Annotated in this window: 78 protein-coding genes, 3 tRNA genes and 2 riboswitches; of the genes, 24 read left to right on the top strand and 57 right to left on the bottom strand. The window is 42.8% G+C overall.

Translation table 11 applies throughout. From position 1 onward, the window contains the following. The coding region (locus AC3EBE_RS05705) for a hypothetical protein (protein ID WP_488594056.1) at nt 1–236 on the top strand (236 nt) is incomplete at its 5' end. A 40-nt stretch (nt 237–276) separates the two neighbouring features. On the opposite strand, the gene AC3EBE_RS05710 is transcribed toward AC3EBE_RS05705, so the two are convergent. The 4 genes from AC3EBE_RS05710 to AC3EBE_RS05725 all read right to left on the bottom strand — a co-directional run bounded on the left by AC3EBE_RS05710 (nt 277) and on the right by AC3EBE_RS05725 (nt 6943). Beyond that, entirely contained in the window at nt 277–3360 is a 3084-nt protein-coding gene (locus AC3EBE_RS05710) for an efflux RND transporter permease subunit (protein ID WP_488594057.1), read from the bottom strand. Nucleotides 3361–3562: 202 nt separating this feature from the next. Continuing rightward, on the bottom strand, nt 3563–4408 hold the full coding sequence (locus AC3EBE_RS05715; RefSeq protein WP_488594058.1) for a collagen-like protein: 846 nt from the start codon (nt 4406–4408) through the stop codon (nt 3563–3565). A 30-nt stretch (nt 4409–4438) separates the two neighbouring features. Further along, nucleotides 4439–6478 (bottom strand): PKD domain-containing protein, encoded by a 2040-nt coding sequence (locus AC3EBE_RS05720; RefSeq protein WP_488594059.1) that lies wholly within the window; start codon nt 6476–6478, stop codon nt 4439–4441. Nucleotides 6479–6793: 315 nt separating this feature from the next. After that, on the bottom strand, nt 6794–6943 hold the full coding sequence (locus AC3EBE_RS05725) for a hypothetical protein (RefSeq protein ID WP_488594060.1): 150 nt from the start codon (nt 6941–6943) through the stop codon (nt 6794–6796). 287 nt (nt 6944–7230) lie between these two features. Between AC3EBE_RS05725 and AC3EBE_RS05730 the strand changes: the two genes are divergently transcribed. Further along, nucleotides 7231–8235 (top strand): DUF3231 family protein, encoded by a 1005-nt coding sequence (locus AC3EBE_RS05730; protein WP_488594061.1) that lies wholly within the window; start codon nt 7231–7233, stop codon nt 8233–8235. A 935-nt stretch (nt 8236–9170) separates the two neighbouring features. On the opposite strand, the gene scpC is transcribed toward AC3EBE_RS05730, so the two are convergent. The 4 genes from scpC to AC3EBE_RS05750 form a co-directional block, all read right to left on the bottom strand. Beyond that, nucleotides 9171–10694, bottom strand: coding sequence for a succinyl-CoA:acetate CoA-transferase ScpC (scpC, locus tag AC3EBE_RS05735; RefSeq protein ID WP_488594062.1), 1524 nt, complete (start codon nt 10692–10694; stop codon nt 9171–9173). A gap of 134 nt (nt 10695–10828) precedes the next feature. After that, nucleotides 10829–11473, bottom strand: coding sequence for a LytTR family DNA-binding domain-containing protein (locus tag AC3EBE_RS05740; protein ID WP_488594063.1), 645 nt, complete (start codon nt 11471–11473; stop codon nt 10829–10831). A gap of 118 nt (nt 11474–11591) precedes the next feature. Further along, nucleotides 11592–12209 (bottom strand): DUF3298 and DUF4163 domain-containing protein, encoded by a 618-nt coding sequence (locus tag AC3EBE_RS05745; protein ID WP_488594064.1) that lies wholly within the window; start codon nt 12207–12209, stop codon nt 11592–11594. A gap of 142 nt (nt 12210–12351) precedes the next feature. Next, complete coding sequence (locus AC3EBE_RS05750) at nt 12352–13440, bottom strand: helix-turn-helix domain-containing protein (protein ID WP_488594065.1); 1089 nt, start codon at nt 13438–13440, stop codon at nt 12352–12354. Nucleotides 13441–13708: 268 nt separating this feature from the next. On the opposite strand from AC3EBE_RS05750, the gene AC3EBE_RS05755 reads away from it, so the two are divergent. Both AC3EBE_RS05755 and AC3EBE_RS05760 read left to right on the top strand, forming a co-directional pair. Then, nucleotides 13709–15046, top strand: coding sequence for a S8 family peptidase (locus tag AC3EBE_RS05755; protein ID WP_488594066.1), 1338 nt, complete (start codon nt 13709–13711; stop codon nt 15044–15046). 199 nt (nt 15047–15245) lie between these two features. Next, on the top strand, nt 15246–16490 hold the full coding sequence (locus AC3EBE_RS05760) for a dicarboxylate/amino acid:cation symporter (RefSeq protein WP_488594067.1): 1245 nt from the start codon (nt 15246–15248) through the stop codon (nt 16488–16490). A 115-nt stretch (nt 16491–16605) separates the two neighbouring features. Here the strand turns inward: AC3EBE_RS05760 and AC3EBE_RS05765 are convergent, their stop codons facing one another. From AC3EBE_RS05765 to AC3EBE_RS05775, 3 genes are all read right to left on the bottom strand, one after another. Next, nucleotides 16606–17349 carry an amino acid ABC transporter ATP-binding protein gene (locus AC3EBE_RS05765; RefSeq protein WP_488594068.1) on the bottom strand — a complete coding sequence of 248 codons (744 nt, stop codon included), beginning with the start codon at nt 17347–17349 and terminating at the stop codon, nt 16606–16608. A 24-nt stretch (nt 17350–17373) separates the two neighbouring features. Beyond that, the gene (locus AC3EBE_RS05770; protein ID WP_488594069.1) at nt 17374–18114 is read right to left on the bottom strand and encodes an amino acid ABC transporter permease; all 741 of its coding nucleotides are present in this window, start codon (nt 18112–18114) and stop codon (nt 17374–17376) included. A 63-nt stretch (nt 18115–18177) separates the two neighbouring features. Beyond that, nucleotides 18178–19014, bottom strand: a complete 837-nt coding sequence (locus AC3EBE_RS05775) for a transporter substrate-binding domain-containing protein (protein WP_488594070.1) — start codon at nt 19012–19014, stop codon at nt 18178–18180. A gap of 111 nt (nt 19015–19125) precedes the next feature. Further along, nucleotides 19126–19307: riboswitch (Lysine riboswitch) on the bottom strand. A 401-nt stretch (nt 19308–19708) separates the two neighbouring features. Between AC3EBE_RS05775 and ahpC the strand changes: the two genes are divergently transcribed. From ahpC to AC3EBE_RS05790, 3 genes are all read left to right on the top strand, one after another. Then, the gene (ahpC, locus tag AC3EBE_RS05780) at nt 19709–20272 is read left to right on the top strand and encodes an alkyl hydroperoxide reductase subunit C (protein WP_488594071.1); all 564 of its coding nucleotides are present in this window, start codon (nt 19709–19711) and stop codon (nt 20270–20272) included. 12 nt (nt 20273–20284) lie between these two features. Further along, nucleotides 20285–21814, top strand: coding sequence for an alkyl hydroperoxide reductase subunit F (gene ahpF, locus AC3EBE_RS05785; protein WP_488594072.1), 1530 nt, complete (start codon nt 20285–20287; stop codon nt 21812–21814). A 128-nt stretch (nt 21815–21942) separates the two neighbouring features. Continuing rightward, the gene (locus AC3EBE_RS05790; RefSeq protein WP_488594073.1) at nt 21943–22851 is read left to right on the top strand and encodes a nuclease-related domain-containing protein; all 909 of its coding nucleotides are present in this window, start codon (nt 21943–21945) and stop codon (nt 22849–22851) included. A gap of 681 nt (nt 22852–23532) precedes the next feature. Here the strand turns inward: AC3EBE_RS05790 and tenA are convergent. Together tenA and AC3EBE_RS05800 are read right to left on the bottom strand one after the other, a co-directional pair. Beyond that, the gene (tenA, locus tag AC3EBE_RS05795) at nt 23533–24219 is read right to left on the bottom strand and encodes a thiaminase II (RefSeq protein ID WP_488594074.1); all 687 of its coding nucleotides are present in this window, start codon (nt 24217–24219) and stop codon (nt 23533–23535) included. Nucleotides 24220–24320: 101 nt separating this feature from the next. Then, nucleotides 24321–24424, bottom strand: a riboswitch (TPP riboswitch). 103 nt (nt 24425–24527) lie between these two features. Further along, the gene (locus tag AC3EBE_RS05800; RefSeq protein WP_488594075.1) at nt 24528–26027 is read right to left on the bottom strand and encodes a malate:quinone oxidoreductase; all 1500 of its coding nucleotides are present in this window, start codon (nt 26025–26027) and stop codon (nt 24528–24530) included. 612 nt (nt 26028–26639) lie between these two features. On the opposite strand from AC3EBE_RS05800, the gene AC3EBE_RS05805 reads away from it, so the two are divergent. The 3 genes from AC3EBE_RS05805 (at nt 26640) to AC3EBE_RS05815 (ending at nt 29003) form a co-directional block, all read left to right on the top strand. Continuing rightward, nucleotides 26640–27077 (top strand): LytTR family DNA-binding domain-containing protein, encoded by a 438-nt coding sequence (locus AC3EBE_RS05805; RefSeq protein ID WP_488594076.1) that lies wholly within the window; start codon nt 26640–26642, stop codon nt 27075–27077. Nucleotides 27078–27091: 14 nt separating this feature from the next. Further along, nucleotides 27092–27535 (top strand): DUF3021 family protein, encoded by a 444-nt coding sequence (locus AC3EBE_RS05810; RefSeq protein WP_488594077.1) that lies wholly within the window; start codon nt 27092–27094, stop codon nt 27533–27535. A 169-nt stretch (nt 27536–27704) separates the two neighbouring features. Further along, nucleotides 27705–29003, top strand: a complete 1299-nt coding sequence (locus AC3EBE_RS05815; protein WP_488594078.1) for an alpha/beta hydrolase family protein — start codon at nt 27705–27707, stop codon at nt 29001–29003. Nucleotides 29004–29080: 77 nt separating this feature from the next. Here the strand turns inward: AC3EBE_RS05815 and AC3EBE_RS05820 are convergent, their stop codons facing one another. From AC3EBE_RS05820 to AC3EBE_RS05835, 4 genes are all read right to left on the bottom strand, one after another. Next, nucleotides 29081–30403, bottom strand: coding sequence for a serine hydrolase domain-containing protein (locus AC3EBE_RS05820; protein ID WP_488594079.1), 1323 nt, complete (start codon nt 30401–30403; stop codon nt 29081–29083). Nucleotides 30404–30504: 101 nt separating this feature from the next. After that, complete coding sequence (locus AC3EBE_RS05825; protein ID WP_488594080.1) at nt 30505–30768, bottom strand: GNAT family N-acetyltransferase; 264 nt, start codon at nt 30766–30768, stop codon at nt 30505–30507. Nucleotides 30769–30799: 31 nt separating this feature from the next. Next, complete coding sequence (locus AC3EBE_RS05830; RefSeq protein ID WP_488594081.1) at nt 30800–31573, bottom strand: DUF4253 domain-containing protein; 774 nt, start codon at nt 31571–31573, stop codon at nt 30800–30802. Between the two features lie 56 nt (nt 31574–31629). Then, the gene (locus AC3EBE_RS05835; protein ID WP_488594128.1) at nt 31630–32817 is read right to left on the bottom strand and encodes an amidohydrolase; all 1188 of its coding nucleotides are present in this window, start codon (nt 32815–32817) and stop codon (nt 31630–31632) included. Between the two features lie 204 nt (nt 32818–33021). Here AC3EBE_RS05835 and AC3EBE_RS05840 point away from each other — a divergent pair, with 204 nt between their 5' ends. Continuing rightward, nucleotides 33022–33486 carry a phage tail protein gene (locus AC3EBE_RS05840; RefSeq protein ID WP_488594082.1) on the top strand — a complete coding sequence of 155 codons (465 nt, stop codon included), beginning with the start codon at nt 33022–33024 and terminating at the stop codon, nt 33484–33486. A gap of 121 nt (nt 33487–33607) precedes the next feature. Here the strand turns inward: AC3EBE_RS05840 and AC3EBE_RS05845 are convergent, their stop codons facing one another. From AC3EBE_RS05845 to AC3EBE_RS05855, 3 genes are all read right to left on the bottom strand, one after another. Then, nucleotides 33608–34261 (bottom strand): FusB/FusC family EF-G-binding protein, encoded by a 654-nt coding sequence (locus AC3EBE_RS05845; RefSeq protein WP_488594083.1) that lies wholly within the window; start codon nt 34259–34261, stop codon nt 33608–33610. A 138-nt stretch (nt 34262–34399) separates the two neighbouring features. Continuing rightward, a complete protein-coding gene (locus AC3EBE_RS05850) occupies nt 34400–34669 on the bottom strand; it encodes a CD3324 family protein (protein WP_488594084.1) in 270 nt (89 codons plus the stop codon). A gap of 336 nt (nt 34670–35005) precedes the next feature. Then, nucleotides 35006–37159 (bottom strand): PQQ-dependent dehydrogenase, methanol/ethanol family, encoded by a 2154-nt coding sequence (locus tag AC3EBE_RS05855; protein WP_488594085.1) that lies wholly within the window; start codon nt 37157–37159, stop codon nt 35006–35008. Nucleotides 37160–37459: 300 nt separating this feature from the next. On the opposite strand from AC3EBE_RS05855, the gene AC3EBE_RS05860 reads away from it, so the two are divergent. Together AC3EBE_RS05860 and AC3EBE_RS05865 are read left to right on the top strand one after the other, a co-directional pair. Then, nucleotides 37460–37987: a response regulator transcription factor gene (locus AC3EBE_RS05860; RefSeq protein ID WP_488594086.1), complete on the top strand. Its 528-nt coding sequence runs from the start codon at nt 37460–37462 to the stop codon at nt 37985–37987. Nucleotides 37988–38182: 195 nt separating this feature from the next. Beyond that, nucleotides 38183–39775 carry a M2 family metallopeptidase gene (locus tag AC3EBE_RS05865; protein ID WP_488594087.1) on the top strand — a complete coding sequence of 531 codons (1593 nt, stop codon included), beginning with the start codon at nt 38183–38185 and terminating at the stop codon, nt 39773–39775. Between the two features lie 141 nt (nt 39776–39916). Here AC3EBE_RS05865 and AC3EBE_RS05870 read toward each other — a convergent pair whose 3' ends face one another. Then, nucleotides 39917–40483 carry a DJ-1/PfpI family protein gene (locus AC3EBE_RS05870; RefSeq protein WP_488594088.1) on the bottom strand — a complete coding sequence of 189 codons (567 nt, stop codon included), beginning with the start codon at nt 40481–40483 and terminating at the stop codon, nt 39917–39919. Nucleotides 40484–40921: 438 nt separating this feature from the next. On the opposite strand from AC3EBE_RS05870, the gene AC3EBE_RS05875 reads away from it, so the two are divergent. Together AC3EBE_RS05875 and AC3EBE_RS05880 are read left to right on the top strand one after the other, a co-directional pair. Next, the gene (locus AC3EBE_RS05875; RefSeq protein ID WP_488594089.1) at nt 40922–41785 is read left to right on the top strand and encodes a helix-turn-helix domain-containing protein; all 864 of its coding nucleotides are present in this window, start codon (nt 40922–40924) and stop codon (nt 41783–41785) included. A 52-nt stretch (nt 41786–41837) separates the two neighbouring features. Beyond that, nucleotides 41838–42215 carry a VOC family protein gene (locus AC3EBE_RS05880; protein WP_488594090.1) on the top strand — a complete coding sequence of 126 codons (378 nt, stop codon included), beginning with the start codon at nt 41838–41840 and terminating at the stop codon, nt 42213–42215. Between the two features lie 91 nt (nt 42216–42306). Here the strand turns inward: AC3EBE_RS05880 and rlmH are convergent, their stop codons facing one another. The 24 genes from rlmH to AC3EBE_RS06000 form a co-directional block, all read right to left on the bottom strand. Further along, nucleotides 42307–42786 carry a 23S rRNA (pseudouridine(1915)-N(3))-methyltransferase RlmH gene (gene rlmH, locus AC3EBE_RS05885; protein WP_488594091.1) on the bottom strand — a complete coding sequence of 160 codons (480 nt, stop codon included), beginning with the start codon at nt 42784–42786 and terminating at the stop codon, nt 42307–42309. Between the two features lie 100 nt (nt 42787–42886). Then, nucleotides 42887–43048, bottom strand: coding sequence for a CxxH/CxxC protein (locus AC3EBE_RS05890; protein WP_488594092.1), 162 nt, complete (start codon nt 43046–43048; stop codon nt 42887–42889). A 133-nt stretch (nt 43049–43181) separates the two neighbouring features. Then, nucleotides 43182–44417: a S1C family serine protease gene (locus tag AC3EBE_RS05895; protein ID WP_488594093.1), complete on the bottom strand. Its 1236-nt coding sequence runs from the start codon at nt 44415–44417 to the stop codon at nt 43182–43184. Nucleotides 44418–44578: 161 nt separating this feature from the next. Then, nucleotides 44579–45373, bottom strand: a complete 795-nt coding sequence (locus tag AC3EBE_RS05900) for an MBL fold metallo-hydrolase (protein ID WP_488594094.1) — start codon at nt 45371–45373, stop codon at nt 44579–44581. Nucleotides 45374–45378: 5 nt separating this feature from the next. After that, nucleotides 45379–46173: a two-component system regulatory protein YycI gene (locus AC3EBE_RS05905; protein WP_488594095.1), complete on the bottom strand. Its 795-nt coding sequence runs from the start codon at nt 46171–46173 to the stop codon at nt 45379–45381. Beyond that, nucleotides 46160–47473: a YycH family regulatory protein gene (locus AC3EBE_RS05910; protein WP_488594096.1), complete on the bottom strand. Its 1314-nt coding sequence runs from the start codon at nt 47471–47473 to the stop codon at nt 46160–46162. Before AC3EBE_RS05910 ends, AC3EBE_RS05905 begins: the two co-directional genes overlap by 14 nt. Then, on the bottom strand, nt 47470–49287 hold the full coding sequence (walK, locus tag AC3EBE_RS05915; protein WP_488594097.1) for a cell wall metabolism sensor histidine kinase WalK: 1818 nt from the start codon (nt 49285–49287) through the stop codon (nt 47470–47472). Before walK ends, AC3EBE_RS05910 begins: the two co-directional genes overlap by 4 nt. 9 nt (nt 49288–49296) lie before the next feature. Beyond that, nucleotides 49297–50007 carry a response regulator YycF gene (gene yycF / locus AC3EBE_RS05920; protein ID WP_488594098.1) on the bottom strand — a complete coding sequence of 237 codons (711 nt, stop codon included), beginning with the start codon at nt 50005–50007 and terminating at the stop codon, nt 49297–49299. A 677-nt stretch (nt 50008–50684) separates the two neighbouring features. After that, on the bottom strand, nt 50685–52157 hold the full coding sequence (locus tag AC3EBE_RS05925) for a peptidoglycan DD-metalloendopeptidase family protein (RefSeq protein ID WP_488594099.1): 1473 nt from the start codon (nt 52155–52157) through the stop codon (nt 50685–50687). Between the two features lie 393 nt (nt 52158–52550). Next, nucleotides 52551–52623: transfer RNA gene (locus tag AC3EBE_RS05930), tRNA-Phe, on the bottom strand. Nucleotides 52624–52794: 171 nt separating this feature from the next. After that, nucleotides 52795–52866 (bottom strand) — tRNA-Glu (locus AC3EBE_RS05935). 40 nt (nt 52867–52906) lie between these two features. Next, nucleotides 52907–52982, bottom strand: a tRNA-Lys gene (locus AC3EBE_RS05940). Nucleotides 52983–53604: 622 nt separating this feature from the next. Further along, nucleotides 53605–54894 carry an adenylosuccinate synthase gene (locus tag AC3EBE_RS05945; RefSeq protein ID WP_488594100.1) on the bottom strand — a complete coding sequence of 430 codons (1290 nt, stop codon included), beginning with the start codon at nt 54892–54894 and terminating at the stop codon, nt 53605–53607. A 195-nt stretch (nt 54895–55089) separates the two neighbouring features. Then, entirely contained in the window at nt 55090–56454 is a 1365-nt protein-coding gene (gene dnaB / locus AC3EBE_RS05950; protein ID WP_488594101.1) for a replicative DNA helicase, read from the bottom strand. A 159-nt stretch (nt 56455–56613) separates the two neighbouring features. Beyond that, nucleotides 56614–57060 (bottom strand): 50S ribosomal protein L9, encoded by a 447-nt coding sequence (gene rplI / locus AC3EBE_RS05955; protein WP_488594102.1) that lies wholly within the window; start codon nt 57058–57060, stop codon nt 56614–56616. Further along, complete coding sequence (locus AC3EBE_RS05960; protein ID WP_488594103.1) at nt 57057–59030, bottom strand: DHH family phosphoesterase; 1974 nt, start codon at nt 59028–59030, stop codon at nt 57057–57059. Before AC3EBE_RS05960 ends, rplI begins: the two co-directional genes overlap by 4 nt. A 30-nt stretch (nt 59031–59060) precedes the next feature. After that, nucleotides 59061–60002, bottom strand: coding sequence for a YybS family protein (locus tag AC3EBE_RS05965; RefSeq protein WP_488594104.1), 942 nt, complete (start codon nt 60000–60002; stop codon nt 59061–59063). Between the two features lie 234 nt (nt 60003–60236). Beyond that, nucleotides 60237–60473, bottom strand: coding sequence for a 30S ribosomal protein S18 (gene rpsR / locus AC3EBE_RS05970; RefSeq protein ID WP_031307629.1), 237 nt, complete (start codon nt 60471–60473; stop codon nt 60237–60239). A 50-nt stretch (nt 60474–60523) separates the two neighbouring features. Beyond that, a complete protein-coding gene (gene ssb, locus AC3EBE_RS05975) occupies nt 60524–61015 on the bottom strand; it encodes a single-stranded DNA-binding protein (RefSeq protein ID WP_488594105.1) in 492 nt (163 codons plus the stop codon). A 77-nt stretch (nt 61016–61092) separates the two neighbouring features. Then, nucleotides 61093–61380 (bottom strand): 30S ribosomal protein S6, encoded by a 288-nt coding sequence (rpsF, locus tag AC3EBE_RS05980; RefSeq protein ID WP_488594106.1) that lies wholly within the window; start codon nt 61378–61380, stop codon nt 61093–61095. A 779-nt stretch (nt 61381–62159) separates the two neighbouring features. Next, a complete protein-coding gene (gene ychF / locus AC3EBE_RS05985) occupies nt 62160–63260 on the bottom strand; it encodes a redox-regulated ATPase YchF (RefSeq protein ID WP_488594107.1) in 1101 nt (366 codons plus the stop codon). 317 nt (nt 63261–63577) lie between these two features. Beyond that, a complete protein-coding gene (locus AC3EBE_RS05990; protein ID WP_488594108.1) occupies nt 63578–65569 on the bottom strand; it encodes a molybdopterin-containing oxidoreductase family protein in 1992 nt (663 codons plus the stop codon). A 90-nt stretch (nt 65570–65659) separates the two neighbouring features. Next, nucleotides 65660–65854 (bottom strand): DUF951 domain-containing protein, encoded by a 195-nt coding sequence (locus AC3EBE_RS05995; protein WP_488594109.1) that lies wholly within the window; start codon nt 65852–65854, stop codon nt 65660–65662. 15 nt (nt 65855–65869) lie between these two features. After that, a complete protein-coding gene (locus tag AC3EBE_RS06000; protein ID WP_488594110.1) occupies nt 65870–66778 on the bottom strand; it encodes a mechanosensitive ion channel family protein in 909 nt (302 codons plus the stop codon). A 394-nt stretch (nt 66779–67172) separates the two neighbouring features. Between AC3EBE_RS06000 and yyaC the strand changes: the two genes are divergently transcribed. Beyond that, a complete protein-coding gene (gene yyaC / locus AC3EBE_RS06005; protein ID WP_488594111.1) occupies nt 67173–67805 on the top strand; it encodes a spore protease YyaC in 633 nt (210 codons plus the stop codon). A 335-nt stretch (nt 67806–68140) separates the two neighbouring features. On the opposite strand, the gene AC3EBE_RS06010 is transcribed toward yyaC, so the two are convergent. The 11 genes from AC3EBE_RS06010 to rpmH form a co-directional block, all read right to left on the bottom strand. Next, complete coding sequence (locus AC3EBE_RS06010) at nt 68141–68851, bottom strand: DUF554 domain-containing protein (RefSeq protein ID WP_488594112.1); 711 nt, start codon at nt 68849–68851, stop codon at nt 68141–68143. A gap of 324 nt (nt 68852–69175) precedes the next feature. Next, complete coding sequence (locus tag AC3EBE_RS06015) at nt 69176–70024, bottom strand: ParB/RepB/Spo0J family partition protein (RefSeq protein ID WP_488594113.1); 849 nt, start codon at nt 70022–70024, stop codon at nt 69176–69178. Next, entirely contained in the window at nt 70017–70778 is a 762-nt protein-coding gene (locus AC3EBE_RS06020) for a ParA family protein (RefSeq protein ID WP_488594114.1), read from the bottom strand. The genes AC3EBE_RS06015 and AC3EBE_RS06020 overlap by 8 nt, the downstream gene beginning before the upstream one ends. A 495-nt stretch (nt 70779–71273) precedes the next feature. Further along, complete coding sequence (gene noc, locus AC3EBE_RS06025) at nt 71274–72158, bottom strand: nucleoid occlusion protein (RefSeq protein WP_488594115.1); 885 nt, start codon at nt 72156–72158, stop codon at nt 71274–71276. Between the two features lie 212 nt (nt 72159–72370). Beyond that, on the bottom strand, nt 72371–73087 hold the full coding sequence (gene rsmG, locus AC3EBE_RS06030; RefSeq protein ID WP_488594116.1) for a 16S rRNA (guanine(527)-N(7))-methyltransferase RsmG: 717 nt from the start codon (nt 73085–73087) through the stop codon (nt 72371–72373). Nucleotides 73088–73117: 30 nt separating this feature from the next. Next, nucleotides 73118–75007 carry a tRNA uridine-5-carboxymethylaminomethyl(34) synthesis enzyme MnmG gene (gene mnmG / locus AC3EBE_RS06035; RefSeq protein WP_488594129.1) on the bottom strand — a complete coding sequence of 630 codons (1890 nt, stop codon included), beginning with the start codon at nt 75005–75007 and terminating at the stop codon, nt 73118–73120. Between the two features lie 124 nt (nt 75008–75131). Continuing rightward, on the bottom strand, nt 75132–76517 hold the full coding sequence (gene mnmE, locus AC3EBE_RS06040; RefSeq protein WP_488594117.1) for a tRNA uridine-5-carboxymethylaminomethyl(34) synthesis GTPase MnmE: 1386 nt from the start codon (nt 76515–76517) through the stop codon (nt 75132–75134). Between the two features lie 860 nt (nt 76518–77377). Then, nucleotides 77378–77998: an RNA-binding cell elongation regulator Jag/EloR gene (gene jag, locus AC3EBE_RS06045; RefSeq protein ID WP_488594118.1), complete on the bottom strand. Its 621-nt coding sequence runs from the start codon at nt 77996–77998 to the stop codon at nt 77378–77380. Further along, nucleotides 77995–78774: a YidC family membrane integrase SpoIIIJ gene (spoIIIJ, locus tag AC3EBE_RS06050; protein WP_488594119.1), complete on the bottom strand. Its 780-nt coding sequence runs from the start codon at nt 78772–78774 to the stop codon at nt 77995–77997. Before spoIIIJ ends, jag begins: the two co-directional genes overlap by 4 nt. A gap of 170 nt (nt 78775–78944) precedes the next feature. Continuing rightward, nucleotides 78945–79307: a ribonuclease P protein component gene (gene rnpA, locus AC3EBE_RS06055; RefSeq protein WP_488594120.1), complete on the bottom strand. Its 363-nt coding sequence runs from the start codon at nt 79305–79307 to the stop codon at nt 78945–78947. 196 nt (nt 79308–79503) lie between these two features. Then, the gene (rpmH, locus tag AC3EBE_RS06060; protein WP_066059809.1) at nt 79504–79638 is read right to left on the bottom strand and encodes a 50S ribosomal protein L34; all 135 of its coding nucleotides are present in this window, start codon (nt 79636–79638) and stop codon (nt 79504–79506) included. Between the two features lie 1247 nt (nt 79639–80885). Between rpmH and dnaA the strand changes: the two genes are divergently transcribed. The 8 genes from dnaA to AC3EBE_RS06100 all read left to right on the top strand — a co-directional run bounded on the left by dnaA (nt 80886) and on the right by AC3EBE_RS06100 (nt 91379). Beyond that, complete coding sequence (dnaA, locus tag AC3EBE_RS06065) at nt 80886–82232, top strand: chromosomal replication initiator protein DnaA (protein WP_488594121.1); 1347 nt, start codon at nt 80886–80888, stop codon at nt 82230–82232. Nucleotides 82233–82414: 182 nt separating this feature from the next. After that, the gene (gene dnaN / locus AC3EBE_RS06070) at nt 82415–83551 is read left to right on the top strand and encodes a DNA polymerase III subunit beta (protein WP_488594122.1); all 1137 of its coding nucleotides are present in this window, start codon (nt 82415–82417) and stop codon (nt 83549–83551) included. A 243-nt stretch (nt 83552–83794) separates the two neighbouring features. Then, a complete protein-coding gene (gene yaaA, locus AC3EBE_RS06075; RefSeq protein ID WP_488594123.1) occupies nt 83795–84007 on the top strand; it encodes a S4 domain-containing protein YaaA in 213 nt (70 codons plus the stop codon). 19 nt (nt 84008–84026) lie between these two features. After that, nucleotides 84027–85145 (top strand): DNA replication/repair protein RecF, encoded by a 1119-nt coding sequence (gene recF / locus AC3EBE_RS06080; RefSeq protein ID WP_488594130.1) that lies wholly within the window; start codon nt 84027–84029, stop codon nt 85143–85145. Between the two features lie 10 nt (nt 85146–85155). Beyond that, complete coding sequence (remB, locus tag AC3EBE_RS06085; protein WP_488594124.1) at nt 85156–85404, top strand: extracellular matrix regulator RemB; 249 nt, start codon at nt 85156–85158, stop codon at nt 85402–85404. Between the two features lie 122 nt (nt 85405–85526). Continuing rightward, on the top strand, nt 85527–87449 hold the full coding sequence (gyrB, locus tag AC3EBE_RS06090; protein ID WP_488594131.1) for a DNA topoisomerase (ATP-hydrolyzing) subunit B: 1923 nt from the start codon (nt 85527–85529) through the stop codon (nt 87447–87449). Between the two features lie 198 nt (nt 87450–87647). Further along, nucleotides 87648–90203, top strand: coding sequence for a DNA gyrase subunit A (gyrA, locus tag AC3EBE_RS06095; protein ID WP_488594125.1), 2556 nt, complete (start codon nt 87648–87650; stop codon nt 90201–90203). 81 nt (nt 90204–90284) lie between these two features. Further along, nucleotides 90285–91379: an HD-GYP domain-containing protein gene (locus AC3EBE_RS06100; protein ID WP_488594126.1), complete on the top strand. Its 1095-nt coding sequence runs from the start codon at nt 90285–90287 to the stop codon at nt 91377–91379. A gap of 381 nt (nt 91380–91760) precedes the next feature. Here the strand turns inward: AC3EBE_RS06100 and AC3EBE_RS06105 are convergent. Continuing rightward, nucleotides 91761–91940: hypothetical protein (locus AC3EBE_RS06105; protein WP_488594127.1), on the bottom strand; the 180-nt coding region annotated here is incomplete at its 5' end.

Raw genomic sequence — 91940 nt, forward strand, 5'->3', positions numbered from 1 at the left:
GCAAATTTTTCTTGGGGCGTGCGGTGAGCCTCCTCGTCGCTTTGCTCCTGCGGGGTAAAATGGCCATGCTTTTCGGGCCATTTCTACCTGGGTCTCACCTGTCCCGCTTCATCCCGAAAGAGTCTACGCGCCTGAAACGAAGAGCAACAGGGTTTAAAAATCAACATTCAGCTTTAACCAAGCCAAAAAGAAAAATAAGCCAGGCACGAAGCCAGGCTAATTTTTCACAATTATAATCCCCTGTGGATGACTAGTCATTCACAGGGGATTTTCTGATTAATTTTCTTCTATTTCCCTGCGGTTCTTTTTGAAGATTTTAGAAAGAACCTCGTATACGATTGGTACCATAATCAGGGTGAGCAATGTGGAACTTGTCAGTCCTCCGATTACAGTGATGGCAAGGCCCTTGGAAATCAGGCCGCCGCCTCCTGCACCAAATGCTAACGGCATGAGCGCCCCAACGGTTGCTATCGCAGTCATCAGGATTGGGCGAAGACGGGTCGCGCCAGCCTCCAGTACAGCTTCACGCATTGTCATGCCTTCACGCTCCATATGGATTATGCGGTCTACCAGGACGATTGCATTTGTAACAACGATACCAATCAGCATCAACAGACCCATCATAACCGATACGGAGATGGTTTCATCAGCAATGAGCAATCCTGCAAATGATCCGATCACGGCAAATGGCAATGAGAACAGGATTGCAAATGGAGCAACGCCCTCCCGGAATGTAACTACAAGGATAAAGTACACAATTGCAATTGCTGCCAGCATGGCTGCTCCAAGCTGGGTGAATGTCTCAGTCATATCGGCCTGGACCCCGGCAACCCCAACGGTAACACCTTTGGGCAGATCAATCTTGTTGATGGCTTTATCGACATCGGCTGAAGCCTTGGAGATATCTTTATCAGTGACAGTTCCTGACACTGACGCATAGTATTCACCTTTGCTGCGGGCAAGGGTATTCATTGTCGTACCTTTTTCGACTGTTACCAGCTCTGATAGCGGCATTGTATTGCCAAGAGCTGTCGGCACTTGTGTATCAAGGAGATCATCAATGGATTCCGGCTGTTTTGCCTGTTCCTGCTGGACGATGACATCCAGTGATTGGCCATCTTTTTCGATTGTAGTCAAGACATTCTCCGCTTTTAACGGGTTCAGCATCATGACAATCTGGCCTGCGGTTAATCCATATTGAAGCAGCTCATCCTGTTCTACCTTAAAGGTATACTCGACATAAGCTTCCTCAGCGCTTGAAGTTACATCCTTCAAACCGTCAATGTCGTTCATTTCTTCTTCTACCATTTTTACAGCTTTGTTCAATTTACTTAAATCTTCACTGTAGAATGTGTAGCTGATTTCATTTTCAGGCATCGACATTCCGCCAAAATTCTGGCTCTTCCACTCACCGCTTTGGCCGATATTGAACACATATTCTTCAATTTCTCCGCGTACTTCTGGGAAGTTTTCCATCTCGGGATCAAAAATCAGGTACATTAAAGCACCGCCTGCTCCTCCTCCCATCATAGCCGCCATTTGGTCTCCTTCTTCCGTCACCGATATTTGGACAATATCAATGTCATCGCGCTTGAGCATTTTTTCTTCTACTTTTTCAACATTCGCCAAAGTTTCTTCCTTAAGTTCGCCAGCACCTGGCGTATACGTTAAGTACATAACTTTATCTTCTTCACTTCCCATGAAGCTGAAGCCAATGATTGGAGTCAGCGCCAGGCTGCCAGCCAATAAAACGACAGCAATGACCGAAGTGATGATTTTATGGTTAAGCGATTTATTCAATACTCCCTTATACCAAATAGCAAGCTTTCCAGCCTCTTTATGGCTGCTTTCTGTCTTATCGCTATAAAGCTTCTTCTTGAATAAGAAGTGGGACAATGCCGGTACGATGGTGATTGCAACAAGCAATGACGCACCGAGGGCAAAAGTCATGGTTAACGCAAACGGTGCGAAGAGCTCTCCTACCATCCCGCCAACGAAAATCAATGGTGCAAAAACAGCGACTGTTACCAATGTTGATGACAGGATTGGCTTGAACATTTCAATCGTCGCTTCTCTTACAAGCGCCCGTCCTGTCAGCTTCTCTTCTTTTAAGTGCAGACGCCGGTATATATTTTCGACGACGACAATCGAGTCATCAATGACGCGGCCGATGGCAACTGTAATGGCACCGAGCGTCATGATATTAAGAGTAATTTCCATCCAGTTCAGCAGCAGCAAAGCCATGAAGATTGAAACTGGAATCGAAACGATCGAGATAATAGTAGATTTGAAGTCTCTCAGGAATAAAAGGATGATCAAAACAGCGATCAATCCGCCAAATACTGCTTTTTCAATCATGGTTGAAACAGACTCTTGAATAGGCTTGCCCTGGTCAAGAGACACATCGATGACGAGCCCGTCAATCTTTGCTTTTTCTTCCTTGACCAAATCCTTGACCTCATTCACGACATCAACGGTATTTGCCTGCTGTTCCTTGACGACTTGGATCGCGATAGCATCCTTTCCGTTCGTACGGGATACAGACTGTACCTTACCTACCAATTCTACGTCAGCAATATCACTTAGCTTCACGAATGGTGAAGGATTGCTGGCAGAAGGCGTAACAGGAATCAGCATATTCTTCAGTTCTTTTTCTGTCATGAACTTGCCGTCCACCGCAACAGCCTGCTCCCCTTCCTTAAACTCGTAGAGTCCCAGGGATACAGCCATATTGCTGGCTTGAATCATTTCTTTTACTTTATCTTCAGTGAGTCCATACTGAGCCATTTTTGCTTCATCATAAGTAAGATCAACCTCTTCAATGTGCTGCCCTGTGATCGTTACAGAAGCAACCCCATCGATTTTTTCAATCTTTGGCACCAAAATATCCTCTACAGTAGAGGTAAGCTCAACAATATCCTCCTTGGTACTGCTGACACTAAGCGCCGCTACAGGCATCATATTCATGCTGATCGCTGTAATAGACGGCTCCTGGGCACCTTCAGGCAGTTCTACTGCATCCAATGCTGATTGAAGCGCTCGTTTCGCTTCATCCATATCGATTCCATATTCATATTCCACCTGGATGCTGGACATGTTGGAATACGAATTGGAATAGACGTATTTGACATCTTCCAGTCCTTCCACTGCTTTTTCGATCGGGATGGATACATCCTCCATCACTTTTTCAGGGGTCGCTCCAGGATATACATCCATGACCATGAGGTATGGAATTGAAATATTCGGGATCGTCTCCATGTTCATTCTTGTACCCGAGTAAATCCCGGACACCGTTATGATAATCGTCAGCAGCCAAACTGCAAGTTTATTTCCTAACACAAAATTTACTAAACCTTTCACGATGACACCTGCCTCTGAATGACTTTTCTAGCCTAGTTTAATGTAACTGACTGACCGGTCAGATGTCAATATTTATGTAAAATAAATGCATATATAATTTAGGCAGAAAACAAGAAAAGAGAGCAAAGACAGTGAATCTTTGCTCTGAGTTTCAGCTGGGCACATTCAGCTGTTATCAATAAGAGTTTGAAGCTTAAATTGATTAGCCTAGTTTAATGACTTGCAATACAGGCAGAGTGTAGCTTAATCCCTGTGGTATTACAGCCATCAGCTTCACAACATCTTCCTCCTGCAAGGAAAACAGCTGTGTGGATTGTAAATTAGCCTCCCCGCTTGATTCAGTCATAGATGAAACAATATTAATAGAATCGTTGACTACCAGATGGAATCTTGCAGTGCCGCTTGTTTCCGACTCTTCCTTCACATCGACTTTATAGGAAATTTGGAAAACACCGGAGGTTAAAGCTTTTAACCCGTCTTCGGTTAACTCAAAGTCCTGCAGCGGACCGGCAATTGTAAACCTCACATTGCCGCTTCTGGTACTGGCTGTTGGTGAATAGGCAAAACCAAAGCTTGAGCCAAGAGTTCCAGGCGGACCAGCGGGGCCACGCTCCCCAGGAGGACCTTGCAGACCAGGATCTCCCTTCGGACCAGGCAAGCCTTGTTCACCTCGATCTCCTTTTGGTCCTGGCGGGCCCTGCTTACCTGGGTCTCCTTTTAGACCTGGTGGGCCCTGCTTACCTGGGTCTCCCTTTGGTCCTGGCGGGCCCTGTTCGCCTGGGTCTCCTTTTAGCCCTTGAATACCCTGAGGACCGGGGTCTCCATTTGGTCCTGGCGGGCCTTGCTTACCGCGTTCCCCCCTCTTTCCTTCTGGTCCTGGATCTCCCTTAGGGCCAGGAATGCCTTGCGGGCCTCGATCCCCTTTAGGACCCGGCCGGCCGGGGTCTCCCTTTGGTCCCGGCGGCCCCTGCTCACAGCACGGCTCCTGCGGCCATCCCCCTTTCTCACAACGGCAGTACCATTTATTGCATTTTGGACATAAATCCATGGTCAGTTCACCTCTCATTTTTCCTGCTTGCTATTGACGGATAGTCACGGGGATATTAATTAGTGATCCTCCAGAGCTTGACTGGACGGAGATTGAGCGGGTTGCATCTGGAACTGTTTCGGACGGTTCCACACGGTACAGCCAAACACCAAGCGGGTCCACCCCTACTTGGGCAAGCACGGTTCCGCCCAAATCATCCCCATTAAAAATAGTGATTTTTACCCCAGGTCCTCGTACATCCGAGGTTCCTGAAATACGCCATTCTGAATCGCGAGTCCTGAATTCAGCACGGGTAATCGTCAAGCTGTCGGGGAGTGTTGTGATTTGGGTAACATCGGTGGAGCTTCCACCTGGGCCGCTGACTGTGAGTTCAAATGTGAGAGTGGCTGTTTCCTTTGGTGCGGTAAATGTGGCGTTTGGAGTATTAGCATTGGTAATTGTGACTGCAGGACCAGAAATCTGCACCCAGCTAAAGCTTGTTGCCTCTCCGGCTGCGCTTCCGGCTAATGTCACAGTTGTACCCTGCTGTACAGTCTGATCAGGACCGGCGTCAGCTGCCGGTGCAGGTGTTGAATCTACTACCTCTACGATGACAGTGTCAGATGATGACCCGCCTTCCCCCTGGACAGTCAATTCAAAGGTTAGAATCCCGGTAGTTTCTGGAGCAGTAAAGGAAGGAGTGACAGAGTCTGCATTTAGCAGCGTGACAGGAGTGCCGGCTGTCTGGCCCCAGTTATAAGCAGTGATCGGGCCCGTTGAATTGCTGGCATCCAGTTGTACCTCTGAACCAATAATGACAGTCTGATCCGGGCCAGCGTTTGCAACAACTCCAGGAGGATTAACAGGACCGCCAATGACCGCAACAGGTACCGTTGTTTCGCCGCCAGCTGTTGATTGAACAGTAATATAAGCTGGCACATTCAACAAACTCAGGGCAAGAGTACCTTCAGCAGGAATCACATAATCTCCCAGCCCAAAGTCCTTCACACTTAGTTCGGGCGGAGTAATCGTATCGCTCGAAAGCGCCTCTACTTTCAGCGTTTGTGTATCGTTATCATAAATCGCAGAAGCAGTGATCATATCAACTGGAACAGCCGTTTTTACGCTTGCCGGATCATTATCCCCTACATTTGTGACGGTGACAGCGGCAGGAGGGATCGTGCCTGTATATGCGACACGGGCAAAATATAGTCCATTGTTACCTTGAAGCATAGTAGGAACTATTCCTGTTCCAGTCACTTCAATTTGTTGCAGCGTGACATCTGACTTGGCAAATACATCAATGAATCCGCCTGTGCTATCCGTTAGCGTATACGTTGTCCTTGTTACATCCACTCCAGAAATAGTGGATATTTTACCTAGTAATGAAAAATTCCTCGTTTCAATCGTATTGTCCGGATTCAGACCAGGTGAGGTGGAACGGTCAGGTGATCCGATTCCAATACCGGGCCCCTCGATCCTGAAGATGTTCTGCGGCTCGCCAAACCGGTCAATGAACTGACTTCCTGTTAATGGGTGCAGCACATTCGGGTCCCCAATATATCCCTCAGGAGCAGCTGGGGGAACGTTCGGGTCCCATTGGAGGAAGGGATGAATACGGCTATTGAATGCCTCTTCAAAGTCCAGAGGACATATTCCAATATCCTCGGTGAAGTTAATTTCTCCAAAACCATCTCCATCTGGTTCAGCAATAAAGGTATCTGCGCCATAGGGATGTGTGACTGTATAAGCCGCATTAGGCTGAAGACCCTCCACTCGTACACGGACACGGCCAAATACTAACTGATCGCCATCTACCGGGACTTCATTCGCAAACGCAGCTTCCATTGCTAAAACAAGCCTCGCCCTCTCTCCTGTCCCTGTCTCCATCTCCGCTTCCGCAGCAAAGTAAAAAGCTTCGCTTGGGAAATTGTCAGGAAAGGAAACTGGTTGTCCCGGGTTAGGGAGGTCAGCAGGCGCAATTCCTGAAAATGGGTCATTGGGATCCACATTCAATTGAAGACGCAGGCCATTTCCATCCTTGTACCATACAGGGAATCCGTTTAAAGCACTAATTGGTCCAACTTCCAACTAAATTCTCCTTTCTTCAAAAAAGGTATTATCTGATTCTTCCGGCCTAAAAAAGCCTTGTGATATTTTATTCAGGAGGAAGGATTTCGGGTGGGTTTTTACCCTTAGCACCAGGGTAATTATGGAAGTTATTCTTGCTGTAAAAAAGCAATGCAAAAAGGGATTGATGCTTTACCACCAATCCTTTTTGATCAAATAATTTAATTCTTTGAGTCTTTTTAAAACCTTTTACAGCTTTCTGTTAAAACAGTTTATGGAGGCTACTTTAGAAAGGAGTGCCTAATGGGCACTCCTTCCAAAACATAATGTAAATCTTTACTCGTCATCTACCTCGCCGTCACCAATTTCATCCTCTTCCTCAACGTCCTCCAGCTGTTCTCCCTCTTCAGGCTGTTCATCATTTCCGCAGCCTGTTACAGAGAACATGGAAAAGGCCAGCAAAAACATTAACAATAACTTTTTCATTTAGAAAACCTCCATTTATTATGGCTCGTACTAGTTGCTAGTTATGATTTCTTACACATACATTTCGAGTTTGAATTCTCCTCAAATAGGTTCCCAAATCCTAAATCAATAAACATGATTACATAAGACGAACCGCAATTTACGCTTAAGTGCCTTTAATAAAGTTTTTCCAACCACGTTCGTTCTATGTATTGCTTAATAGACCCCTGTAATTTGTGGATATTATCTCACTTAGCCGTAATAAAATTCGCGCTAAAAGTAACAATAATGGGAAAGGAGTGTGTGGAATGTCTGAAATGCTAAACAAGCCCAATATTGAATTGACGGCCACGGAAATATCCAACATATGGGCAGGTTATATGAAGATTACAATGGAATTGCGATTTTATGAATACTTTTTTGAGACGGCTGAAGACCCTGAAGTCAAAAAAGTCGTAGAAAAACTATTAAAGTTCGCCCAAAAAAACACACAGGACCTTAAGGAAATTTTCCAGAAGGAAAACCTCACCTGCCCGCTAGGCTTTACACCTGAAGACGTAAATGTCAATGCGGGAAAGGTTTTTTCAGATACATTCATTTTATATATAGTCCATGATATAACAATGCTTTCGATGATTACCTATCCTAGCGCATTTTCCGATTCTACCAGAACGGATATCCGGAACCTTTTTCAAAAGTGCATTGAGGATATCCTCCAGATTCAAAGTGAGATGACAGAAGTGATGCTGGCAAAAGGGGTATACCTGAAGCCTCCTCAAGTATCGATGGACCACACGATCGATATGGTTGGGCATATCAACTATTTAAATGGGCTGTTTGGCGGCTCAAGACCATTGAACGCGGCAGAGGTGGCAAACTTAACGCGGATCATCCATAGAGCACAATTTTCAAAGATGATCCTTGTTACCTTCGGAAAGCTGGCAAAAACGAAAGGCCTTATCGAGCATTTCGGAAAAGGAAATAAGGCGCTTGAAAAAGTCACCAGTTCCCTGCAACAGGTATTTGACAGGGAAAACATCCCAATTTCAGCATCTGGCGACTTCAATATATATGAGGTAAAGGATTCTCCATTTTCCGATAAACTGATGATGTTTTTCGTCAATACATGTCTCGGGATGTTCTGCTTTATCATGATCAATCAAGCTCTTACCTCCAGCCTGCGAACCGATATTGTTTCAAAATTCACCGATATATCGGACGATATGAAGAAATTTTACGGGAAAGGCTTGATCCTCACCATCACGGAAAAATGGCTGGAGCAGCCTCCGCAGGTTGTTGACAGGAAAATTTGAAGCAGAACCTACAAAAGATGACAAATCGTCGTATTTATTGGACAGAAATAAAGAAACTGATGCAAAACTGTCCGAATGGTGGTCTCTTTTGGACAGAATTAGAGGATTCTGGTTCAAAACTGTCCGAACGGTGGTCTCTTTTGGACAGAATTAGAGGAATCTAGTTCAAAACTGTCCGAATCACGGTCTCTTTCGGACAGAATTAGAGGATTCTGGTTCAAAACTGTCCGAATGGCGGTCTCTTTCGGACAGAAATGTAGGAATCTTACCCAAAACTGTCCGAATGGCGGTCTCTTTCGGACAGAATTAGAGGATTCTGGTTCAAAACTGTCCGAATCACGCTCTCTTTCGGACAGAATTAGAGGATTCTGGTTCAAAACTGTCCGAATCGCGGTCTCTTTCGGACAGAATTAGAGGAATCTAGTTCAAAACTGTCCGAATGGCGGTCTCTTTTGGACAGAAATGGAGGATTCTGGTTCAAAACTGTCCGAATGGCGGTCTCTTTCGGACAGATTTTGAACAAACTATCCCAAAACTGTCTGAATCACGGTCTCATTTGGACAGAAAGCGAAGAAACTATCTAAAAATTGTCCGAATCGCCTTTTCATTCGACAGAAATCGAAGAAACTCCTCCAAAACTGTCCGAATGGCGGTCTTAGCCTTCTCTCCGCTTTGCTCCTGCAGAATATAATGGTCCTCCCCAAAAATACGCATTAAAGGCTGATTCCTGCTTGATCTTAGCTGTCCAATTGCGACTGGCTAACAATAATAAAGACGAAGTCAGTAAAGGGGCTGTCAGGTCGTTAATTAAAATTGACCTTAACCTCTATGGACTTCGTCTTTTTATGTTGATTTTACAACCAAATCAGAAATGGCTTTTTTTACCGAAAGGCCTGGATTCATTTAATAGCGCGGATAAATCGAACAATCTTGTATCACCCGGCTGAAACTGGCTCTGCTGCCTCTTCAAGCATCGTTCCTTTAGCTGCGAAATTCGTATGCCATGAAAATGCTTTTTCCAATACATGCGGAGTTTGTCCGCCCCTTGCCAGGGCTTCCTGATAGTATGCACGAAGCTGATTGCGGTACATTGGGTGTGCACAATTTTCAATAATCAATTCCACTCTTTCCCTTGGAGCCAATCCTCTTAAATCAGCGTACCCCTGTTCAGTGACGACGACATCCACATCGTGCTCTGTATGGTCAACATGCGAGACGAAAGGGACGATGCTGGAAATATTCCCGCCCTTTGCAATCGATTTAGTAACAAAGATCGCAAGCCGTGCGTTCCGGGCAAAGTCCCCTGAACCGCCAATGCCATTCATCATCTTCGTTCCGAGAACATGGGTGGAATTCACATTTCCGTAGATGTCCAGCTCTAATGCAGTATTAATTGAAATCAAGCCAAGACGGCGGATAATTTCCGGATGATTGGAAATCTCCTGCGGGCGCATCAGCAATTTGCTGCGGTATTGATCAAAGTTATTAAATACCTTCTTCATTTTTTCTTCAGAAAGCGTGATCGAGCAGCAGGAAGCAAATTGCACTTTACCTGCATCGATTAAATCAAATACTGCATCCTGAAGGACCTCCGAATATACCTCCAAGTCCTGAAACTCGGAATCCAGCATACCGTGCAGCACAGCATTCGCAACTGAACCTATCCCAGATTGCAATGGAGCCAGGCTTTCCGTTAAGCGGCCAGATTGTACTTCTTTTCGAAGGAAATCAATCAAATGCTGGGCCATGATGACAGTTTCCTCATCCGGCGGGACGATTGTCGAAGGGGAATCCAGCTGGTCAGTAAAAACAATACCCTTTACCTTTTCAATATCAACCGGAATACCAGTGGTCCCAATCCTGTCATCAGGCTTTGCCAATGGTATTGGCTGTCTATCACCTTGTTTCCCCGGTTCATACAGATCATGAAGTCCCTCAAGCAGTTCAGACTGAGCCATATTGATTTCGATTATGATCGACTTAGCGTTAAGGGCAAATGCCATTGAATTACCGATTGAAGTGGTTGGAATCACCATACCGTCTTCTGTCATTGCAACCGCTTCCAAAATAGCGACATCTACTTCCATCACATCTGATCGAATCATTTCCGCTGTATGGGATAGATGCTGATCCACAAACAGGAAGTCCCCTTGATTAATGCCTCTGCGCATTGTCGCATCCGCCTGGAACGGCAATCTTTTTCCCAAAATGCCAGCTTCAGCAAATAACTTATCAACATCAGACCCTAATGATGCACCGGTATAAACATTCACTTTAAATGACTTTTCATCTTTCACTCTGTTTACCAAAGCAAATGGAACCGCTTTCACATCACCCGCACGTGTAAATCCGCTTAACCCCAATGTCATTCCATTTTCAATCCAGGATGCAGCCTCTTCAGGAGTGACCACTCTGTTTTTCAATCGATTGTCCCTGATTCGCTCTAATTGATTTTCCATACCGAATCCCTCACTTAATGAATGGTTGAATGATTATAATCATTTTACCCATTAACACTATTAAGATAAGATTTTAGGTATACAATACGGAAAATTCTGATAAAACAGCATAATCGCCTTCCGAACCAGTAAATTTAGAAGCCTAACAGCTTCCGGAAGTAACTGGAGTATGATTGGCTGACAGGAACATGCTCTCCGTTATCCAATGAAAGCAGGAATGTGGAATGAGTATCCGGATAGATTGTCTTAATATGGTTCACATTGACGATAAATGACCGATGGCATCTAATGAACGAATCCTTCGGCAGCAAAAATTCGAATTCCTGAAGCGCGTACTTGTGCGTACCGGAAAACTCATCGGTATAAACATGGGTTTTCTTATCCTTGGCTTCTATATAAACCACTTTTGAAAAAGGAACAGGAATCCAGCCGTCATGAGTCTTCAATGTAACGACCGACTTTCCATCTGTCAGGGCCGGATAAATAGCGGTTACACATCCCTCAAGCAGGCCATTATGTAAAAATGGCACAGCCATCCCGTGATACGGAATGCCAAACACATCACGGTTAATGAACTCCGAAACCTTTTGCTTCGAAACAAGTGCTTTATATGCTATCGTCCCCTCTTTAACAGGGTCACCAGGAACGATTTTCAAGTCAATCCGTTTGCTTGGACGGTAGTATATGTACTCCTTTGTATTCGAGACTGCAATCGAGATTTCATCCGAAAACAATTCACCGACTACATCCAGCATTGAACTTAAAGTTATATCTTCCATGTCACAAACACCTCGTTCCTATTATACTACTATTATTTCTATAGCATGGACTGAATCCTTTGCATAATAAAAAGCCCCTGATATGAGGCTTTTTTATCAAGTATTTCTATTTTAGAAGCTATGACATAGCCATCCTGCCAAGGGGTCCATTTTCATCGATAATATCCTGAATTTCATAAACGGATATAGGAAACATCGGAAATCCAAAGGCATAAGGAGTTATTTCGTACAGCTGGAAATAGACGACGAGGCTTTTATCGGCTATATAGAAGTCCTGGTCAGGCTTGATGGCAGAAAACTTTTCCAGCGTCCCGATATCGCGTTCTGCGATCTGTGCTTCTATAATCGCAGAAAGCCTTGTTACATAGTCACTTCCAGGCTTGAACAAATCCTTGAGCGTACAAAGCCTGCCTTTCTGCAAATCAAACGTGAGCGACTTAATATAGGTCATCCCATGGGCTGCATGTTCATGATACGTATAATTACTCAGGGACAAGCTCAGGACCTCGCGCTGATTGTTCTTCACTTCATAATGGCCAAGCATTTCTTCGACCGTCGTGGGCATATCCCCAACCTGCAGATTGATGAGCTGCTGCGTTTGAGAAACGATCGTACGATTAATGAAATGCTCCAAACTAAGATTAGATACATTAAATATATGAGGATAATATACTGTTTTTTTAGGACCGCTGCTGATTTTGACGGTCTTCACACCTGCAGGAAACGAAATGGGCATACTCAACCACCCTTTGAGATTTTTTCTCCATTGTATTCCTGGAGGCACAGGAGTGTTAGCGAAAAAAAGGAGCGGCAAAATCGAAAATGGCCACTCCACCATTCTTTAAATTGTATGAATAATGCCGCCCTCTTCTTAGGCTCTAATTAGATTTGACTATGAGGGTGCTTACAAGTTTGCTTAATGTCTCCTTGCCTGCAAATGGAGCCAGACCGGCTAAAACCTCAGTATCCAAGCCATTGACATCCACCCTGGCCAATATTGCCTGGATGCTGTCTTTGCTTAAGAATGGAGCCAGGCTTACTATTCTTTTAAGTTCTATTTTTCCATCTGCTGCGTGCTGCACAAGGCGATCCAGAGTTTCCCTGCTCAAAAATGGGGCAAGTCTCACGACCATTTCCCAATCCACACTTTCCTCCTCCGCTTGTAAAACTAGTGCATCAAGCTGCTCTTTTCCAAGGAATGGAGCCAGTTGAACAAGACGGCCAGCCCCCAGTTCCCCCTCACACTCCCGGTCAACTAAACGGTTGAGAGTGTCTTTGCTTAAAAATGGTGCTAGAGTGACAACCAAATCCCAGTCAGCAAGAAGATCTATTGACTGCAGCAATTGATCCAGGCTTTGTACATTAAGGAACGGAGCCAGCATTACCAGCTCCTTGGCCTCAATCGACCCTTGCTCCACCGGTTTTTCCACTAATTCATACAAAAACTTCGAACCTATAAATGGCGCAAGCTCTGCGATAAAACCCCAATTCACAGCCTCACCGATTGCCTGGCGAACGATGCCTTCCAGTGCTTCAGAACCTAGAAATGGAGCTAGACTGAGAATGAATTCCTTATTCAAGCTGCTCATATCCAAACTCTCTGCGACTTTATTGAGTGTGCTAGCTTTAAGAATGGGAGCTACATCAGTAAGCTCCGCCGCTTCGACCTCTCCCTTATTGATCATAACCGCAATGTTTTCAGGCTCCTCGCCACTTGCCTCTTCTACTATTTTGCCAATATGCGAGTTATCACGAATAACCCCCGCATTCATGATCTGATCGATGGAAACATTGAACAGCTCAGCTATCCGCGGAAGAGTTCCTATATCAGGGAGTGATTGGCCGCGTTCCCATTTTGAAACCGCCTGGTGGCTTACATTTAACTGTTCTGCCAGCTCCATCTGCGTCAGATCCTGTTCCTTTCTTAACCTGGAAATATAAGCCCCTATCCTTCTTGTATCAAGCATATTTCATCCCCCTCATAGATTTCCCAGTGCGCCCTGTTACACCAATCTTAGCACCTGACCAATTCATTTGCCTATCAACTGTTGGTTGAATTTTGGGTTTCTACTGGCGGGAGAATTCTTATATTTGATTGGCGAATAAACCTGTCGAAAGTTTCTCTAGCAATTATCCAAGTAATGACAGAATCAAACAAAATAACCCCGTTGTGATAAAAGAATACTGATTCTATAATCGAGTTGTTGGAAAATTCTATTAAAACGGGGGATGAAGATGAAGAAGAAATTTATCGCAGGTGCCTTATCGGTAGCATTAAGTGCTGCTGCATTTGTAGGAAGCTTGGGAGTAGGACATGCCCAGGAAATAGACAAGAATTACATAGTTATTTTCAAGTCTGATAGTAATCTCCCATCAAACTATGTTGACGTTGTGAAGAAATCCGGTGGAAAAGTCACAACGGCTCTGCCTAAATTAGGTGCTGTGAAAGTAAACTCTGATAACCCGAATTTCCTGGCTGAAATTCAAAATAGCTCAGCTGTTTTAGATGTCGGAGTAGAGAATACGATTTATCCTGAAGCTCCAGTGGCTGTTGAAGCTTTAGATACAGATTTTAGTTCAGGTGCTCAAAATGATTTATATAACACATATCAATGGGATATTAAACAAGTGACTAACAATGGTGCATCTTGGAATATGGAAGGCGGAACAGGAAAATCAACTAATGGTAAGGATATTGTTGTAGCCGTTGTAGATACTGGTATTGATTTTACCCACCCTGATATCATGGCTAATTATGCTTATGGGAAATCATTCGTTCCTGGCATTGAAAGTCCTATGGATGAAAATGGCCATGGAACTCACGTTGCTGGATCCATTGCTGGTAATGGCAGAGTACTAGGTATTGGGCCAGAACTTAAAGTGGCTGCTTACCGTGTCTTCGGACCAACTGGGGGAGCTTATACATCTGATATTGCCAATGCTCTAATGACTGCAGCTGATGATAACGTTGATGTAGTTAACATGTCACTTGGCGGTTATGATTGGTTCCAAAACCCAGAATATGCAACAAAAGATGTGGTGGCAGACGTACGTTTATTCAACCGTGCAATCCAATATGCAATTAAAAATGGCGTGACCGTAGTTGGGTCTGCAGGAAACAACGCAGTCGATCTTTCAAGCCCTGGGAAGCTTTCTGGAGACGACAAAGGTGCTACACATAGAAGTCCAAGCAGCCAAACAATGATTCGTGTTTCAGCTGGCGGGGAAGCAAAGAATCTAACTTTCTATTCGAATTATGGTGTTGGTAAAATCGATGTCATTGCACCAGGTGGCGATTTAGGTAAAGATTATTTAGAAACAGGTGTAAGAGATAATACAAAATTATGTTTTTCTACAGTACCAGGTGGATACGCTTTTATGGGTGGTACATCAATGGCCGCACCAAAAACGGCTGGTCTTGCTGGAGTCATCATTGCTAAATACGGTAAAGATGTTTTGTCTCCTGCCCAGGTAAAGCATATCATCCAAAGCTCTGCAGATGATTGGTTCAAACCAGGCTATGATGGGCAATCTGGCTTCGGTGCGATCAATGCAGTAAGTGCTTTGAAATAGGAGAGACCTGTTTTTGAATTAATTGAATATCAAGATGAGAAAAAAGGATCTGGATTTGGATCCTTTTTTTCTTTTTATCAAATAATCACTCTTCTACAGCCCACTGAAAGCAAATTCCCTATTGTCTCTCCTCTGCATCAAGTGTAGTTTAATATTAGGAATTATTTCCCGAAAAATATTAATAAAGAAGGTTATAGACGTGAAAATATGGAAAATGTACAAAACCTCTTCGTTCATTTTAAAAATGACGACTGGTTTTATCCTTGGAATAGTATTAGGCATTGTATTGGGCCCAGATGCAGCGGTATTAAAGCCTCTTGGTGACATCCTGATTAAATTGCTGAATCTTATTGCGACTCCTGTTGTATTTTTAACCGTTGTACTAGCAGTGAATCAGATGAATCCAGCACAGCTAGGCAGGACGGGCGGAAAATTAGTCGTTTATTATGCAGTTACAACAGCTGCAGCTGTCTTGATCGGGCTTGGACTTTCCTTACTCATCAACCCGGGCAAATCTCTCACATTGCCGACTGCAGAAGTCAATAAACCGGAAACCCCTGCTGCCTCCGATGTCATTCTAAGTATTATCCCTGATAATCTACTAAAAGCTTTTACTGAAGGAAATCTAATGGGGATCATGTTTTTGGCGATCATTATTGGGTTTGCGATTTCAGGGATGCGCTTTTCGACTGAGGAAAAAATCCGGAACTACGGTGTTCAGCTTCAATCCTTAATGGACGCCGCGAATGTGCTATTCTTCCGCATCCTTCAAGGCATCCTGCTTTATGCGCCGGTTGGAATCTTTGCCATTGCGGCAACTTCATTCGGAACGCAGGGATGGGATACTTTCATATCCTTGCTTAAATTTACAGCCGTGTTTTATTTGGGGATTGTCCTCCTATGGATCTTTGTTTATAGCGGGATATTAAAATTGTACCGAATCCCGGTCCGGAACTTTTTTATCCAAACTAAAGAAGCATACACAACGGCTTTTTTCACATCCAGCAGTATCGCAACACTTCCTATAGCGATCGAAGGTGCCAAAAAAGCTGGTATTTCGGAGAGAATAGTCAATTTCAGTCTGCCGTTGGGTGCAGTTTTCAACTCTGATGGAGGCGCACTGCGCATGGGGGCTTCCATTGTTTTTGCGGCCAATGTTACAGGAGCACAATTTTCCCTGATGGATTTCTTGACCATCATCTTAGTAGGAACCTTGCTTTCCATTGGCACTGCCGGAATTCCTGCTGCTGGCCTTGTCACCCTTTCAGCTGTTTTAACGATGTTTGACCTGCCGCTTGAAATCGTTGCCCTGATTGCAGGTGTGGATGCGATTATTGGCATGGCTGGAACCGCGTCTAATGTCATAGGAGATGTGGTAGGTGCCGCTGTGGTCGATAAATCAGAGGGAAAATATCAAAGCGAATCAAATTCTTCTTTAATTTAAAATGATTTATAAACTGCACCCCTAATCGGTGCAGTTTTTATATGGATACTTTTGTATAAAGTAAAAAAGGGTACCTTGAAGGGCACCCTTTTCATATATTTATAATTTTATTACTTCAATAAGCTGCCTTCAATGTACGTTTAAGAAATTCTCTCGTCCGGTTCTGTTGCGGATTATTGAAGATTTGCTCTGGGCTGCCTTCCTCTGCAATAACCCCTTTGTCCATAAATACGACACGGTCAGATACTTCCCTTGCGAATTCCATCTCATGCGTTACGATCAGCATTGTCAGGCCAGATTCAGCGAGTTCCTTCATTACCTTCAGGACTTCGCCAACCATTTCTGGATCAAGAGCAGAAGTTGGTTCATCAAACAGGAGAACGTCTGGCTCCATGGAAAGTGCTCTTGCTATGGCGACACGCTGCTTTTGCCCGCCGGATAGCTGCTTTGGTTTGGCATTAATATACTTATCCATCCCAACAACTTTTAGATATTTCATTGCTACCTTTTCAGCTTCATCCTTTGAACGGCCCAATACTTTGACCTGGCCTACTGTACAATTCTTCAGGACATTATGGTTATTGAATAAGTTGAATTGCTGGAAGACCATCCCTAAATGTCTGCGGTAGGTTGGGATATCATGCTTATCATCAAGGATGTTCTCTCCGTTATAAATAATCTGCCCGCCGCTTGGCTTTTCCAATAGGTTGATGCAGCGAAGAAGAGTTGATTTACCAGACCCTGAGGAGCCAATGATTGTCACGACTTCCCCTTTATTGACCGAGAAGTTGATATCTTTTAACACTTCATGAGTTCCAAAGGATTTGTTCAGATGCTGTATATCGATTACTGTTTCCATACTCTCTCCTCCTTCTTGTAAAAATTATCTCGCTGGCTGTTGTGTTTCTTCGCCCAGGACCATTTTGTAGTTGTCCGGGCCTTCTAGTCTTTTTTCAAAATAAAGCAGAATCCTTGTTACAGCGAAGGTCATGACAAAATAGATCACGCATGCAACAAAGAAGGATTCGAAATATCTAAAATTGTTTCCTGCAACTGATTTTGTAAGGAAATACAATTCTGAAACTGATATAACATTCAGAACAGATGTGTCTTTAATATTGATAACGAACTGGTTCCCAGTTGCCGGCAGGATATTGCGGACTACTTGCGGAAGGACAACATTCATCATCGTTTGGAAGTGGTTCATCCCAATTGCCTGGGCAGCTTCAAATTGTCCTTTATCAACAGAAACAATGCCGCCGCGGACAATTTCCGCCATGTAGGCCCCTGTATTGATCGATACAACAATAAGCGCCGCCGCCATCACATCTATATCCACACCGAATGCTAACGCAGAGCCATAATATATCACCATTGCCTGTACAATCATCGGGGTGCCGCGGAAGAACTCAATATAAACGGATAGAATAAAATTAATGATAGCAAGAAACCATTTCTTGAATCCTTTTTCCGGTACTGGAATTGTACGGATAACTCCTGCTATTAAACCAATGACCGCTCCCAAAATGGTACCGATCAGAGAAATATACAGGGTAACCCCGGCTCCTCGAAGGAACATTGGCCAGTTTTCCGAAACGATCTTAATGATCCACTCTAAACTCATTTTCCTTCTCCTTTTATCATCATAAAACCGACTGTATATAAGTACAGCCGGTTTTATAGAATGTTATTTGGCTGCAGGCTGATTCTTGATAGCTGCGTCCATTATTTCTGTACGTTTTTCTTCAGAGATTCCTTTCAAAATTTCATTGATTTTATCTGTCAGCTTGCTGCCTTTTTGAAGACCAACTGCGATGGCGGTATCATCTTCAGATGTTTTGAATCCATCTTCAAATTCAACCATTGCTAAGTTTTCGTTTGCAGATGAAGCACTTACAGCCTCAGGACGCTCCGAAACATATCCATCAATGATTCCTGATTCAAGTGCAACCCTCATAGCCGGGAAGTTATCCATTGCAGTTTCTTTGGATACACCCTCAATTTGGTCGATGACTGAATAGTGGAATGTATTTAATTGAGCTGTAATCTTTGCACCCTTGAAATCCTGGATGGAAGCAGCTCCTTCATATTTCCCGCCTTTTTTAACCACCATTACTAGATTTGATTTATAATAGTTATCCGAAAAGTCGATTGTCTCTTTACGCTCTGCAGTTGGGGACATCCCTGCGATAATTGCGTCAATTTTGCCTGAAGTCAACGCTGGAACCAGTCCGTCCCATTCCGTTTTAACGATTACTAATTCTTTTCCTAAACCATCAGCAATTTTCTTCGCGATTTCCACATCATAGCCGCCAGCATATTCAGAAGTGCCAGCTATTTTCACACCGCCGTTTGAATCATCCTTCTGAGTCCAGTTAAATGGTGCATAGCCAGCCTCAAGGCCTACCTTAAATGTATTATCATCGGATGAGCCTGAATTTGAATCGTTGCCTGATCCGCATCCTGCAAGTAAAACCATTGCTGAAATCAAAAATACTAAAAATAATGATGCCTTTGTTCTCATGTTCGTTTTCTCCTCCTTGTTTTTATAGAGCGTTTTTTACAAACAAAAAGCGACCTGAGATAAACTCAGGTCGCATTATTCATAGATGCCCTAAATTCCTCTCTTTTCCCATAATGAGATAGCACAACTCAATAAACCGGGGAGTCTATTGAGACAGTCCTGCAGCTCTTAACTGCAGACCCAGCAAGCAATACTGAGAATATTACCCACTTCGGCGACATTTCCTTCTCCCTAGCATCAAAGCTTCTCAAACTCCGCTAAGGACTGTTAAATATCGCGCCTCTACCTCACAAGCAAAAGTGAGGTGAAATATTAAATTATAGTAAATAGGCTACAATAACCTGTTAATTCTGTCAATCTAGTTATTTTTGGAAAATCTAAATATGCACGTGTAGTCAGTGTTTTTTGAACTATCACACTCAAACAATCTATGTTGGGGATTTTTTTTACTATAGAATTAAAAAGCTGCAAACTGTTAACACTCTTTATGTATGCAAAAAATTCTCATTTCCATTAAACTAAAAATGAGTGGAAAAGATGTTCCATAAAGCGAGTACTTATCGCTTGACAAGAGAACGAGCTCTATATGATAATGGTTATCGAATTAGAATTATTCTAGTTTATTGAATAGTTAACTGAATTCCTTCAGTCCAACTATTTCACAATAAACCAAAATTTAAGGAGGAACTTAATCATGGCATTAATCGGTACTCAAGTATTACCATTCACAGCAAACGCATTCCACAACGGAGAATTCATCACTGTTTCTGAAGAGAACTTCAAAGGCAAGTGGAGCGTAGTCGTATTCTACCCAGCAGACTTCACATTCGTATGTCCAACTGAGCTTGAAGACATGCAAAACCAATATGCAACACTTAAAGAAATGGGAGCAGAAGTATACTCTGTATCTACAGATACTCACTTCACTCACAAAGCATGGCATGACCACTCTGAAGCAATCGGCAAAATCGAGTACATCATGATCGGCGACCCTTCTCAGAAGATCTCTCGCAACTTCGATGTATTGAATGAAGAAGATGGTCTTGCAGACCGCGGAACTTTCATCATCGATCCAGACGGCGTAATCCAGACTGTTGAAATCAACGCAGGCGGAATCGGCCGTGATGCTAGCCAGGTTGTCAGCAAGCTTAAAGCAGCACAATACGTTCGCAACAACCCAGGCGAAGTTTGCCCTGCAAAATGGAAAGAAGGCGAAGCAACACTTAAGCCAAGCCTTGATCTTGTAGGAAAGATTTAAGGAGTAACCTCCATGTTATTAGATGCAGAAATTAAAGCACAATTAGCCCAATATCTCCAGCTGATGGAGGGCGATGTGCTGCTTAAAGTCAGCGCTGGATCCGATGATGTTTCTCGTGACATGCTGGCTTTAGTCGACGAATTGGCGACAATGTCAACTCGCATTAAAGTTGAGCATGCAGAATTAGATAGAACTCCAAGCTTTAGTGTAAACCGTATCGGCGAGGACACTGGCGTAACCTTTGCCGGGATTCCTCTCGGACACGAATTCACTTCTTTAGTCCTTGCTTTGCTGCAGGTTAGCGGCAGGGCTCCTAAAGTGGACCAGAAAGTGGTTGATCAGATTAAGAATATCAAGGGCGAATATCGCTTTGAATCTTATGTAAGCCTGAGCTGCCACAACTGTCCTGATGTTGTACAAGCTTTGAACTTAATGAGCATTCAGAACCCTGGCATTACTCATACAATGATTGATGGAGCGGCTTTCAAAGAGGAAGTTGAAAGCAAGGAAATCATGGCAGTGCCAACGGTGTTCCTGAATGGTGAGCCTTTCGGAAGCGGACGCATGTCCCTTGAAGAAATCCTTGCCAAGATGGGTACTGGCCCTGATGCATCTGAATTCAGTGACCGTGACCCTTACGATGTCCTTGTTGTCGGCGGCGGCCCTGCTGGTGCAAGTGCAGCCATCTATGCAGCACGTAAAGGAATCCGTACAGGTATCGTTGCTGAACGCTTTGGCGGACAAGTTATGGATACTCTTGGTATTGAAAACTTCATCAGTGTGAAGCATACCGAAGGTCCAAAGCTTGTCGCAAGCCTTGAAGAGCATGTAAAGGATTATGGAATTGATATCATGAACCTTCAGCGTGCAAAACGTCTGGAAAAGAAGGACCTGGTTGAGGTCGAGCTTGAAAATGGTGCAGTACTTAAGAGCAAAACTGTCATCATTTCAACAGGTGCCCGCTGGCGGAATGTCGGCGTCCCTGGCGAAGCCGAGTTCAAAAACAAAGGTGTAGCTTATTGCCCTCACTGTGATGGCCCATTATTTGAAGGAAAAGACGTTGCTGTCATCGGCGGCGGAAACTCAGGTGTCGAAGCTGCAATTGACCTTGCAGGAATTACAAAGCACGTTACTGTGATTGAATTCAACCCTGAGCTGAAAGCTGATAAGGTGCTACAAGACCGTCTCTTCAGCCTGCCTAATGTCACTGTTGTGATGAACGCTCAAACAAAAGAAATTACCGGTACTGATAAAGTAAACGGAATTACTTATGTTGATCGTGCTACAGGTGAAGAACATCACGTTGAATTGCAGGGTGTATTCGTCCAGATCGGTCTCGTGCCAAACACAGACTGGTTAGGCGATACATTAGAGCGCACTCGCTTCGGCGAGATTGTCGTGAACAATCACGGAGCTACAGACCTGCCTGGAGTATTCGCTGCAGGTGACTGTACAAACAGCCCTTACAAGCAAATCATCATTTCAATGGGATCAGGTGCCACTGCAGCATTGGGTGCATTTGATTACTTGATTCGAAACTAATGTAAAAAAAGTCGCTTCGTTACCTTAATTGGTATCGGGCGACTTTTATTATTGAAAAAATTAACAAAACATTCACAAAATACTTTTGGCAAATCACTTAGAATATGATTATAGAAAGGATGTGGAGTATGTTACTTAAAGAACGATATGAATCAGACGAGCTAGTCATCCTGCGATACTTAGACTCTAGGATGAATTTAGATGACAAGAACAAGCACCATTTATCAAACCTCGAAAAAGGGTTCGAAGGTGAGGTTAAATTTGATCAGCTGGCAATAAATATTGAGGAAGACAGATATATCATCAATGATTTGCTTCTGGAAATAAACAATTCCTATTTCCAAATTGACACACTGATTATTTCACAAGGAATCATCCAGTTAATAGATATCAAAAATTATGAAGGTAACTGCTATTTAGAATCTGATAAACTTTATAATGTCACTACTGGCCGAGAGTATAAAAATCCGCTTATTCAGTTATCTAGAAGTGCAGGCCTCTTTCGCCTACTCCTGCAAAACCTCAAAATGAATTTTTTATTTGAAGCCTCCATTATTTTTATTAATCCTGAATTCACTTTATATCAAGCCCCTATGAATCAACCTATCGTTTTACCAACTCAGGTACCTGCGTTTTTGAGAGGTTTAAATAACACTCCATCCAAGTTAAATGACAACCACATGAAACTCGCTAAGAAGTTAATCTCTCTGCATATTTCTAAGAACCCCTATGTAAAATTACCTAAATATAATTATGAACAGCTGGAGAAGGGTATTTATTGTAAATCATGCAAGTCTTTTGCCACTTTTATTGTGAATCATGATATCGTTTGCAACAGGTGCGGATACCATGAAAGGATTGAACCTGCTATTTTAAGGAATGTAGAGGAGTTCAAACGACTTTTTCCTGAAAGGATAATCACTACTCAGAGTATTTATGAATGGTGCAAAGTAGAATTGAATAAAAAGACTATTAACAGGATTTTAAAGAAAAACTATATCACAGTTGGCACTACACGGGATACACACTATAAGTAGAGTAGATCTATTTTAGTTCTGATTGTTATTTCTCGTTCTCCTTTCCCAATGAGGTCGCCTTTCGGACAGTTTTGGGGCTGGTCCTTCTATTCCTGTCCGAATGAGGTCGCCTTTCGGACAGTTTTTTGGGCTGCTCCTTCTATTTCTGTCCGAATAAGGTCGCCTTTCGGACAGTTTTGGGGCTGGTCCTTCCATTTCTGTCCGAATGAGGTCGCCTTTCGGACAGTTTTGGGGCTGCTCCTTCTATTCCTGTCCGAATGACGTCGCCTTTCGGACAGTTTTGGGGCTGGTCCTTCCATTTCTGTCCGAATGAGGTCGCCTTTCGGACAGTTTTGGTCCTGCTCCTTCCATTTCTGTCCGAATGAGGTCGCCTTTCGGACAGTTTTGGGGCTGCTCCTTCCCTTTCTGTCCGAATAAGGTCGCCTTTCGGACAGTTTTGGTCCTGCTCCTTCCATTTCTGTCCGAATAAGGTCGCCTTTCGGACAGTTTTGGTCCTGCTCCTTCCATTTCTGTCCGAATGAGGTCGCCTTTCGGACAGTTTTTGGGCTGGTCCTTCTATTTCTGTCCGAATAAGGTCGCCTTTCGGACAGTTTTGGTCCTGCTCCCTCTATTCCTGTCCGAATGAGACCGCCTTTCGGATATCAATCATTCAGTGAAGCTTAATGTTTACGTTTGTCCTTGTCACTTTTTCACTAATTCCATTTGTACAGGCCACTCTTCCAGCTTATAGGCCATATCCCAAAACATATATTCAAGCTGACAGCTCAGCAAAAAGTGTTCTCTCATTCTTTCCTTTTCTCTTTCAGAGGCTTCCTCAGCAAGTTCATCGAGCCTTGCACAGAATTTTTCAGTGATGCTATCTGTCCGGCTGCCGTAAAAGCTGATCCATTCATAAAAAGGATGGGTGCTGTCTGGCTTTATTTCATTCAATAGGTTTTTCCCTATCTCCCAATAGGTCCAGGGGCAAGGCAATAATACAGCCAAAATTTCACCCAGTGTTCCTTCATGGGCAACGCTGAGCATATGGCGGATGTACTGATGGGCAGCCGGGGCTAATGCAAAACCTTGCAGCTCATCGTATGAAACCCCAGCAATTTCACAAAAGTTATTATGAGGATGTACTTCGCTGTGTAAAATGAATGAAATTTGCTTATTGAACATTTCCATATCTTCGCGAGTCTCGCATTTGGAGATGGCAATTCCATAGATTCGAATAAAGGAGCTTAAATATTCAAAATCCTGCTTGATATAGTGGACTAATTGCTCCGGCAACAGCTCATCATTGGCTATTCCTTTTACAAATGGATGCTCAAATATCGCCTTAAAAATAGGCTCTGCTTCTCTTCTCAAATCTGCTGAAAAACTCATGGACATTTCCCCTTTTATCAGTTATTTTGGGAAGACGTTAAATGGAGCGATTCAACGAAAAAACCGCTCCAAAAATGGAGCGGCAGAATAATTATTTTTACCCGGCACAGACTCCACTTTCCTACGCTAGTATGAACTAGATCAGGTTCAAAGGGTCCAGGATTCTTCCCGTCTCAGCCATGTAATGGCTCCCCTAGTGGTCTTCCTATTCGATTCAACTTTACTCTACAATTCGTTTTCATAAAAGTCAAACAAATAAATGCTCCAAAAAATGGCCACCCATCAAAGATTGGCGGCCATCCTTTATATTAATTATGAACCACGACTTTTTCATTCAACCCAAGCGTCTTTGCAGTCGATTCATGAATTTCATGGAAAAGCTCAGGGTTGTCCACTAATGAAACGCCATAAGAAGGAACCATTTCTTCTATTTTCGCTTTCCACTTGAACATTTCTTCTGGGAAGCACTTCTCCAGCACTTCAAGCATGACATGGACGGCTGTTGATGCACCTGGTGACGCACCAAGTAATGCTGCTACCGAGCCGTCTGCGGCACTGACGACTTCAGTACCGAATTGAAGCGTTCCTTTGCCTGCTTCTGTGTCTTTGATTACCTGAACACGCTGGCCTGCTACGACGATTTCCCAATCCTCGCTTTTTGCACTCGGGATGAACTCACGCAATTCTTCCATGCGTTTTTCATGCGAAAGCATAAGCTGCTCGATCAAGTATTTCGTCAATGCCATTTCTTTTACACCTGCAGCAAGCATTGTAATGACATTGTTTGGTTTCACAGAACTGATTAAATCCAAGTTCGAACCAGTTTTTAAGAACTTAGGTGTGAAGCCGGCGAACGGCCCAAACAACAGTGCTTTTTTATTATCAATGAATCGTGTATCAAGATGCGGAACAGACATCGGAGGAGCCCCTACCTTTGCCTTTCCGTAGACCTTAGCATGGTGCTGTTCCACCACCTCAGGGTTTTTGCAGACCATGAATAGTCCGCTTACCGGGAATCCGCCGATATGCTTGGACTCAGGAATACCGGTTTTTTGCAGCAGATGCAGGCTTCCGCCGCCGCCGCCGATAAAGACAAATTTTGCACTGTGATACTCAGTATTGCCGGTATTTTGATTATGGACCTTTAATTCCCACAGGCCATCGCTTGTACGTTTAATATCCTTAACACTATGGTTATAGTTTATCTCAACATCTTTACGCTTCAAATGGTCAAATAACATGCGTGTTAACGCACCAAAGTTTACGTCCGTTCCAGAATCGATTTTGGTAGCCGCAATCGGGTCATTCGAGGTACGGCCTTCCATGATCAGCGGAATCCATTCCTTCAATTTCTCAGGATCCTCGGTGTATTCCATCCCCTTAAACAGAGGTACAGTTGAAAGCGCTTTAAAACGATTTTTCAAAAACGTAACATTCTTTTCCCCTTCAACCAGGCTCATATGTGGAAGTGGCCTGATGAATTCATGAGGATTTTCAATCAGATTTTTATTTACAAGAAAAGACCAAAACTGTCTTGAAAGCTGAAACTGTTCATTTACTTTTATGGCTTTGCTGATATCGATAGAGCCGTCAGCTTTTTCAGGTGTATAGTTAAGCTCGCACAATGCCGCATGTCCCGTTCCGGCATTATTCCATTCGTTGGAGCTCTCTTCGCCTGCGCTTGCAAGCTTCTCGAATACTCTGATTTCCCAATCAGGTGCTAATTCTTTAAGTAAAGATCCCAAAGTCGCGCTCATGACTCCAGCACCAATTAAGATAACGTCTGTTTTTTTCTGTATGCTGTTCATTATAAACCTTCCTTATCCCCTATATTTGAAAAAAGGAGTAGGCACTCCCGCTCAGATGTTTGAAAGCAAGGGGCGCTTACTTAGGCACAAAAACATTTCCGTCACAAATAAAAAACCATTCAATATCTATTATAATGATTGATATATTAAAATATCTACTATTATCTGATAATTATAGACTATTTTTGTAAATAAAAAAAGTAAGAAGCGTTACCAGGACAGAAGCAGGGGGACGTACCCGTTGCTTCCATTAGTCCAATTAAGTTGACTGAGGCATAAGAAATGTATCAGCACTTCATTCCCTTCACCAATTTTAACCAGTGTCTCAGGGTTTTAAACAATATTATTTTAAAAAAGTGAGTTGTCTGGTTGCTAATTAGAATTCAACAATCTCCTGCTTTAAAAATTCTTTAATTTCACTGGAAGCAGAAGATACGTCCCCTTGCTTCCGCATCGTTTATCTCTACCTTAGAAGAAAGAGGTTTTATTGTACAGGTCGGCGAATTAAAGTATTTAGATATACTTAATCTTGGGCACAGGGTACGTCCCCTTGCATTGATAAGTTGAGATTGGAAGCACAGGGTACGTCCCCTTGCTTCAGTGGGTGATGAGATGAAGATTTCGATTGAGGAGATTAATAAGGATTTGGCTGAGGAGATTCTGATCCGGTGTCATGAGGTGGATGATGAGGTTAATGAGATCATTAATAAGCTGAGGACTGATCAACATTTGATTATTGGGTATCAGGATGAGGAAGTGCACCGGATTAGGCTTGCTGACGTCTATTATTTCGAGGCGGTGGATGGGAAGGTTTTCGGGTACTGCAAGGACAGTGTGTTTGAGGTAAAACAAAAGCTTTATGAGCTAGAGGATTTAACCAAAGGGAAAAATTGCTTCCGGGCATCCAAATCAACGATTTTGAACATAGCGAAGATATCCTCTATTTCCCCTTCCATCAGCGGCAGATTCGAAGCGGTGCTTGATAACGGGGAACGTGCCATCATATCAAGGCAGTATGTGCCTGTCCTGAAAAATATGCTCGGATTGTAACTGGAGGCCTATATATGAAGCTAACTGAATTTGCGCAAAAAATCATGAAGGATTTCTTGATCATTTTTGCCTTAATCATCATTATCATAACGAGCTTACGGCAAATCTATATTCCCGATATGGCATTTGATCTGCAATCGATTTATATCCTTATGGCCTTTTCGTTCATAAGTGCATTGACGGGATTGATTTTGTATTCTCCCAATGATCTAAGCGAGAAAAAAATGCGACTAAGGATCATCATTCATTTTTTCGCCCTCGAGGTCTTATTGATCTTCCTGGCGAGCGTTTTGGAGATTGTGAGCAATGCCACAGATATCATCATTCTCGCTTTGCAAATTGCTATAATTTACTTCCTTGTCCGTCTGCTGTCATGGCGCAATGATAAAAAAGAAGCCCAAAAAATCAATGAAAAGCTGATGGCATTAAGGAAAGACAGCTCAAATCAATCTAAATAAACTTTCTGGAGCAGCTCTCCTGGAACAGATAATTTTGCGGTAAGCCAGAGTGCTTACCGCTTTTTTTGCAACTTACTTGCCTGTGGATGCAACTTACTTAATTTCTATATACTTCCTTATAGCAGTTTAATATGATGAGCTCATAGAAAATTGAAAAGGAGCAACTGCTATGGGAACTTTAATCTTATTGTTTGTGTTGATTGTTGAAATTTCTTTTGCAGCCTACAGTTTAATCACAAAGAAAAACCATTATAAAATGAAAAATTGGTCACGGATTGTCATCTTTTTTGCCTTTTTCATTCTAATCTTTTCACCGGTGATTGAGTGGAGTTTCCGCTGGGTTATGCTTGCCGCTCTTCTTTTTATCCTGGCTTTAAAGAGCACGATTTCTCTCATCCGTAAAAAAACTCCACAGTACAAAACATCTTCTGTTTTGTGGAAATCGATTTTCATACTTTTCGCCCTGGTATTCACAGCTGCACCAGCACTTATTTTTCCACAGTATGAATCACCGAAAGTGACGGGCGATTACTCAGTCACAACCGCTACCTACACGTACGTTGACAAAAATCGTGTCGAGGAATTCACTGACACGGGCGAAAACAGATTCGTAAATGTGGAATTCTGGTATCCTGAAAAAGGGGATGGATCATATCCGCTATTGGTGTTCTCACATGGAGCTTCAGGCATAAAAACAAGCAATGCCTCTACCTATAACGAGCTGGCCAGCCACGGTTATATCGTCGCATCAATCGATCATCCCTATCATTCCTTTTATACCTCTTCAGTGGACGGAAAGAAAGCTATGATCAATTCAGATTATAATCTTGAAGTCAGCAATGCCAATAAAGATGGCATTTACACGAGGGAACAGGAGTATGGACTTATCCAAAAATGGATGAAGCTGCGGACAGATGATATGAATTTTGTCATTGATACGATCCTTGCAAAAACGAAAAGTGACACTGACAACGTTTACCAGCATATCGATACCGACAAAATAGGCGTATTCGGCCACTCAATGGGCGGCGCTGCAAGTGTCTGGCTGGGCAGGGAGCGTGACGATATCTCTGCGGTTGTAAATATTGATGCTCCGTTCTTTAGTGATCTTATTTATAAGAAAGAAATGGACGATTTCGTGGCAAAAAGCGAGGCATTCCCGACCCCGCTGCTCAATATTTACTCTGACGATGTTTGGGATCAGCTCGACAGCAACTCCACTTATGTCGCGAACAAACTCGATAATGAACAATTCAAAGACGCTATCACTGTTCATTTTAAAGGCGCCAAGCATTTGGGCCTGACCGACCTGCCGCTTTTCTCTCCAATCCTTGCGAATATCCTGCAAGGGGGAAAAGCCGAGATTGATAAATACTACAGCATCGAAACGGAAAATGAACTGATCCTTCAATTTTTCGACTATGAATTAAAAGGCGTTGGACAGTTCACTCCTAAAGAAACATATTAGTTCAGCAAAGACTGCAGATAAACTCAAATAAATCCGAGTTTACCTGCAGTCTTTTTGTCTGTCCGTTCCCCCTTAATTTAATTGGATAAACCACCAGATAAGTCCTTATAAACTTTATACTTTTTCCCATGAAAATCTTTATACTCGATAGCTTCCATTGTCCCTGAAGCTGAATAGTTGAATATGATTTGCTCATTAATCATTTCTGTTAAAAATATTGACTGAGTGGAATTATGACTGACTGGTACAAGTTTGAATTTATATAAAACACCGTACATTTTTGCTACAGTTAGATATAGTTCACCCTGTTTTATAGAAATCTCAAATACTTTATTGTTATCATGTTCAATTACATACCTTCCAGTCATGCTTTCTATGTTTGTCATGCTTATTTTCTCAAGAGGGAGAGGAATTGATACCTTTTCCTTAAAAATTAGTTTAGCGATTTCTTGAGTTAAGTGGGTAACAGGCGTTATTGCCATATTGCTTAAAAAGATGATCGTTATTTGTTCATCAACAAATCTAAGAAAATCGCCAAAAAATCCGCTGATGTCTCCAAAATGGTGTTCACACTTTCTATTTAGGAACTCGGATATCATCCAGCCACAAGCATATGAATCTTTATTTGGAGTAACCATGATCTCTTTTAGTTCCTTATTAAGGATTTTGTTTGATTTTAGTGCCTGATCCCAAATGAATAAATCCTCGGTTGTGGAATATAAACCATATGCACCTAGTGGAAATGATAAATCGGTATATGCGGGGTGAATCGGATTCTCCCAGAATGAATAGCCTGTTGCCAGATTCGGAACGATCTGTATACCGTCATCACAACCAGTATTATACATTCCCAATGGCTGGCATATTTTTTCCTGTATGTACTCTCCAAATGAAAGACCTGAAACTTTTTGAATTATAGCAGTAAGCAAAGCATATCCTGAGTTTGAATACTCAAATCTGCTTCCGGGTTCGAAATTCAATTCAAGGTTTATAAATGAATCGATCAGTTGATTTAAAGTTGAAGGCAGTCTCATTGTTTTTGACCAAAAATCAGGGAAACTTGTGTAATTAGGAATTCCTGATGTGTTAGTTAAACAGTGATAAATTGTAATTTTTTCACCCTGAGGAACATTAGGAAGATACTTACCGATGCAATCATTTATATTCAATTTTCCCTTTTCATGCAATTGAAAAATGGCAAGGGCAGTAAAGGCCTTAGTAAGAGAACCAATACGGAATTTGGTAGTTGGTTTATTTAGAACCTTATGTTCCCAATTTGCCATCCCAAACCCTTGGTTTAAAATTATATTTTCTTTAGAAGCAATTAATATTGATCCATTCAAATAACCATTTCCATTGTATCGATCTATCCATCTACCTATCTGTTCTTCTATTACCATATTAATCACCTTATTCCCTAATCAAATCTAATCGTTTTATAAGATAAAAAATCTGTCATAACTCCAATTATACTAATGATTCGAACCGTTCCATTCCGACTTCAGTAATCCCATGGAAATGATGTCATAGTATTTTCCTTCACGGTAAACGGAAGACCGCTTTCTTCCCTCTGCGATAAATCCCATTTTTTGTATAATTGGATGCCAGCCTGATCGTATTCAATTACATCCAGCCCAATTCGATTTAGGTTCATTTCATGGAAGGCGTAACGAAGGATTTGCTTTAAGGCATCCTTGCCAATCCGTTTGCCCAGGCTTGCCACACCCAATAAGCAGAGAAGCAGGCTGGTCGACTTAGAATTCAACAGCTTTGGCGCTCCGATTACGTTGCCTTTATTAATCCCACCAAAAATACCAAACAGTTGAATTAATAAGTGTACCAGCTAGTGCATTCACTGTTCCTGCTCCTTGCCATACTATGTCACCAGAAAATCCAAATTGTTCCCATGCGAGTAGTTCTGATTCCTTTTGGGTTTTCGGGGGGTTCTTAATGAATAGTTCCCATACATCCGAACTTACTAGAGCAGGAACTGCCCCATATTTTTCGTACCAGTATTTGAATACGGCAACTTGCTCTTCTGGCATCGGACATTCGTTAAAACCGCCCATCGGAACCCAGGCAGCTGCTTCCCAGGGTTTATCCGTTGGGATTTTTGCGAGAATGATTTTCTCATTGACGTTTTCTTCGATTGATAGAAAATCGTTTTTCTGTTCTTCTATTGTAAACTCGCCAGTGATATCATAATCCTCATCCTCTTCAATAGGCATGACCTCATCAAGCCTGTTCTTTAACAACTCGCTTACATCAATCTCCTTCGCTTTTGCTATGATTGATTCCCGATGATCGATGATGCATTCTTCATCATCCTCTTTATTGAAGGCCTCTAACAACATTTCAGAAGGGATGATGATCAATGGTGTACACCCTTCTTTTTCCCCTTCCATGAGAGCTTGATGATACCTGGCCATCACGTCATCAACACTATTCTCCTCAATGATCGAGCAATCACAATTCAGCGCAGCAATAATATCCTTTATATAATCTTTCTTTTTCCTTTTCCTGAATTTATCAAATATACCGATTATCCTCATCCCCTCTCTTGGAAGCATGGGGACGTTTCCCTTGCTTCCAAAATTAATGGAAGCACAAGAAACGTCCCCGTGCTTCAGTCTATTCCGTAGTAACTGCATACAACCTGGCCAACTGCTTTTGCGGCGACCAGGAGGGCATCTTCATCGATATCGAATTTTGGATGATGGTTGAAATATGGATTCTCTACTCCCTTTGGTGTACATGCAATGAAAAAGAAGCAGGCAGGGATTTTTTCTGCGTAATAGGCAAAATCCTCTGATGGAGACATTGCCGGAAATTCCTTCACTTCTTTAATATCCTTGTCATCCATGCTGCGCAAACTCTCCGCTACCTTAGCTGTTAGCGCGGGGTCGTTGTATAATGGCGGATAGTCTGGAGTATAGGTAAGCTCACATTTTACGTCAAACTCCTCTTCAATTCCCCTAACAATCCGTTTAACTTCTCTCTCAATCTTTTCCTTTGTTTCGATTGCCATATAGCGAATATCGCCTTCAAGCTCTACGCTGTCCTTGATTACATTGAATGTGCCTTTCCCATCAAAAGATCCGATGGTAATCACGCCTATTTCGAATGGGCTTAATCTGCGGCTGATAATCGTTTGCGCAGCTGTAACAAAATGCGCAGCGGCCACAATAGCATCGTTCGCCAGGTGAGGAGAGGAACCATGTCCGCCCCTGCCTTGCACTTTCAAATTCATGTATGCCCGTCCATTAAAAGAGTAGCCAGCATGATAACCAACTGTTCCCGCAGGTCCCATCGGCAGCAAATGGATGCCATAAATCGCATCCAAGTCGTCAAGCAAGCCAGAGTCGACAATACTTTTTGCTCCACCAGGGGGAACCTCTTCAGCATGCTGGTGAATGACTTTAATCGTACCTGGTATGGAATCTTTTAATTTGATCAAGCAATCAGCTAAAACCAACATATAAGCCGTATGTCCATCATGTGCACAAGCATGCATGACTCCTTCATTCTTCGACTTAAATGGTACATCTGCTTCTTCTGTAATTGGCAATGCATCAAAGTCAGCCCGAAGACCAATGGTTCTTCCAGGCTTACCGCCGTTAATCGTCACGATAATGCCATGACCATTTCCAACATCCGTCTGGATCACAACATCCTTACCTTTATAAAAATCCGCAATGTACTGAGCTGTTTTCTCTTCCTTGAAGGATACTTCAGGATTTTCATGTAAATGCCTGCGGATTTGGATCATTTCTTCTTTTCGTGATTCTAACATACTCATTAATTCGTTTTTTATCATTTCCGTCTCCTTTCTGACGCCAATGACTCGGAATCCTTAACATTACGTTCTATATTTAAATAATATCGATATTTTGTTTTTTTTTTATAATTCCTGCTTTTATAATAAAGTCATTATCCGAAAAAAAGCCATACTTCATACTTAGATTTCGGTGAAATGTGGAATCCAGTTGGCAGGAAATAAAGAAAAGGCGGGATGGAAATGTCCTATATCGTTGATTTTAAAAATGTATCCACAATTGGTTTAGAGTCTTCACCTGTAGTTGATGCGCTTGCTGGTTTACGCGCTAATGAAGCCCGTTACTTTATGAACAAATATAAGCATGAATTTACTGTCGTCCCAGCAAGTGAAAGTCAGGAGACCCTTGAATATGTGAATCAGATCTTAAAAAAGGAACGCAATCTTGTATTTGCGGCCAAACCTTTAGAAACGTCGCGTTTTCAAGTGGAAAATATCCAATGGACCTTCGTCTTTTATGAGGATGGCCTTGGCATCAATGTCATGTATACGGTTGATGATCCTAAGAAGCGAGCGGTTGGTTTTAAGCTTTCTGAGGGGATGGAGGTTCCTAAGGAGTTAGAAGGAAAGTTTAAGTTTGCTAAGAGGAAGTCTAAACTGGCTGGAACCATTCGGGGCTCGTTTTTTTTAATTAAAGGAGAATATTAAGCAAGACAAAACAGCACCCCTCGATCAAATCGGGAGTGCTGTTCGTTTATTACCCAACTAGTAAAACAAGTCAACAGTTTTAGACTCCATGATAAAAAGGAAGCTGGACATGACTTGAATTTCATATTCCAAGCGAATCTTTTAAAAAAGCTGTTAAATAGTCGACATTGGTTATTTTTTTATTACATTCGCTGCTGTCGGCACAAATAAGATTGCCAATGGCCTTGTAATAATCCGGATTTTTCATTTTTTTCGCTTTTGTTACAGTAGAGAAATAGACTACGTCACCATAACAATTACAGAAGGAACAAATATTCTTCTTACTAGTCGTTGTAAATTCACATTCAATGCCAACCGGTTTTCCATCAAGCTCATAAACGATAAACTTTTTATTCGATCTTAGGTCGTTCCAGCTTAAATAAGTTAACTGGCCGCAATCCATATTTGCTAAGTCAGGCAGCTTTAATTTTTTTTGCTTCGGAAACATCTTTTTGAGCTGCTGTTCAGTGATTTTTGGAAAAGGAAGCAAAAAGGAAGAAAGGCGCCGGATATACTGCTCATATTCGTGATCTGTTTTAAGTCTGGATAAATCCAGCATCTCTTGTTGTTCCGATTCTGCATTAGGAAAGAGGTCCAAAATCTTAGCATTGGCTAAGTCAATTACCGCTGCCAAAATGTGCGCTGGTACATTCTTTCTTACGCTATCCTTAATTATATCAATTTGTTTTTTTATAAAATTGAACTGCTCATTTTTAATGAATTTTTCGGTCATCATCTCTATCTCCAATCGTTTTGCTGCATGCCTTTACTCTTATTTTAATAAATGCAGCACACTACTAAAGTGGATAAAATGATTTAGAAACGTTTTTTACATAAAAAAGCACTGATGATTGATTTTCATCAGTGCAGTTAACTACTTTTTATGTGAATAAATAATTTTCTTAATCGTTTCAGGTGAAAGGTAATACTCTTCAGCGAGCTGCCGGATACTGCTGCCATTAATAAAGGAATCTCTAATTGCGGCATTGCGGCGGTCAAGCAGACGTCTGCCTCCGCTTGAACTTCCCCACCGACGATATTCCGTTTCCTGCTTTGGAATATAAATGGTTTCCCCCTGAACATACTTTTGGATTTCCACGATTAAATTGTCAGGTAAAACTTTATTTGCATTAATATACTTCAATTTTGCCCGCTCCCTTATTTTGATAGTGAGAAAAAATAAGGTGCAAAGCCCAAGTATTAGTTAGCGATAATCTAAATGTTTCGCCCCATGCAAAGTATCGCCTTTCCAATAATAGGCTTTGCATGAGTGGAAGAAGTACCAGACAATCTTATATGATTCTCCATATGTAAGCACCCCCTTGAATTTACATTATAGCTTAAATTGCTGTTTGATTGAATCGTTTTAGATTAGTCCTAATAAAAGGACAGAGCGAATTGCCCTGTCCTTTTTAGAAAATATCATATGGTAACGATATCGATATTTCCCCGTTTGTGGTATCCTCCTCACAATGTTTCGTTATTCATCTTTAGCTACTACCTCAGTAATATAAGCAGCAACATTATTGATTTGCTCCTCGGTCAATATGTTTTCAAAAGCTGGCATGGTCGTTCCGCCCTTTTTCACTCGGTCAATGACTTTTTGGGCATCACTTGTCACATCACTTAATTTAAGGTTAGGACCATTATGCCCGTCTTCCCCTCCTTTGCCATGACAGGCTAAACAATTTCCTTCATATATCTTTAGGCCTTCTTCTGCATTAGCAGCCACTTCTTTGCCGCTGTCGTCATCTGTATTCGTATCGCCTCCAGCTGCGACTTCCCCTGATGCAATATCTCCGTCAAGAGCAAAGGTCCATAGGGAGTCGCCATGTTTTGAACCTGCTAATGAGTTACCTGCAACAAGAACGGATATATATTGTACTCCGTCCACTTCATAGGTGACAGGAGGTGCATTGACTCCTGCATCTGTTTGGAATTCCCAAACTTGCTTACCCGTTTTAGCATCGAAAGCGATGAGCCTTCCATCATTATGCCCAACAAAAACTAATCCGCCTTTAGTGGTTAAGACTCCACTGTAAGCCATAGCATCCCATACCTGCTGCCAAACGATTTTGTTCGTTTTAACATCTAGTGCTGTGATCGTCCCTCTAACGGGTGCTTCATTCACAGGGGCTATAATACTTCCAATGTACATTTCACCTTCTTCATATTCCTCTTCACTTCTAGTGAAATTCATATACATATCAGTTCCGAGGACATAAAACAATTCAGTCTCCTGGTTATAGGCTGATGGTGGCCAGTTAGCCCCGCCAAATGCAGATGGTTTTAACAGTAAAGCTTCATCCCAAAATGGGTCGAATATCTTTCCATATGTTCCTCCATACTTAGGCAGATCCTTTTCTATATCCTCTTTGGTTACAATTTGAGGAACAAAGGAATCCCCGACAGGAATCGGCTGGGTAGGAGAGGTCGCTTGTCTTTCATCCTGCGGTACAGGAGTTTCATTAATACCGATCAACGGCTCCCCGTTTGTGCGGTCTAAGAAATAAACCCAACCGGTTTTCCCTGCCTGGCCAAGAGCCTTTCTTTCCTTTCCATCAATCGTTACATCAAAAAGAACGACCGGATTTGGTGCGTCCAGATCCCAAATATCATGATGGACTTCTTGGAAGTGCCATTTATAAGCGCCCGTTTCCGCATCAATAGCTACTATGGAGGCTGCGAATAAATTATCTCCTTTTCTTGTACTTCCATCTAAATCAGGTGCTGCGTTTCCTGTTGAGAAATAAAGGGTTCCCAGTTCAGGGTCGACTGCTGGGGTTTGCCATACTGGCGCCCCGCCCCGTTTCCATGAATCATTATCACTTGGCCATGAATCATGTCCGATTTCCCCAGGTCCCGGAATTGTATAAAACCTCCAAAGCTCTTTTCCAGTCTTCGCGTCAAAGGCAGTAAGCCTTCCGCGAATGCCATATTCACCGCCTGCTAAACCAGTATATACTTTGCCATTATAATAAAGCGGAGCACTTGTGATCGTGTAACCTTTTTTCCAATCTTCAACTCTTGTCTCCCATACGATCTCGCCCGTTTTCTGATCGAGTGCGACTAATCTTGCATCTAATAATCCTACATAAATAAGTCCATCTCCAATCCCAACACCTCGACTCGTCCAGCCGCAGCAGACCGTTTCCAATGGTGGAAGGTCAGGCTTGTAGGTCCAAAGAACCTCTCCCGTTTTTACATCCAGTGCAGAAACTTCATGGGCACCTGTATTAACATACATGACACCGTTATAGACAATCGGACTGGACTCACCAGAGTATTTAAATTCCAGACCAGAACCAAGATGGGTTACCCATTTTCCTTTTAAGTTTGCCACATTAGATGTGTTGATTTCGTCTAGCGTAGAGTAACGTTGATTATATACACTCCCGCCATTTGCGAACCAATTTTCATTTGGCACCGCTGTCAAATCTGCTCCAGTAAAGGCTGGGGCAATTGGATCTAACACTTCAGGTTTGGAATCGGTTTCATTTTCAGCACTTTCAGTATCAGGCACATCTCCTGATACATCGACCGCCTTATTTTCGATTCTAACTGTCATCAAAACCATAAATACTAAAGTAATGATTAGAATGGCACTTACAATAAATGGCTTATTCTTCCCCATACTTTTCACCCTCTCCCTTGGGAAATTTTTATATTTCGAACCTCTAAAGACTATCTTAATCCTATAATTTTTTGTATAATTTGAATATTCCCAATTATCTACGTGACTTTTCCCCTAAAAGGAGATGATAAAATGGTCCCGCCCTATACCTTTATGGACCAATTGATGAGAATAGAGGATATAAGCAGTCATGAAGAAAAATTGTATAAAATCCTGGAAATATATATGTCAAACTTTCCTGTTCTGAATTCGTATTTGTTTCGATTTTCCCCATTAGGCTATCTAGGAGAAGGAATCATCATGCTTAATCAGAAGGGTCTGGTCTACATTAATGAAATTCGGGACGATATACGGACCCTGCCCATTATTTACTCCTCTATCCTTGAAAGAAAAGCAAAATATTGCACCGGGTTGGAATACTTGAAGCAAACTAGCAGTAAGTACATCGTAACTTCCAATGTCAACTCCATGGTGGTTGTCCCAATTTGTTATAGTTCAGCCGTCATTGGTTATATTTGTACAAATGAATTTACGAAAGATGCTGTAATAGATGAAGAGATTCTTTCATCCCTCACCCAATTCGGAAGACTAGTAGGAAAGTATATGGAAAAAACGAATCGAAGAGAGGACAGCCAAGTATTAAGTGAAAGAGAATTAGAGGTGATGAGAAAAATATCCTGGGGAGAGAGCACAAAGGAAATGGCAGAATTGATGGATATTAGCGAATTGACCGTCAAACAATATGTAAAATCAGCAATGAAAAAGCTTGGTGCCCATAATCGTTCTCATGCAGTGGGAGAACTTTTACGAAGGGGGATTATATCTTAGTCTAATTCTAGATACGAACGAAAGAATCTCTGATGAACACTGGGGTACTGATCATCATGATAAATGGCCCTGATCCCTTGATAATCTCCATACTTTTTAAATTTTTATAGCTCCTAAAAGTATAAGAATATCTTTAAAGAATTGTTAATAACGTTACTATTATTGATGCTTAATTATAGAAAGGTAGTGATACATTTGGAAACACTTCAAACTTTTTTAAAAGATCTCAATGACCAGATGCAAGGATTATATAAAGATGGGTCACAAGCGAGCTGGATGACCCAAACAACTGGAGACCCAGAGTGGGCTGCTAAATTAAGTGAAGCTCAAACTCGGTACAATCTTCTATTCTCTTCAAAAGATACATACGAAAAAACAAAACAATTTTTAGCAACAGAAAACTTAACGGCGATTGAAAAACGTCAGCTTCAGCTTCTGCTAAGCGAAATGGAAGGTAACCAGCTTCCTGAAGAAGTGATTGCTGATTTGTCAAAACGTTCTTCTGAACTGAATTTATTGTTCAACACATACTCACCTGAAGTGGATGGCAAGAAGTATTCTGCCAATGATATTCGGGAGGTATTGGTTAATAGTGATGACCAGGAATTACGCAAAAAAGTATGGTTTGCCAGCAAGGAAGTTGGTAAAGCCGTTGAAAAAGACCTGCTTGAGCTGGTGAAAAAGCGCAATGAAGCTGCACGACTGCTTGGTTATGATAACCATCATCAGATGGGCTTTGCTCTTCAGGAACTTGACCGTGACGAGGTATTCGCTATTTTCAATGAACTTATTGCTCAATCAGATGATGCTTACCGCTTGATGAAAAAAGAACTAGATGAACGTTTAGCAGCTAGATTTGGCATCAATCCAGAGGATATACGCCCGTGGCATTATGTCGATCCCTTTTTCCAAGAGGCGCCGCCATCCGATTCAACCAATCTAGATCCTTTTTACCGAGGGAAAGATATTGTCCAAATCACAACAGATACGTTTAACTCAATGGGAATCGAAATTGATGACCTCTATGCAAAAAGCGATTTGTTCCCTAGGGAAAAGAAAAATCCAACAGCCTTTTGCACGGATATTGACCGCGAAGGAGATGTTCGTGTCCTATGCAACTTAGCGGAAGATGCCTATTGGATGGAAACGAACCTGCATGAATTTGGCCATGCGGCTTATTTCAAATATATAGACTCCAGCCTTCCATTCGGGCTGCGTACAGTAAGCCATACTTTAACAACCGAAGCGATTGCGATGTTATTTGGAAAAATGGGCAAAGACCCTCGCTGGTTAAAGCGCTTCTTACAGGTCGATGAAGCAACAGTGAATGGTCTTGCTCCTGAATTGGAGAAGTACCAACAGTTGCAAATGCTTATTTCAGCAAGATGGATTATTACCTTTGTATTTTTTGAAAAAGAACTGTACGAAAATCCCGATCAAGATCTGAACGCTTTATGGTGGAAAACAGTAAATGAAATTCAGCTAGTTACTCCCCCTGATGAAAGAGATAATCCGGATTGGGCAGCAAAAATTCATTTTACACTTGCACCTGTTTACTACCAAAATTATCTTCTTGGAGAATTAATGGCAGCACAGCTAGGACGTCATATTGAAACAAAGATTTCCCCTGAATTTTTCACAAAAGAAACGGGTGAAATGCTTATCAATCAATTCTTCAAACCAGCAGCCTTATATGACTGGAATGAAAAAATCAGCCGTGTTACGGGTGAAAAATTAAACCCTGCTCACTTTGTTGATATGTATTGCAAAACTCAGGTGAAAAGTTAAATTTGTAAAAAAAGGATAGCTTGGACTATATAGTCTAAGCTATCCTTTTCAAAATGCCGCCTTATCTTCAAGTTTTTTTGTCTCTATTTATGGTACGGTTCACTGCACCTGTTTAACCTGAGGTAATTACTTCTCTACTCCTTATGACATCCCCGGCACTTTAAAATATGCCAAAGAATTTTCTTCCTCAACAGGTACTAACCCTAAACTTTTCAAAACTTCTTCCGCAAATTCCACATAAGCTGAACCTGTCGCAGTTGTCACATTTTTATCCGTCATGACAATTCGATTTACCTTGTTTTCCCACAAAAAACCTGCTTTACTGTAATCCGTTTCATCTGGTGTCAAAGATGTAGTATAAGAGGTTTCATTTAATATACCGGCAGACGCTAAAAGGGCAGGGCCAGCACATATTGCTGCAATATAGATATTTGAGTGATGGAATTCCTTAATTAATCTCATAATCTTGTTATTTTCTAAAAGAACATATGGGTTCCCCCCTGGAATAATAAGGGCAGCATATTCTTGTGGGGCCACTTCATCAATATGCAAATGTGGGACAACCTGCAGTCCTCCGGAAGAAACTACAAATGGTTTCTTTTGATGCGAACAAGTAATAACCTTTACTCCATTCCCTTTAAGAACAGTATCCAAAATACTAATTTCAAATTCCGCATAATCATCATATAAAAAAATGAGTACTTTCATCCTCTTGCTCCAATCAAATATATTTAAATGCAAATAATTCATGTCCCTAGTATATTCAACTTATTTGCTACAAGGGATGAAAAGTTATTATTTGTTTTTGACTCCTTCCAAGGGTAATATTCAGTAAAACAAGTTCGACTTGCTTTTGAAAAATCCCTTCTTTTATCCAGAAAACATGCCATTTACATAAGATTGACCGTATTGAAGCCAATTAAACTTCTAGCTACGTACAATATTACTTGTTCCAGAAACCAACATTGTCAATGTATGGAACACTCCATTGATTGCATCACTATTAATGCTTATTTAAAAACCGCATCTATTTATGATACGGTTCATCCTAATTCATTGGTAAAATATTATGAACATACTAAAAATTCTATTATTATGTATAATAATAATATGGAAAAATAAGTTATCTATTATGGAGTTTGTATTATGACAAAAAATGAATCTAACAATTTCGTATTGCATGCAAAAAGTGAACAGTTTTACTGGGAAGGCAATGGTCAACTGTCCATTAAAACATTCTTTAATGGTAAAGCCCATTATAAAACTAACAAAGGATTTTTTGCTGTTGAAGAGAGTAGATACCTACTCCTCAATAAAGGTGCATACACAATTTCAATTGATGAACCTAAAGTTGTAGAATCCTTTTGTCTTTTCTTTAAAGATGGATTTGCAGAAGAAGTCCTTCATTCCTTAAAAGAAACAAATGATCGTCTTCTAAGCGATCCGTTTAAGGATACAAGTTCTATTGGCTTTTTTGAAAAAACCTATCATAAAAATAGTATCTTATCTTCTCAACTGGAAAATTTCATGCAGATATTACCTAGTCTTGATATTGATTCCGTTGGTTATGAGGAACAATTTCATACGATAATGTATTCCATTTTAAATGAACACTTAAATACATATACAGAAATAGAATCATTACATGCAATTCGCAATTCCACACGTGAGGAATTATATAGAAGAGTAAGTATAGCTCACGATTATATTAGATCTTATTTTAATCAACCAATAAAACTAGAAGAAGTTGCTAAAGTTGCATGTTTATCCTCTAACCATTTATTAAGAACTTACAATCAAATATACGGTAGAACACCACATCAGCATATTTCAGAATTTAGAATACAAAAAGCAAAGCAATTATTATCAAGTGTAGATAAAAATATGACTGATATAACCTTTGAACTTGGATTTCAAAACCCTGTGTCCTTTAGTAAAATGTTTAAACAGCATGTTGGTATATCTCCTATAGAATATCGCAAAAAGGTGATATTGGATAAGAAAAATTAGAGGAAATTATTTATGCTTATCTTGAATAGATATTTGAAAGGAGAAATGTATTATGGAAACAACAATGGTTCAAAAGGTGGGACAGATTGGTGTACCTGTAAAAGACTTGAATAGAGCATTAGACTTTTATAAAGAGAAAATAGGTCTCTCCCTTTTATTTAACACTGATAGTATGGCTTTCTTTGAATGTGATGGGTTGCGACTAATGTTATCACTACCAGAAAAAGGTGAATTCGCTCATTCAAGTTCAATTATTTATTTTCAAGTAACTAATATTAAAGATACTTATGAGCGCTTAGTAGATAAAGAAGTTATCTTTATTGACGAACCACATGTTGTAGCGAAAATGGGACAAACAGAAACATGGATGGTATTTTTTAAAGATACAGAAGATAATACTCATGCATTTATGAGTGAAGTACAAGTATAAGAAAACCAAAAGGAGGCCGTTTAAATAACCAACGGTCTCCTTCAATTTAAGAAATCTTTGTCCAGAGTTACTTCCACTCTCTGCTTAACCACTATTTGTGGTACGGTTCCCCCCGATTAATCCGAAAAGCCCGATATATCTGCTCAACCAAGATCAAACGCATCAACTGGTGCGGAAAAGTCATCTTCGAAAAGCTCAGCTGCTCGTCCGACCGCTTCAGAACTTCATCACTGAGGCCCAGAGATCCACCGATAACGAAGGCGACTTTGCTTTTTCCGTAGGTCGCCAGCTTATCGAGACTGTCAGCAAGTTCTTCGGATGACTTAAGCTTCCCATTTATCGCTAAGGCAATGACATAAGCGTCCGGATTAATTTTTGCAAGGATTCGTTCTCCTTCTTTTTGCTTTACCTGGACCATTTCTGTTTCGCTTAATTCCTCCGGTGCTTTTTCATCGGATACCTCAATCACATCGACTTTTGCATAGGCACCCATGCGCTTTAAATATTCCTCGATTCCCTGTTTCAGGTATTTTTCTTTCAACTTGCCAACCGTTACAATCGAGATATTCATACTCATCCCCACTTTACAAACAAATTACAAACAGTTTACAAACAAGATATCCACAAAAGTTATCCACATATTCACACCACAATCCACATTTAGTAGGCGATCATTCGTTCGCTACAATATATACAGCAGGTTGTCCACAGTATCCACAAGAAAACCCTGAGTTTTCCACAGATTCAAGCTTTGTCAGTTGTGGTGCAGTTTCATACTCATCCACCGCTTCATCAAGCGCCAATTCTACATGTTCGCTGCAGCAATACTTCATTTTATCCCATCCCTTCAACAGTTTTTATATTTTTATCATTAGCCAAAAGTCGTCATTTAAATTATCCACAGTCCATTTTAACATAAAAAAACAGGAAGCATTTGGCGCTTCCTGTTCGTCTATCCACAAGTACTTATAGTGTTTCCCCGCCAAGCCTCAAAGTTGTTTCCTGCAGCTTGCCATCGCGGTAAAACTTCACTTTCATTTCATCACCGACCTTCTTTTGATTATAAAGGTGCTTCCGCAGATCGACCGCATCACGGATTTTTTCTCCGTCCATTTCAACGATGACATCAAGCTCTTTCAAACCTGCTTTATCTGCTGCTGAGTTGGGCTGGACTCTTCTGATAGCCACACCTGAAGTCACATCTTTAGGAAGCTTCAAGGTATTTTGCTGATGATAAGCTGAAATTTCATTAACTGATGCCAGCTCTACCCCCATTACCGGCCGCTGGACTTTCCCTGTCTTTTCTAAATCATCAATGATTGGTGCTGCAGAGTTTATCGGAATGGAAAGCCCGATTCCTTCAACCGCATTTTGGGCGATTTTCATCGAGTTGATTCCAATGACCTGTCCTTCAATATTGATTAAGGCTCCGCCGCTGTTTCCAGGATTGATGGCAGCGTCTGTCTGCAGGACCTCAGCCTGCCAGTCAGGTGTTCCATCCTGATCGATATCCACTGGAATCGCACGTTCAGTACCGGAAATGATGCCCTGTGTTACCGATCCTGAAAAAGTCAGGCCAAGCGGGTTGCCAATTGCGATTACTGGCTCACCTGGCTTAAGCTTATCTGAATTGCCGAATTCAGCAACTACGTTAATTTTATCTGCAGGTACTTCAAGCACTGCAAGGTCGGTCCAAACATCACTTCCAAGCAGCTTCGCGGGAATTTTTGTTCCATCGCTCAGGCTAACCTCGAGTTGACTAGCATCTGCGACTACATGATGGTTTGTGACGATATAGGCTTTATCACCGGCTTTTTTATAAACAACGCCAGATCCTGTTCCGCCCGATTCCTGCGTCTGGCCCCAAAAGTTCGTGCTTTGCTGGATGTTTGTGATGCCGACAACGGCGTCCCCAGCTTTGTCGACCGCTTTGGTGATTCCTGAGTACACATCAATCGATACATTTCTGGTGGAAGTATTGTCTGTATCTTGAGAAGTGCCCTGGTCCTCATCTGTTACTGCAGTCTGGTTGTTAGGTTCAATTTTGTACGGAAGAATATCCATTTTAGATAAGGTAGGTATAGTGAAAATAACCAATAATGCCCCTATGACCGCCCCTAACAGGCTTGATAGAAAGCTGCCTCTTTTTCTGCCCCTTTCCGGTTTATACCGGCTTTGATGATCCTGATCATAATAACCCAATGTCAACCAATCCTTTCATTGAACAATTATCTGATACTAACCATTTATAAAAATTATTATACTACCAGTGTCTTCAAATACTAAATTTAAAGCCCGCAAATATGAAAAAGGAGTAAAGATCATCTTTAACAGATACCTTTACTCCTTTGTTCCTAAACATATTAAATCGCTGTCAATGCGGTAGGAGTCTTCGGATCTGTATCAAGCAAATCGAATTGTTCTCCTACAAGGATCCCGCGGCTCTGCAATGTCTGGCTGACGGACATCCTTGCAAGCTCCTTCATGTTGTTATCCAGGCTTAAGTGGGCGAGATAAATACGCTTTGTGTTATCCCCTGCGACTTCGCTCATCGCAACCGCAGCATCTTCATTACAAACATGTCCATAATCACTCAGGATGCGGCGCTTTACGCTCCATGGATAACGGCCCATTCTCAGCATCTGTACATCATGATTGCTTTCAAATACGTAGGCATCAGCATTGCTGATGATCCCTTTCATCCTGTCGCTGACATAACCTGTATCGGTGATCAGCACTAATTTCTTGCCTTCTTTATGGAACACATAAAACATTGGCTCCGCGGCGTCATGGGAAACGCCAAAAGATTCAATATCCAGGCCGCCAAATGACTTTACCGTTTCCATGCCGAAGGTGAATTTCTGGTCAAGCGGGACTTCCCCAATCAATCCGTCCATCGCCTTCCATGTCTTTTCATTTGCATAAATCGGCAGCTTATATTTACGGGCGACGATTCCTATGCCTTTTATATGATCGCTATGTTCATGCGTCACTAATATTCCAGAGAGGTCTTTCATATCCCGGCCAATTTGCTTGAATAAAGCCTCCATTTGCTTGCCGCTCAATCCGGCATCCACTAAAAAGGATTGGCCCTCCGTCTCCACATAGATCGCATTTCCCGTACTCCCGCTGGCGAGAACACTAAAATGCAATGTCATATCTCTCACTCCGTTGTTTTATTTTCACTGTCAGTCAGTGGAATAACACGACCCTCAAATGCATGCACAAAAAGGTTTTCCTTGCCATTCACAACCAGCCTCCAAGTCGGTGTAACCACATGGGAAGCAGTCAGCGAGACAAGCGTCGAATATCCCAGCTCAACCTTGGTAATTTCGCTCTTCGGCTTCAGAAGCCCCTTTTTATAAAGAGTTTCAATCGCTCTTAGCGGTGGCAAAAGCTCCTCTTCATCCGATAGCTCGTCAATGACCTCAAGATACGTCTGCTTATAAGAGGTCACTTCATTTTTATCATTGTAAAACAAAGTCAGTTTCGCGTTGCTGTTGTAATAGAATGTTTTTTTGTCATGCTGCTGGTAATAAGTAATGGTCCTTGCTTCGTCATTCTTGCTCCAATACTTATATTCCTCACCAGCAAAGATATTGAGTTTAACGAAAGTCGAAATTTCAGCAGGTTCGAACTTGCTGGAAAGCTTGACTGGCTTTTCCAGCTTGGCCTCAACCGATGTTCCATCTCCAAGGCTCACGGTCTGGCCCTTTATCTTTTCAAGGTCTTCATTCGAAAAGACCTTCGTCCTGACACTGATATATTGTTCCTTTTCATTGACCTCGGGCAGCTCTTTATACCGGATATTATCTTCCTTCAGCTTTTCTTCCAGTGACGCCTCTTTAATGATTTCATACTGGGCTGCATCCCGTGTATTCAGGAACTGATAAACCAGATAGATATCCAGGCAAAGGAATGTCAGAATAAAGATGGTTTTAATTCTACTCCAATCCATTCTTCGATTCCTCCTCCCAGCTCAGCTGGCGCCACTCCTGATCGTATTGATAAAACCAGCCCGGCTCCAGCAGGATCAAAGATTGACCTGGTCCCTGCGACATATAGTAACCTGGCATAAGATTCTGCATCAGATCTGGATTGAAATCCTTCTTGCGCTCTAAAAGCTTTAGGGCCGCATCACCGGATGGAAGCTTTGTAGTCTGCACATCAGGATTCAGCGGCAATTCCAGATGGAAGCCCGGCCGGATGTATCGGCTGATTTCCATCTGGGCCCATTGCTGATAGATTTCAGACATACCCATCTGATTGAAAACTGGGTAGCCTTCCTTGCTGTATAAGCGAAAGCGGACCTTTTGGTTAAAATCATCCTTGTAAACGTAACGGTATGCCTCTGTCCAGCCGCCATGGCTGTTGACAAATTCAATGCTTTTCTGCAGCACATTGGATGTGCCGATCACCGAATCGCGATCGCGAATCGGGTTCACATACACAATCATATTTGTCTGGTTATCAACGGTCATTTTGCTGGCATCATCGGTAAATTCCTCTCCAAAATCCGATACACTCCTCTGGACAAAGCTAGGATCCTTGAAAAGTGCTTCCTTGAACTTATCCGAATCGAGTGGATTTTGATAGTAAGTGTATTTCACCATATCAATTTCTTCTGAAGGCAGGTAAATCCACTTTATATCGGAAATATGATGCTGGAAATAAGGCGTCAATCTGCCAGCGGTTCGATAATAATCCTGAACGAATTGATTGATAAACGATGGATTAACATTGCTTTCATAGACCTGCTGGTTCTTTTTAGAATAAAAGTATATGACCCCTTCTTGCTTCTGCTGCGTTTCTGTTTTAATGATAATCCGGTCAAAATCGAATTTTGGCAGATTCTTTTCATCAATATTCAAGACTTTTTTATATAGCTCTATCGGTACTTCATCAGGGAAAATAATTTCCGTATGAGCATCCTCGACTATTTTTTCATTGAAATCAATGATTCGGCCAGCATATTTTTTAACGTCATAAAACTTCCATTTGGAAATCGTGTTGATCAATCGATCAATATGATCATTGCTGATTGCTCCATAGTGTTTTCCATCAACATGGTAGATGACCTGATGGGGCTTTACAATCTTCTTAATTTCCCTTTGAGTCGCGATGCTTACCTCGCCGACTGTCTTTGGATTTTCAATGTTTTCATAATTGGGCTGGTAAGTCCAAATATTCCAGGTTAAAATACCGCTAAGAATGACCAAAAAAGTTAATATTGCCGTCTTAATGTTTTCATAGGTCATGACCAATCATCCTCTGCACTCCGGTCATAAGGAAGGGTGAAATAGATGGTTGTCCCTTTCCCTTCCACGCTGTCCGCCCAAATTTTTCCCCCGTGGGCATTGACCATTTCCTTCGCGATGGCGAGGCCAAGGCCTGTCCCGCCCAATTTCCGCGTTCTCGCTTTGTCTACGCGATAGAAACGGTCGAATATCTTATCTAAATTATCTTTTGGTATCCCAACACCTTCATCAGAAATACTGATGGTAATCATGTCGTCCTCTTCCTTCGTCCGGAACGTGATGGTCCCGCCTTCAGGAGAATACTTCATGGCATTTGAAATAATATTATAAAGGACCTGTGTAATCTTATCCTCATCCACTTCTACAAATAGATCATCCTCAGGAATATCTCTGATGAACGTCACGTTCTGATTCTTCGACAGTTCAAAACGGTCGATGATCCGGTTGAAAAAGATCGGGAAATCCACCCATTCTTTTGATAGACGGTAGTCGACACTGTCCATTTTTGAAAGCTGGAGCAAATCGTTCACCAGCCGGATCATCCGCTCGGTTTCTGTACGAGTCGTTTCCAGGAAGTTTGGCGCAATTTCCTCATCTCTCCATGCTCCATCCGCCAGAGCTTCGAGATAGCTGCGCATCGTGGTCAGAGGCGTACGCAATTCATGGGAGACATTCGCCACAAATTCACGTCTCTCAATATCGATCTTTTCCTGTTCTGTCACATCATACAGAACCGTAATCAAACCATTAACAAAACCGCTTTCCTTTTGGATAACAGAAAAGTTGGCCCGAAGAATGAACGGCTTGCTCTTTGTGCTATAGTCGAGAACAATCGAATCTTTTTCCTGCAGTAGATCTTCAAACGTATAGTTTTCATCCAGTCCCAGCACAGATACGATTGGCTGGGATAGGACTGTTTCACGTGAAACACCCAGCATCTGGGCAGCCGGATCATTGATCAGGATGATTCGCCCTTTCCGGTCAGTGGAAATAACACCATCTGTCATATAGGAGATAACCGAAGAAAGCTTTCGCTTCTCCCCTTCTGTCGTTGCCTGGGCTTCCTGCAATTTCTTCGTCAGATTATTAAAGGTAATCGCCAGCTGGCCAATCTCATCGTACCCATAGACCTTAACCTTCCTGGAAAAATTGCCCCGTGCCATTGCCTGGGCTTGCTTGCGCATGTCCGATATCGGCCTGGTGATCGTCTGGGCAAGCAGGATGCCAAGAATCGCAGTGAACAGGAGGGCAATACCTGTGCCGGTAGCAAGGATTTTATTGATATCCTTCATCTGCGTGAAGATATTCTCGATTTTTGCAACCAGGTAGACAGCCCCAATGGCTTCATTGTTATGCATGATTGGGGTCGAGAGCACCCATACTCGGTTTTCCGATTGCCATCTGATGACATCTTCATCTTCTTCGAAGACAATTGACCGCTTAATTTTCAGGTCAGTTGTCCGTTGGCCAACGATTCCCTGGTTATCGCTGGTAGTGCCCAAAATTTTAAAGCTTCCCCCGTCTATAACCCTTATTTCGGAAATATCCGAGCTTCTATAATCCTTCAGGATATCCCTGATTGCCTCTTCCTTCGTCGGATCTTCTTTGCCCCGTTCCTTGATCAGTTCCTCCTGGATATCATATACAAGCAGGTCGACCCGGGATTTTACCGATTCCTGGTAATTCGTCACCAAGGTTGTCTCAAGTTTTCGGACAAAGTAAACACCGATGATTTGCATCGCAACCAAGATAAGCAGGACATAGATAATCACAAATTTAAGATGTATGGATCGAAAAAAACCTACTTTCCTCATTCCGTCTCCTTACTCCTGCTCGGAGTTTCTTAAATAGTAGCCGACTCCCCGTCTTGTCACGATCCATGTCGGATGGCTTGGGTTATCCTCAATTTTTTCACGAAGCCTTCTTACCGTAACATCGACAGTACGGACATCTCCGTAATAATCATAGCCCCAAACCGTCTGAAGGAGGTGCTCCCTCGTCATGACTTGTCCAATATGCTTGGCGAGATAATGAAGCAGCTCGAATTCACGGTGTGTCAATTCGATTGTCTCCCCCCGCTTTGACACAACATACGCATCCGGATGGATCGTAAGTGAACCTACTGCAATTTCATTTGACTCTTCTTCCTCGTCCGCCTGTACTGCAATTTGCTGATGGCGGCGCAGGTTTGCTTTAACCCTTGCAATCAACTCACGCGTGCTGAACGGCTTCGTCACATAATCATCGGCGCCTAGTTCAAGGCCCAATACTTTATCTATTTCAGAATCCTTTGCAGTCAGCATGATGATTGGCATTTCGTATTTCTTGCGCACCTCGCGGCATACTTCCATACCGTCACGCATCGGCAGCATGATGTCCAGCAAAATCAAGTCAGGCTGGACTTCCTCTACCATCTCAATTGCCTGGTTCCCATCATAAGCGCAATAAACGTCATAGCCTTCTTTTTTCAGATTGAACTGTAAAATATCTGCAATTGGTTTCTCATCATCCACAACCAAGATTTTTTTCTCCATACCAATTCTCCTTTTTAGACAAAAATAATATCTTATATCAATTGTTGTTTTTCTTTTTATTGCTCTGTTAATTAAGGCTGTTGATTTTCATTCTATGCGCTTCGCTTTCCGCGGGGCTGGGGCGCTTGAGCCTCCTCGTCACTTTCGCTCCTGTGGGGTCTCACCTTTCCCGCCGCGCGCCTTCCACTACAATCAACAGTAGTTAAAAACAATATTGGACTTTACAGATTCTTATATAAAAGTCCTATCTTATCTATTTTACTGTAAAACCGTGAAAAACTGAATTTATCTGTTATATAACTTCTATTCTTCTCCTCCCAATTGTACCAATCCTGCCCATTATAAGAAAATGTCTCGCTTCATCTCGGCTCCATTGTCTTTTAACAAAGTCTTTGGTCAAACAAGGCTGTTGATTTTCGTTCCTGGCGCTTCGCTTTCCTCGGGGCTGGCGCTGAGTCTCCTCGTCGCTTTGCTCCTGCGGGGTCCCACCTGTCCAGCTGCGCCCGCAGGATTTTGAATTGGCTTCCCCGAACTTGCCCATACACGATGGAAATGCGTTAGCATTTTCAGAGGAGTCTGCGCGCCTTCCACTACAATCATCAGGAGTTAATAAACAATACTAAGCTTTAACAGGGCCTTAATGAAAAAAGCCTCTAGTTCCCTAGAGACTTTGATTTTTAGAATATAGACATCGGGTTCAGCAAGCTGCCGTTCTTGTAAACTTCGAAGTGAAGATGAATTCCAGTAGAGTTGCCTGTCCTTCCCATCACACCGATTTTTGAACCGCCTGCTACTGTCTGCCCTGGCCTTACATTGAAGGATGCCAAGTGTGCATAGACAGTGCGGTAGCCATTTTGGTGGTCGATGACCACTTTATTGCCATAGCCGCCGTCATATCCAGCTGAGACCACTACGCCATTATCTGCCGCTTTGATTGTGTAGTTGCTAGGTCTGGCTATGTCGATTCCTTTATGCATCTTGCTCCAGCGATATCCTTGCTGGCTTGATACATAACCGCCGCTGGTCGGCCAAATGAATGAGCCATTTCCGCGGGATGGTACGACCTTCGTGCCTTTGACGATAATTTCTTTTACAGGCTTCTGAAGGACCACAGTTTTAACTGCTTGTTTCTTTACGATTTTTCCGTTTTGCTCTGATGTTACATAAATGACTCCATTGACACCCTTTTTGCCAGCTTGCTGTGTCTTCGTGTCGCCTTTGAACATTTTTGCGTTCTCAACGACTTCTTTTTGGTAATTAACATCTTCCTTCACATAAGCCTGACGGTCAACCACAACATGCAAGTACGGCTTCAACACAGTGACATTCAGCAGCTGCCCTGGTTTAAGCACAGATTTCTCATTAAGGCCCTGGTTCAAAGACAGTAATTGAGTCAGCTTTAAGTTATGGGAGCTGGCAATTCCACTCAGTACATCTCCATCTTTAACCTGATACTTTTGCTCTTCCAGTGTACCCTTTTTCAGAAGCTTGAGCGCTTCCTCTACAGTAAGAATCTTTGCAGGATCAATTTGTTCTGCTGACTGTGAAACATTCTTGCTAAAACGAACGTCTAATATACGAGTTTCGTTTTCTTTTACTTCGGGTATTGGAAGATTAGGAGACTTCTTTCTATTCTCCACTTCTGTCAGTTCTTCTTCAGTTATGTATTCAAGCATCAGCGATTTAAGCACTTTTTCAGCTTCTTCTGCATTCTTTAAATGAGCCACTGAATTGCCATCAATAACGATAGCCGCTGCTTCTGCCTTAACAGCCATCTGATCTTTGATGTTGTTCATTACATCTGTATGATCAGCACCTGAAGCTGATGAGAATACCTGTTCAGGAACGAACGCTACCTCGAGACCAAGGTCAACCTTAAGGTCTTTGTATTGGGCCTGAATAGCTTCACGCTTTTCTTCAATTACTTTTTCAATTTCTGTTTTATCGGCAACAGTTCCAGCAAATTTATCATTCACATATACATAATAGACAGTCGTCAGTTCAGATTCAGCAGCAAGCACAGCATTACCCGCACCGAAAGTCAACGCAGCAGCCATGGCAGCAGCTGTTATTGACATCTTGATTGCCGGCTTCATCCCTCTTGATGTTTTGCCCGCGAGATTGGACAGCTTCTGTTTTAAGTTCTTCATTCTGATCCCCCTACAATACGGTAAAACACAATAATTTAAAATCTAGTACTATATAACTAATTTCTGAAAATTGTACTTTTATACTTTACCATAAAATGTATCAAATAGAATACTAGTCTTCATTATGTAACAAAAATGTATAATAGCTGACATTAAATTACGAAATTTGTAAGCAATATGGTAACGCCTACTGGTATTTTTAGCATGTTTTTCTTTCGAAAATAAGCCAAAAACCCAGGTATAATAAGGCTATTCTCCTACTATTGATCGAAATTTGGTGGAGATTGCGATTTTATCCTATTGTAAAATGGAATAGATAGTAAATGGTCCGTTATATTACAGAAATATTACAAAAAAAAGGAGCATGTCATAATGACACGCTCCCTTTTTTAATGGCTCAGGACGGAATCGAACCGCCGACACAAGGATTTTCAGTCCTTTGCTCTACCGACTGAGCTACTGAGCCATAATAAGAATTGCACCCTAATCCAAGTGCAGTTTAAGTCCTTTGCTCGAATGACCTCTCGGTCCTTCTCGCATGTTGCCGCAGATGCTTAGTCGTGGAAGTGAGCAACATGCTCCACCGACTGAGCTACTGAGCCGTAATTAACATACGGTGTGAAGATATGTATGAAAGTGACCCCTACGGGATTCGAACCCGTGTTACCGCCGTGAAAGGGCGGTGTCTTAACCGCTTGACCAAGGGGCCAGAATATAGAAGGAAAGTTATTCTCACTATCATTAAAAACTGGTGAGCCATGAAGGACTCGAACCTTCGACCCTCTGATTAAAAGTCAGATGCTCTACCGACTGAGCTAATGGCTCATAAAAAGTGTAATCGTACTATTTATGGTTTACCCTATTCAGATTGGCAATTCGCATCTTGATGCTCGAAACACCTTCGGTCTTTCTCGCAAGTTGCCTCTGAAGTGAATCAATGATGTGAGCAACTTGCTCTACCGACTGAGCTAATGGCTCATAAAGAGTAATATTGATCATCTGCCCCTTTTAAAGAGTATGCAGATCTTATCGGTTTTTGTCGATTTGGTGACAACGTTGTTTATATTACCATAGCTTTTTATAGTTTGTATATGTTTTTTTGAAATTTTTTTGTTTTTTTATTTTCTGGCTCTGTTATAGGCCCATCTTATTAAAAGTCGGCTAAAGGACACTCAAGCGTTCATTCTCTTGCGCTGAATGTCTTATAGAGGCTAACTAAAGGACATTCAAGGGTTCACTCTCTTGCTGAATGTCATATAGAGGCGAGCACCGCTCCACTTGAAATCAGTAGACACTCAGACTGTTAAGAAGAGTCCCTTTTTCGCGGAAAGCGAAGCAACAGCCTCTTAACAGTGCCCTTTTTAAAAATTTTACTAGTACTAAGCATGCTTTTCTCGCATAAAAAACCCCCGCTCTTTAATGAGCGGAGGCCTGTTCAATAGCTTTATTATGATCTCCAAGGGCTGCGGACGACATTTGTCTGTGTGCGGTCTGGGCCAACTGAGAAGATTGAAAGCGGAATGCCTGTCAGCTGTGATACGCGCTCCAGATAGTGTCTAGCGTTCGCTGGCAGCTCATCTAGTGATTTGCAGCCTGTGATGTCTTCTGTCCAGCCTGGCAGCTCCTCATACACTGGCTCGCAGTCTGCCAGCATTTTAAGGCTAGCTGGGAATTCTTCGATCAATTCACCTTTGTAGCGGTAAGCTACACAGATTTTCAGTGTTTCGATGCCAGTCAATACATCAATAGAGTTCAATGATAAATCAGTGAGTCCGCTGACACGGCGGGCATGGCGGACAACGACGCTGTCGAACCAGCCTACACGGCGCGGACGGCCAGTCGTCGTACCGTACTCACGGCCGACTTCACGGATCTGGCTGCCGATTTCATTATCCAGCTCTGTTGGGAATGGACCATCTCCAACGCGTGTTGTGTAAGCCTTCGATACACCCACAATATGAGTGATTTTGGTTGGCCCGACACCAGAACCGATTGTCACTCCGCCAGCAACCGGGTTGGAGGATGTAACGAATGGATAAGTCCCCTGGTCGATATCAAGCATGACACCTTGCGCACCTTCGAAAAGAACACGGCGGCCTTCATCAAGCGCATCATTCAATACAACAGAAGTATCCACTACATAATGCTTGATTTGCTGTCCATACTCATAGTATTCATCAAGAATATCTTCAATCTTGAATCCTTCTGTTTCATAAATACGCTCAAACAGTCGGTTCTTCTCCTCAAGGTTGCGTGTCAGCTTTTCCTCGAATGATTCACGGTCAAGAAGGTCAGCAATACGGATGCCAACACGTGCAGCTTTATCCATATAAGCCGGGCCAATTCCCTTTTTCGTTGTTCCAATCTTATTGTCGCCCTTGCTCAGCTCTTCAACTTCGTCCAGTTTCAAGTGGTAAGGAAGAATGACGTGTGCACGGTTGCTGATTCGCAGATTATTTGTTGTGACGCCCTTATCGTGCAAATAAGCAAGTTCTTTTACAAGCGCCTTTGGATCAACGACCATCCCGTTGCCAATTACGCTAATTTTATCTTTATAAAAAATCCCGGATGGAATCAAATGCAATTTATATGTTTCGCCATTGAATTTAATTGTGTGACCAGCGTTGTTTCCACCCTGATAACGGGCAATTACTTCAGCATTTTCAGAAAGGAAATCGGTAATCTTTCCTTTACCTTCGTCTCCCCATTGTGTTCCAACCACTACTACAGATGTCATATAAAAAGCACCTCCAAAGGTATACGGTTCATTCAATCCCGTTTCAAACATATAAAGTTTACCAGCATTTAAGGGTAAAAGTCAATAAAACACGAACATTTTAATTGTGTTACAATTTATTTGTTCGTAATATACCATAAAACGATTTATCTTTATGTAAAAAAAGAGAATCAACCCTAATCGGGTCAATTCTCATTATGCCCCTGGTGGAGCGTATGATTCATCGTAACGATGTTCGATGTTGACGAATTTATTGTACTCTTTTACAAACGCAAGCTTTACTGTACCGACTGGGCCGTTACGCTGCTTTGCGATAATGATTTCAATTATGTTTCGATCTTCGGATTCCTTATCATAGTAATCATCACGATATAGGAACGCTACAATATCGGCATCCTGCTCGATCGATCCGGATTCACGGATATCAGACATCATCGGACGCTTGTCCTGGCGTTGTTCGACACCACGGGAGAGCTGAGACAATGCAATAACAGGCACCTGCAGTTCACGTGCCAGCTGCTTCAGGGAACGTGAGATTTCGGATACTTCCTGCTGACGGTTTTCGCCCGAACGGCCGCTACCGAGAATCAGCTGCAAGTAGTCGATCATGATCATGCCCAGGCCGTGCTCCTGCTTAAGACGGCGGCATTTTGAGCGGATGTCGGTGATCCTGACACCAGGTGTATCATCGATGAAAATACCTGCGTTCGACAGGCTCCCCATTGCCATCGTCAGCTTGCCCCAGTCTTCATCCGTTAGGGATCCTGTACGCAGTCTCTGGGCATCGATATTTCCTTCAGCACAGAGCACACGCATGACGAGCTGCTCTGCACCCATCTCAAGACTGAAAATCGCTACATTCTCGCCTGTTTTCTTGGCAACATTCTGGGCGATATTCAGGGCGAAGGCTGTTTTACCCACTGACGGACGGGCCCCTACGATAATAAGATCATTTCTTTGGAAACCTGCAGTCATTCGGTCCAGCTCAGTGAATCCCGTTTCCAGTCCTGTAATATCACCTTTACGGTTGTGCATTTCCTCGATATTATCGTAGGTACGAACAAGAACATCCTTAATATTGTGGAAGCTTCCGGAATTTTTACGCTGGGCAACCTCCATGATGCTTTTTTCCGCTTCGGCGAGCAGGGCTTCTACTTCATCTTCGCGCATATAGCCATCTTCGGCAATGCCTGAAGCGGTACGGATCAGCCTTCTCAATAAGGCCTTTTCTTCTACGATTCTAGCATAATACTCTATATTTGCTGCGGTCGGTACAGACGCAGCCAGCTCACTTAAATAACTTACTCCGCCAACATCCTCGATCAGCTTGGAAGAAGCAAGCTCCTCCGTCACCGTTACCAGGTCAATGGCTTTCCCTTTATCACTCAAATCCAGCATGACATTAAAGATCTTCTGGTGCGCAACACGATAAAAATCATCTGGAAGCAAAATTTCTGAAGCAAGAGTCAAAGCTGATGGCTCTAAAAAAATCGCACCAAGCACGGCTTGTTCCGCTTCCATATTTTGCGGCGGTAACCGATCCGCAAATAACTCACTCATCTGCCTGCCCCCTTACAGTCTTTCAAAAATTATCTCTATATGTTAATTCGTTGAGTTTCCAAACAAGGCACAATAGAAAAAAGTGACCAGCCATTACCGATCACCATTTTCCTGTAACTATATTATTTTATCATGTTTATGACTATATGGAACTGTAAATTATTTTCCTTCTTTTACATGAACATTTAAAGTAGCCTGAACTTCTTTATGAAGCTTGACCGGAACCTTTGTGTAGCCAAGTGTGCGGATTGCATCCATTTCGATTTTACGCTTATCAAGCTTGATTCCGTGAGCTTTTTGCAGTTCATCAGCAACTTGCTTGCTTGTGATGGAGCCAAATAGGCGGCCGTCTTCTCCGGATTTCGCTGTTAACTCGACTGTTACTTTCTCAATGGTTTCTTTTAGAGCTTTGGCATCCTCAAGCTCCTGCTGGGCAATCTTTTCTTCCTTCTTTTGCTGCGCATTCAGAGAGCTCATAGCACCCGCATTGGCTTCGACTGCAAGGCCTTGCTTTATAAGGAAATTATGTGCATAGCCATCTGCTACATTTTTGATTTCGCCTTTTTTGCCTTTACCCTTAACATCCTTCAAAAAGATTACTTTCATTCTTTATTTCCCCCTTCAAGATATTCATCAATTGCATTTGTCAGCATATTCTCTGCCTCATCCATAGGTATATCATACAACTGGGTAGCAGCATTAGTTAAATGCCCGCCGCCTTCCAGCTGCTCCATGATCACCTGGACATTGATTTCGCCAAGTGATCTTGCACTGATGCCCACAGTATGGTCAGTTTTCTTGGAAATGACGAATGAAGCCGAGACTCCATCCATCGTAAGAAGTGTATCAGCTGCCTGGGCAATCAGCACCTGGTCGCAGTATACATCCTCTTTCCCTTTCGAGATGACGATGCCATCTCTGTAAAAATAAACATTCTCGATGATTTTTGCTCTTTTAATATACGTATTGATATCTTCCTTCAGGAACTTCTGCACAAGTACTGTATCGGCTCCATGGCTTCGCAGGTAGGAGGCCGCATCAAAGGTACGGGCACCAGTTCTTAAAGTGAAGCTCTTTGTATCAACAATGATCCCGGCCAATAAGGCTGTAGCCTCAAGCATCTGGATTTTCCCATTCTTAGGCTGGTATTCAAGCAGCTCGGTCACAAGCTCCGCTGTCGAGGACGCATAAGGCTCCATATAAACAAGCAAAGGGTTTTTAATGAATTCTTCTCCCCTGCGGTGATGGTCGATCACAATGACATTTTCGATCCTGTTCAACAGTCTTTCATCAATCACGAGCGATGGTTTATGAGTATCAACCACAACTAGCAGTGTGTCATCTGACGCAATTTCATATGCCTGCTCAGGTGAAATGAAGCGGGAATACAGCGCCTCATTTTGCTTAATTTCCTCCATGAGCCTCTGCACGCCAGTATCAATCTCATTTTTATTAAAAACAATAAAGCCCTCGCGTTTATTCATCTGTGCGACCTTCAGGATACCGATGGCAGATCCGATGGCATCCATATCAGGGTTCTTATGCCCCATGATCAATACCTTGTCACTCTCGACCACAAGCTCCTTCAGTGCATGGGAGATGACCCTAGCCCTAACCCTTGTGCGCTTTTCCACTGGATTCGTCTTGCCGCCGTAAAATTTCACCTTTCCATTCGGCTGCTTGATCGCAACCTGGTCGCCGCCGCGGCCTAAAGCCAGGTCAAGGCTGGATTGAGCCTGCGCACCAAGCTCCGGCAGGGAGGAAAGGCCAGTGCCTACGCCAATACTCAAAGTCAGCGGCACATTTTGCTTAGAGGTTGTTTCGCGAACTTCATCCAGGATGGTGAACTTCCCTCTTTCAAGCAAAAGAAGGATATGTTCACTGAACACGGCAATGAACCGTTCCGATGAAACCCTTTTAAGGAAAACACCATTATTGGTGGCCCACTTATTTAAAATAGACGTTACAAGGCTATTCAAGCTGCTCTTCGTCTGGTCATCCATTCCCTGCGTCAATTCCTCGTAGTTGTCGAGATAAATATACGCAAGTACCGTTCTTTCATCATTGTACATCTTTTCTATTTCTGCCTGTTCCGTTACATCAAAGAAATAGAGAAGCCGTTCCTCCGGCTTATGGATCACCCTGAACTTCCTGTCATGGAGTGAAATGATCTCCGTTTCGACTTCCTGTTTGATCAATGGAATGACAGCATCTGCTACATCATATAAAGATCTGCCGACTAAAGTATCCTCATTGAAACAGGACGCAATGAAAGGGTTGGTCCATTCAATATAATAATCATCATTGATCAGCATGATCCCAATCGGCATTTCCATCAGTGCTTCCTCGCCGACCTTCTTAACCCTGTAGGATAGCGTAGAAATATACTCTTCAGTTTCTTGTTTTATTTTATGATTCACTTGAAAGATAAAATAAATCAGGAGGCCGGTGAGAAGGAAACCTGCTGCCCCTATAATCCAGTTATAGTATGACAGTACGCCAATAAGCACCAGTATTACGGCCATCAATCCATATAATGGATAGCGTATTTGCCGCCTCTCTAAATAAGAAGGCATGTGCTCAGCTCCTAAAGCAGTAGTTTCGGATTACTTCTTCTCCCCAAGACGTTTTCTTAAGTCAAATCCTAAATCAATTATACCTAATATCCGGACAATATAAAGTACAAATGGCAAGAGGAAAACAAGGACAAGTGCAACAATTGGCACAGCCTTAGGGTAACCTTTGGCATGAGTGATATAAAAGATGAATGACAACCCCTGGAGGACCATCAGCATTTGCAGGATAAAGGACAGGTTCGTAATGACCCAATACCAATAAGTTCCCTGTTCAGGCTGAAGGAGAATGCCTATAATCATGGTCAATAGATAATACCATAAAATGCTCTTTGGCAGGCTTAATTCCCTAAAAGGCCGCCATTGTGGCACTTTGATTCCAAATCGTTTCAATAACGGGAAGGAAGCAAGCTGGATGATGAACACCAGCAGGAATGATGCCATGACGAACATGCTCGGCACCAGTGTTTCCATCAAATCAACCATCGCTTCGAATTGCTGAATCATTTTCTCATCAGGAGTCTGTCCAAATTGCTCCAGCATCTTGATTGACTGGTCGATCGAAAGACGGAAGGTTTCCATGAGCTCATCAATGAAGTTAATTTTAAACAGCACTACTGAAAGTGCATATTGAAGCACCAGGTTGATAAGAAAAACAACCGAACCTGCCATGAAACTGGCAAACCGGCTCTTCCCTACCCTGATCATGTAACCCATTACAGCTCCTGTCGTTCCATATGCCAACGCAATCGGAATCGCAAGGAAGGAGCCAAGGATCATGGACAAAAGCACCCCTGCCACTGTAAAAACACCTGTACTTTTCACATCGTGCTTCGCCCCAAAGAACAGGAACGGCAAAGCGACAAAGAAATTAGCTATTAGTCCAAGTCCTGGAATATACAAAGTAATCAGAAGCAAAACAGCAAAGATGGCCAGAAGGATCGCACCTTCTGTCAGTTTATATGTATTTTTCATAATTCACCCCTTCACCCGCAGTGAAAATTCAACAAGTATATAGAATAGTTCTTCGCAGCCAAAATAAAACAAACATATAAGAACTATTTTATCTTCTAAGCAGAGGACAATCAACCGAAGTGCCAGGTTTGAGGCGAAAGATAAAGAAACTCGCCTAATTTTGAAGAAAAAGGCGCAGGTTTCATAATAATATAAAAGGCAGCGGGAAGCCCGCTGCCTTTTATGAACCGATCATTATTCGCCTGAAACGTATGGCAGTAATGCCATTTGACGAGAACGTTTGATTGCAACTGTCAATTTACGCTGATATTTAGCGCTAGTTCCAGTTACACGACGTGGTAAAATCTTACCTCGTTCTGAGATGAATTTTTTAAGAAGATCAGTATCTTTATAATCAATCTTAGTAATTCCGTTTGCTGTGAAGTAGCAAACCTTACGGCGTTTTGCACGTCCGCCTCTGCGTCCACCCATTGCCATGGTCATTTCCCTCCTTGTGAATTTTATTTAAGTCCGAGTATATATTAGAATGGAAGATCGTCATCTGAGATATCGATTTGGCCGCCACCTGCAAATGGATCTTCATCTACTTTATAACTGTTTTGGCGTTGATTCTGATTCCCGAAAGGAGAACCTTGATCATTTTGGCGGGAATAATCCCCTCTGTCAGACCCTCTGTCAGAGGATTGACCTTGTCCCTTTGGCTCAAGGAACTGAACGCTCTCAGCAAGAACTTCTGTAACGTAAACACGTTTACCATCTTGTCCCTCATAGCTGCGAGTTTGGACACGTCCGTCAACACCAGCAAGGCTGCCCTTCTTAAGGAAGTTAGCAACATTTTCGGCTGGACGGCGCCAAACTACACAGTTAATGAAATCTGCTTCTCTCTCTCCCTGCTGGTTCGTAAATGCACGATTTACTGCCAGAGTAAAAGTAGCGACTGCAACTCCATTTGGTGTGAAACGCAATTCAGGATCCTTGGTCAAACGGCCAACAAGAATGACACGATTCATCATCAGAATCAACTCCTTCCCCCTCAGCTCTATCCGTTTCACGTGAAACATCTAGGCCGAAAGTTTATATCAATTTTATATTATTCTTCTTCTTTAATAACGATGTGGCGAAGGATATCTTCGCTGATCTTAGCAAGACGAGAGAATTCTTCGACTGCAGCTGGCTCAGCATTTACTTTTACAAGCTGGTAGTAGCCATCACGAAAATCGTTGATTTCATAAGCAAGACGGCGTTTGCCCCATTCCTTAGCTTCTGAAACTTCCGCACCGTTATCTGTTAAAATTCCACTGAAACGCTCAGTAAGAGCCTTTTTAGCTTCCTCTTCAATATTTGGGCGGATGATGTACATAATTTCGTACTTTCTCATCACTGTCACCTCCTTTTGGTCTAAACGGCCCCATTACAGGGCAAGGAGTAATTGTTTAATTACTCACAAGATGAAATTATATCATAGAGTTATCCCAAAAGCAATGATATGTAAAGTGGTTTACTTCTTACTGCTTTGCGCCTCTTTTTATAGACTTTAACTCTATATAAAAATACTAACATATGTTCGTGTTTTTGTCCAAGCTTTTGGTTTGAATTTTAGGTCTTTTAAACAAGACTGTTGATTTTCATTCCAGGTGCTTCGCTTTCCGCGGGGCTGGCGCTGAGCCTCCTCGTCGCTTTGCTCCTGCGGGGTAAATTGGCCCCTTCCTTTCAGGCCATTTCTACCTAGGTCTCACCTGTCCAGCTGCCCCCGCAGGAGTCTGCGCACCTTCCACTACGATCAACAGAGGTTAAAATTAACATCCTGTTTTATCAGAGCCTTATATTAAAAACAATTTAAAAGGTTTGGATGTTTCTTTTAAGCAAATTCCAGTAACACAATTCTTAAAGTAAAGGCTCTGTTAATCAAGGCTGTTGATTTTTGTTCCAGGCGCTTCGCTTTCCTCGGGGCGTGCGCTGAGCCTCCTCGTCGCTTCGCTTCTGCGGGGTAAAATGGCCCTTCTTCTCAGGCCATTTCTACCTAGGTCTCACTTGCCCGCTAAATCCCGAAGGAGTCTACGCGCCTTCCACTACAATCAACAGGGGTTAAAAATCAACATTCAGCTTTAACAGAGCCAAAGTAAAAAAGCCCTGCATATTTCTGCAGGGCTTTGGTCATTAAACGTTAAAGCGGAAGTGGATGATATCTCCGTCTTTCACTTCATATTCTTTGCCTTCAAGGCGGACCTTTCCGGCTTCTTTTGCAGCTGTCATCGAGCCTGCAGCAAGCAGGTCATCGTAATGGACTGTCTCTGCACGGATAAAACCGCGTTCAAAGTCAGAATGGATGACTCCGGCACATTGAGGTGCCTTCATACCGCGGCGGAATGTCCATGCGCGTACTTCCTGGACGCCAGCTGTGAAGTACGTCGCCAAACCAAGGAGGCTGTAAGCAGCACGGATCAGCTGGTCAAGGCCAGACTCCTCTATGCCAAGTTCCTCGAGGAACATCGCTTTTTCATCGCCTTCAAGCTCAGCGATTTCTTCTTCGATCTTCGCACAAATTACGATTACTTCAGCATTTTCCTTCGCTGCAAATTCACGAACCTTTTGAACATATTCATTGTTGTTTGGATCTGCAACTTCATCTTCACTTACGTTTGCTACATAAAGCATTGGCTTGATCGTCAGCAGATGAAGATGTTTAACAATCTTCATTTCTTCGTCAGTGAACTCAATCGCGCGTGCAGGCTGTTCCGCTTCAAATGCCTCACGAAGTCGGGCCAGGATTGGAAACTCGATAGCTGCTTCCTTATCTTTTTGCTTGGCAAGCTTTTCAACACGGCCAATTCTTTTTTCAACTGATTCAAGGTCAGCAAGAATCAATTCAAGGTTAATAACCTCGATATCAGAAATAGGATCCACTTTACCTGCAACGTGGGTAATATTATCATCAGCAAAGCATCTTACTACCTGGCAAATTGCATCAACCTGGCGAATATGTGAAAGGAACTTGTTTCCTAGACCTTCACCCTTACTCGCACCTTTAACGATTCCGGCAATATCAGTAAATTCAAAAGCTGTCGGCACAGTCTTTTTCGGCTGTACAAGCTCGGTCAATTTAGTTAATCGATGGTCAGGAACTTCAACAATCCCTACGTTAGGGTCGATCGTACAGAAAGGATAGTTCGCAGATTCTGCGCCAGCCTGAGTAATCGCATTGAACAAAGTTGATTTCCCTACGTTCGGAAGTCCAACAATACCTGCTGTTAAGGCCATCCATGTCACTCCTCTATTTAAAAATGTATCTATTCAAGCAAGAATCACCTAAACGATTTTTTCCTCTCACAATTATAGTGATTACGACCGGAAAAGACAAGCTTGTAAAAGGAAGCACCCAGTTCCGCAAACAAAATTCGAACATTGCTTCTCATTTGTTTATTGGGGGAAAGTTCCTGCTATTAATTACAGTGTCATTGTTGACCTTTTTTCCTACACTCCTCGAATTTCGCTCAAATTCCCAATCAAATCAGCAACCCGTTCTCCATCCACTGCAAAAATAGAAAGCCGCACTCTTCACAAAGTGCGGCCTAGCTTTATTCTTTTTCCACTTTTTCAATATTCACGAGGCAGTCGTACAGGGTGCTTCCCTGGCCGTTATCAGACTCCCGGCTTGAGGTCAGCTGATTGACGGATCCCCCAAACCTCGCGCTCAGGCCTTCATCGATATTGACTGTCCCAGGATGAGCATTCTTCATAATGGATACGTAGCCTTTAATCTGGCCGCGGTCATTCCAAACACGGACATAATCATGGTTGTCCAGCCCCTTATCCGCAGCTACACTCTCTGCTATTTCCACCTTCACAAACGGCTTCGGTTCAAACAGCTGAAAGTGCTGAGAGTGGTTCGACCGCAGTGGATGGATTGTCAGCAAGGTGTATGGATATTTTTTTGCGAGTGCCGGATTACTCCACTTTGTTTCTGTCGGCAGGGACAGTGTCAATTTTCCATTATCCGAGGTGAATTCAAATTTCCCGCTTGGAGTTTTAAACTTGCGGTCACTCCATGGAATTTTATCAACAGGCAGCTCGGCAAATTTCTCCTCGCGAATTTTATCGAGGGTAACTCCTTTTTCCTGCATTGAGGAGAGCCCCATTCTGATGAATTCTTCCCTTGTAAAATCAAATTCCTCACCAAAGCCGAGGCGCTTCGCCAATTCAGCCCAGATCCAGGCATCTGGCTTTGCCTCGCCCGGCGGTTCGACAAGCTTGGGACCATGGTTCACATAGTGATGGTACATCGACGAATAATAAATATCTTCTGTTTCGAATACCGTGGCTGCGGGAAGAACATAATCTGCCAGCAAGGCAGTGTCAGTCATGAACTGGTCAATCACCACCAGGGTCTCCAGATAAGAGAATGCCTCTTTCACCCTTTTCGTATCCGGGACCTGGGTTAATGGATTTCCACAAGTGACAATCCCCATTTTAATTTCAGGATTGATAGCTGTTAAAATTTCTTCTGCCTGGCGCATCATCGTAAAGGTACGGGATGATGTCTTGCGATGTGACATCGTCATTTCGCCAAAAGCAAAACTTTGGCCGACCTGCTTGTTGGCATAATTGGCTCCTCCGCCTGGAATCCCGATGTTCCCGCTGACTGCGACCAGTGCATCAAGCAATCTGATCGTATTGCCGCCATTTTCATAGCGCTGCATTCCAAGCCCAATTATCGAGGAAACCGGCTTTTCGGCGTAAATCTCCGCAAGATGGGTGATCGTTTCTGCAGGCACTTCTGTCAGCTCACTGACATATTCCAGAGTGATGCTGTCCAGCAGCTTCTTTAAGTCGGAATATCCCACTGTATGATTTGCTAAAAATTGTTCATCCTGAAGATTCAATCTCAGTAATTCCTTCATGATTCCCGCAGCCAGAAGTCCGTCGAACCCTGGCTTGATGGAGATATATTCATCCGCTATTTTTGCAGTAGCATTGTAAATCGGATCTATTACATATAATTTAGTGCCGTTTTTTTTCACTGATTGCAGGTTCTGGTATAAGTGCATATTGGTGCGGGCGACATTCCTGCCCCAAACCACAATATGCCTGCTATTTTTCAAGTCCTCGGGTGCATGGCTGTAAGCATCACCGAAATCCCAATTCTGCGCCTCAATCCCTGAGCCCCAGCAAATGGACCCCGTCAGCTCCGTAACCCCGCCATAGAGATTGAAGAATCGGCTGTCCAGATTGGAAAGCAGCCCGCTGTTGGCGTAATCATGGCTGTGCAGCACAGAAACAGTGCCGAAGTTTTCTTTATAATAAGCAAGTTTCGCAGCTATTTCATCCAGTGCTTGTTCCCAGGAAATCTGCTCAAATCTGTTCCCAGTCTTTTTCAAAGGATATAGCAGCCGTTCCTGTGAATTCGTACGGTTTTCCAGCATCCTGCCGCGCCCGCAAATCTTCCCCTTTGTGATTGGGTGTTCAGGATTGCCCTCCACCTTGGTCACTTTTCCATCTTCGACGGTAACAAGGAAACCGCAGCTATCCCAGCAGTTTAGCGGACAAGCTGAGTGGTGTACTGTTGCCAACTCCTCATCTCCCTCTCTCTATCTATTTAGTCAATCTAAATATATTTTATTAATAAGAATAATATAGAAACCATAAAAAAAGAAGCAGGTTTATTCTTCCTGCTTCGATAAAAGTTTTTTTACTTTTCGGGTGAATTCTTTTCTAGGGATCAAAACACTGTGCTGGCAGCCTTCACATTTAATTCGGATATCCATGCCAAGGCGGATGATTTTCCACTTATTCGTACCGCATGGATGTGGTTTCTTCATTTCAACAACATCATTCAGCTGATATTCGTGCTCCAATTTCAAAACCTCCAATTATTGTCCCAATTCTTTCTGAGCCCCGCCCTCGTGGCGAGAGTACATGACCATTCGCGGGAATGGGATTTCAATTCCATGCTGGTCAAGGACCAGCTTAATATCCTTGCGAAGCTGCCTACCAATATACCAGTGCTTCATTGGCAGAGTTTCCGCAACAATGCGGAGCACTACCTCTGACGCTCCGAATTGCTGTACGCCAAGGAGTTCAGGAGTCTTAACAAGCTCAGGGTATTTTTCCATTGTTGTGCCCAGGTATTCCTGCAGCACTTTTTCCGCATACTCGATATCGCCTTCATAAGCAATCCCGATATCCAGGACTGAGACACTGTTATACAAGGAGAAGTTGGTAACTTCTACAATGCTTCCGTTCGGCAGGATATTAATTTCGCCTGTAAAGCTTTTAATCTTCGTCGTCCGCAATCCGATTTCCTCTACGGTCCCCTCAAATTGGCCAATTCTTACATAGTCGCCAACCGAAAATTGATCTTCAAAGATAATGAAGAAACCAGTAATGATGTCTTTAACAAGGCTTTGCGCTCCAAAGCCCACAGCAAGGCCGACAATACCTGCTCCTGCCAGCATGGCCTGGACATTGATCGTCAATGCCGAAAGAATCATCATAATCGATATGAAATAAACAACATAGGAAAGGATATTTTCAAGCAGCTTCATCAGCGTTGCCTCACGACGCTCGGAAATCCTTAGTGGAGCTTTCGTCCGGACCTTGAAAAAATTATGGATGGCGAGCTTGCCAATCCGGATCAGCAACCCGGAAATAATCAGGATTGCAATGATTTTCAGGACACTTTCACCGATGGCAAACCAAAGGTTTTCATCCATCAATTTTTTGCTGAATGTACTTAAAAACGCTTCTGTCCTTGTCAAACTTTTCTCTGCTGCGCTCATAATTCCACCTGCCTGAAGAAATTTCAACTCATTCGCTGCATCTCCATATATTAATCGGCTTTAGTTAACAAAAATGCCATATGAAAAAGCTCAATAGAAACAAAACTATTTTATCAATTTTTATAATGGATATAAAGAATAGCTACTACCTGTATTTTAAAACGAACACCAATAACACTATTTCACTATATTACAATAACAATAACACTTTCGAATAGAGACCTTCACAGTAATTTGCATAATAATTTCCGGCATCCACCCACTAGGTATTTTTACCCTGTCCTTTCTATTCCTGCTTCAAAAGACCGTGTTTAAATCTTTCTGTTTACAGGTATGTATAGATTACAAAAAAAGTCCGTATACTGATAGTACGAATTTGTAAGGAGTGGATCCAATGAATCTCAAAAACCATTTTTTCGAGCGAAAAAGCAGTGTATCGAAAATATATCATGAGGATGATCAGGCAGCTGAAAAGCTCGGAGCTGAACTGCTGAACCTCTTGCCTGATTTCACTGCCCGTCCTATCGTATTTGTCTGTATCGGCACCGACCGCTCCACTGGTGATTCATTAGGCCCACTGATTGGCACCCTCCTTGAAGAAAAGGATATCTCTCCTTTTTATGTATACGGAACACTTGATGACCCAATCCATGCAGTAAATATGGAGGAAAAATTGGCGGAAATCAAGCGGAAACATTTCAATCCCTTTATCATTGGCATCGATGCCTGCCTGGGACGCTTAAAAAGTGTCGGATCCATCCAGGTAGGAAATGGACCGGTCAAGCCAGGCGCCGGAGTCAATAAGGAACTTCCCGAAGTCGGGAATATCCATATTACAGGAATTGTAAATGTGAGCGGGTTTATGGAATTCTTTGTACTGCAGAATACGAGGCTGAATCTGGTTCTGAAAATGGCTAAGACGATTGCAAATGGGATAATTGAGAGCAGCCTGCAATTCCCAAAGAAGCAGGAGTGGCCAAAATTAAGCTGGGATCTCGAAACGGAACAGCCTACTGTGGCTGAATAAGCAAAAGGAAGGATTCGTATGATGATCCTTCCTTTTTGTTTTAGGCTCCCTTAAACAAGGCTGTTGATTTTCGTTCCAGTCGCTTCGCTTTCCGCGGGGCTGGCGCTGAGCCTCCTCGTCGCTTTGCTCCTGCGGGGTAAAATGGCCCCTTCTTTCGGGCCATTTCTACCGGGGTCTCACCTGTCCAGCTGCGCCCGCAGGACATTGAATGGGCTTCCTCGAGTTTGCCCACGCACGATGGAAATGCGATAGCATTTTCGGAGGAGTCTACGCGCCTTCCACTACAATCAACAGGAGTTAAAAAAAAGCAGTCTTAAATATAGCCATATTTTATATTAAAATCCACCAATACTATGTGTTATAGCTACTAGTGCGGCTGTCACTACAATGCCTGGCAGCAGGTTTGCGACCCTGATTTTTGTCAGTCCGGTCAAATTCAGGCCGATTGCAAAAATCATCACTCCACCGGTTGCGGTAAGTTCCAGGATAAAGCTGTCCATTACAGCCTGGGGAATGAACTTGTCAATCTGGGTGGCAAACAACGCGATTGTTCCCTGATAAAGCATGACTGGAATGGCTGAAAAAAGAACACCGATTCCCAGTGTAGTCGTCAAAATCAACGCGGTAAAACCGTCAATGATCGCCTTTGTATACAGGACATCATGGTCTCCCCGGATCCCGCTGTCCAGTGCCCCGATAATCGCCATGGCACCAATTACAAAAATCAGGGTGGCCGTCACAAACCCCTGGGATATGCTTCCTTCCCCCTTGGAGCCGAGTCTTCTCTCAAGCCAGTCCCCGACTGCATTCAGTTTATCTTCTAGCTTCATAGCTTCTCCAATGACTGCCCCAATTACAAGGCTTAAAATAACGATCAGGAAATTGGCACTTTTGAAGCCCATCTGCAACCCTAAAACCATGACAGAAAGGCCGATACCGTGCATGACTGTCGCTTTCATATTCTCCGGAATCCTCGTCAGCATCCTTCCTAGCAAGGTTCCTGTGATAATCAATAAACCATTCACAATGGTGCCTAATAAGAACATTTTTTATTTCACCTATTTTTTCTTTTATTTTTCTTAAATAACAAGGACAAGTATGTAAATACTATATTTGGAAATGAAGGACCTTAGTTCGTCTCAATATAAATTAAAGGATCTGTTAAACGCGGCTGTTGATTTTCGTTCCAGGCGCTTCGCTTTCCTCGGGGCGTGGGGTGATCCTCCTCGTCGCTTTGCTCCTGCGGGGTCTCACCTGCCCGCTTCATCCCGAAGGAGTCTTCGCGCCTGGAACGAAGAGCAACAGGGTAAAAAATCAACATTCAGCTTTAACACAGCCAAATTAAAAAAAGAAGCCATCATAATGATAGCTTAAGAGTTTTGCTGGTCGAGCATCTCAAGGATTCGTTCAAGGTCATCCTTGGAGAAGAATTCGATTTCTATCTTTCCTTTATTCTTGGTTTGCTTGATGTTGACAGTTGTACCAAATCGTTCACGAAGCGAAGTCTCACGTTCGCGAATAAAGACATCTTTCTTGTCTTTTTCCTTTTTTGTTTCACGTGGAACAATCTCATTCATCTGCTGAATCAGCTGCTCAAGCTGGCGGACATTCAAGCCTTCCTTCAGGATACGGTCAACCAGTGGCCCCAGCTTATCCTTTTTCCTTAACCCAAGCAAGGCACGGCCATGTCCCATCGATATCTTGCCATCCGAAATCAGCTGCTGGATCATTGGAGGCAATGACAGCAGACGAATATGGTTTGCCAGATGCGGCCTGCTTTTGCCGAGCCTTTTTGCCAGCTCTTCCTGGGTAAGCTTAAGCTTTTCCATTAAGGTCTGGTAGGCAATCCCTTCTTCGATTGGATTCAGGTCCTCACGCTGGAGGTTCTCAAGCACTGCCAGCTCCATCATTTGCTGCTCATTCAATTCACGGACTACGGCAGGGACTTTATCAAACTTGGCCGCCTTTGCTGCGCGGAAACGTCTTTCCCCAACTACTATTTCATAGCCCTTGATCGTCTTTCTTACGATGATTGGCTGAAGGATCCCGTGTTCGAGGATCGAAAGCTTTAATTCTTCAATTGCTTCTTCCTGGAAAACCTTTCGTGGTTGATAAGGATTCGGCCTTATTTCTTTGATGCTGATTTCCTGGACTTTTTCATCCTTTTCAGCCTCTGTGTTAAAAAAAGCATTCAAACCTTTTCCTAAGCCTTTAGCCATTTGCAACCACTTCCTTTGCAAGATCTAAGTAAACCTCAGCCCCGCGGGACTTCGGATCATAAATGATAATAGGCTCTCCATGGCTTGGAGCTTCACTTAGACGGACATTCCTTGGAATTACAGTTTTATAGACTTTATCCTGGAAGTATTTCTTCACTTCCTCAATGACTTGAAGACCTAAATTTGTACGGGCATCAAGCATTGTCAGCAGGACACCTTCTATTTTAAGATCCTGGTTCAGGTGCTTTTGGACCAGTCGTACTGTATTAAGAAGCTGGCTTAAACCTTCAAGCGCATAATATTCACATTGTACTGGAATAATGACTGCATCTGAGGCTGTCAAAGCATTCAAAGTCAATAAACCAAGGGATGGAGGACAATCAATCAAAATATAATCGAAGCTGTCTTTCACTTCTTCAAGAGCGCGCTTAAGACGGACTTCCCTCGAAATCGTAGGCACCAGCTCAATCTCTGCCCCTGCAAGCTGGATCGTTGCAGGAATCGTATACAGATTCTCTACAGAGGTTGGATGGATGACAGATTGTGCTTCCACATCGTCCACCAGCACATCATATATACATTGCTCCACATCCGCTTTCTCGATGCCCACTCCGCTTGTGCCGTTTCCCTGTGGATCTACATCAACTAAAAGCACTTTCTTCCCTATGTATGCAAGGCATGCGCCTAAGTTTACTGAGGTAGTCGTTTTCCCGACTCCGCCTTTTTGATTCGCAATCGCAATAATCTTCCCCACATTGTCACCTACTTTCAAACCCATAAAATAACTTATAAAGCTTATGCAATCATTGAAATACTAAATTAAAGCCTTTTCTCTCTAAAAAAACCGAAAAAAGGCAATCATGTATTCTATTTTAGCATGAATTAACATAGTTTATGGAATTTTTCTGAAAAAGAAATAAAGCGGTAATATAATCTGGTAAACTATTAGTTTCATCAGGAATTCGCTGTCTCAACTCCGGGAAGCTTATTTTAATACAGCCATAATAAAAAAACGAGAGACAGCATGTCCCCCGCTTCGAATTATCTATATAGGTTGAACTTAGGTTCTCCTATTTGCCTGATGATTTGCGCTCCAGGCACTTCGCTTTCCTCGGGGCGTGCGGTGAGCCTCCTCGTCGCTGCGCTCCTGCGGGGTCTCACCTGCCCGCTGCATCCCGAAGGAGTCTTCGTGCCTTCCGCTCCAATCAAAAAGTTTAAAAATATAATTTTTAAGTGCAACTTATATAGTTTATTTCTTTTTCGGAATGCGAATCGTGAATTGGTAAAATTCATCGAATTCTTCTTCTTCCGAGTCGAGATTGATTCCGCTGTCTGAGACCATTGTCAGCGATTGGCGGATGGTATTAACCGCAATTCGCATGTCCTTGCTGAAGGCCTTCCGCTTTGGTTTTGGTTTTTCCTCATTTTGGCTTAAAAGCTTGACGACGCGTTCTTCAGTCTGCTTGACGTTCAAGGACTTCTCAATGATTTCCGCAAGCAGCTGAACCTGCAGCTGCGGATTTTTCAACGGAATCAGCGAACGCGCATGACGCTCGGTTATCAGCTTATTCAGCAGGGCATCCTGAACTTCCTGGGGAAGCTTTAACAGCCTGAGTTTATTGGCAACCGTCGATTGGCCTTTCCCCAGTCTTTGGGCTAAAGCCTCCTGGGTAAGGTTATGGATTTCCAGCAATTTACCATAAGCCATTGCTTCTTCAATCGGGGATAATTCCTCCCGCTGAAGATTTTCAATCAAGGCAACTGATGCTGTCTCAGAATCTGATAAATTCTTGATAATGGCGGGAACTTCTTCCCACTCCAATTTTTTCATTGCCCGCCAGCGGCGTTCTCCGGCAATGATTTCAAACTTATCCTGATCGTATTCCCGCACAACGATCGGCTGGATGACTCCATGTATGTGAATGGTCCGTGCCAATTCTTCAATTTTTTCATCATCAAAAACAGTTCTTGGCTGGTATCTATTTGGAATAATATGATCAATCGGGATTTTCCTGATTTCTTCATTCTCTACGCTGTCAAGATCCTCAACTGTTTGTTCAACTTCCACTTCGACTTCAACCCGTTCTTTTTCCTTATCCCCAAGGCCAAAAAAGCGAGAAAAAGAAGGCTTCATCACCCTACACCACCTTTATGAACTCCCTACTACATATTCTCTATAAAAATGACAAGTTCCTGCTTATAGACTCTATTATAAACTAAAACTATTATTCAAAATAGGACAAAAAGCGCAACCATCCTGCTCCATCCCAACCCTGGAGCCCCGAAAAAAAGTTTTCGACAGGATCAGCAAGGGACGGAATGGACAGGCCCTGAAACGGTAAAGTTCTATTCTATTGGCGTTTTATTCGGAGTTCCTGGTTTTCTCGGATATTGTTTTGGTGTCGGTTTAATCTTATTGATGACCAGGATATTTCGTTCGCTCTCTTCAACAGGCAGTCTGAAGGAATGGACAGCTTCCAGTTCCCCTCCAAGTACCTTGATTGCTTTTTCGCCAACCTGCAGCTCCTCGCCAGCCTGATTGCCTTTCATGGCGATGAATGTGCCGCCAGACTTCACTAATGGCAGGCAAAGCTCACTGAGGACGGACATCCTTGCCACTGCTCTCGCCATTACGACTTCATACTTTTCGCGATGGGCTGGATTTTTCCCGAACGTTTCTGCCCGGTCATGGATGAAGTTCGTATTTTCAAGCCCCAGTTCCTTTGAAAGATGCTCCAGGAAAGTAATCCGCTTGTTAAGAGAGTCAACAATTGTCACCTTCAGTTCCGGAAAAGCAATTTTCAGCGGAATGCTTGGAAAACCGGCGCCAGCTCCTACATCGCACAAGTTGAGCGGCTTATTGAAATCAAAATAGAAGGCTGCAGAAACGGAATCGTAGAAATGCTTCAAGTACACCTCAGGTTTTTCTGTTATCGCAGTCAAATTCATCTTTTCATTCCACTCAACGAGCAGCTGGTAATACTTTTCATACTGCTCCATTTGCCTTGGAGAAAGGTCGATTCCCTTCTCAGCCAGCATTGCTTTAAACTGATCTGTATTCATAAGCCAACCCTTTCTGTCCATGCTGCTGGATTAATTGCTGGTAGTCCGCGCAATGCGCCCCTGCTCCAGATATACCAGCAGGATTGAAATATCCGCTGGGTTAACGCCTGAGATTCTTGATGCCTGTGCCAGTGTCAGCGGTCGTACTTCTTTAAGCTTTTGGCGCGCTTCATTCGCTAGGCTTGAAACTGCATCATAATCGATATCTTCCGGGATTTTCTTGTCTTCCATCTTCTTCAGGCGCTCTACCTGCTGAAGGGATTTCTCGATGTATCCTTCATACTTAATCTGAATTTCTGTCTGTTCTTCCGTTTCGAAATCCAATTCAACATCCGCTGGCACTAATTGCTTGATGTGCTGATACGAAGCCTCCGGACGCTTCAGAAGGTCCGAAGCACGGATTCCATCCTTCAATTCACTGCCGCCCATGGAACGGATCAGTTCCTGTACTTCTGCTGTCGGCTTGATGATGATGGATCGGAGTCTTTCTTTTTCAGCTTCAATTGCTTCTTTTTTCGCTAAAAATTTCTGGTAACGCTCTTCAGGAATAAGGCCGATTTCATATCCGAGATCCGTTAAACGAAGGTCGGCATTGTCATGGCGAAGCAGCAGACGATATTCTGCACGGGAAGTCAATAAACGGTAAGGTTCATTCGTGCCCTTTGTGACAAGGTCATCAATCAAAACACCGATATACGCATCCGCTCTGCTAAGGATGACCTCTTCCTTGTCCAGCGCTCTTCTTCCGGCATTGATTCCAGCCATCAGACCCTGTCCAGCTGCCTCTTCATAACCTGATGTTCCATTAATCTGGCCGGCAGTGTAGAGGTTTTTCACCTTTTTAGTCTCTAATGTTGGCCATAGCTGTGTCGGTACAATTGCATCATACTCAATCGCATAACCCGCACGCATCATCTGCACATTTTCAAGACCAGGAATCGTCTGAAGGATCCTGTGCTGTACATCCTCAGGCAAACTTGTCGACAGACCCTGGACATAAACCTCCTGGGTATTCCTGCCTTCGGGCTCAAGGAAAATCTGGTGGCGCGGCTTATCGTTAAAGCGGACAACCTTATCCTCGATGGATGGGCAGTAACGAGGGCCTGTACCCTTGATCATGCCTGAATACATCGGTGAGCGATGAAGATTATCATCAATCAGCTGATGGGTGCGTTCATTTGTATATGTCAGCCAGCATGGGAGCTGATCTGTAATGAATTTGGTTGTTTCATATGAAAACGCGCGGTGGACATCGTCACCAGGCTGAATTTCTGTTTTATCATAATCGATGGTATTGCTGTGGACGCGCGGCGGCGTACCTGTTTTAAAACGAACCAGATCGAAGCCAAGCTCTTCCAGATGTTCAGAAAGCTTGATGGATGGCTGCTGATTGTTCGGGCCGCTTGAATATTTCAATTCGCCAAGGATGATTTCCCCGCGCAAATAGGTTCCTGTTGTGATGACTACTGTTTTTGAACGGTAGGCGGCGCCTGTTTTCGTGATAACGCCTTTACATTCGCCGTCCTCGACAATCAGGGTTTCAACCATGCCCTGGATCATCGTCAGGTTCTTTTCTTCTTCTAGTGTTTTCTTCATTTCATGCTGGTAATCAAACTTATCAGCCTGAGCCCTCAATGCGCGCACTGCAGGACCTTTTCCAGTATTCAGCATCCTCATCTGGATGTAGGTTTTATCAATATTGCGGCCCATTTCGCCGCCAAGGGCATCGATTTCACGAACAACGATCCCTTTTGCTGGTCCGCCGATTGACGGATTACATGGCATAAATGCAACCATATCAAGATTGATGGTAATTACAGCCGTTTTCGCACCCATACGGGCCGCCGCAAGCGCAGCTTCAACTCCCGCGTGGCCGGCCCCGACTACAACAACATCAAAATTTCCGGCTTCATATTGCATCATGCTGCCTCCTTTTTATAAAAGCACAATCATTTTAGTCCTTCCCTTTCAAAAGGGATCCTGACACTATAGCTTGTATTTTTTCATTATTTTGTGCCGGCTGCTCAGCAGCAGACTTTATATGTTATTTTCCAAGACAGAATTGAGAGAACAGCTGATCAATCAGGCTTTCATGGACGCTTTCACCAATAATTTCACCGAGCAGCTCCCAGGAACGAGTCAGGTCGATCTGGACAATATCGATTGGTGTTCCCATTTCTACTCCATTGATTGCTTCTTCAATAGAATGTACGGCCTGGTTAAGAAGGGCAATATGGCGGCTGTTCGAAACATACGTAAGGTCGCCTGATTCAATCGCACCTGAGAAAAACAGGCTGGAAATGGCTTCTTCCAGCTCATCGACACCTTTATCTTCCAATAAAGAAGTCGTTACGAGCGGATAATCCCTGGCAAGCTCTTTTACCTCGTCCATATTGATTTTCTGCGGCAGGTCTGTCTTATTGACAATCACAATGACATCCATGCCTTCAACCGCTTTGAAAATATTCCTGTCCTCTTCCGAAAGCTCGTCCGAGTAGTTCAGAACCAGCAGGATCAAATCCGCTTCCTTCAGGACCTGGCGCGAACGCTCAACCCCAATTCTCTCAACGATATCTTCCGTTTCGCGGATTCCCGCGGTATCAAGAAGCCGCAAAGGAACTCCTCTGACATTTACATATTCCTCGATGACATCCCTTGTCGTTCCAGGAATATCGGTAACAATCGCTTTATTTTCATGCACAAGACTGTTCAGCAACGAGGATTTCCCGACGTTCGGACGGCCGACGATAACGGTAGACAGACCTTCCCTTAGGATTTTTCCCTGCTGGGAAGTCTGCAGCAATTTTTCAAGCTCAGCTAGTACATACTTCGCTTTTTCCAAAAGCATATTGTGCGTCATTTCCTCGACATCGTCGTATTCCGGATAATCGATGTTCACTTCTACATGTGCGAGGATTTCAAGGATTTCCTGGCGAAGCTTTTGGATCAGCCTTGATAATCGCCCCTCCATCTGCCCAAGTGCCAGATTCATTGCACGGTCGGTTTTCGCCCTGATTAAGTCGATGACTGCCTCAGCCTGCGAAAGGTCGATCCTTCCATTTAAAAAAGCCCGTTTTGTAAATTCCCCCGGCTCAGCCAGCCTCGCTCCCTGATTAAGAACAAGCTGGAGCACACGATTTACAGAAACAAGACCCCCATGGCAATTGATTTCGACTACATCCTCTTTTGTGAAGGTTTTAGGCCCTCTCATCACAGAGACCATAACTTCCTCGGCAACTTGTCCACTCTTCGGGTCAATTAAATGACCATAGTGAATCGTATGGGAGGCAACCTCAGTCAGCTTTTTGCTTCCCACTCCCCTAAACAGGCGATCCGCAATTTCGAAAGCCTGGTCGCCGCTCAAACGGACAATCGCAATCGCACCTTCACCCATTGGCGTTGAAATCGCCGCAATAGTATCAAATTCCACTTGCTTCACCCCATTTCATTTCCGATTATTTATATAAAATCAACGTAAGTTTGTTTTCTACAAATTACTAGAATACCACATCATTTTCCTGAAAAAAAGAAACTCATCCTAAAACTTCGAATTTATCCACAACTTTAAAATTAGACTTCTTTAATTTTAACTTATCCACATGTGAATAACAATAAAACCAGATAACGAAATAATTGATTTTTGCGCAGGGCTGTGGAAAAGTTTTTTTGCGTTATTTTAGTAGAACTTTATGTGGAAATTTAGAAGGAAAATTACCGCAATGTAGTTTTAATTGAGTGGAAGATTTTTATAAGGGACTCCTTATTATCTGTGGTATGAACCTTACGAATCGGTTTCGTATTTCCGTTTTGTTTGATGATTTGATCTGGAATCACGCTAAATTGAAATATATTTTATTTTACCGAGCGATTTTGGAGAAATATTTTAACTGGAAAGACGTATTTTTGTGGACTATGGTCCCCATTCGGCAGCTTCAACTAAAATCCCGCAACCTAAACTTGATACTTCTTTACTTTTTGTCCAAATCCCTCAACTTCACCTCGTATTTCCCTATCCTCTTATTCAAATGCTGGTCTCCACCTTGTATTACGCAACTTTTTTGAGGACTCCCTCCATCTCAACCTGGTATTCAGCATTTTTTTATCGAAATCCCTCAACTTTTACCTGGTATTCCGCAATCTTTTGTCGAAATCCCGCAACCTCTCCCTCGTATTCCGCAACTTTTTGTCGAAATCCCGCAAACTGGAAAAAACCGCTGATTTTTTCCAGCTAAACCGCTTCATACGCACCACAAAAAACCCCGATTCGCAATGAATCGGGGTTTTTCACTATTATTTCGATGGCGCAATTACGATATGTCGGTGCGGTTCTGTGCCATCAGAATAGGTTTTGATTTTCTTGTTTGACATCAATGCAGTATGAATCACTTTTCGTTCATACGAAGGCATAGGTTCCAGTGCGACAGTCTGGCCCGTTCTGACTGCTTTTTGCGCAAGGCGTTCGGCAAGCTGGACGAGTGTGTCGTTCCGGCGCTTGCGGTACTCCTCAGCATCAAGCACTACAGTCGTATACTGTTCTGCAAAACGGTTCATCACCAGCTGCGTCAAAAATTGAAGGGAATTCAAGGTTTGGCCGCGTTTTCCGATCAACAAAGCGATTTTTTCGCCAGTGAGCGTGAATAACACGGTCTTTCCTTCCCTTTTTACTTCGACATCAACCGGAGCTCCAAGCTGTTCCCCCACTGATTTTAAATATTTGACTGCTTCTTCGACTGCATCGATCTTCACTGTTACCTTGACAACAGCTGGACGAGTGCCGAAAAGACCAAATATTCCTTTTTTGCCTTCATCAATTACATCAATCTCTGTGCGGTCTTTGGTTGTCTTTAATTGAGCTAAAGCTGATTCTACTGCTTCGTCGACGTTTTGTCCTGTAGCAGTTATCTGTCTCACTTTTTAGTTGCTCCTCCCGCATTGCCGGCAGCCTTTGCTTTTTTAAGATCCGGCCCTTTAATAAAGTATGTTTGACCAATCATGAATAGGTTACCTACAACCCAGTACAATGAAAGTGCTGCTGGGAAGTTGATAGCAAAAACAACGATCATGATCGGCATCAGCCAAAGCATCATGGCCATTTGCGGATTGCCTTCCTGTCCGGCCATCATCATTTTTTGCTGAATAAAAGTAGTTATACCAGCCACAATCGGCAGAATGTAGAATGGATCCGGTGAACCTAAATCGAACCATAAGAAATTATGTTCAGCAATTTCCCTGGTTCTTGAAATCGCATGATAGAAACCAATTAAAATCGGCATTTGCACTAAAAGCGGGAAACACCCTGCAAGCGGATTAACACCATGCTGCTGGAAAAGTGCCATCGTTTCCTGCTGAAGCTTTTGCTGGGTCTTCTGGTCCTTGGAGCTGTATTTTTCCTTTAGTTTAGCCATTTCCGGCTGCAATGCCTGCATCGCCTTTGAGCTTTTCGTTTGCTTAATCATCAGCGGCAGAATTGCAAAACGGATGATCAGGGTAACAGCAATAATCGATAAACCGAAGCTGCCCCCAAGCCAGCCAGCCATCTTCACGATCAAAAGTGACAATGGATAAACAATGTACTCATTCCAAAAACCCTTACTTTCAGGCGTGATCGGCTGATTATATTCTGTACAGCCAGTCAGTACGGACATGACTAAGAGCAAGCCCACTATCAATAATATTCTTTTTTTCAAGCTTTATTTCCTCCTCGCTTCGAGAACATTTCATATATTTTAAGTGCTTGTCCCATAAATAATTATGTACTCATTGGCCCAAACATGATGCAGAATGCAATTTAAGAGTATTTTATCATTTTTTAATAGGAAGCGCTTTTAAAAAAATGAAAATCACTAAATAATTTGCCTCATTCAGTATCTCCAGGTTTCGGCTTCTTCAAAACCTTCCCGACCTTTAAAACATGCTCAAGGCTTTTCTTTATATCATGCATGCCCATTTCTGCGGTAGGCTTGCGGGCAATGATGATATAGTCGTTACCTGTATGTACCCGGTCCTGAATTTCATGGAAGGATTGGCGGACGTACCGCTTGATTTGATTGCGGACCACAGCATTTCCCAGCTTCTTGCTGACCGAAAGGCCGATCCGGAAATTTTCCTGCTCCGGTTTCTTCAGTATATAAACGACAAATTGCCGATTGGCAACAGACTTTCCTTTTTTAAAAGCTTCCTGGAATTCTTTATTCTTCTTGACTCTGAACTCTTTTTTCATTTAATAGACACCTTCATTTCTCGATGGATCGTATTCTCTGTTTACACAGGCTGGTTTTGGAACAGCGCGATGCCAAGTGATTCGCATTTTAACCTATATGGATCCCAAATATCCAGCTGCAAAGCCATTTTCCTGTGAAAACAGCCCAAAAATAGTATTGCCCAAAGAGAAAAAAGACCACTGACATTTCAGTGGCCTAAGCTGATAATACTTTTCTTCCTTTGCGACGACGGCGAGCAAGAACCTTACGGCCATTTGCACTGCTCATGCGAGAACGGAATCCGTGAACTTTGCTGTGTTTACGCTTATTTGGTTGATAAGTACGTTTCATATATGTTACACCTCCCTGAGGAATAGCTGTTACAGACAGTCTTTGTAATTATAAAGATGACCATAGGATATTGTCAAGTGCCTATTCGGAAATCGAGAGGATTAATTGGTGAAGAAAAATAGGGATAAGTATGCTGCTTCCTCTCTAATTTCAGGCTATGGGAGTTCCGTTATGGCTGGATAGAAAATTAAACAGAAAGATTTGTTAACCAGGCTATTTATTGTCGATCCAGCCGATTGCTTACCTTTCCATTTAAAAAATCTTCTGTATTTTAAGCTGTTTATTTTAATTCCAGGTGTTTCACCTTGCTGAAGAATTAAGCAGATTTTTCTTGGCGAAGGCGCTGAAAACGCAGGACTATGAATGGGATTCCTCGAGTTTGCCCACTCGCTATGGAAATGCGATAGCATTTTCGGAGGAGTCTGCGCACCTTCCGCTCAAATACAAAAGGTTTGAAAATCTGCATTCTGCTTTAACAAGAACTAAAAAGGAACTTTTCTTTGGGCTGGCGCTTTGCCCTCACATAACGCACTACAATTCCCCTCGAATTAAACTCCGGCATAATTAAAAAATGCCAGAACCTTCCGAAGGAGTTCCGAAAGCCTCCTAGTGACCAAAAATTCTGTTCGTAAAGGTTTTGCCATTCACAATTTTTGATCTAGGAGATTACCTATCATTTTCAACTGAAAAAAAACGCCCTCATTTCACTCTACTTTTTCAATCCCAAAATACCAGTTTAAATAAATTCCACGAATAAATTTCCCCCTTAAACATACTTTATCCTTAAGCTCATTCAGGACCAATTTGACGCCTGTGGACAAAAATCGACACCGTTTTTTATTATCCACAACCCTTTTGGACAGCTTTTACACAAGTAAGGCGCCTGTGGACAAATTAACTCCACAGGTTTAGCATATTGTGGATAATGTATTAAAAAGCGTTGCGCCATGCGATATTATCTGATATTATATTTGTGTTTTCACTCTTAATAATTCGATATCAAAAATATACTTATCCACAAAATGTGGATAAGCTGTGGATAGGTTATTCAGCCCTGTTGTAAAACTTTGTCCACAGGAAGTGGATATTGTCGAAAAGCTTCTTTACTTCCTTATTATATATTTTTCCACATTAATAGTTTTGTATATTTATGAAAACAGGGGTTATACAACGTGTACAACCTGGTATTTTTACTGAATTTCAGCCAGAAGCGGCTTAAACAAAATAAGGAAAAGGAGGGATAATTGTTGGAGAACATTGCAGATCTCTGGAATAATGCTCTCGCGAAAATCGAGAAAAAGATCAGCAAGCCAAGTTTCGATACATGGCTGAAATCAACCAAAGCACATACGCTCCAAGGTGATGTACTTACGATTACGGCTCCGAACGAATTTGCGCGGGATTGGCTTGAAGAGCGTTATTCGCAGTTAATCAGCGGTATCCTTTACGAAATCACAGGTGAAGAGCTTGCTGTAAAATTCATCATTCCCCAGAACCAAAATGAAGAAGATCTCGATATTCCATTGCCGCCAAGAAGGGTCAAGAAGGACGAAGAGGCACAGGAATTGCCTGTCAGCATGCTGAATCCTAAATATACCTTTGATACATTCGTCATCGGTTCAGGCAACCGTTTTGCGCATGCTGCATCACTCGCGGTAGCAGAAGCACCGGCAAAGGCCTATAATCCGCTATTTATTTACGGAGGAGTAGGACTCGGAAAAACCCACTTAATGCATGCAATCGGGCATTATGTCCAGGATCATAATCCAAATGCAAAAGTGGTTTATTTGTCATCCGAAAAATTCACCAACGAATTCATCAACTCAATCAGGGACAATAAAGCAGGGGATTTCCGCGATAAATACAGGAACGTGGATGTCCTGCTTATCGATGATATTCAGTTCCTTGCCGGAAAAGAACAGACACAAGAGGAATTTTTCCATACTTTTAATACTCTTCATGAAGAAAGCAAGCAGATCGTCATATCCAGTGACCGTCCACCAAAAGAAATTCCAACGCTTGAGGACAGGCTCAGATCCCGCTTCGAATGGGGCCTGATCACAGATATTACGCCTCCAGACCTGGAAACAAGGATTGCGATCCTGCGCAAAAAAGCAAAGGCTGAAGGCCTTGATATACCGAATGAAGTCATGCTTTATATTGCAAACCAGATTGACTCCAACATCCGTGAACTTGAAGGAGCTTTGATCCGTGTTGTCGCTTATTCTTCCTTGATCAATAAGGATATCAATGCGGATCTCGCTGCTGAAGCACTAAAGGATATCATCCCTAGCTCAAAGCCTAAGGTCATTACCATCCTTGATATCCAAAGAGTGGTTGGCCAGCATTTCAATGTTAAGCTAGAGGATTTCAAAGCGAAAAAGCGTACAAAATCCGTAGCTTACCCGAGACAGATCGCTATGTATCTATCCAGGGAGCTGACAGACTTCTCGCTTCCAAAAATCGGGGAAGAGTTTGGCGGCCGTGACCATACGACCGTCATCCATGCCCATGAGAAAATTTCAAAAATGATTTCAACCGATTCTAATCTGCAAAGGCAGTTAAAAGATATAAATGACCAATTAAGGGTTTAGGAAAGTGTGAATAACTCTCCATCAGTTGCGCACAGCCTGTCCACATGTGGATAGGCTGTCTTTCCTTTGACGGAATCAGTTATCCACAAATCCACAGGACCTACTACTACTTCTACTGTTTTTTAAAACATATTAATATATGTAATTAAGAAAAAAATTATTCCCAATCGGAGGCTTAAAAAATGAGATTTATTATCCAGCGCGATTCATTGCTTCAAAGCGTCCAGGACGTTATGAAGGCAGTAACGAGCAGAACAACTATTCCAATTTTGACGGGGATCAAGATTGTTGCTAATGAAGAAGGAGTAACTCTAACAGGCAGCGATTCCGATATTTCCATCGAATCTTTCATTCCTAAAGAAGAAGCTGGGGATGAAATTGTCGAAATCAAACAGCCAGGATCTATTGTTTTGCAGGCGCGTTTCTTTAGTGAAATCGTTAAAAAGCTTCCTACAGACTCAGTAGAAATCGAAGTTCACAATAATCTTCAAACCGTCATCCGTTCTGGGAGATCTGAATTCAACCTTAATGGCCTTGATGCTGATGAATATCCACACCTTCCGCAAATTTCGGAAGAACATGTTTTCAAGATCCCGACTGATTTGCTTAAAGGCTTGATCCGCCAGACTGTCTTCTCAGTGTCCACCTCAGAAACACGCCCTATCTTGACAGGTGTAAACTGGAAGGTTGAAAACAATGAATTAACCTGTATTGCAACAGATAGCCACAGGCTTGCTTTGAGGAAGGCAAGACTGGAAGCAGATAATACAGAAAACTACAATGTAGTCATTCCAGGGAAAAGCCTTACAGAATTGAGCAAAATCCTTGATGACAGTTCAGATGCAGTTGACATTGTCATCACTGAGAACCAGGTACTGTTTAAAGCAAAGCATTTGCTGTTCTTCTCAAGATTGCTTGAAGGAAACTACCCTGACACAGCAAGATTGATTCCAAACGAAAGCAAAACAGATGTAGTCGTCAACACGAAAGAATTCCTTCATGCGATTGACCGTGCATCATTGCTGGCAAGAGAGGGAAGAAACAATGTTGTTAAGTTTTCAACGATCGAAGGCGGAGCAATCGAAGTTTCATCCAATACACCTGAAATCGGTACAGTTGTCGAAGAAATCCAGAGTCAGTCCATTGATGGTGAGGAACTGAAAATCTCATTCAGCGCCAAGTACATGATGGATGCCCTTAAAGCACTTGAGGGAACAGAAATCCAGATCAGCTTCACTGGCGCGATGAGGCCATTCGTCATACGACCGCTGCACGACGATTCAATCCTGCAGCTGATCCTGCCGGTAAGAACCTACTAAACCTATATAGCCACCAGTTTTGCACTGGTGGCTTTTTTTTATAGATACTGTGCTGCTAACTAATTTGATCTGGACAAAAAAAGCATCGAGGAGACCAAAGAAGCAATCATCCGCTGGTTTTTCCACATGTGGATATTAAAGTGACTGCAGCGTAAATCCAATAAGTATTAAGAAAATTTGTTTCTATGGAAAAAATTTAGTAAAATAAAGTATTAAGTCCTTTTGGAAGAAAAGGGTGAGACCGTGAATGAAATAAAGATTCATACTGAATACATTACACTTGGCCAATTTTTAAAGTTAGCTGATGTCATCCAATCAGGAGGCATGGCAAAATGGTTTTTAGGTGAGCATGAAGTATTTATCAATGGTGAACAAGATCAGCGAAGAGGAAGAAAGCTTCGTACCGGAGACCAGGTTAGCATTCCTGGAATTGGCAAGTTCAGCATTACGCAATAATCCAGAGGATGAACTGTTCATGTATATACAGGATTTGCAATTGAGAAACTATCGGAATTATGAGGGGCTTGAGGCTGAGTTCGAGAACAAGGTCAATGTGATCCTTGGAGAAAACGCCCAGGGGAAGACGAATGTCATGGAGTCGATCTATGTACTTGCCATGGCCAAGTCACACAGGACCTCAAACGATAAAGATTTGATTCGCTGGGACGAAGAATATGCTAAAATAGAGGGACGGGTTAAAAAAAGCAACGGCTCTCTGCCCATGCAGCTTGTCATCTCGAAAAAAGGCAAGAAAGCCAAGGTCAATCATCTCGAGCAGCGCAAGCTCAGCCAGTATGTCGGCAATATGAATGTTGTCATGTTCGCGCCTGAAGATCTCAACCTTGTAAAAGGGAGCCCTCAAGTAAGGCGTCGTTTTATTGATATGGAAATTGGCCAGGTGTCAGCTGTCTATCTGCATGATATCAGCCAGTACAACAAGATCCTTCAGCAGCGGAACCATTATTTGAAGCAGCTGCAAATCAAAAAAGCATCGGACCATACCATGCTCGACATCCTGACGGAGCAATTCATACAGGTTGCGGCTAAGATCATTGTGAAAAGATTTGAATTCCTGAATCTGCTGGAACAATGGGCATTGCCGATCCATCAGGGGATATCAAGAGGGCTTGAAAGCCTGAAAATCATCTACAAACCGTCTGCAGAGGTATCAGAAGATGATGATTTGTCGAAAATGATAGCAGTCTATGAAGAAAAATTTGCTAAAATAAAGATGAGAGAGATTGATCGAGGCACAACCATGTTCGGGCCTCATCGTGATGACCTGCAGTTTTTTGTGAATGGCCGGGATGTCCAGACCTTTGGTTCACAGGGGCAGCAGCGGACAACGGCACTCTCGGTGAAATTGGCTGAAATAGAGCTGATCCATTCAGAAATAGGTGAATATCCAATCCTTCTGCTGGATGATGTTTTATCTGAATTGGACGATTACCGCCAATCCCACTTATTAAATACCATCCAGGGGAAAGTTCAAACCTTTGTCACGACAACAAGTGTAGAAGGGATTGACCATCAGACACTGAAAGAGGCGGCTGCATACAAAGTGGAAGCCGGCAAAATGTCAAGGATCCAATGAGGTGGAATCAATGTATTTGCATGTTGGTGAAGAAGTCCTCGTCAGGACAAGGGATATTATCGCAATTTTAGATATTGATAGCGCCAATTCCTCCCCATACATGGAGGAGTTCATTACCCGCCAGAATCAGCAGGTCGTCCATCTTGCAAAAGGGACGGTCAAATCCATTGTGGTGACAGGGAATCATATTTATTATTCTCCTCTTGCATCAGGAACATTAAAGAAACGCTCCCAAAAATTATCCGTTCAGGAATTTTAATAGATCCAGTTACGGCATTTCTCGCAAATTTTGTCGATTAAACGCAATTTATGCGATAACAGCCAATTGTCCATTTTTGAAAAAAGAAGAGTCAAATGAAAGTGTAGGTGATCGATATGTCAATGGAGCAACAAGCCACACAGGGACAAGCGTATGATGAAAACCAGATACAAGTGCTCGAAGGCCTGGAGGCTGTACGTAAACGTCCGGGTATGTATATCGGTTCAACGAGTGTTAAGGGCTTGCACCATCTTGTATGGGAAATCGTTGATAATAGTATAGATGAAGCCCTCGCAGGTTACTGTGACGAAATTAATGTCATTATCGAAGAGGACAACAGCATTACTGTCAAAGATAATGGCCGTGGTATTCCGGTCGGGATCCATGAAAAAATGGGCCGTCCAGCTGTAGAAGTCATCATGACCGTACTCCATGCGGGCGGTAAGTTCGGCGGCGGAGGCTATAAGGTTTCCGGCGGTCTGCATGGTGTAGGTGCTTCGGTTGTTAACGCCCTTTCGACTTATCTGGAGGTATTTGTACACCGTGATGGAAAAGTTCATTACCAGAAATTCGAACGCGGCGCAGTCGGCGATCCGCTAAAGGTCATTGGTGAAACGGACCATACAGGTACAACTGTCCACTTCAAACCGGACGGCGAAATTTTCACCGAGACTCTTGAATATGACTATGATACACTTGCTAACCGTTTGCGTGAGCTTGCTTTCCTGAACAGGGGCATAAAAATCACGATTGAAGACAAACGTGTTGAAGATAAAAAGAATGAGTATTACTACGAAGGCGGTATTAAATCCTATGTAGAGCATTTAAACCGCACAAGGGAAGTGCTCCATGAGGAACCAATCTATATCGAGGGTGAAAAGGACGGAATCACCATCGAGGTAGCTCTTCAGTACAATGATAGCTTTACGGGCAACATCTATTCTTTTGCGAATAATATCCATACTTACGAAGGCGGAACCCATGAATTTGGATTCAAAACAGCGTTGACACGTGTTATCAACGACTATGCCCGTAAGCATGGAATCTTCAAGGAAGCGGATGCTAACCTTTCCGGTGACGATGTGCGTGAAGGATTGACAGCAATCGTTTCGGTCAAACATCCAGATCCACAATTTGAAGGGCAGACGAAAACTAAGCTGGGAAATTCAGAAGTTCGTAATGTTACAGATACAACCTTTTCAGAGCATTTTGAGAAATTCTTGCTTGAAAACCCCAATGTAGCTAGGAAAATCGTAGATAAAGGACTCATGGCTGCGCGTGCAAGACTTGCCGCGAAAAAGGCTCGTGAGCTGACAAGACGCAAAAGTGCGCTTGAAATTTCAAGTCTTCCAGGTAAGTTGGCAGACTGCTCATCCAAGGACCCAGCCATTAGCGAACTGTATGTGGTTGAGGGTGACTCTGCCGGCGGATCTGCCAAGCAGGGCCGTGACCGCCACTTCCAGGCGATTTTGCCGCTAAGAGGTAAGATCCTGAACGTAGAAAAGTCCCGTCTGGATAAAATCTTATCCAACAATGAAGTAAGAGCGATCATCACAGCGATCGGTACTGGTATTGGTGAAGACTTCGACCTTTCAAAGGCACGTTACCAGAAGATTGTCATCATGACAGATGCTGATGTCGATGGTGCCCATATCCGTACTTTATTATTGACGTTCTTCTACAGATATATGAGAAAAATCCTTGAGGCAGGATACATTTACATCGCACAGCCGCCTCTATACAAGATCCAGCAGGGCAAGCGGATTGAATATGCTTATAACGACAAAGAGCTTGAGAAGATTCTTGGCGGACTATCACAGCAGCCTAAGCCTGGTATCCAGCGCTATAAGGGTCTTGGTGAAATGAATCCCGAGCAGCTTTGGGAAACGACGATGAATCCGGAAACGCGGACACTGCTTCAAGTTAGTCTTGAGGATGCGATCGAATCGGATGAGACCTTCGAAATCCTGATGGGTGACAAGGTAGAGCCTCGCCGTAACTTCATCGAGCAAAATGCGCTATACGTTAAGAACCTAGATATTTAATAGACACCCAGGATAGAAGGTATGCCTCTATCCTGGTTTTTCTGAAATTATCGATAGATTATATATCACAAGAAGCAAGATCATTAGATAAGTGCCTAGCTCCAGCGCATGGACCACCGGGCTGTAATTCGTCGAATTCAAGCCTGAAGATGGTCACAAGCCGCTTGCACTTTTCTTACTAAAGGAGGTTTCTCTTAAATGGCTGAGACACCAAATTCTCGTGTGAAAGAGATTAATATTAGTCAGGAAATGCGTACATCCTTCCTGGATTATGCGATGAGCGTTATCGTCGCCCGTGCGCTTCCAGACGTACGTGACGGCCTGAAGCCGGTTCACAGAAGGATTCTTTATGCGATGCATGACCTTGGCATGCATTCGGACAAGGCCTATAAAAAATCGGCGAGGATCGTCGGTGAAGTTATCGGTAAGTACCACCCGCACGGTGATTCTGCCGTATACGACACTATGGTCCGTATGGCACAGGATTTTAACTACCGCTATATGCTCGTGGACGGTCACGGAAACTTCGGTTCTGTCGATGGGGACGCAGCAGCAGCGATGCGTTACACGGAAGCGCGTATGTCGAAGATTTCGATGGAGCTATTGCGTGATATCAATAAAGACACGATTGATTACCAGGATAACTATGACGGTTCTGAAAGAGAGCCAGTCGTTATGCCATCAAGATTCCCGAACCTGCTTGTGAACGGTACTTCGGGTATCGCTGTAGGTATGGCAACAAATATTCCGCCTCACCAGCTGGGAGAGGTCATTGATGGCGTGCTGGCAATCAGTAAAGATCCTGAAATGACAATCCAGGAATTGATGGAAATCATCAAAGGGCCTGATTTCCCGACTGCAGGTTTAATTCTTGGCCGCAGCGGCATCCGCAAGGCATATGAAACGGGCCGCGGATCGATCACCCTTCGCGCGAAGGTGGAAATCGAGCAAAAGTCCAATGGCAAGGAAGTCATTATCGTCAATGAGATTCCTTACCAGGTAAATAAGGCGAAGCTGATTGAAAAAATCGCTGAGCTAGTACGCGACAAGAAAATTGATGGCATTACAGACCTGCGCGATGAATCTGACCGTAAGGGAATGCGGATTGTCATCGAGGTGCGCAAGGATGCCAATGCCAATGTCCTTTTAAATAACCTTTACAAGCAGACTGCATTACAGACAAGCTTTGGTATCAATCTTCTTGCCCTAGTTGATGGGCAGCCGAAGGTACTGAACCTGAAGCAGTGTTTAAAATACTATCTTGACCACCAGGTTGTTGTTATTCGCCGCAGGACTGAGTTCGAACTGAAAAAGGCAGAAGCTCGTGCTCATATTTTAGAAGGCTTGCGAATTGCACTCGATAACCTTGATGCTGTCATCAGCCTGATCAGAAGCTCCCGTACGACTGACATTGCGAGAGAAGGCTTGATGACTCAGTTCAGCCTTTCAGAAAAGCAGGCACAGGCTATCCTTGATATGCGTCTGCAAAGGCTGACAGGATTGGAACGCGAAAAAATCGAAGAAGAGTACCAGAGTCTAATGCAGCTGATTGCTGAACTAAAAGCAATCCTTGCTGACGAAGAAAAGGTACTTGAAATCATCCGTGAAGAGCTCACTGAAATCAAGGAGCGCTTCAACGATGAGCGCCGCACTGAAATTGTATCTGGCGGACTTGAAATGATCGAGGATGAGGACTTGATACCTCGTGAAAATATCGTCATTACCCTGACTCATAACGGATACGTCAAGCGTCTCCCTGTCTCTACTTACAGAGCACAAAGACGCGGTGGCCGCGGAATCCAGGGAATGGGCACGAATGAAGATGATTTCGTTGAACACCTGATTACAACTTCGACACATGATACAATCCTGTTCTTCACGAACAAGGGTAAGGTATACCGTTCGAAGGGTTACGAAATCCCGGAATTCAGCCGGACTGCAAAGGGCATCCCGATTATCAACCTTCTTGAAATCGAAAAGGGTGAATGGGTCAATGCCATCATACCAGTCGAAGAATTCGTGGATGACTGGTTCCTGTTCTTCACCACAAAAGAAGGTATTTCGAAACGGTCACCGCTTTCATCCTTTGCGAATATCCGCAATAATGGCTTGATTGCCCTTAACCTGCGTGAAGGCGATGAATTGATTTCCGTACGTATGACAGACGGAAGCAAGGAAATGATCATTGGCACAAAGAATGGTTTAATGATCCGTTTCCCTGAGACAGATGTCCGTTCAATGGGCCGTACTGCCACTGGCGTAAAAGGAATCTCTCTGTCAGAAGACGATGAAGTCGTTGGCATGGAAGTCCTTGAGGAGAATGATGAGATTCTTGTCGTTACGAAAAATGGCTATGGCAAGCGTACCCCTTCCGAAGAATACAGAAGACAGGGACGCGGCGGTAAAGGCATAAAGACATGCAATATTACCGAAAAGAATGGTGACCTGGTCACAATGAAGGCAGTGTCTGGGGAAGAAGACTTGATGCTGATCACCACAGGCGGCGTCCTGATCCGTATACCTGTAAGCTCTATTTCTGTAACAGGACGTAATACTCAGGGTGTCAAACTGATCAGCCTGAATAGGGAAGAAAACGAATATGTAGCAACAGTAGCGAAAGTCGATAAGGAAGAAGAGAAAATCGACGATCTTGAACTGGATGGAGACGCAGAGGACGCGATGGTTGAAGATGCAGCTGCCGATGCGGATGATACAATTGAGCAAGAAGCTATTGGGGAAGACGATGCTGAATAAAACTTTTGAGAGGAACACAAAATTGTGTTCCTCTTTTTTGGTAAAATAAAGTAAAATTATAGTAAGAAATCTATATCTGAGGTGGAGGCCTTGCGCGTATACGTAGACAACCTGATAGATGGCTGTATCCTTTCTGATGATGTTCTAAGCAGGACGAACAGACCGATCATGGTTAAGAAGACTGTGCTGTCAGCACATCTTATAAACTTTTTGAAAGCTTTTATGGTTAAGGAAGTCGAAATTGAGAAAACACTGGTTAATGGTGCACCGTTCAATGGGCCATCTATCGCTCCAGATAAAAAAACAGCCGCTGCCGATTTGGGAAGTTCCGAGCTTACCTTCATAGATCTGTTCTTAAGGGCAAAACAAGATTTCAAGAAAGAATTCATCTCATGGCAATCAGGCATGCAAATTGATATATCCAAGGTAAGAGCCATTATCGTGCCGCTGATTGATACAGCTGATATCAATTCTTCCGATATTTTTCATCTTCATCACTATACTACCAAAACGGATTATTTATATGATCATCCACTGGCAGTTGGCATCATCAGTGCTTTTATTGCAAAAAAGCTGAACTACAGCAAAGGGGATGTTACCCAGATTGCCCTGGCAGGCTGCCTATCGGATTGCGGTATGGCAAAAATCAGCTACAGTCTCCTCAATAAGAATACGAGTCTGACCGTTGAGGAATATGAGGAGATTAAAAAGCATCCGACATACAGCTACCAGATGGTGAGAAACAGTCCGCTGCTGAAAGATGCTGCCAAGATCGCTATACTTCATCACCACGAGCGCATGGATGGAAGCGGCTATCCTTTCGGGGAAAAGGCCAACAGGATTCATCCCTTCGCTAAAATCTTATCGGTGGCGGATATATTCCATGCGATGACATCTGAACGTCTTTATAAGCCAAAGCATTCGCCTTTCAAAGTTTTGGAAATGATCAATGAAGAGCTTTTTGGAGAATTCGATATTGCAGCATTAAAGGCGCTGAGCTCCTCGATCATGACGGTTTCCATCGGAAGCAAGATCAGGCTATCTGACGGGCAAACAGCAGAAATCATTTTCGTAGAAGAAAAAAATCCGGCAAGACCGCTGGTAAGGCTGACTGATTCAACGGAAATCCTGGCCTTAGAAAAACACAGGCATCTGCATATTGAAGAAGTGATCTAAGAAAGCTGGTTTAATTGCCAGCTTCTTTTTTGTGGCTCTATTTAAATAGGCTTCAACTTCAATTAACATAATATATAAATCAGCACTCAAAATAACAGATCTTTTTTAAAAGTAGATTTCCACCTGTGTTCAGTCCAAAAGTCTTCAAGTCTGCTTATTGTACTCCATACAGAATAGATTGAAGGGTGCATTGTCACTCAGCAATCTATCAACTGCGTTACTGTTTCCGACTGAGCAAGAAAAAAATTAAAGAAAGTATGGATAAAGTATTGCTTTATAGTTTTATGCCTGATATAATCTTCAAAGTCAGTAACGAAAACATTAACTTTTATACAGGTTTTTGAAAAAAGTTATTGACTTATATAGCAGGTAAATGTTATATTAATAAAGTCGCTTCTGGGCGATGAGTATAAGAATTGTTCTTTGAAAACTAAACAAACAAGCGTCAACAAACAATAAATGATCATGGCTTCTATAATAGAAGATCATGAGCCAACGTTTTAAATTATGAGCTAAACTCATACTCTTTTTTGGAGAGTTTGATCCTGGCTCAGGACGAAC

The sequence above is a fragment of the Mesobacillus sp. genome (genome assembly GCF_057785455.1).

Excerpts from the sequence above, each read along its gene's own strand:
- AC3EBE_RS05810 (WP_488594077.1), top strand. The coding sequence starts at position 27,092 with ATGAAGCTAACTGAATTTGCGCAAAAAATCATGAAGGATTTCTTGATC.
- tenA (WP_488594074.1), bottom strand. The coding sequence starts at position 24,219 with ATGAGTTTTTCAGCAGATTTGAGAAGAGAAGCAGAGCCTATTTTTAAG.
- ahpC (WP_488594071.1), top strand. The coding sequence starts at position 19,709 with ATGGCATTAATCGGTACTCAAGTATTACCATTCACAGCAAACGCATTC.
- AC3EBE_RS05820 (WP_488594079.1), bottom strand. The coding sequence starts at position 30,403 with ATGGTAATAGAAGAACAGATAGGTAGATGGATAGATCGATACAATGGA.
- AC3EBE_RS05910 (WP_488594096.1), bottom strand. The coding sequence starts at position 47,473 with ATGACCTATGAAAACATTAAGACGGCAATATTAACTTTTTTGGTCATT.
- AC3EBE_RS05855 (WP_488594085.1), bottom strand. The coding sequence starts at position 37,159 with ATGGGGAAGAATAAGCCATTTATTGTAAGTGCCATTCTAATCATTACT.
- AC3EBE_RS05945 (WP_488594100.1), bottom strand. The coding sequence starts at position 54,894 with ATGACATCTGTAGTAGTGGTTGGAACACAATGGGGAGACGAAGGTAAA.
- AC3EBE_RS05925 (WP_488594099.1), bottom strand. The coding sequence starts at position 52,157 with ATGAAGAACTTAAAACAGAAGCTGTCCAATCTCGCGGGCAAAACATCA.
- AC3EBE_RS05755 (WP_488594066.1), top strand. The coding sequence starts at position 13,709 with ATGAAGAAGAAATTTATCGCAGGTGCCTTATCGGTAGCATTAAGTGCT.
- AC3EBE_RS05815 (WP_488594078.1), top strand. The coding sequence starts at position 27,705 with ATGGGAACTTTAATCTTATTGTTTGTGTTGATTGTTGAAATTTCTTTT.
- gyrB (WP_488594131.1), top strand. The coding sequence starts at position 85,527 with ATGGAGCAACAAGCCACACAGGGACAAGCGTATGATGAAAACCAGATA.
- yyaC (WP_488594111.1), top strand. The coding sequence starts at position 67,173 with ATGAATCTCAAAAACCATTTTTTCGAGCGAAAAAGCAGTGTATCGAAA.
- noc (WP_488594115.1), bottom strand. The coding sequence starts at position 72,158 with ATGAAGCCTTCTTTTTCTCGCTTTTTTGGCCTTGGGGATAAGGAAAAA.
- AC3EBE_RS05830 (WP_488594081.1), bottom strand. The coding sequence starts at position 31,573 with ATGCTTCCAAGAGAGGGGATGAGGATAATCGGTATATTTGATAAATTC.
- rsmG (WP_488594116.1), bottom strand. The coding sequence starts at position 73,087 with ATGAATACAGATCAGTTTAAAGCAATGCTGGCTGAGAAGGGAATCGAC.
- ahpF (WP_488594072.1), top strand. The coding sequence starts at position 20,285 with ATGTTATTAGATGCAGAAATTAAAGCACAATTAGCCCAATATCTCCAG.
- rpsF (WP_488594106.1), bottom strand. The coding sequence starts at position 61,380 with ATGAGAAAGTACGAAATTATGTACATCATCCGCCCAAATATTGAAGAG.
- AC3EBE_RS05800 (WP_488594075.1), bottom strand. The coding sequence starts at position 26,027 with ATGAACAGCATACAGAAAAAAACAGACGTTATCTTAATTGGTGCTGGA.
- dnaB (WP_488594101.1), bottom strand. The coding sequence starts at position 56,454 with ATGAGTGAGTTATTTGCGGATCGGTTACCGCCGCAAAATATGGAAGCG.
- AC3EBE_RS05905 (WP_488594095.1), bottom strand. The coding sequence starts at position 46,173 with ATGGATTGGAGTAGAATTAAAACCATCTTTATTCTGACATTCCTTTGC.
- AC3EBE_RS05875 (WP_488594089.1), top strand. The coding sequence starts at position 40,922 with ATGACAAAAAATGAATCTAACAATTTCGTATTGCATGCAAAAAGTGAA.
- rplI (WP_488594102.1), bottom strand. The coding sequence starts at position 57,060 with ATGAAAGTAATCTTTTTGAAGGATGTTAAGGGTAAAGGCAAAAAAGGC.
- AC3EBE_RS05765 (WP_488594068.1), bottom strand. The coding sequence starts at position 17,349 with ATGGAAACAGTAATCGATATACAGCATCTGAACAAATCCTTTGGAACT.
- remB (WP_488594124.1), top strand. The coding sequence starts at position 85,156 with ATGTATTTGCATGTTGGTGAAGAAGTCCTCGTCAGGACAAGGGATATT.
- AC3EBE_RS05860 (WP_488594086.1), top strand. The coding sequence starts at position 37,460 with ATGCTTAATCAGAAGGGTCTGGTCTACATTAATGAAATTCGGGACGAT.
- yycF (WP_488594098.1), bottom strand. The coding sequence starts at position 50,007 with ATGGAGAAAAAAATCTTGGTTGTGGATGATGAGAAACCAATTGCAGAT.
- AC3EBE_RS05775 (WP_488594070.1), bottom strand. The coding sequence starts at position 19,014 with ATGAGAACAAAGGCATCATTATTTTTAGTATTTTTGATTTCAGCAATG.
- AC3EBE_RS05890 (WP_488594092.1), bottom strand. The coding sequence starts at position 43,048 with ATGAAGTATTGCTGCAGCGAACATGTAGAATTGGCGCTTGATGAAGCG.
- AC3EBE_RS05840 (WP_488594082.1), top strand. The coding sequence starts at position 33,022 with ATGTCCTATATCGTTGATTTTAAAAATGTATCCACAATTGGTTTAGAG.
- mnmG (WP_488594129.1), bottom strand. The coding sequence starts at position 75,007 with ATGCAATATGAAGCCGGAAATTTTGATGTTGTTGTAGTCGGGGCCGGC.
- AC3EBE_RS06000 (WP_488594110.1), bottom strand. The coding sequence starts at position 66,778 with ATGAGCGCAGCAGAGAAAAGTTTGACAAGGACAGAAGCGTTTTTAAGT.
- AC3EBE_RS05770 (WP_488594069.1), bottom strand. The coding sequence starts at position 18,114 with ATGAGTTTAGAGTGGATCATTAAGATCGTTTCGGAAAACTGGCCAATG.
- recF (WP_488594130.1), top strand. The coding sequence starts at position 84,027 with ATGTATATACAGGATTTGCAATTGAGAAACTATCGGAATTATGAGGGG.
- rpsR (WP_031307629.1), bottom strand. The coding sequence starts at position 60,473 with ATGGGTGGACGCAGAGGCGGACGTGCAAAACGCCGTAAGGTTTGCTAC.
- AC3EBE_RS05845 (WP_488594083.1), bottom strand. The coding sequence starts at position 34,261 with ATGATGACCGAAAAATTCATTAAAAATGAGCAGTTCAATTTTATAAAA.
- AC3EBE_RS05960 (WP_488594103.1), bottom strand. The coding sequence starts at position 59,030 with ATGCCTTCTTATTTAGAGAGGCGGCAAATACGCTATCCATTATATGGA.
- AC3EBE_RS06010 (WP_488594112.1), bottom strand. The coding sequence starts at position 68,851 with ATGTTCTTATTAGGCACCATTGTGAATGGTTTATTGATTATCACAGGA.
- rnpA (WP_488594120.1), bottom strand. The coding sequence starts at position 79,307 with ATGAAAAAAGAGTTCAGAGTCAAGAAGAATAAAGAATTCCAGGAAGCT.
- AC3EBE_RS05805 (WP_488594076.1), top strand. The coding sequence starts at position 26,640 with ATGAAGATTTCGATTGAGGAGATTAATAAGGATTTGGCTGAGGAGATT.
- AC3EBE_RS05870 (WP_488594088.1), bottom strand. The coding sequence starts at position 40,483 with ATGAAAGTACTCATTTTTTTATATGATGATTATGCGGAATTTGAAATT.
- gyrA (WP_488594125.1), top strand. The coding sequence starts at position 87,648 with ATGGCTGAGACACCAAATTCTCGTGTGAAAGAGATTAATATTAGTCAG.
- rpmH (WP_066059809.1), bottom strand. The coding sequence starts at position 79,638 with ATGAAACGTACTTATCAACCAAATAAGCGTAAACACAGCAAAGTTCAC.
- dnaN (WP_488594122.1), top strand. The coding sequence starts at position 82,415 with ATGAGATTTATTATCCAGCGCGATTCATTGCTTCAAAGCGTCCAGGAC.
- AC3EBE_RS05715 (WP_488594058.1), bottom strand. The coding sequence starts at position 4,408 with ATGGATTTATGTCCAAAATGCAATAAATGGTACTGCCGTTGTGAGAAA.
- ychF (WP_488594107.1), bottom strand. The coding sequence starts at position 63,260 with ATGGCCTTAACAGCAGGTATTGTTGGACTTCCGAACGTAGGGAAATCA.
- AC3EBE_RS06015 (WP_488594113.1), bottom strand. The coding sequence starts at position 70,024 with ATGGCTAAAGGCTTAGGAAAAGGTTTGAATGCTTTTTTTAACACAGAG.
- rlmH (WP_488594091.1), bottom strand. The coding sequence starts at position 42,786 with ATGAATATCTCGATTGTAACGGTTGGCAAGTTGAAAGAAAAATACCTG.
- ssb (WP_488594105.1), bottom strand. The coding sequence starts at position 61,015 with ATGATGAATCGTGTCATTCTTGTTGGCCGTTTGACCAAGGATCCTGAA.
- AC3EBE_RS05725 (WP_488594060.1), bottom strand. The coding sequence starts at position 6,943 with ATGAAAAAGTTATTGTTAATGTTTTTGCTGGCCTTTTCCATGTTCTCT.
- AC3EBE_RS05900 (WP_488594094.1), bottom strand. The coding sequence starts at position 45,373 with ATGACATTGCATTTTAGTGTTCTCGCCAGCGGGAGTACGGGAAATGCG.
- AC3EBE_RS05730 (WP_488594061.1), top strand. The coding sequence starts at position 7,231 with ATGTCTGAAATGCTAAACAAGCCCAATATTGAATTGACGGCCACGGAA.
- AC3EBE_RS05750 (WP_488594065.1), bottom strand. The coding sequence starts at position 13,440 with ATGCTTGATACAAGAAGGATAGGGGCTTATATTTCCAGGTTAAGAAAG.
- AC3EBE_RS05880 (WP_488594090.1), top strand. The coding sequence starts at position 41,838 with ATGGAAACAACAATGGTTCAAAAGGTGGGACAGATTGGTGTACCTGTA.
- AC3EBE_RS05965 (WP_488594104.1), bottom strand. The coding sequence starts at position 60,002 with ATGAAAAATACATATAAACTGACAGAAGGTGCGATCCTTCTGGCCATC.
- AC3EBE_RS05740 (WP_488594063.1), bottom strand. The coding sequence starts at position 11,473 with ATGGAAGATATAACTTTAAGTTCAATGCTGGATGTAGTCGGTGAATTG.
- walK (WP_488594097.1), bottom strand. The coding sequence starts at position 49,287 with ATGAGGAAAGTAGGTTTTTTTCGATCCATACATCTTAAATTTGTGATT.
- scpC (WP_488594062.1), bottom strand. The coding sequence starts at position 10,694 with ATGGAAAATCAATTAGAGCGAATCAGGGACAATCGATTGAAAAACAGA.
- AC3EBE_RS05745 (WP_488594064.1), bottom strand. The coding sequence starts at position 12,209 with ATGCCCATTTCGTTTCCTGCAGGTGTGAAGACCGTCAAAATCAGCAGC.
- AC3EBE_RS05790 (WP_488594073.1), top strand. The coding sequence starts at position 21,943 with ATGTTACTTAAAGAACGATATGAATCAGACGAGCTAGTCATCCTGCGA.